The organism is Rhodoferax sp. LS1R11, assembly GCF_056521395.1.
In genome coordinates this window covers 57,672-173,014 of the sequence record NZ_JBWMAW010000008.1, presented here as the reverse complement: position 1 = coordinate 173,014, position 115,343 = coordinate 57,672, and the positions used below count along the sequence as shown (strand labels likewise).

General features: G+C 58.5%; 98 protein-coding genes and 3 riboswitches (2 of these 101 cut by a window edge). Of the genes, 73 read left to right on the top strand and 25 right to left on the bottom strand.

What is annotated here, in order from left to right:
• From lnt to AC097N_RS11765, 8 genes are all read left to right on the top strand, one after another.
• Positions 1-11, top strand: the end of a protein-coding gene (gene lnt / locus AC097N_RS11800; protein ID WP_479581232.1) for an apolipoprotein N-acyltransferase. Its footprint begins 1,645 nt before the window's first position; only the last 11 of its 1,656 coding nucleotides appear in the window; its start codon lies beyond the left edge, outside the window; it ends in the stop codon at positions 9-11.
• Between the two features lie 75 nt (positions 12-86).
• Positions 87-992 carry a glycine--tRNA ligase subunit alpha gene (gene glyQ, locus AC097N_RS11795; RefSeq protein ID WP_479581212.1) on the top strand — a complete coding sequence of 302 codons (906 nt, stop codon included), beginning with the start codon at positions 87-89 and terminating at the stop codon, positions 990-992.
• Positions 993-1,014: 22 nt separating this feature from the next.
• Positions 1,015-3,144 (top strand): glycine--tRNA ligase subunit beta, encoded by a 2,130-nt coding sequence (gene glyS / locus AC097N_RS11790; protein ID WP_479581211.1) that lies wholly within the window; start codon positions 1,015-1,017, stop codon positions 3,142-3,144.
• Between the two features lie 2 nt (positions 3,145-3,146).
• Positions 3,147-3,725: a hypothetical protein gene (locus AC097N_RS11785; protein ID WP_479581210.1), complete on the top strand. Its 579-nt coding sequence runs from the start codon at positions 3,147-3,149 to the stop codon at positions 3,723-3,725.
• 11 nt (positions 3,726-3,736) lie between these two features.
• Positions 3,737-4,297 (top strand): D-glycero-beta-D-manno-heptose 1,7-bisphosphate 7-phosphatase, encoded by a 561-nt coding sequence (gene gmhB, locus AC097N_RS11780; RefSeq protein WP_479581209.1) that lies wholly within the window; start codon positions 3,737-3,739, stop codon positions 4,295-4,297.
• A 71-nt stretch (positions 4,298-4,368) separates the two neighbouring features.
• Complete coding sequence (locus AC097N_RS11775; protein ID WP_479581208.1) at positions 4,369-5,103, top strand: lysophospholipid acyltransferase family protein; 735 nt, start codon at positions 4,369-4,371, stop codon at positions 5,101-5,103.
• A 10-nt stretch (positions 5,104-5,113) separates the two neighbouring features.
• On the top strand, positions 5,114-6,010 hold the full coding sequence (locus AC097N_RS11770; protein WP_479581207.1) for a M48 family metallopeptidase: 897 nt from the start codon (positions 5,114-5,116) through the stop codon (positions 6,008-6,010).
• Between the two features lie 14 nt (positions 6,011-6,024).
• Complete coding sequence (locus AC097N_RS11765) at positions 6,025-7,275, top strand: MgtC/SapB family protein (protein WP_479581206.1); 1,251 nt, start codon at positions 6,025-6,027, stop codon at positions 7,273-7,275.
• Between the two features lie 148 nt (positions 7,276-7,423).
• On the opposite strand, the gene AC097N_RS11760 is transcribed toward AC097N_RS11765, so the two are convergent.
• Positions 7,424-7,945, bottom strand: coding sequence for a hypothetical protein (locus tag AC097N_RS11760; protein ID WP_479581205.1), 522 nt, complete (start codon positions 7,943-7,945; stop codon positions 7,424-7,426).
• 236 nt (positions 7,946-8,181) lie between these two features.
• Here AC097N_RS11760 and AC097N_RS11755 point away from each other — a divergent pair, with 236 nt between their 5' ends.
• Complete coding sequence (locus AC097N_RS11755; protein WP_479581204.1) at positions 8,182-8,838, top strand: YiaD family glycine zipper/OmpA-like lipoprotein; 657 nt, start codon at positions 8,182-8,184, stop codon at positions 8,836-8,838.
• Between the two features lie 11 nt (positions 8,839-8,849).
• On the opposite strand, the gene ppk2 is transcribed toward AC097N_RS11755, so the two are convergent.
• Together ppk2 and AC097N_RS11745 are read right to left on the bottom strand one after the other, a co-directional pair.
• The gene (gene ppk2, locus AC097N_RS11750) at positions 8,850-9,650 is read right to left on the bottom strand and encodes a polyphosphate kinase 2 (protein WP_479581203.1); all 801 of its coding nucleotides are present in this window, start codon (positions 9,648-9,650) and stop codon (positions 8,850-8,852) included.
• Positions 9,637-10,749 carry an MBL fold metallo-hydrolase gene (locus AC097N_RS11745; RefSeq protein WP_479581202.1) on the bottom strand — a complete coding sequence of 371 codons (1,113 nt, stop codon included), beginning with the start codon at positions 10,747-10,749 and terminating at the stop codon, positions 9,637-9,639. Before AC097N_RS11745 ends, ppk2 begins: the two co-directional genes overlap by 14 nt.
• A 108-nt stretch (positions 10,750-10,857) precedes the next feature.
• Between AC097N_RS11745 and AC097N_RS11740 the strand changes: the two genes are divergently transcribed.
• The 7 genes from AC097N_RS11740 to AC097N_RS11710 all read left to right on the top strand — a co-directional run bounded on the left by AC097N_RS11740 (position 10,858) and on the right by AC097N_RS11710 (position 17,923).
• Positions 10,858-11,298 carry a MerR family transcriptional regulator gene (locus tag AC097N_RS11740; RefSeq protein ID WP_479581201.1) on the top strand — a complete coding sequence of 147 codons (441 nt, stop codon included), beginning with the start codon at positions 10,858-10,860 and terminating at the stop codon, positions 11,296-11,298.
• A complete protein-coding gene (locus tag AC097N_RS11735) occupies positions 11,288-11,722 on the top strand; it encodes a PaaI family thioesterase (RefSeq protein WP_479581200.1) in 435 nt (144 codons plus the stop codon). Before AC097N_RS11740 ends, AC097N_RS11735 begins: the two co-directional genes overlap by 11 nt.
• Positions 11,723-11,745: 23 nt before the next feature.
• Entirely contained in the window at positions 11,746-12,927 is a 1,182-nt protein-coding gene (locus AC097N_RS11730; protein ID WP_479581199.1) for an isovaleryl-CoA dehydrogenase, read from the top strand.
• A 37-nt stretch (positions 12,928-12,964) separates the two neighbouring features.
• Entirely contained in the window at positions 12,965-13,627 is a 663-nt protein-coding gene (can, locus tag AC097N_RS11725) for a carbonate dehydratase (RefSeq protein WP_479581198.1), read from the top strand.
• Between the two features lie 11 nt (positions 13,628-13,638).
• Positions 13,639-15,480, top strand: coding sequence for a bifunctional isocitrate dehydrogenase kinase/phosphatase (gene aceK, locus AC097N_RS11720; protein ID WP_479581197.1), 1,842 nt, complete (start codon positions 13,639-13,641; stop codon positions 15,478-15,480).
• A gap of 46 nt (positions 15,481-15,526) precedes the next feature.
• Positions 15,527-16,708 (top strand): acetyl-CoA C-acyltransferase, encoded by a 1,182-nt coding sequence (locus tag AC097N_RS11715; RefSeq protein WP_479581196.1) that lies wholly within the window; start codon positions 15,527-15,529, stop codon positions 16,706-16,708.
• Between the two features lie 84 nt (positions 16,709-16,792).
• Complete coding sequence (locus AC097N_RS11710) at positions 16,793-17,923, top strand: acyl-CoA dehydrogenase family protein (protein ID WP_479581195.1); 1,131 nt, start codon at positions 16,793-16,795, stop codon at positions 17,921-17,923.
• 16 nt (positions 17,924-17,939) lie between these two features.
• Here AC097N_RS11710 and AC097N_RS11705 read toward each other — a convergent pair whose 3' ends face one another.
• Positions 17,940-19,208 carry a D-amino acid dehydrogenase gene (locus tag AC097N_RS11705; protein WP_479581194.1) on the bottom strand — a complete coding sequence of 423 codons (1,269 nt, stop codon included), beginning with the start codon at positions 19,206-19,208 and terminating at the stop codon, positions 17,940-17,942.
• Positions 19,209-19,262: 54 nt separating this feature from the next.
• A riboswitch (glycine riboswitch) is annotated at positions 19,263-19,375 on the bottom strand.
• Positions 19,376-19,475, bottom strand: a riboswitch (glycine riboswitch). It abuts the riboswitch before it with no gap.
• Positions 19,476-19,549: 74 nt separating this feature from the next.
• Between AC097N_RS11705 and AC097N_RS11700 the strand changes: the two genes are divergently transcribed.
• The 3 genes from AC097N_RS11700 to AC097N_RS11690 all read left to right on the top strand — a co-directional run bounded on the left by AC097N_RS11700 (position 19,550) and on the right by AC097N_RS11690 (position 22,102).
• A complete protein-coding gene (locus AC097N_RS11700; protein WP_479581193.1) occupies positions 19,550-19,972 on the top strand; it encodes a rhodanese-like domain-containing protein in 423 nt (140 codons plus the stop codon).
• A 13-nt stretch (positions 19,973-19,985) separates the two neighbouring features.
• Positions 19,986-21,377 (top strand): patatin-like phospholipase family protein, encoded by a 1,392-nt coding sequence (locus AC097N_RS11695; RefSeq protein WP_479581192.1) that lies wholly within the window; start codon positions 19,986-19,988, stop codon positions 21,375-21,377.
• A 65-nt stretch (positions 21,378-21,442) separates the two neighbouring features.
• The gene (locus tag AC097N_RS11690) at positions 21,443-22,102 is read left to right on the top strand and encodes an HAD family hydrolase (RefSeq protein ID WP_479581191.1); all 660 of its coding nucleotides are present in this window, start codon (positions 21,443-21,445) and stop codon (positions 22,100-22,102) included.
• A 541-nt stretch (positions 22,103-22,643) separates the two neighbouring features.
• On the opposite strand, the gene AC097N_RS11685 is transcribed toward AC097N_RS11690, so the two are convergent.
• Entirely contained in the window at positions 22,644-23,690 is a 1,047-nt protein-coding gene (locus tag AC097N_RS11685) for an AraC family transcriptional regulator ligand-binding domain-containing protein (protein ID WP_479581190.1), read from the bottom strand.
• A 133-nt stretch (positions 23,691-23,823) separates the two neighbouring features.
• Between AC097N_RS11685 and AC097N_RS11680 the strand changes: the two genes are divergently transcribed.
• From AC097N_RS11680 to AC097N_RS11635, 10 genes are read left to right on the top strand one after another with little or no spacing between them, the layout of a single operon-like run.
• Positions 23,824-25,446 (top strand): carboxyl transferase domain-containing protein, encoded by a 1,623-nt coding sequence (locus AC097N_RS11680; protein ID WP_479581189.1) that lies wholly within the window; start codon positions 23,824-23,826, stop codon positions 25,444-25,446.
• A 21-nt stretch (positions 25,447-25,467) separates the two neighbouring features.
• Positions 25,468-26,484, top strand: coding sequence for a DUF4410 domain-containing protein (locus AC097N_RS11675; protein ID WP_479581188.1), 1,017 nt, complete (start codon positions 25,468-25,470; stop codon positions 26,482-26,484).
• 20 nt (positions 26,485-26,504) lie between these two features.
• Positions 26,505-27,182 carry a DUF4126 domain-containing protein gene (locus tag AC097N_RS11670; protein WP_479581187.1) on the top strand — a complete coding sequence of 226 codons (678 nt, stop codon included), beginning with the start codon at positions 26,505-26,507 and terminating at the stop codon, positions 27,180-27,182.
• A gap of 7 nt (positions 27,183-27,189) precedes the next feature.
• Positions 27,190-29,211, top strand: coding sequence for an ATP-binding protein (locus AC097N_RS11665; RefSeq protein ID WP_479581186.1), 2,022 nt, complete (start codon positions 27,190-27,192; stop codon positions 29,209-29,211).
• Positions 29,212-29,263: 52 nt separating this feature from the next.
• Entirely contained in the window at positions 29,264-30,184 is a 921-nt protein-coding gene (locus tag AC097N_RS11660; protein WP_479581185.1) for a 2-hydroxyacid dehydrogenase, read from the top strand.
• 35 nt (positions 30,185-30,219) lie between these two features.
• Positions 30,220-31,128 (top strand): hydroxymethylglutaryl-CoA lyase, encoded by a 909-nt coding sequence (locus AC097N_RS11655; protein WP_479581184.1) that lies wholly within the window; start codon positions 30,220-30,222, stop codon positions 31,126-31,128.
• A 1-nt stretch (position 31,129) separates the two neighbouring features.
• Positions 31,130-31,867: a YbaK/EbsC family protein gene (locus AC097N_RS11650; RefSeq protein ID WP_479581183.1), complete on the top strand. Its 738-nt coding sequence runs from the start codon at positions 31,130-31,132 to the stop codon at positions 31,865-31,867.
• Positions 31,864-32,496 carry a DsbA family protein gene (locus AC097N_RS11645; RefSeq protein ID WP_479581182.1) on the top strand — a complete coding sequence of 211 codons (633 nt, stop codon included), beginning with the start codon at positions 31,864-31,866 and terminating at the stop codon, positions 32,494-32,496. The genes AC097N_RS11650 and AC097N_RS11645 overlap by 4 nt, the downstream gene beginning before the upstream one ends.
• A 12-nt stretch (positions 32,497-32,508) precedes the next feature.
• Complete coding sequence (locus AC097N_RS11640) at positions 32,509-34,335, top strand: DUF294 nucleotidyltransferase-like domain-containing protein (protein ID WP_479581181.1); 1,827 nt, start codon at positions 32,509-32,511, stop codon at positions 34,333-34,335.
• Entirely contained in the window at positions 34,332-34,988 is a 657-nt protein-coding gene (locus AC097N_RS11635) for a 3'-5' exonuclease (RefSeq protein ID WP_479581180.1), read from the top strand. The genes AC097N_RS11640 and AC097N_RS11635 overlap by 4 nt, the downstream gene beginning before the upstream one ends.
• Positions 34,989-35,082: 94 nt before the next feature.
• On the opposite strand, the gene AC097N_RS11630 is transcribed toward AC097N_RS11635, so the two are convergent.
• Together AC097N_RS11630 and AC097N_RS11625 are read right to left on the bottom strand one after the other, a co-directional pair.
• Complete coding sequence (locus tag AC097N_RS11630) at positions 35,083-36,810, bottom strand: cation acetate symporter (RefSeq protein ID WP_479581179.1); 1,728 nt, start codon at positions 36,808-36,810, stop codon at positions 35,083-35,085.
• Entirely contained in the window at positions 36,807-37,115 is a 309-nt protein-coding gene (locus AC097N_RS11625) for a DUF485 domain-containing protein (protein ID WP_479581178.1), read from the bottom strand. Before AC097N_RS11625 ends, AC097N_RS11630 begins: the two co-directional genes overlap by 4 nt.
• A gap of 401 nt (positions 37,116-37,516) precedes the next feature.
• Between AC097N_RS11625 and AC097N_RS11620 the strand changes: the two genes are divergently transcribed.
• The 3 genes from AC097N_RS11620 (at position 37,517) to AC097N_RS11610 (ending at position 40,033) form a co-directional block, all read left to right on the top strand.
• Positions 37,517-39,175, top strand: coding sequence for an MFS transporter (locus tag AC097N_RS11620; protein WP_479581177.1), 1,659 nt, complete (start codon positions 37,517-37,519; stop codon positions 39,173-39,175).
• A gap of 121 nt (positions 39,176-39,296) precedes the next feature.
• Complete coding sequence (locus AC097N_RS11615; protein ID WP_479581176.1) at positions 39,297-39,458, top strand: hypothetical protein; 162 nt, start codon at positions 39,297-39,299, stop codon at positions 39,456-39,458.
• Between the two features lie 83 nt (positions 39,459-39,541).
• Entirely contained in the window at positions 39,542-40,033 is a 492-nt protein-coding gene (locus AC097N_RS11610) for a hypothetical protein (protein WP_479581175.1), read from the top strand.
• 23 nt (positions 40,034-40,056) lie between these two features.
• Here AC097N_RS11610 and AC097N_RS11605 read toward each other — a convergent pair whose 3' ends face one another.
• A complete protein-coding gene (locus AC097N_RS11605; RefSeq protein ID WP_479581174.1) occupies positions 40,057-41,160 on the bottom strand; it encodes an ABC transporter substrate-binding protein in 1,104 nt (367 codons plus the stop codon).
• Positions 41,161-41,311: 151 nt separating this feature from the next.
• Between AC097N_RS11605 and uvrA the strand changes: the two genes are divergently transcribed.
• From uvrA to AC097N_RS11590, 3 genes are all read left to right on the top strand, one after another.
• Positions 41,312-47,302, top strand: a complete 5,991-nt coding sequence (gene uvrA, locus AC097N_RS11600) for an excinuclease ABC subunit UvrA (protein WP_479581173.1) — start codon at positions 41,312-41,314, stop codon at positions 47,300-47,302.
• Between the two features lie 200 nt (positions 47,303-47,502).
• Positions 47,503-48,615, top strand: coding sequence for a PDDEXK nuclease domain-containing protein (locus AC097N_RS11595; RefSeq protein WP_479581172.1), 1,113 nt, complete (start codon positions 47,503-47,505; stop codon positions 48,613-48,615).
• A gap of 73 nt (positions 48,616-48,688) precedes the next feature.
• A complete protein-coding gene (locus AC097N_RS11590; protein ID WP_479581171.1) occupies positions 48,689-49,735 on the top strand; it encodes a histone deacetylase family protein in 1,047 nt (348 codons plus the stop codon).
• Between the two features lie 12 nt (positions 49,736-49,747).
• Here AC097N_RS11590 and AC097N_RS11585 read toward each other — a convergent pair whose 3' ends face one another.
• The 3 genes from AC097N_RS11585 to AC097N_RS11575 are packed head-to-tail and all read right to left on the bottom strand — an operon-like array spanning position 49,748 to position 52,709.
• On the bottom strand, positions 49,748-50,197 hold the full coding sequence (locus AC097N_RS11585) for a DUF2721 domain-containing protein (protein ID WP_479581170.1): 450 nt from the start codon (positions 50,195-50,197) through the stop codon (positions 49,748-49,750).
• Between the two features lie 13 nt (positions 50,198-50,210).
• Entirely contained in the window at positions 50,211-51,062 is an 852-nt protein-coding gene (locus AC097N_RS11580) for an HAD-IIB family hydrolase (RefSeq protein WP_479581169.1), read from the bottom strand.
• A 15-nt stretch (positions 51,063-51,077) separates the two neighbouring features.
• Positions 51,078-52,709, bottom strand: a complete 1,632-nt coding sequence (locus AC097N_RS11575) for a peptide chain release factor 3 (protein ID WP_479581168.1) — start codon at positions 52,707-52,709, stop codon at positions 51,078-51,080.
• A 391-nt stretch (positions 52,710-53,100) separates the two neighbouring features.
• On the opposite strand from AC097N_RS11575, the gene AC097N_RS11570 reads away from it, so the two are divergent.
• The 4 genes from AC097N_RS11570 (at position 53,101) to AC097N_RS11555 (ending at position 57,757) form a co-directional block, all read left to right on the top strand.
• Positions 53,101-54,102 carry an ABC transporter ATP-binding protein gene (locus AC097N_RS11570; protein WP_479581167.1) on the top strand — a complete coding sequence of 334 codons (1,002 nt, stop codon included), beginning with the start codon at positions 53,101-53,103 and terminating at the stop codon, positions 54,100-54,102.
• A 68-nt stretch (positions 54,103-54,170) separates the two neighbouring features.
• Positions 54,171-55,472, top strand: a complete 1,302-nt coding sequence (locus tag AC097N_RS11565; protein WP_479581166.1) for an ABC transporter substrate-binding protein — start codon at positions 54,171-54,173, stop codon at positions 55,470-55,472.
• A gap of 105 nt (positions 55,473-55,577) precedes the next feature.
• Positions 55,578-56,582: a carbohydrate ABC transporter permease gene (locus tag AC097N_RS11560; protein WP_479581165.1), complete on the top strand. Its 1,005-nt coding sequence runs from the start codon at positions 55,578-55,580 to the stop codon at positions 56,580-56,582.
• A complete protein-coding gene (locus tag AC097N_RS11555) occupies positions 56,579-57,757 on the top strand; it encodes a carbohydrate ABC transporter permease (RefSeq protein WP_479581164.1) in 1,179 nt (392 codons plus the stop codon). The genes AC097N_RS11560 and AC097N_RS11555 overlap by 4 nt, the downstream gene beginning before the upstream one ends.
• A gap of 3 nt (positions 57,758-57,760) precedes the next feature.
• Here the strand turns inward: AC097N_RS11555 and AC097N_RS11550 are convergent, their stop codons facing one another.
• The gene (locus AC097N_RS11550; RefSeq protein ID WP_479581163.1) at positions 57,761-59,104 is read right to left on the bottom strand and encodes a GH1 family beta-glucosidase; all 1,344 of its coding nucleotides are present in this window, start codon (positions 59,102-59,104) and stop codon (positions 57,761-57,763) included.
• Positions 59,105-59,205: 101 nt separating this feature from the next.
• Between AC097N_RS11550 and AC097N_RS11545 the strand changes: the two genes are divergently transcribed.
• From AC097N_RS11545 to AC097N_RS11520, 6 genes are all read left to right on the top strand, one after another.
• Positions 59,206-60,855 carry an alpha-glucosidase family protein gene (locus AC097N_RS11545; protein ID WP_479581162.1) on the top strand — a complete coding sequence of 550 codons (1,650 nt, stop codon included), beginning with the start codon at positions 59,206-59,208 and terminating at the stop codon, positions 60,853-60,855.
• Positions 60,856-60,900: 45 nt separating this feature from the next.
• Positions 60,901-61,914: a substrate-binding domain-containing protein gene (locus AC097N_RS11540; protein ID WP_479581161.1), complete on the top strand. Its 1,014-nt coding sequence runs from the start codon at positions 60,901-60,903 to the stop codon at positions 61,912-61,914.
• A 47-nt stretch (positions 61,915-61,961) separates the two neighbouring features.
• A riboswitch (S-adenosyl-L-homocysteine riboswitch) is annotated at positions 61,962-62,077 on the top strand.
• 86 nt (positions 62,078-62,163) lie between these two features.
• Positions 62,164-63,687 (top strand): adenosylhomocysteinase, encoded by a 1,524-nt coding sequence (gene ahcY, locus AC097N_RS11535; RefSeq protein WP_479581160.1) that lies wholly within the window; start codon positions 62,164-62,166, stop codon positions 63,685-63,687.
• The gene (locus AC097N_RS11530) at positions 63,687-64,499 is read left to right on the top strand and encodes a TlyA family RNA methyltransferase (protein ID WP_479581159.1); all 813 of its coding nucleotides are present in this window, start codon (positions 63,687-63,689) and stop codon (positions 64,497-64,499) included. The genes ahcY and AC097N_RS11530 overlap by 1 nt, the downstream gene beginning before the upstream one ends.
• An 85-nt stretch (positions 64,500-64,584) precedes the next feature.
• The gene (gene metF, locus AC097N_RS11525; protein ID WP_479581158.1) at positions 64,585-65,424 is read left to right on the top strand and encodes a methylenetetrahydrofolate reductase [NAD(P)H]; all 840 of its coding nucleotides are present in this window, start codon (positions 64,585-64,587) and stop codon (positions 65,422-65,424) included.
• A gap of 70 nt (positions 65,425-65,494) precedes the next feature.
• Positions 65,495-66,502: an NAD-dependent epimerase gene (locus AC097N_RS11520; RefSeq protein WP_479581157.1), complete on the top strand. Its 1,008-nt coding sequence runs from the start codon at positions 65,495-65,497 to the stop codon at positions 66,500-66,502.
• Between the two features lies 1 nt (position 66,503).
• Here AC097N_RS11520 and AC097N_RS11515 read toward each other — a convergent pair whose 3' ends face one another.
• Positions 66,504-66,977, bottom strand: a complete 474-nt coding sequence (locus AC097N_RS11515; protein ID WP_479581156.1) for a low molecular weight protein-tyrosine-phosphatase — start codon at positions 66,975-66,977, stop codon at positions 66,504-66,506.
• A gap of 159 nt (positions 66,978-67,136) precedes the next feature.
• On the opposite strand from AC097N_RS11515, the gene AC097N_RS11510 reads away from it, so the two are divergent.
• The 4 genes from AC097N_RS11510 to AC097N_RS11495 are packed head-to-tail and all read left to right on the top strand — an operon-like array spanning position 67,137 to position 71,342.
• Positions 67,137-67,874 (top strand): ABC transporter ATP-binding protein, encoded by a 738-nt coding sequence (locus AC097N_RS11510; RefSeq protein ID WP_479581155.1) that lies wholly within the window; start codon positions 67,137-67,139, stop codon positions 67,872-67,874.
• Entirely contained in the window at positions 67,871-69,268 is a 1,398-nt protein-coding gene (locus tag AC097N_RS11505; protein WP_479581154.1) for an ABC transporter permease, read from the top strand. Before AC097N_RS11510 ends, AC097N_RS11505 begins: the two co-directional genes overlap by 4 nt.
• A gap of 27 nt (positions 69,269-69,295) precedes the next feature.
• Positions 69,296-70,066, top strand: a complete 771-nt coding sequence (locus AC097N_RS11500) for an outer membrane lipoprotein-sorting protein (RefSeq protein WP_479581153.1) — start codon at positions 69,296-69,298, stop codon at positions 70,064-70,066.
• A 4-nt stretch (positions 70,067-70,070) separates the two neighbouring features.
• Positions 70,071-71,342 (top strand): hypothetical protein, encoded by a 1,272-nt coding sequence (locus tag AC097N_RS11495; protein WP_479581152.1) that lies wholly within the window; start codon positions 70,071-70,073, stop codon positions 71,340-71,342.
• Between the two features lie 307 nt (positions 71,343-71,649).
• Here the strand turns inward: AC097N_RS11495 and AC097N_RS11490 are convergent, their stop codons facing one another.
• From AC097N_RS11490 to AC097N_RS11470, 5 genes are all read right to left on the bottom strand, one after another.
• Positions 71,650-71,886, bottom strand: coding sequence for a hypothetical protein (locus AC097N_RS11490; protein WP_479581151.1), 237 nt, complete (start codon positions 71,884-71,886; stop codon positions 71,650-71,652).
• A gap of 248 nt (positions 71,887-72,134) precedes the next feature.
• Positions 72,135-72,974, bottom strand: coding sequence for a flocculation-associated PEP-CTERM protein PepA (gene pepA / locus AC097N_RS11485; protein WP_479581150.1), 840 nt, complete (start codon positions 72,972-72,974; stop codon positions 72,135-72,137).
• Positions 72,975-73,132: 158 nt separating this feature from the next.
• On the bottom strand, positions 73,133-74,374 hold the full coding sequence (locus AC097N_RS11480) for a glycosyltransferase (RefSeq protein WP_479581149.1): 1,242 nt from the start codon (positions 74,372-74,374) through the stop codon (positions 73,133-73,135).
• 6 nt (positions 74,375-74,380) lie between these two features.
• Complete coding sequence (locus AC097N_RS11475; RefSeq protein WP_479581148.1) at positions 74,381-75,226, bottom strand: glycosyltransferase; 846 nt, start codon at positions 75,224-75,226, stop codon at positions 74,381-74,383.
• 15 nt (positions 75,227-75,241) lie between these two features.
• On the bottom strand, positions 75,242-76,312 hold the full coding sequence (locus AC097N_RS11470; protein WP_479581147.1) for a nitroreductase family protein: 1,071 nt from the start codon (positions 76,310-76,312) through the stop codon (positions 75,242-75,244).
• A 157-nt stretch (positions 76,313-76,469) separates the two neighbouring features.
• Here AC097N_RS11470 and AC097N_RS11465 point away from each other — a divergent pair, with 157 nt between their 5' ends.
• From AC097N_RS11465 to AC097N_RS11375, 19 genes are all read left to right on the top strand, one after another.
• Complete coding sequence (locus AC097N_RS11465; RefSeq protein WP_479581146.1) at positions 76,470-77,360, top strand: ThiF family adenylyltransferase; 891 nt, start codon at positions 76,470-76,472, stop codon at positions 77,358-77,360.
• Between the two features lie 188 nt (positions 77,361-77,548).
• Entirely contained in the window at positions 77,549-78,118 is a 570-nt protein-coding gene (locus tag AC097N_RS11460; RefSeq protein ID WP_479581231.1) for an XrtA/PEP-CTERM system exopolysaccharide export protein, read from the top strand.
• Positions 78,119-78,198: 80 nt separating this feature from the next.
• Entirely contained in the window at positions 78,199-79,773 is a 1,575-nt protein-coding gene (locus AC097N_RS11455) for an XrtA system polysaccharide chain length determinant (protein ID WP_479581145.1), read from the top strand.
• Between the two features lie 7 nt (positions 79,774-79,780).
• On the top strand, positions 79,781-80,692 hold the full coding sequence (locus AC097N_RS11450) for an XrtA-associated tyrosine autokinase (RefSeq protein WP_479581144.1): 912 nt from the start codon (positions 79,781-79,783) through the stop codon (positions 80,690-80,692).
• A gap of 96 nt (positions 80,693-80,788) precedes the next feature.
• On the top strand, positions 80,789-82,246 hold the full coding sequence (locus AC097N_RS11445; RefSeq protein ID WP_479581143.1) for a TIGR03016 family PEP-CTERM system-associated outer membrane protein: 1,458 nt from the start codon (positions 80,789-80,791) through the stop codon (positions 82,244-82,246).
• A 3-nt stretch (positions 82,247-82,249) separates the two neighbouring features.
• Complete coding sequence (locus AC097N_RS11440) at positions 82,250-83,353, top strand: XrtA/PEP-CTERM system-associated ATPase (protein WP_479581142.1); 1,104 nt, start codon at positions 82,250-82,252, stop codon at positions 83,351-83,353.
• Complete coding sequence (wecB, locus tag AC097N_RS11435) at positions 83,353-84,507, top strand: non-hydrolyzing UDP-N-acetylglucosamine 2-epimerase (RefSeq protein WP_479581141.1); 1,155 nt, start codon at positions 83,353-83,355, stop codon at positions 84,505-84,507. The genes AC097N_RS11440 and wecB overlap by 1 nt, the downstream gene beginning before the upstream one ends.
• A 21-nt stretch (positions 84,508-84,528) precedes the next feature.
• Positions 84,529-85,392, top strand: a complete 864-nt coding sequence (locus AC097N_RS11430) for an XrtA system polysaccharide deacetylase (protein WP_479581140.1) — start codon at positions 84,529-84,531, stop codon at positions 85,390-85,392.
• Positions 85,376-86,437: a FemAB family XrtA/PEP-CTERM system-associated protein gene (locus tag AC097N_RS11425; protein ID WP_479581139.1), complete on the top strand. Its 1,062-nt coding sequence runs from the start codon at positions 85,376-85,378 to the stop codon at positions 86,435-86,437. Before AC097N_RS11430 ends, AC097N_RS11425 begins: the two co-directional genes overlap by 17 nt.
• Positions 86,438-86,445: 8 nt before the next feature.
• Entirely contained in the window at positions 86,446-87,687 is a 1,242-nt protein-coding gene (locus tag AC097N_RS11420) for a TIGR03087 family PEP-CTERM/XrtA system glycosyltransferase (RefSeq protein ID WP_479581138.1), read from the top strand.
• A complete protein-coding gene (gene xrtA, locus AC097N_RS11415) occupies positions 87,684-89,264 on the top strand; it encodes an exosortase A (protein WP_479581137.1) in 1,581 nt (526 codons plus the stop codon). The genes AC097N_RS11420 and xrtA overlap by 4 nt, the downstream gene beginning before the upstream one ends.
• Positions 89,265-89,291: 27 nt before the next feature.
• Positions 89,292-90,572, top strand: a complete 1,281-nt coding sequence (locus AC097N_RS11410; protein ID WP_479581136.1) for a nucleotide sugar dehydrogenase — start codon at positions 89,292-89,294, stop codon at positions 90,570-90,572.
• Between the two features lie 26 nt (positions 90,573-90,598).
• A complete protein-coding gene (locus tag AC097N_RS11405) occupies positions 90,599-91,759 on the top strand; it encodes a TIGR03088 family PEP-CTERM/XrtA system glycosyltransferase (protein WP_479581135.1) in 1,161 nt (386 codons plus the stop codon).
• A gap of 14 nt (positions 91,760-91,773) precedes the next feature.
• Positions 91,774-93,690, top strand: a complete 1,917-nt coding sequence (locus AC097N_RS11400) for an XrtA/PEP-CTERM system amidotransferase (RefSeq protein ID WP_479581134.1) — start codon at positions 91,774-91,776, stop codon at positions 93,688-93,690.
• A 2-nt stretch (positions 93,691-93,692) separates the two neighbouring features.
• Positions 93,693-94,925, top strand: a complete 1,233-nt coding sequence (locus AC097N_RS11395; RefSeq protein ID WP_479581230.1) for a TIGR04063 family PEP-CTERM/XrtA system glycosyltransferase — start codon at positions 93,693-93,695, stop codon at positions 94,923-94,925.
• Positions 94,922-96,019 (top strand): glycosyltransferase family 4 protein, encoded by a 1,098-nt coding sequence (locus AC097N_RS11390; protein ID WP_479581133.1) that lies wholly within the window; start codon positions 94,922-94,924, stop codon positions 96,017-96,019. Before AC097N_RS11395 ends, AC097N_RS11390 begins: the two co-directional genes overlap by 4 nt.
• A gap of 93 nt (positions 96,020-96,112) precedes the next feature.
• Entirely contained in the window at positions 96,113-97,378 is a 1,266-nt protein-coding gene (locus tag AC097N_RS11385; RefSeq protein WP_479581132.1) for a phenylacetate--CoA ligase family protein, read from the top strand.
• Positions 97,371-98,675, top strand: coding sequence for a putative O-glycosylation ligase, exosortase A system-associated (locus tag AC097N_RS11380; RefSeq protein ID WP_479581131.1), 1,305 nt, complete (start codon positions 97,371-97,373; stop codon positions 98,673-98,675). Before AC097N_RS11385 ends, AC097N_RS11380 begins: the two co-directional genes overlap by 8 nt.
• 3 nt (positions 98,676-98,678) lie before the next feature.
• A complete protein-coding gene (locus tag AC097N_RS11375; protein WP_479581130.1) occupies positions 98,679-99,614 on the top strand; it encodes a polysaccharide deacetylase family protein in 936 nt (311 codons plus the stop codon).
• Positions 99,615-99,756: 142 nt separating this feature from the next.
• Here AC097N_RS11375 and AC097N_RS11370 read toward each other — a convergent pair whose 3' ends face one another.
• The 4 genes from AC097N_RS11370 to AC097N_RS11355 form a co-directional block, all read right to left on the bottom strand.
• Entirely contained in the window at positions 99,757-100,743 is a 987-nt protein-coding gene (locus tag AC097N_RS11370; protein WP_479581129.1) for a hypothetical protein, read from the bottom strand.
• A gap of 46 nt (positions 100,744-100,789) precedes the next feature.
• Complete coding sequence (locus AC097N_RS11365; protein ID WP_479581128.1) at positions 100,790-102,283, bottom strand: MBOAT family O-acyltransferase; 1,494 nt, start codon at positions 102,281-102,283, stop codon at positions 100,790-100,792.
• A 109-nt stretch (positions 102,284-102,392) separates the two neighbouring features.
• A complete protein-coding gene (locus AC097N_RS11360; protein WP_479581127.1) occupies positions 102,393-103,922 on the bottom strand; it encodes an asparagine synthetase B family protein in 1,530 nt (509 codons plus the stop codon).
• Between the two features lie 41 nt (positions 103,923-103,963).
• Positions 103,964-104,878, bottom strand: a complete 915-nt coding sequence (locus AC097N_RS11355; RefSeq protein WP_479581126.1) for a hypothetical protein — start codon at positions 104,876-104,878, stop codon at positions 103,964-103,966.
• 85 nt (positions 104,879-104,963) lie between these two features.
• On the opposite strand from AC097N_RS11355, the gene AC097N_RS11350 reads away from it, so the two are divergent.
• The 5 genes from AC097N_RS11350 (at position 104,964) to AC097N_RS11330 (ending at position 112,526) form a co-directional block, all read left to right on the top strand.
• Entirely contained in the window at positions 104,964-108,146 is a 3,183-nt protein-coding gene (locus tag AC097N_RS11350) for a VanZ family protein (RefSeq protein ID WP_479581125.1), read from the top strand.
• Between the two features lie 72 nt (positions 108,147-108,218).
• A complete protein-coding gene (locus AC097N_RS11345) occupies positions 108,219-108,647 on the top strand; it encodes a hypothetical protein (RefSeq protein ID WP_479581124.1) in 429 nt (142 codons plus the stop codon).
• A 135-nt stretch (positions 108,648-108,782) separates the two neighbouring features.
• Positions 108,783-110,225: a lipopolysaccharide biosynthesis protein gene (locus tag AC097N_RS11340; RefSeq protein WP_479581123.1), complete on the top strand. Its 1,443-nt coding sequence runs from the start codon at positions 108,783-108,785 to the stop codon at positions 110,223-110,225.
• Positions 110,226-110,379: 154 nt separating this feature from the next.
• Complete coding sequence (locus AC097N_RS11335) at positions 110,380-111,426, top strand: hypothetical protein (protein ID WP_479581122.1); 1,047 nt, start codon at positions 110,380-110,382, stop codon at positions 111,424-111,426.
• Positions 111,423-112,526, top strand: coding sequence for an acyltransferase family protein (locus AC097N_RS11330; RefSeq protein WP_479581121.1), 1,104 nt, complete (start codon positions 111,423-111,425; stop codon positions 112,524-112,526). The genes AC097N_RS11335 and AC097N_RS11330 overlap by 4 nt, the downstream gene beginning before the upstream one ends.
• A 29-nt stretch (positions 112,527-112,555) precedes the next feature.
• Here AC097N_RS11330 and AC097N_RS11325 read toward each other — a convergent pair whose 3' ends face one another.
• The 3 genes in view from AC097N_RS11325 to AC097N_RS11315 are tightly spaced (at most 58 nt apart) and all read right to left on the bottom strand, a layout consistent with a single transcriptional unit that may run on beyond the window.
• Positions 112,556-113,611 carry a class I SAM-dependent methyltransferase gene (locus AC097N_RS11325; protein ID WP_479581120.1) on the bottom strand — a complete coding sequence of 352 codons (1,056 nt, stop codon included), beginning with the start codon at positions 113,609-113,611 and terminating at the stop codon, positions 112,556-112,558.
• Positions 113,598-114,728, bottom strand: a complete 1,131-nt coding sequence (locus tag AC097N_RS11320; protein WP_479581119.1) for a glycosyltransferase family protein — start codon at positions 114,726-114,728, stop codon at positions 113,598-113,600. Before AC097N_RS11320 ends, AC097N_RS11325 begins: the two co-directional genes overlap by 14 nt.
• Positions 114,729-114,786: 58 nt before the next feature.
• Positions 114,787-115,343 carry the 3' portion of a hypothetical protein gene (locus AC097N_RS11315; protein ID WP_479581118.1) on the bottom strand. Its footprint extends 328 nt past the window's final position, so only the last 557 of its 885 coding nucleotides appear in the window; its start codon lies beyond the right edge, outside the window; the stop codon is at positions 114,787-114,789.

Below are 115,343 nucleotides of genomic sequence, written 5' to 3'. Positions count from 1 at the left end.
AACACCCGTAAAATCGTTGGGTAGCGCGCGAACGTCGCGCGTGTTTCCCAACCCCAGGGCGCGCCCCGTCCGCGCCTCGCCAAGTTATGTTGACCTTCCAGCAAATCATTTTGAAACTGCAGTCCTATTGGGACGCCCAAGGCTGTGCATTGTTGCAACCCTATGACATGGAGGTGGGCGCCGGTACGTCGCACACTGCTACGTTTTTAAGAGCGCTTGGCCCCGAGCCCTGGAAGGCCGCCTACGTGCAGCCCAGCCGCCGCCCGAAAGACGGCCGCTACGGCGAGAACCCCAACCGCCTGCAGCACTACTACCAGTACCAAGTGGTGCTCAAGCCCGCTCCGGCCAACATCCTGGAGTTGTACCTCGGCTCGCTCGAAGCGCTGGGTTTTGACCTCAAGAAAAACGACATCCGCTTTGTCGAAGACGACTGGGAAAACCCCACGCTCGGCGCCTGGGGCCTGGGCTGGGAGGTCTGGCTCAACGGCATGGAAGTCACGCAGTTCACCTACTTCCAGCAGGTTGGCGGCATTGACTGCAAGCCCGTTACCGGTGAGATCACCTACGGCCTGGAGCGCCTGGCCATGTACCTGCAGGGCGTGGACAACGTCTACAACCTCAAATGGACCGAGACCATGAGTTATGGCGACGTCTACCTGCAAAACGAAAAAGAGCAATCCGCCTACAACTTCGAGCACAGCGACGTGGACTTTTTGTTCACCGCGTTCACCGCGCATGAGAAGCAGGCCAAGAACCTGATCGAGCAGCAACTCGCGCTGCCTGCCTATGAGCAGGTATTGAAGGCCGCGCACAGCTTCAATTTGCTGGACGCGCGCGGCGCCATCAGCGTGACCGAACGCGCCGCGTACATGGGGCGCATTCGCAACGTGTCGCGCGCTGTGGCGCAGAGCTATTTCGAGAGCCGCGAGCGCCTGGGCTTTCCCATGGCGCCCCGCGAGTGGGTGGAGCAGATGACGAAGAAGGCCGCCTGAGCGCAGGACGAAAGTAATAAACATGACGACTAAAAACCTGCTGGTGGAACTCTTTGTTGAAGAGCTGCCCCCCAAAGCCCTCAAAAAACTTGGCGATGCCTTTGCCACCCAACTGGCCGACCAGCTGCGCGCGCTGGGCCTGGCCACCGCGGAATCGGTGGTGACGGCGTATGCCTCCCCGCGCCGCCTGGCCGCCCACATCAGCCACGTCTGGCTCAAGGCCGCTGACAAGGCCGTGCAGCAAAAGCTGATGCCCGTGGCCGTGGGCCTGAACGCCGAAGGACAGGCCACGCCTGCCTTGCTCAAAAAGCTGCAGGCGCTCGGCGCCGATGTGTCGGACCCGGTGGCCGTGGTGGCCGCGCTCAAGCGTGCGCCCGACGGCAAGGCCGAAGCCCTGTTTTTCGACAGCCTGATGACCGGCGCTACGCTGGACACCGGCCTGCAAAAAGCGCTGGAAGAAGCCATTGCCAAGCTGCCCATCCCCAAGGTCATGAGTTACCAACTGGAAACCGATTGCGAGTTGCCCGGCTGGACCAGCGTCAACTTTGTGCGCCCTGCGCACGGCCTGGTGGCGCTGCACGGCAGCACTGTGGTGCCGGTCAAGGTGCTCGGTCTGAAAGCGGGCAACACCACCCAGGGCCACCGTTTTGAAGCCAAGGTGTCGCCCGTGTTCCTGGCCGATGCCGACAGCTACGCCGCGACCCTGGCGACCGATGGTGCGGTGATTGCCAGCTTTGCCGAGCGCCGCGCCGAGATCGTGCGCCAGTTGGCCGCGGCCGCCGCCCAAGTGGGCAACGGGGCCCGCGTGATTGAAGACGAGGCCTTGCTCGACGAAGTGACCGGTCTGGTGGAGCGCCCCAATGTGATGGTTTGCTCGTTCGAGGCCGAGTTCCTCAACGTGCCGCAGGAATGCCTGATCCTCACGATGAAGGCGAACCAGAAGTACTTCCCGCTGCTGGATGCGGCTGGCAAGTTGACGAACAAGTTCCTGCTGGTGAGCAACATCAGCCCCGAGGATGCGAGTGCCGTCATTGGTGGCAACGAGCGCGTGGTGCGCCCGCGTCTGGCCGATGCCAAATTCTTCTTCGACCAGGACCGCAAGAAAACGCTCGAATCGCGCGTGGCGGGGCTGGACAAGGTGGTCTATCACAACAAGCTGGGCACACAAGGCGAGCGCGTCGAGCGCGTGCGCGCCATTGCCCGAGCCATTGGCCAGCAGGTAGGCGGCGATGCGCTCGCGAAGGCCGCAGACACCGCCGCCCGCCTGGCCAAGACCGATCTCGTGACCGACATGGTGGGCGAGTTCCCGGAACTGCAAGGCATCATGGGCGGCTACTACGCGCGCCATGACGGCCTGGGTGAGGAAATTGCCTTCGCCATTGAAGACCATTACAAACCCCGCTTTGCTGGTGACGAGCTGCCGCGCAACGCCGCGGGTGTGGTCGTGGCGCTGGCCGACAAGCTGGAAACGCTGGTGGGCATGTTTGGCATCGGCAACCTGCCAACCGGCGACAAAGACCCGTATGCGCTGCGTCGCCATGCGCTGGGTGTGATCCGGATGCTGGTGGAAAAGGAGTTGCCACTGGGTGTCTATCAGTTGGTTCAGATCGGTGAGTCAGTTCTCCCAAGCCAGACTGCCGTGCTCGACACGCTTTCGGAATTCATTTATGACCGACTTGCTGGCTCATTGCGCGAACAGGGCTATAGCTCCCAAGAAGTTGATGCCGTTGTTTCACAGCGTCCGCAACGTCTGAGCGACATTCCCAAGCGCCTCGCCGCCGTGCGCGCCTTCGCCGCCTTGCCCGAAGCTGCGGCCCTGGCCGCCGCCAACAAGCGCATCAGCAACATCCTGAAAAAAGTGCAGGACGTGGACGCCCATGTCAGCGAAATCCTGCTCAAGGAACCTGCCGAAATCGCGCTTTATGCCGCGATGCAAGACGTGGCGCCCAAAGCCAAGGCTCAGTTTGAGGCCGGTGACTACACCGCCTCGCTGCAAACCCTGGCGGCCCTGCGTGCGCCGGTGGATGCCTTCTTTGACGGCGTCATGGTCAACGCCGAGGAGATGGACCTGCGCCTGAACCGCCAGGGCTTGCTCAAAAGCCTGCACGACGCCATGAACCGCGTGGCCGACCTGTCGCGTCTGGCAACCTGAGGATGACCGGCTCGCCCCGCACGGCCTGGCTGGTGCTGGCGCCGCCTGTCCTCATGGTGGGGCTGCGCTCGGTGCTGGAGGTGCTGGCGGCGCGCGAGCCGCAAGGCCTGGCCTTGCCGCTGACCCCCGTGTCCGCGCCGGGCAGCGTGATGGAGCTGGCCTGGCCCGCGCTGGCGGTGCTCGCCGTGTTGGCTGTGCTGTTTTTGAGTATCAGACAACTGGGCTGGCGCCGCGTCCTGCCTGCCGCCAGCGTGGCTTGGGTGCTGCTCTGGCTGGCGGGCAGTGGCGCGTTGATCCAGCGCCACCTGAACCAGCAAACCCTGCACCCGCTTGCCAGCGTGGTGGCCCAAACCCTCGCAGGCCAGGCCAAGCGCCCCAACCTGCACAGTACCGGCGGCACACAGCTTTTTGTGAAAGTGCCCGGCTACGATGTGCCCCACACGGTGTTGATTGACGACCCGCAGGTCGCGCAACTCAAGCCTGGCGAATCCCTCACCCTGCGTCTCGCGCAAGGCCGCTTCAGCGGTCTTTTCGTCACCGGCTGGCAGACATTGGCGGTTGCTCCCGCTGCTTCTCTTTGATAATTGGCCTTATGAAAATCGTGATCCTGGACCGTGACGGCACCATCAACCAAGACAGTGACGACTTCGTCAAAACACCCGAAGAATGGGTGCCGCTGCCGGGCTCGCTGGAGGCCATTGCCCGGCTCAACCATGCGGGCTGGCACGTGGTGATTGCCTCCAACCAGTCGGGCCTGGGGCGCGGTTTGTTTGACGTCTCCACCCTCAACGCCATGCACGCCAAGATGCACAAGCTGCTGGCCACGGTGGGCGGCAAGGTGGACGCCGTGTTTTATTGCCCGCACGGGCCCGAAGACGCCTGCCGCTGTCGCAAGCCGGAGCCGGGCTTGTTCGAGCAGATTGGCGAGCGCTACGGCATTGACCTCAAGGACGTGCCTGCCGTGGGCGACTCGGCGCGGGACATCCTGGCTGGCATGGCGGCGGGTTGTGAGCCCCATCTGGTGCTGACCGGCAAGGGGGCGGCCTACCGGGGACGCAGCCTGCCGGAGACGTTTCCGAGCCAGACGCATGTGCATGCCGACCTGGCCGCCTTCGCTGACTTTCTGATTGCCCGCGACACCGTGGCGGCCTGATTCTCTATTGCTATAAAAATAATAGCTGCTTGCGCACTACCAACGGGGGCTACAGGCCTTATTTACCTTAAATGTCTTTGATTCGATCGATTTTTCACATGGCGTGGATCCTCATCACGGTGATTCCGTGGGGGCTCGCGCTGGTCGTTGCTTCCTTGTGGGTGCGTCGCACGCCGCTGTGGTGGTTTGCCGTCAACTGGTTCCGGCTGGTAATTTGGGGCACGCGCGTCATTCTGGGCATCCAGGTGCGCGTCACCGGGCTGGCGCATTTGCCCCAAGGCGCCACGGCCCCGGCCATTTTGCTGTCCAAGCACCAGTCCACGCTGGAGACCTTGCTGCTGCCCACGCTCATGCCGCACCCGCTGGCGTTTGTGTTCAAGCGCGAGTTGTTGAAGATTCCGTTCTTTGGCTGGTCCATGGCGCGGTTGGACATGATCCACATCGACCGGGAATCCCGCGCCGCCGCCATGAAGCATGTGATCGCCCAGGGCAAGCGCCTGCTTGCGCAAGGCACCTGGGTCATCATGTTCCCCGAGGGCACTCGCATGGCCCGTGGCGAAAAAGGCACGTACCAGACCGCCGGCACGCGCCTGGCGGTCGAGTCCGGTGCGCCGGTGATCCCGATCGCCGTGTCGTCCGGCACATGCTGGCCGCGCGAGGGCTTCACCAAGTACCCCGGGGTGGTGCAGGTGTCCATTGGCCAGCCGATTCCCAGCGTGGGCCGCGAAGCCAAGGAACTGATGCGCGAGGTGGAGGCTTGGATTGAGGCCGAGATGCGCCGCATGGACCCCGAGGCCTACCGGTAAGGCGGCAGCCATGCACCCCCTGCTCCGGTTCACGCTTGATCTTTTTGAGCCAAATCAGCCGCTAGCGCCCGTCCAGCGTGCACAACCAGCTATTGAAATAGTAGCGCGAGAGCCCCATTCGCCGCCTGATAGGCTGGACAAGGTCATCGCTCCCGCCGCCTTTGCGCACCCCCGCGCCAACCGGCAAGCGCGTTTGTGCGACGCCGTGGTGGCCTATGAATTCAAGCGCGGCAAACGCCGCACCATTGGTTTTTCAGTCGGCCCGGATGGCCTGGTGGTCAGCGCCCCCAAGTGGGTGCCGCTGCATGAGGTGGATGCCGCTTTGCAGGAAAAGTCGAAGTGGATCGTGCGCAAACTCGGTGAAACGCGGGAGCGCCACCAGCGCCTGGTGAGTAACCGCATTGAGTGGCGTAACGGCACCCAGATTCTCTTTTTGGGCCAGCCCGTGACCGTGGTGCTGGACCCGCGCCATGGTTTTGGCGCAGTGGGCGCTGAACTGCAAACCCATCTGCCTGAACTCACCTTGCTCGTGGCACTGCCCCATGCGGCCGCGCCCGAGCAGATTCGCGATGCCGTGCAGGCCTGGCTGATGCGCCAGGCCAAGCGGCTTTTCATCGAGCGGCTCGACCACTTTGCCCCGCAGTTGCAGGTCAAGTGGCACAAACTCTCGCTCAGCAATGCCGCCACGCGCTGGGGCAGTGCCCGCATTGATGGCTCCATCCGCCTGAACTGGCGGCTGATCCACTACCGCCAAGCCATCATCGACTACGTGGTGGCGCATGAACTGAGCCACCTGCGTGTGATGGACCACAGTCCCCGGTTCTGGGACACGGTACGCTCGGTCATGCCCGACTACGCTGAATTGCGCGGCCAGCTCAAAGACGACACCGTCCCCCGCTGGACCTGAGGTTTGATGACCCCATGAACCTGAACTACACCACCCTGACCAGCCTGGCACTGGCCTTGGGGCTGGGCCTGCTCATTGGGGTGGACCGTGAGCGACGCAAGGGCCGCGGCCCGACCCGGCGGTTTGCCGGTATTCGCACCTTCTCCCTGGTGGCACTGTCTGGCGCCGTGGCGCAAATCCTGAACCTGCCCTGGCTCACGCCCGTGGCGGCCGTGCTGGTCGCCGCGCTGGCGGTGACCTCCCACATCAAAGACCACTCCAGCGACCCCGGCGTCACCACCGAGATGGCCTTGTTCGTCACCTTCCTGCTGGGCGTGCTGGCCGTGCAGCAGCCCGCGATGGCGGCAGCCGGGGGGGTGACGGTGGCCGGTCTGCTGGCCGCACGCGAACCCCTGCAGCGCTTCTCCACCCGCACCCTGTCGGAGCAGGAACTGCGCGACGCGCTGGTGCTGGCGGCCTCGGCCCTGATCCTGCTGCCGCTGGCCCCCAACCAGCCGATCGCCTGGCTGGGTGGCGTGAACCCGCGCACGGTCTGGTTGCTGGTGGTGTTGATCATGAGTGTGCAGGCGGTCGGGCACATTGCCCTGCGCCTGTTCGGGGCGCGGTTGGGCTTGCCGTTCTCGGGCCTGGTGGCGGGCTTTGTGTCCAGCACCGCCACGGTGGCCGCCATGGGCGTGCGCGCGGCCAAGTTCCCCGAACTGCGCACGGCCTGCGTGGCCGGGTCGTGGTTTTCCACCGTGTCCACGGCCTTGCAGGTGGGGCTGATTGCGCTGGTGCTGCACCCGGCGGCCCTGCGCATCCTGGGCCCCTCCCTGGGTTGCGCCCTCGTGACCGCACTGGGGCTGGGGCTGCTGGCCTTGTGGCGCAGCGATGCTCCCCCAGAAGAAGGCCCGGTCAAAGGCCGCGCCTTCAGCCTGGTCCAGTCCATCGGGCTGGCCCTGCTGCTGTCGGGCATCACCGCCGTGGTGGCGTGGGTGCAGGCCTCGTACGGCTCGTTGGCCACCCAGGCGGCCACGGCTCTGGCTGGCTTTGCCGACCTGCACTCGCCCGCGGCCGCCGTCATCACGCTGTTTGGCCAGGGCGCCACCGATGCGCCCAGCATGCTCACCGCCGTGCTGCTGGCGTTTTCGACCAACACGGTGAGCAAGGTGGTGGCCGCCTATGTCGCCGGAGGTGCACGCTTTGGAACCCCGGTGTCGCTGGGGCTGGTGGCGGTGGCGGCTGCCGCTTGGGGGCCGTGGGTTTGGGGGCGGGTGTTGGGGTGATGGGGGCGCTGTGCAGGTGCAGGTCAAAAAATCGTCCGGCGCAATTTCAGAAATCTCAAAACTCTGAATGTCATCGTCAGCATAAGACCCGAAGGAGCCCTTCAACTTTCATGAAATCCGACGAAAAAGGTTTCACCTCAATGGACGTTTAACCGTTATGCGCATAAAACACTCGCCTGGTTTCAGGAGCTAGGATCAAAATCCCGTAGCGACCATAAGCAAAGAAACTTCCAGGGTTTGAAACTACTTTGTCAATTTCTTTCTCGATCTCTTCATCAATTGAAAATCCAAAATAGTTTCTTAAGTAATTCGCGATTTTTGGATCCAATGAAAATGACGTGTTTCTATCCTCATCATCTCTGCTCGTCCATTTGGGATCTGCCTTAATTGGCGTACTCTGCCAATTCTCAAAATAGCCATGCATGCTCCTGTTAACGTTCACTTTTTTCGGCATTTGTTTCAAGAAACTTATGCCGTGTAACTGAATTTTTTTCCCAACATCGTCAGGTAATTCGTACATCACAAATTCAGCCTCCGCACCGCCAGGGCCAAAACCATATGAGTCTTCGTGTGCGTAAAGAATTCGTTCAACCTTCAGTCCGCTGGAAACATAGCTAAGTCTGTCAGACCTTTGCACTAGTTTTAATGGGATTAGAACAAGTAAAAACATGACTGCGAAAAACGTTATCCATCTAAACATAATTCGGCCTTAAAGGTTGTTGAAATGGACAGATTGTTGCTAATAAATTAGAGAGTATTTTGAATGACTCCTTATGCCGCCTCTGCTTGAAGCAGGCACCACCGTCCATAAATCACACTTTGTTGCATCTCTTTGCTAACCCGCAAAACACAAAACCGCACCGGGTGCTATAAGTTCAGCCTATGTACAACTCACCGGAACAAACCATGAACACACTCGCATCCCGCAGCCGCACCACCGTCCTGGCCTTGAGCGCTGTCGCCGTCTTGATCGGCGGTTGCGCCAACATGACCGATGCACAGCGCAGCGCTGCCATTGGGGGTGGTTTGGGTGCTTTGGCCGGTGCGGCCATTGGCGACAGCCGCGGCGGCGCGGTGTTGGGGGCAGGTGTGGGCGCCTTGGGGGGCTACATCTGGTCCAATCAAATGGCCCAGAAAAAAGCGGCGATGGAGCAGGCCACGGCCGGTACCGGCGTGGCGGTGACGCAGACGGCGGACAACCAGCTCAAGCTGAGCATCCCCAACGACATTTCGTTCGATACCGGCCGCTCTGACATCAAGGCCAACCTGCAGCCCATCCTGAACCAGTTTGCGCAGGGCCTGAACAACCAGCCCAACACCGAAATCCGCATCGTCGGCCACACCGACAACACCGGCTCGGACGCCATCAACAACCCGCTGTCCGTCAACCGGGCCGCCAGTGCGCGCGATTACCTGGTGAAACGTGGTGTGGACGGGCGCCGCATCATGATTGACGGCCGGGGCTCACGCGAACCGATCGGTGACAACAACACCGACGCGGGCCGCAACAAGAATCGTCGTATCGAGATTTACCTGGCCGAGCGCGCCGTCGCCCAGCAGTAACCAGCCCGCGTTCAGCCCTTGGTGGTCAGGGGCTTGAGTGGGGTGCCGAAGCGCTCGCTGAGCGGTTCATGTCCCAGCGGCGGGAATTTGATCAAGGTCTCGGCCACCTGGTGGTCGGGAATTTGATCCAGCAGGTGGCGAATCAGGGTGAGTCGCCCGCGCCGCTGGTCGTTGAAGTCGACCAGCGCCCAGGGGGCTTGGGCGGTGTGGGTGGCTTTGAGCATGGCATCGCGGGCCAGCCCGTATTCAGCGTATTTCTCGCGCGCCTGCAGGTCAATCGGGCTGAGTTTCCAGCGTTTGAGCGGGTCGCTCAGGCGCTCCGCAAAGCGTTCCTCCTGCTTGTCCTGGTCGACGGTTAGCCAGTACTTGAACAGCAATATGCCGTCATCCACCAGCATCTGCTCAAACACCGGGGCCTGTTTCAAAAACGTCTTGACCTCGGCCTCCGAGCAAAAGCCCATCACCCGCTCTACGCCAGCGCGGTTGTACCAGCTGCGGTCAAACAGCACCATTTCGCCCGCGGCCGGCAGGTGCGGTACGTAGCGCTGAAAATACCATTGGGTCTGCTCCCGGTCGCTGGGTTTTGACAGCGCCACGGTGCGGCATTGGCGCGGGTTCAGCGTCTCGGCCATCGCCGTGATCAGGCCGCCCTTGCCCGCGGTATCGCGTCCCTCGATCACCACCATCAGCCGCTTGCCGGTGTGCTGCAGCCAGCGGGCCACATCGTTGAGCGCCAGTTGCAGCTCTGCGAGTTGTGCGTAGTACTCGTCCTTGCCGAGCTTGTCGGTTTTGCCGTTTTTAGTCTTTGCCATTGGCGCATGGTAGCGGAATCGCCACGCGCTGGAAACGGTACACCCCATCCGCGCCCAGGCGGCGCTGCAGCTGGCCCTCATACCAGAGCAGGTGCAGGTGGGCAATCGATTCCCCCATGGCAAAGGTGGTCTGGTGCAGGTCCAGCACCCGCTTGAAGAGCACCGGCAGCATGTCGGCGGCGCTGCCAGGCTGCGCGGTGCAAGCGGCCAATACCTCGGCCAGCCGGTCGCGGTGGTGGTCATGCAACTGCTGGATGCGCTCAAAGAGGCCCGTGAAGGGTTTGCCGTGGGCGGGCAGGGTGAGGGTGTCCGCGGGCAGCGCCCTGAATTTGTCGATCGAATCCAGAAACTCGCGCAGCGCATTGGCTTCGGGCTCCTGGTCGTACACACTCACATTGGTGGAGATGCGCGGCAGCATCATGTCGCCGCCTATCAGCACCTTGAGTTCTTCGCAATACAGCGCAATGTGTTCCGGCGCGTGGCCGTAGCCGCTGATGCAGCGCCAGTGCCGTCCGCCGATGGTGAGCTGGTCGCCGTCTTTCATGCGCCGGTACTGGTGCGGCACGGCGGGCACCAGGGTGGCGTAGTAGTTGGCGCGCGCCTTGATCTTGGCCACGGAATCCGGGTCGTTCAGGCCATGCAAAGCAAAAAACAGGGCGGCCGGTTCACCACCAAAACCGGAGGAGTCTTCGGTGCCGATGCGGGCCATGGCGTAGTCGGTGGCGCTGATCCACAGGCGCACGTTCCAGCGCTCGCACAGCCAATGGGCCAGGCCGATGTGGTCGGGGTGCATGTGGGTCACGATCACGCGCAGGATCGGCAGGCCTTCCAGCTCGGTGGCAAAAATCTGTTCCCACTGGGCTTTGGCCTCGTCCACGCTGATGCAGCAGTCCACCACGCTCCAGCCCGCCTGGCCGTCAATCTCATCACGCAGCAGCCACAGGTTGATGTGGTTGAGCGCAAACGGCAGGCTCATGCGCAGCCATTTCACGCCGGGCGCCACCGTCACGGTCTGGCCGGGCGCGGGCAAGGTGTCCCCCAGGGGGTAATGCAGGCGCTTTTCGAGCTCGTGGGCGGGGAGTGTGGCGGGTAAATTCAAGGCGGCTCCTGATTTGCGACATAATTGACGTTTACGTAAACGTCAACCATGGCGGCCATTGTAGATGCGGACATCTACGGTTGCAGTCACCTTGGGGCATCCTGAATTATGGCAATCACCTACAGCATCAGCGATCTGGCGAAAGAGTTTGACCTCACCACGCGGGCCATCCGCTTCTATGAAGACCTGGGGCTGCTGGAGCCGGAGCGTTCGGGCCCCGGCGGGCGCAACCGTGTCTACAGCGGGCGCGACCGCACCCGCTTGAAGCTCACCCTGCGCGCCAAGCGCCTGGGCCTGAGCCTGACCGAGGCCAAGGACATCATCGACATGTACGACAGCCCGCGCGACACCGGGCCGCAATTGCAGAAGTTCCTGCTGGTGCTGGCCGAGCATCAAAAACAGCTTGAAGCCCAGATGATGGACCTGCAGGCCAACCTGGATGAACTCAAGGTACACCAGCGCGAAGCCAAAGTCCTGCTGGCCAAGAGCCTGAGCCCGCCGGACGCCAAAAGCACCGCCACCAAACCGAAGAAGACCCATGCAGCCTGAAGAAACCCTCTTGGAGCGCGTCCAAAACAGCTTTGACCGCCAGGGTCTGATGCAGCACCTGGGCGCCCGCCTGGTGCGGGTGGAGCCCGGCCTGTGTGTGGTGGCGCTGCCGTACTCCAGCAAGGTGACGCAGCAGCAGGATGGCTTTCATGGTGGCGCCACCGGTGCGCTGGCCGACATTGCCGCAGGTTATGCCGGTTTGACCCTGGCACCAGCGGGCATGGAGGTGGTCACCCTGGAATACAAAATCAACTTCATGGCGGCTTTTCAAGGCGGCGAACTGCACGCCACTGGCCGCGTGGTGAAGGCCGGGCGTCGCGTGATCGTGACCACCGCCGAGGTCGTCCACATCGACGCCGATGGCAAGCAAAGTGCCTGTGCCGTGATGCAGCAAACGCTGATGCCCGTGCCCAAAACGTATTGAACCCAACAATTAAAGGAGACACCATGAACAACATGCCCGGACTGAACTTCCAACTCGGTGAAGACATTGATGCGCTGCGCGATGCCGTGCGCGAATTTGCCCAGGCCGAGATTGCGCCGCGTGCGGCCGAGATCGACAAAACCGACCAGTTTCCCATGGACCTGTGGCGCAAGATGGGCGACCTCGGTGTGCTCGGCATCACCGTGGGTGAAGAGTTTGGCGGCGCCAACATGGGCTACCTCGCGCACATGATTGCGATGGAGGAAATCTCCCGCGCCTCTGCCTCGGTAGGGCTTAGCTATGGCGCGCACAGCAACCTTTGTGTGAACCAGATCAAGCGCAACGGCACCCCCGAACAGCGCAGCAAATACCTGCCCAAACTCATCACCGGCGAGCATGTCGGCGCGCTGGCCATGAGCGAGCCGGGCGCGGGCAGTGATGTGATCAGCATGAAGCTCAAGGCCGAAGACAAGGGCGGCTACTACGTGCTCAATGGCAGCAAGATGTGGATCACCAACGGCCCTGACGCCGACACCCTGGTGGTGTACGCCAAGACCGAACCCGAGCTGGGTGCCCGCGGAGTCACCGCATTCCTGATTGAAAAAGGCATGCCCGGCTTCTCGGTCGCGCAAAAGCTCGACAAGCTCGGCATGCGCGGCAGCCACACCGGCGAGCTGGTGTTCAACAACGTGGAAGTGCCGGCGCAGAACATCCTGGGCGGCCTCAACAGCGGCGCCAAGGTGCTGATGAGCGGGCTGGACTACGAACGCGCGGTGTTGACCGGCGGCCCGCTGGGCATCATGCAGTCGGTAATGGACAACGTGCTGCCTTACATCCATGACCGCAAGCAGTTTGGCCAGAGCATTGGCGAATTCCAGCTGATTCAGGGCAAGGTGGCCGACATGTACACCGTGCTGCAGGCCGGGCGCTCGTTTGCCTACACCGTGGCCAAGAACCTGGACCTGCTGGGTGTGGAGCACGTGCGCCAGGTGCGCAAGGACTGTGCTTCGGTCATTTTGTGGTGCGCCGAAAAAGCCACCTGGATGGCGGGCGAGGGCGTGCAGATTTATGGCGGCAACGGCTACATCAACGAGTACCCGCTGGGCCGTTTGTGGCGCGATGCCAAGCTGTATGAAATCGGCGCGGGCACCAGCGAAATCCGCCGCATGCTGATTGGCCGGGAACTGTTCGCAGAAACCTGCTGAAGGCTCCGGGTTTGACCGCGCAGGCGAAAATACGCCCATGACTTCATCACTACACAACCTGCTAGACAACAACCGCCAGTGGGCGGCCCGCATGGAGCAGCAGCGGCCCGGGTTTTTTACCCAGCTGTCGCATCAGCAAACCCCCAAGTACCTGTGGATTGGCTGCGCCGACAGCCGCGTGCCAGCCAACGAGATCACCGGGCTGGACCCGGGCGAGGTGTTCGTGCACCGCAATATTGCCAACGTGGTGGTGCACTCGGACCTTAACGCCCTGTCGGTCATCCAGTACGCCGTGGACCACCTCAAGGTGGAGCACATCATGGTGGTGGGCCACTACGGCTGCGGCGGCGTGCTGGCCGCGTTGCGCGGTACCCGCGTGGGCCTGGCCGACAACTGGCTGCGCCATGTGCATGACGTGAAGCTGCGCCACCGTGGCCGTATTGACCACTTGAGCGTGCCCGAGCAGGAAGACGTGCTGTGCGAGATGAACGTGATCGAGCAGGTCGGCAATGTGGCGCTGTCCAACGTGATGCAGGACGCCTGGGGCCGGGGCCAGAAGGTGGCCGTGCATGGCTGGTGCTACGGCCTCAAGGACGGCCTGGTCAAGGACCTGGGCGTGACCATGCAGGGCTCGCACGAGGTCATCACTGTGTTTGGCGAAGCCCTCAAGCGTTACCCGCGCGGCGGCATTCTGCTTTAAAGCGCCTGGGCATGTTTCCGCAACGTCTTGACTCCACGGTGGCCTACGACATCGCCAAGGCGATGATGGATGGCTTCAACCGCCATTACCAGTTGTTTCGCACCGAGTCGGGCCGCGCCAAGCACCGGTTTGAAACGTCCGACTGGCATGGCCAGCAACGGGCCCAGCGGGAGCGCATCGAGTTCTACGACCTGCGCGTGCGCGAGGCCTCCACCCGGCTGGAGCGAGAGTTCAAGGCGGGTGAGCAGCCCATGGACATCTGGCAACAGGTCAAGCTGCATTACATCGGCCTGCTGGTCAACCACCACCAGCCGGAGCTGGCCGAGACCTTCTTCAATTCAGTCACCACCAAAATCCTGCACCGCACGCACTTTCACAACGACTTTATTTTTGTGCGACCGGCGGTCAGCACCGAGTACATCGAAAACGGCGAGTCCGAGAAGCGCCCCACCTACCGGGCCTACTACCCGTCCAACAGCAGCATGCAAACGGCGCTGGAGGAGATGGTGGCCGACTTTGACTTGCGCCGCGAGTTTGAAGACCTGTCCCGTGATGTGGGCCATGTGGTGCGCGCCATGACCGCCACGCTGGGGGAGGCCAAGCTGCGCGCCAATTTTCAGGTGCAAGTGCTGACCAGCCTGTTCTTTCGCAACAAGGGTGCCTACATCGTGGGCAAGCTGATCAACGGCTTCAACGAATTTCCGTTTGCGCTACCGGTGCTGCATGCGCCGGTGGGCGACACGCTGGTGATTGATGCCGTGCTGTCTGGCGAAGACGACCTGCTGATGCTGTTCAGCTTTGCGCGCGCCTACTTCATGGTGGACATGGAAATCCCCAGCGCCTACGTGCAGTTTCTGCGCAGCATGATGCCGCGCAAACCACGCAATGAAATCTACAACGCGCTGGGCCTGGCCAAGCAGGGCAAGACGCTGTTTTACCGCGATTTTCTGCACCACCTGCGCCACTCCAGCGACAAGTTTCGCATCGCGCCCGGCATCAAGGGCATGGTCATGCTGGTGTTTGACCTGCCCTCGTTTCCCTATGTGTTCAAGGTCATCAAGGACTACTACCCGCCGCAAAAAGACACCACCCGCGAGCAGATCAAGGGCAAGTACCTGCTGGTCAAACAGCACGACCGTGTCGGCCGCATGGCCGACACGCTGGAGTACAGCGAAGTGGCGTTTCCGCGCGAGCGGTTTGACGACGAGCTGATCCGGGAAATCGAGAAGTTCGCCCCCAGCCAGCTGGAGATCAGCGACCGTGATGGCGATGGCCATCTGGAGGTCATCATCAAGCACGTGTACATCGAGCGGCGCATGATTCCGCTCAACATCTACCTGCAGGAAGCGTTTGACGCGGGCGGTGCCAATGCCGCCGCTGAGGGCCCGGCCGCCGTGCGGGCACGCGAGCAGATCGAGCGTGGCGTGGTCGAGTACGGCAACGCCATCAAGGACCTGGTGGCAGCCAACATCTTTCCCGGCGACATGCTCTGGAAAAACTTTGGCATCACGCGCCACGGCAAGGTGGTGTTCTATGACTACGACGAGATTGAATACATCACCGACTGCAAATTCCGCAAGGTGCCCGCGCCCCGAAACGAAGAAGACGAGATGTCGGGCGAGGTCTGGTACAGCGTGGGCCCGCGCGATGTGTTCCCCGAAACCTTTGGCCCGTTTTTGCTGGGCAACCCGGCCGTGCGCCAGGTGTTCATGAAGCACCACGCCGACCTGCTGGAGGCGAGCTTCTGGCAGGGGCACAAAGACCGCATCCAGGCGGGCGACGTGATTGACGTGTTTCCGTATGACCGCGAAAGACGGTTTTCGTTTGTGCGGGATCAAGCCGCGTTGACTTGACCCGATTTAAAACTATTCAGCTTTTTTATTCTTCAAGGAGTTTGGTATGTCTGACCCGATCGTGATCGTGGGTGCCGCGCGCACCCCCATGGGAAGTTTTCAGGGCGATTTTTCAAGCCTTGCGGCGCATGACCTCGGTGGCGTCGCCATCCAGGCCGCGGTGGAACGCGCCGGTATTGCGCCTGATTCGGTGAATGAAGTGCTGTTCGGCAACTGCCTGATGGCCGGTCAGGGCCAGGCGCCCGCGCGCCAAGCCGGGTTCAAGGGCGGCTTGCTCATCAGCGCGGGCGCGGTGACGCTGTCCAAGATGTGCGGCTCCGGCATGCGCGCGGCCATGTTCGGGCATGACATGCTCGTCGCGGGCAGTGCCGACGTGGTGGTGGCTGGGGGCATGGAGAGCATGACCAACGCGCCCTACCTGCTGCAAAAAGCCCGTGGCGGCTACCGCATTGGCCACGACCGCATGTTCGACCACATGATGCTCGACGGCCTGGAAGACGCCTACGAGGCGGGCCGTTCCATGGGCACCTTTGGCGAAGACTGCGCCGCCAAGTACGGCTTCACCCGTGAAGCCCAAGACAACTTCGCCATCACCAGCGTGAAGCGGGCACAAGCCGCGACGACATCAGGTGCGTTTGCGGCTGAAATCACACCCGTGACGGTCAAGGGCCGTGCCGGTGACACGGTGATTGCCACCGATGAGGCGCCCGGCAAGGTCAAGCTGGAAAAAATCCCGACCCTCAAGCCCGCGTTCAAAAAAGACGGGACGATCACCGCCGCCAGCAGCTCCAGCATCAGCGACGGCGCGGCCGCGCTGGTGATGATGCGCGCGTCCACCGCTGCCAGGTTGGGGCTCAAGCCGCTGGCCAAAATCGTGAGCCACGCCGTGCACGCGCAAGAACCCAACTGGTTCGCCACCGCGCCAGTGGGCGCCGTGAACAAGGCACTGGCCAAAGCCGGTTGGGCCGTGAAAGATGTGGACCTGTGGGAAGTCAACGAAGCCTTTGCCGTGGTGCCGATGGCGCTGATGCATGACCTGAACCTGAGCCATGACATCGTGAACGTGAACGGCGGCGCCTGCGCGCTGGGCCACCCGATTGGCGCGTCCGGCGCCCGCATCATGGTCACCCTGATGTACGCGCTGCAGGCCCGTGGCCTCAAAAAAGGCGTCGCCACCCTGTGCATTGGCGGGGGCGAAGGCACGGCTGTGGCGCTGGAAATGCTATAAATTAGATAGCTGCTAGCGCACGTTGTATCTGGGCTAGCGCCCGATTTCTTATAAATTTTGAACGGATGCCCTCGGGCCTGACCCATGTTGCTGACCCCAGACCAGGAAATGATCCGCGACGCCGTGCGCGATTTTGCCCAAGCGGAGTTGTGGCCGAACGCCGCGAAGTGGGACAAGGAACATCATTTTCCCAAGGCGGCCCACCAGGGCCTGGCCCAGTTGGGCGCCTACGGCATTTGCGTGCCCGAGGAGTTCGGTGGCGCCAACATGGACTACCTGACGGTGGCCCTGGTGCTGGAGGAAATCGCCGCCGGTGACGGCGGCACCAGTACCGCCATCAGCGTGACCAACTGCCCGGTCAACGCCATCCTGATGCGTTATGGCAACGCAGCGCAGAAGAAGCAGTGGCTGACCCCGCTGGCCCAGGGCCAGATGCTGGGCGCCTTCTGCCTGACCGAGCCGCATGTGGGCTCCGATGCCTCCAGCCTGCGCACCACGGCGGTCAAGGACGGTGACGAATACGTCATCAACGGCGTCAAGCAGTTCATCACCAGCGGCAAAAATGGCGATGTAGCCATCGTCATTGCCGTGACCGACAAGGGCGCGGGCAAGAAGGGCATGAGTGCTTTTCTGGTGCCCACCCACGCGCCGGGCTACGTGGTGGCGCGGCTGGAAGACAAGCTCGGCCAGCACAGCAGCGACACCGCGCAGATCAATTTTGACAACTGCCGCATCCCCGCCGAAAACCTGATTGGGGCGGAAGGCGAGGGGTACCGAATCGCGCTGGGTGCCTTGGAGGGCGGGCGCATCGGCATTGCCGCGCAAAGTGTGGGCATGGCGCGCAGCGCCTTTGAGGTGGCGCTGGCCTACGCCAAGGAGCGCCAGAGCTTTGGCACGGCCATCTTCAACCACCAGGCGGTCGGTTTCAGGTTGGCCGACTGCGCGACGCAGTTGGAAGCGGCGCGCCAGCTCATCTGGCACGCCGCCGCGCTGCGGGACGCGGGGCGTCCGTGCCTCAAAGAAGCCGCCATGGCCAAGCTGTTTGCCAGCGAGATAGCCGAGAAGGTTTGCAGCGTCGCCATCCAGACGCTGGGCGGCTACGGCTACGTGAGCGACTTTCCGGTCGAGCGCATTTACCGCGACGTGCGCGTGTGCCAGATTTACGAAGGCACCAGCGACGTGCAGAAAATCATCATCCAGCGCGCGCTGGCCTGACCCGCCTGCCGGTGACTCAGGCCGAGACCGGCGTGCGGCCGGGCAGGGAGGCGGGCAGTGCCTTGGCGCCCAGGCTGTTGTCCACCAGGTTGCCAATCATGTCGGCCGTCATGGCCGAGAGTGTCCAGCCCAGATGGCCGTGGCCGGTGTTGTAAAACACACAGGGCGAACGGCCCCGCCCCACGCGCGGCAGCATGTTGGGCATCATGGGGCGCAGACCGGCCCAGGGCACCACACTGTCGGTGCGTACCCCCGGAAAACATTGCTGCACCCATTCCACCAGCGGGCGAATGCGGTCGGCGCGAATGTCGCGGTTCATGCCGTTGAACTCGGCCGTGCCCGCCACGCGCAGGCGGTCCTGCCCCAGGCGGCTGGTCACCAGCTTGGTGGCGTCGTCCAGCAAACTCACCATCGGGGCCGAGGTCTGGCTTTGCGCGTCCAGCAGATTGACGGTGATGGAATAACCCTTGACCGGGTAGATGTTGACCCGGTCGCCCAGTTGCGCGGCCAACGCGCGGCTGGCCGTGCCTGCGCACACCACCACGCCGTCAAACACCAGCGTGTCGGCGTGGGCGCCGTCCCCGGTGGTCAGGGTGACCTGCTTGCCATCGCTGCGCACCGAGCGGATGTCCTGGCCATACAGCGTGCGCACACCCAGCCGCTCTGCCGCAGCGGCCAGCCCGGCGGTGAATTTGTGAATATCACCCGTGGAGTCGCTGGGCGTGAAATAGCCACCGTAGTACTCGCCAGCCAGTGTGGGTTCAATGGCGCGCATTTCGGCAGGCGTGACCGCCTGGCGTTGCAGGCCGCCTTTGGCCAGCATCTGCGACACCTTGCCCGCGTGGTCAAAGCCGGCCTTGTCGCGGTAGATGTGCAGAATGCCTTCGCGTTGGTGGTCAAAGTCGATGCCTTCCTGTGCCGCCCAGGCAAACAGGTGATCGCGCGCCGCCATCGACAGGCGCACCGTCTCGATGGTGTTTTTCTCGTAGTGCGGCATGGCGGCAATGAACTCGGCAAACCACGATATCTTGTGCCAGCTGGGCTTGGGGTTCACCAGCAGGGGCGCGTCATGGGTGAGCATCCACTTGAGGCCTTTGACAATCGTGGACCAGTGGTTCCAGACCTCGGCGTTGGAGGCCGAGAGTTGTCCGCCGTTGGCAAATGAGGTTTCCATCGCGGCATAGCGGTGTTTCTCAAACAGGGTGACCGTAAAACCACGCCTGGCCAACGCATACGCGGTGGTGATGCCCGTGATGCCACCGCCGATAACAGCTATTTTTTTCATGAGGAAGATCCAAAAAAGAGTCGGGGGTTGGGACGGCGTCGGACATTCGACACCGTCGCCCCCTCTGTTTTGGACCTGAGAGATTCACACCCCGTCCGTGGACGGTGGGCGCTTGCTCCTGCGGTGGACCGGAAGACTAGCTCCGGTCACTCTTCAGAGTGTTTGCTGAACTGATACCGGTTCTTGTGCCTGAGAGATTCCGGGGCGGTTGCTCCTTCGGCGCTTGTATGCAGGGAGACTGCTTCAAGACTCTCCCGATATCATGGACGGGATTATGTCACTGCGGCGGTGGCCCTCGCTGGTCAGCCCATTTTTTCCATCGCGACAACCAGGAGCACCCCATGCCCATCACCAAAGGCTACCAGCAACTCGTCGATGAGGCCATGGCCCAGGTCACGACCTATTCGGTGCCCGAGGTTCAGGCCCGCCTGAACGACCCCAGGACGCAGATCGTGGATATCCGTGACATCCGTGAACTGGCCGAGGGCACCGTGGTGGGCGCTTTTCATGCGCCGCGCGGCATGCTCGAATTCTGGGTGGACCCGGCCTCGCCGTACCACAAGCCCTTGTTCGCCGACGAGTCCAAAGAGTTCATCCTGTTCTGCGGCGCGGGCTGGCGCAGCGCTCTGGCGACCAAAGCCTTGCAGGACATGGGCATGACCAACGTGGCGCACGTTGACGGTGGGTATGCCGAGTGGGTCAAACAGGGCGCCCCCACCGAAACGCTTGAAGCCCAAAAGGCCCGGCGCCAAACCAAACCCTGAGGCGGGGCGGGCCATGGGAATTGACGTGTTGATGCGTCCGGTGCGCTGCGGCATGGCGGCGGCAGCGGTCGCCCTGCTCGGGGCGTGTTCCAGTTTGCACCCCTGGCAAAACCTGCCGATGCAGCCGCAGGCGCGTGCGTTGCCAGCCGCGCCGCCGGATGCCCCGGCGGCCGACGAGCGCTCGATGGTGATGGTGGTCACCATGTCGGGCGGCGGTGCGCGTGCTGCGGCGTTTGGCTACGGCGTGCTCGATGCCTTGCGCCAGACGCGGGTACGCTGGCATGAGCGCGAATTTGCGCTGCTCGACGAGCTGGACGTCATCAGTGGCGTCTCGGGCGGCAGCATCATTGCGGCCTACTACGCGGCTTTTGGCGAGAAGACCTTCTCGACTTTCGAGTCTGCCTACCTGCGGCAAAACTTCCAGAACACGCTCATCAACGACATGCTGCACCCTGGCCGCCTGCATGACCTGTCGTCGCCCTGGTTTGGCCGCAGCAACCTGCTCGCGCAGCGGCTGGACGCGCTGTATGAAGGCAAGACCTTCGGTGATCTGGGCACCCGCGCCGGCCAGCCGCGCCTGCTGATTTCGGCCACCGACCTGTCGCTGGGCTCCAGCTTTGAGTTCACCTGGAACCAGTTTGCGCTGATTTGCTCGGACCTGGCCAGTGTGCCGCTGTCGTTTGCCGTGGCCGCTTCGTCCGCGGTGCCGATCGCGCTGAGCCCGATGACCCTGAAAAACCACAACGCCAACTGCCCGAGCCCTCCGCGGGAGGTTGCCGGTTCGTCCACCAGCGACTACCGCGTGCGCTTGCTCAAAGACAACCAGCGCACCTACCTGGATGCCAAAGTCCGCCCCTACATCCACCTGGTGGATGGTGGCCTGGCCGACAACCTGGGCCTGCGCAGCCTGCTGGACCGCTCGCTGGCCGACGGCGGCATCCGCGACAGCGTGCGGCGCTCGTCCAAAATCGCCATCGAAAAGCTGGTGATCATTGCGGTGAATGCCGAGCGCGACCCGTCCGAGCGCATTGATGACAGCGACACCGTGCCCCGCACCTCGCAGGTGGTGGATGCGCTGCTGTTTGGCTCCGGCGCGCGGGCCACACAGGAAACGCTGGGTCTGCTGAGCGACACCGCTCAAGCGTGGCGGCGTGAACTGCGCCGCGCCACGGCCGACGGCGCCGATTCGTTTGCGCCGGAGGCCCAGATTCATGTGGTCAACGTCAACCTGCGGGATGCGCCCGAGCCGCTGGGGCGCCGCGGGCTGCTCCAGATTCCCACGGCGTTCTCCATTCCGGGTGCGGACGTGAGCCGTCTGATTGAGGCGGGGAGCAACATCCTGCAGCAGTCCCCCGAATTCAAGGCACTGGTGCAGTCCCTGGGCGGCGAGCGACCAGCACCCTGAAGTCATTTGTCCAATATTTTTAACAAAAACGGGCTGTAGCCCATATGGAACTTGCGGAGCATGCTATGAAATTTGAAGCAATCCTGTTTGACTGTGATGGCGTGCTGGTGGACAGCGAGCCCATTGTCAATGCCGTCCTGCGTGACATGCTGGAGGAGCGCGGCTGGGCCATGACAGCGCCGGAGTGCATGCGCTTCTTTGTCGGCAAGTCGGTGCGTGACGAGCGCGTGGCGATTGAAGCGCACACCGGCCAGCCGCTCACCGACGCGTGGATGCAGCTCTTTTACACCCGCCGCAACCATGAGTTAACGCAGCGCCTGGAGATCATCGCGGGCGCCGACGCGGCCGTGCAGGCGGCGCACCGCCACACCGGCCAGCGCATTGCCTGCGCCTCGGGGGCGGACCGGTTCAAGGTGGAAATGCAGCTGACCCAGGTGGGTTTGATGGCGTTCTTCACCGGTCGGGTGTTCAGCGGCCACGAGATGCCACGCTCCAAACCTGCGCCCGACGTCTACCTGGCCGCCGCGCGTCACCTGAATGCGCCAGGCCACCAGTGCCTGGTGATCGAGGACACCACGGTGGGCACCACGGCCGGCGTGGCGGCGGGCGCCACGGTGTGGGCGTACTGCCCGATTCCGGCGAATGGGCCTGCGCTGTTGGCGGCCGGCGCGGCTCAATTGTTCGGCCATATGGGTGACTTGCCTGCCTTGCTGGCCGCTCTTTGACCGAGTGCCTGTTTGGCAGGCACCGTGTTGCAGCCCGCGCCAGATCAGGCTTTGGCGGGTTGTCCCGGCGCTGGTACACAAACTTATCCACAGAAGCTGTGCATGAGAAAAGAAATGCTTTCATCACTGCGCCATGGGGCCAGGCAGCTTCTTTGTATTTTCAAATTGGTTTGAAAAAATAGGTCTTGGGCCCGGTTTCAAGCGAACTTTCTGTTATGTAAATAGAGCTTGAAAGCACTTGTTTTGTGACTTATACCTGCTGCCTATTTAGTAGGCACTGCGTTGAAAGCACTGCCAGATGGGGAATTGGCTTGTTTTCCCTGCGGTGCTCCACAAAGTTATCCACAAAACATGTGCATGAACTTTTTTTCAACTCATTTGCCCTCGCCATGGACCCCTGCCTGTTTCGCAGGCACCGTGCTGCAGGCCGCGCCAGACAAGGCTTTGGCACGGTTGTTCCGGGGCTGCTGCACAAAGTTATCCACAAAATTTGTGCAGTGTCGGGTGGGCGAGTTGTGCTAGGGCGCGGGAGGGAAATGACTCAACCCAAGCGCCGGAACTCCGCCGGAGACTTTCCTGTCCAGCTCTTGAACGCCCGGATAAAACTTTTTTCATTCTGAAACCCCGCCGCCTGCGCCACTTGTTTGACCGGCCGTGCGGTACGCAGCAGCAACTCGCGCGCACGGCTCTGGCGCACGTCGTCTTTCAGCGCCTGCAGGGAGGCGCCTTCGTCTTTCAACTGGCGGTGCAGGGTGCGGGGCGACACATGCAGCAGGGTGGCCAGGTCGTCGGCGCTGTGGGTGTCCGCCGGGTGGGCCACCAGCGCCTGGCGCACGCGCTGCACCAGCAGGCGGTCGCGCCGGTACTGGCGCACGGTCAACGGCAGGGCGCGTTGCAGCATCTGCTGCAACGCGTGTTCGTCGCGCCGCAGTGGCAAGGCCAGGTAGCGCGCATCGAAGCAGATGCCTGCCGGTGAGGTGTCAAACGCGGTGGGGCTGGAGAACAGCACGCCGTACACCTCGGCGTGGGGCGGTGCGGCATACGGAAACTGCGCGCTTTTCAGCGGGATGCGTGAGTCAATCAGCCAGCAGGCCACGCCATGGACGTTGCGCAGCACCGAGACCAGGCAAAACTCGCGCAGGGTGCCCAAGTCGCGGTGCTCGGTGATGGCCAGCCTGGCCTGGTCGCCGGTCACGCTGAGTTGGCAGGTGATGTCGTCGGCAATCAGCCGGTGGTGGCGGCACCAGCGTTGCAGCGCCACGCCCAGCGTGGGCGCGCTGATGGAGGCGCGCACCAGCATGCCGTAGCTGCCCCAGGGCAGGCGGCGGCTGAACCAGCCCAGCGCCTCGTCGTCCAACTCCTGCATGGCGGCACCGGAGATGCGTTCCATTTGCGCGGCGGTGATGCGCGATGCCGGATTCATCAGGCTGGGTGGCGTGATTTGTGCCAGCGCGAGGGCCTGTTCAGGGCTTTTTCCCTGACGTGCATAGGCCTCCATAATGGCGCCCACAAATGCAATGGGTGTCGCGGCAATGCCCGTTGGGTCACGGATGGTCGTGTTGAGGGAGGCAGGTGTGGACGTTGGCATGGCTCAGAGTATCTTTCCATATGGCACGATTTGCAACCTGTGAGGCATCCGGAAATTCCCTGGCGCTTCTATGCTTCGGGGTACACAATGGCGCACCAACCCGCTGCCGTTATTGAACTTCAGAGAGAACCCCATGTCCGTTCTTGATACCAAACTCAACGCCCGCTCTGCCGATTTCCAGGCCAATGCCACCGCCATGCAGGCGCTGGTAGATGACCTCAACGTCCAGATTGCCAAGGTGGCCTTGGGTGGCGGCGACGCCGCCCGCGCCAAGCACACCGGTCGCGGCAAGCTGTTGCCGCGGGACCGGGTGCAGATGCTGCTGGACCCCGGCACGCCGTTTCTGGAGCTGTCGCCGTTGGCTGCCATGGGCATGTACCCCGACCGTGATGGCTCCGACAGCGCGCCCTGCGCGGGTGTCATTGTGGGCATTGGCCGGGTGAGCGGCGTGGACTGCATGATTGTGTGCAACGACGCCACGGTCAAAGGCGGCACTTACTACCCGCTCACGGTCAAGAAGCACTTGCGGGCGCAAGAGGTGGCGCAGCAAAACCGCCTGCCCTGTATCTACCTGGTGGACTCGGGCGGTGCCAATTTGCCGAACCAGGACGAGGTGTTTCCGGACCGCGACCATTTCGGACGCATCTTCTTCAACCAGGCCACCATGAGTGCCGAGGGCATCTCGCAGATTGCCGTGGTGATGGGCAGTTGCACGGCCGGTGGTGCCTACGTGCCCGCCATGAGCGATGAGACCATCATCGTCAAGAACCAGGGCACGATTTTTCTGGGCGGTCCGCCGCTGGTGAAGGCCGCCACGGGGGAGGTGGTCACGGCCGAAGACCTGGGCGGTGGTGATGTGCACACGCGCCTGTCCGGCGTGGCCGATCACCTGGCGCAGAGCGACCTGCACGCCTTGGCGCTGGCGCGGCAAGCAGTGTCGCATTTGAACCAAAAGAAGGTGCTGGCGCCCGCTGTACAAGCGCCTGTTGCTCCTAAATTTGCAGCAGAGGAGTTGTACGGCGTGATTCCGGTCGACACTCGCAAACCGTTTGATGTGCGCGAGATCATTGCCCGCATCGTGGACGAGTCCGAGTTCCACGAGTTCAAGCCGCGTTATGGCGCCACGCTGGTGACCGGCTTTGCCCATATTGAGGGTATGCCGGTGGGCATCATCGCCAACAACGGCATTTTGTTCAGCGAGTCGGCCCTGAAGGGTGCGCACTTCATCGAGCTGTGCTGCCAGCGCAAGATTCCGCTGGTTTTTTTGCAGAACATCACCGGCTTCATGGTCGGGCGCAAGTACGAGAACGAAGGCATTGCGCGCAACGGCGCCAAGATGGTGACCGCCGTGGCCACCGCAGCAGTGCCGAAGTTCACCATCATCATTGGCGGCAGCTTTGGCGCGGGCAACTACGGCATGTGCGGCCGTGCCTTCAGCCCCCGTTTCTTGTGGATGTGGCCCAACGCCCGCATCTCGGTCATGGGCGGCGAGCAGGCGGCCAGCGTGCTGGCCACCGTCAAGCGCGACGGCATTGAGCTCAAGGGAGGCGCCTGGAGCATCGAGGAAGAAGAAGCCTTCAAGGCGCCGATTCGCCGCCAGTACGAAGAGCAAGGCCACCCCTATTTCGCCACCGCCCGCCTGTGGGACGACGGCGTGATCGACCCCGCGGACACCCGCCGCGTGCTGGCGCTGGGCTTGAGTGCATCGCTCAATGCGCCGATCCCGGAAACGAAGTTTGGTGTGTTTAGGATGTAGTCCTTTTCAAAGGGGAATTCAATGCGGGTATTGCTGATCACGCTGGCTTGGCTGGCTGCTGTGGGGTTGAGTGGATGTGCGGGTACCGTACAGCGCGACGCGGGTAGCGCTAACGGGCATGCCAAACTGGTGGGTGCGAGCTACAGCATGATGGAGCTGGTGATGACCGATCAAGCCCGGCGGTTGCAGGTCGACAATCCGCAATTCAATGCACAGGAGTTGGCCGGGTACTTGCAGCGCCGTCTGGACGGCAACGGTTTGTTGAAATCAGACGCCGCGTACAAAGTCAATGTGACGATTGATGAATTTCGGGTTCGCTCCGCTGTCAGTGCGGTGCTTTTCGGCGTCATGGCGGGCACGGACTCCATCGATGGGCATGTGCAGGTTCTGGATGCGCGGGGGCGAACCCTGCATTCGTTCAAGATCAGTGCTTCTTACGGCCTGGGCGGTTGGGGTGGCGGTCAGGATGGCACGCGCATGACCTGGCTTTATGACAAATTCGCCGAGTTGACCGTGAGTGAGTTGATGGGGTCGACCAGTGCAGCGAATGTGTCGAAAACCAAGGCCCCGGCCCGGTTGGCGGCTCCTGCGGCGCCGATCATGATTTCCGCGGATGCGCCGCTCCCCCAAAGCGCGCCGAGAGTCGCCGTGGTCGGTGCATCCGCACTACCCCTCGCATTGGCCAGTCCATCTGCACCGGTCGGTTACACGGCCTCGGGATTTGCCAATATTGACGACGTTGACGCCATCCCCTACCTGGGTGACAAGGGCCGGGCGGCTTACCGTGAATGGCTGACCAAACCAACGCCCCGCGCATTTGCGGTGTCGACGAATGGCTTTTTTGGGCATGCCTGGAGTCTGAAACCGGCGGATCAGACCTTGCCCACGGACCCCACTGAGCGGGTCTTGGTGTCGTGTGAAAAAGCGGCCAAACAAGCTTGCAAGCTTTACGCCGTCAATGGTGCCGTCGTCTGGGTGAAAGCGCCTGTCAATGCCGCTTTGACCAGCGTGCGGGCTGTGACGCCTGTCGCGCAATAGGCGAGTTGTCGCACGTCATCATGGACACCTTGCTTCAATTCTGGCAATCCCTCTCCAGCGCGGCGCAGGGCAGCGCGCACGGCCTGGACATGGCCCAACTGCTGGCCTTGGCTGGCGTGTTGGGATGGGCCAGTGGTTTGCGGCTGTATGCCGTGGTGTTCATGACCGGGCTGGCCGGTTGGCTGGGCTGGCTGCCCTTGCCGCCGGGCTTGTCGGTGTTGCAGCACCCGGCCGTGCTGTTGGGCAGCGGTTTCATGCTGTTCATCGAGTTTTTTGCCGACAAGATACCCGGGCTGGATTCCTTGTGGGACCTGGTGCACTCGGTCATTCGCGTGCCGGGCGGTGCCGCGTTGGCGGCCGGTGTTTTTGGGGCGGACAACGCCACCCTGGGCTTGGTGGCGGGGCTGCTGGGCGGCTCGCTGGCGGCCACGTCGTACGCCATCAAGGTCAGCACGCGGGCGGCGGTCAACACCTCGCCCGAGCCGTTCTCCAATATTCTGGTCAGCCTGTTGGAAGACGGGCTGGTCGTGGCGGCCCTGTGGCTGGCCACCCAGCATCCGCTTGCTTTTGGCATCGCGCTGGCCATCGTTCTGGTCATCAGCATCGCCTTGCTGGTGGTGCTGATGAGGTTTTTCAAAGCGCTGCTGCGTCGCATCAGGGCTTGGTTTGGCGGCACGCAATTGACTCAACTCAGGTAGACACAACATGTTCAACAAAATCCTCATTGCCAACCGGGGCGAGATCGCCTGTCGCGTGGCAGCCACGGCCCGGCGCCTGGCCATCAAAACCGTGGCGGTGTACTCCGATGCGGATGCCAACGCCAAACACGTGAGCGTGTGTGACGAGGCGGTCTACATTGGCGGCAGTGCGCCCAAAGACAGTTACCTGCGCTGGGAAAAAATCATTGCTGCGGCCCAGGCCACGGGCGCGCAGGCGGTTCATCCCGGGTATGGTTTCTTGAGCGAAAACGTCGAGTTTGCGCAAGCCTGCGCGGACGCCGGTCTGGTGTTCATCGGCCCGCTGCCGTCCAGCATCCAGGCCATGGGGCTCAAGGCCGAGTCCAAACGGTTGATGAACCTGGCGGGCGTGCCGCTGGTGCCGGGTTACCACGGGGAGGACCAGGACCCGGCACTGCTGCAGCGCGAGGCCGACAGCATCGGTTATCCGGTCCTGATCAAAGCCAGCGCGGGCGGCGGCGGCAAAGGCATGCGGGCGGTGGACCGGTCGGAAGACTTTGCCGCCGCGCTGGCCAGTTGCCAGCGCGAGGCCATCAACAGCTTTGGCGATGACGCGGTGCTGATCGAGAAATATGTGCAGCGTCCGCGCCACATCGAGATTCAGGTGTTTGGCGACACCTTGGGCAACTACGTGTACCTGTTTGAGCGCGATTGCTCGGTGCAGCGCCGCCATCAGAAGGTGCTGGAAGAAGCGCCCGCGCCGGGCATGACGCCCGCGTTTCGCAAAGAGATGGGCGAGGCCGCGGTGGCGGCGGCCCGGGCCGTCAACTACGTCGGCGCGGGCACGGTGGAGTTCATCGTCGAGCAAAAGCCGGATGGCTCGATGATCTTTTTCTTCATGGAGATGAACACCCGGCTGCAGGTGGAGCACCCCGTGACCGAGGCCATCACCGGGCAGGATCTGGTGGAGTGGCAACTGCGCGTGGCGTCGGGCGAGCCGCTCCCGTTGGCGCAGGACCAGCTCAAGATCACCGGCCACGCCATCGAGGCGCGCATTTGCGCCGAAAGCCCGGACAACAACTTTTTGCCCGCCACCGGCACCCTGCATGTGTACGGCTTGCCGGACTGCGTGACCTTTGCGCGCAACAGCGGCGGCGTGCGCGTGGACTCTGGCGTGCGCGAGGGGGATCCGATCTCGCCGTTTTACGACTCCATGGTGGCCAAGCTGATCGTGCATGGCGACACGCGCGAGCAAGCCCTCTCAAGGCTGGACACGGCACTGGCCCAAACGCACATCGTGGGGCTCAACACCAACGTGCAGTTCTTGCGCAATGTGGTGCAGAGCCGCTCGTTTGCGCAGGCCGATCTCGATACCGGGCTGATTCCGCGGGAAGAGGCCGTGCTGTTCAAGCAGGAAAAAGTCGGTTTGAGCCTGGCCGTGGCCGGGGCCATTGCCCACACGCTGCTGCAGGAACAGGCGGAAGAAGCCCAGGTGGGCAGCCGCGTGGTGTGGCTGGACCCGTGGGCACGACGCGATGGCTGGCGCTCACACGGACCCAGCACCCGCCGGTTTGACTACGAGTTTCAGGGCGTGGTGCACGTGGTGCAAATGACCACGCTGCACGACGGCGCGTTGCAACTGGACGTGGCGGGAGAACCGGCGGTGTTCTCGTTTGGCCCGGCGACCCCGGGGATTGACGTGCGCCTGGGATCACAGCGCCAGATTGTGAATGTTTATATCAATGGGGCTGTAGCCCATGTATTCACTGCGCAAGGCGCTACACAAATAGTAGCAATTGATGCGCTCGCCCATGCCGGGGATGCGCAGGTCGAAGGTGGCCGCCTGACGGCGCCGATGCCGGGCAAGGTGGTGTCGTTTGCCGTGAAGGCGGGCGACAAGGTCACCAAAGGCCAGGCGCTGGCCGTGATGGACGCCATGAAGATGGAGCACACCATTGCCGCGCCCATGGACGGCGTGGTGGCCGAGTTGCTCTACGCGCCTGGTGACCAGGTGACCGAAGGGGCGGAGTTGCTCAAGCTGGTGGCCTGAGGCTCGCCTTGACAGCGATGCGCGCCGTAGAGTCCGTGTACGCTTGGCGCCCATGAAAATCACTTTTTGTTGTACCGACACCCAGGCCGATCCGTGGCTGGCGGGCCTGCGCGCCGCTTTGCCCGCTGCCCGGGTGGACCTCTGGCAACCCGGCGCATCGCCCGCCGACCATGCCGTGGTGTGGGCGCCGCCCCAGCAGTTTTTTGACGAACAGCCGCAACTCAAAGGGGTGTTCAACATCGGGGCCGGGGTGGACGCGCTGCTGAAGCTGCGTCTGCCGCAGCACGCCACGGTGGTGCGGCTCGATGATGCGGGCATGTCGGTGCAAATGGCCGAGTACGTGTGCCACGCCGTCATCCGTCACTTCCGCGAGTTTGACGGCTACGAGGCCGACATGAAGGTGGGCAAATGGTCGTACCGCAAGCCGCGCAGCCGGGCCGCTTTTGCGGTGGGCGTGATGGGGCTGGGCGTGCTGGGCGAGCGGGTGGCGAAGGCGCTGGGCGTGTTCGAGTTTCCGGTCAATGGCTGGAGCCGCAGCGCCAAAACGCTGGCGGGTGTCCGCGGTTTTGCGGGCGCAGCGCAGTTCAACGACTTTCTGGCCGCCAGCCGCGTGCTGGTCAACCTGCTGCCGCTCACGCCCGACACCCAGGGCATCATGAACCGCGAGACCCTGTCACGCCTGCAGCCGGGGGGCTTTGTGATCAACGTGGCCCGCGGTGCGCACCTGGTGGACGAGGACCTGATCGCCCTGATTGACAGCGGCCATCTGGCGGGCGCCACGCTGGACGTGTTTCGCACTGAGCCGCTGCCTGCCGCGCATCCGTTCTGGCTGCATCCCCACATCACGATCACGCCGCACACCTCGGCGCGCACCTTGCGCGAAGAAAGCATTGCCCAGATCGCGGGCAAGATCGGCGCGCTGCAACGCGGCGAGCCGATTGCCGGTATCGTGGACCCCCTGCGTGGCTATTGAACCTCGCCACCATTGCATACTTGAAGGAACCCTGGATGAGCCTCCCCACCCGAGTCAAACTGGTCGATGTCGGCCCGCGCGACGGCCTGCAGAATGAAAAACAGGCGGTCCCCGCCGCCATCAAGATCGAGCTGGTGCACCGCCTGCAGGACGCAGGCCTCACCGAGATTGAGGTCACCAGTTTTGTGTCGCCCAAATGGGTGCCGCAAATGGCCGACAACGCCGAGGTAATGGCCGGTATCCAGCGCAAAGCCGGCGTGCGCTACTCGGTGCTCACGCCCAACCTGCAGGGGTTTGAGGCGGCGCTGAAGTCACAGCCCGATGAGATCGTGGTGTTTGGCGCGGCCAGCGAGGCTTTCAGCCAGCGCAACATCAACTGCTCGATCGCCGAGAGCATCGAGCGTTTTGCGCCTGTGGTGCAGGCGGCCCGCGCAGCCGGTATCTATGTGCGCGGCGCCATGTCCTGCACGGTGGGTTGCCCCTATGAGGGCGAGATTGCACCCGAGCGGGTGGGTTATCTGGCCGGGCTCATGAAGGGTATTGGCGTGCAGCATGTGGGCGTGGCCGACACCATTGGCGTGGGCACCCCGCTCAAGGTGCAACGCGCGCTGGAAGCGACGCTGCAGCACTTTGAACTGGCCGATGTGTCGGGCCATTTTCACGACACCTACGGCCAGGCGCTGGCCAACACCCTCATCAGCCTGCAGATGGGCGTGTGGCAGTTTGACACCTCGGTGGCGGGTCTGGGCGGCTGCCCGTACGCCAAGGGCGCCACCGGCAATGTGGCGACCGAAGACGTGGTCTACCTGCTGCAGGGCATGGGCATCGACACCGGCATTGACCTGGACAAGCTGATTGACGCGGGCCAGTTCATCAGCAACTTTCTGGGGCGCAAGCCCAACTCCCGGGCGGCCACGGCCATCCTCAACAAACGGGCATCCTGACATGTGTGGTGCCGAACTCAAACCCCTGCCGGACGGCGTGCAGCGCGTCGTCGCCGTTTTGCAGGCGCAAGGGCATCCCCACACGCCGGTGATGCTGGACGACGCGGCCCGCACCGCCCGGCAGGCGGCTGACGCCCTGGGCGTGGCGCTGGGGCAAATCGCCAAGAGCATCATCTTTCGCCGCAAGTCGGACGACGCGGCCGTGCTGGTCGTGACCTCCGGCGATTTGCGCGTGGACGAGAAAAAAGTGGCCGCATTGGTCGGGCCCTTGGGCCGGGCCGACGCCGCGTTTGTGAAAGAAAAAACCGGGTTTTCAATTGGTGGCGTGCCGCCTGTGGCCCATACCTCAAAGTCGGTCACCCTGATCGACCAGCAGTTGTTTCGTTTTGACGAAATTTGGGCCGCAGCGGGCCACCCGCACAGCGTGTTCCAGCTCCATCCGCAACAGTTGGCGCAACTCTCGGGCGCACCGGTGGTGGATGTGGTGGAACTCGCCCCGGAGGAGTTGTCTGAGACTGCTGCTGAATTGATAGCTGCTCGCGCACGGCTGGCGGGGGCTGCAGCCCATAATGTGCCATCACCCTGTATCTCGGTGTGTCGCATGGACCCGGTCACCCAGCTGTGCGAAGGCTGTTTTCGCACCATTGACGAGATTGGTCAGTGGAGTGGGGCGAGTGACGCCACCAAGCGCGCACTGTGGGTTCAGATTGGCCAGCGGGCGAGCCGGAGTACCGCATGAAACACATCACCTTTTACCTGGATTTCATCTCTCCCTACGCGCATCTGGCGTTTGAGAAACTGCCCGAGGCCTTGATGGGCCACAGCTACAGCGTGACCTACAAGCCCATTCTGTTTGCGGCGCTGCTCAAGCACCACGGGCAACTCGGCCCGGCTGAAATGCCCTCCAAGCGCGACTGGACTTACCGCCAGGTGCTGTGGCAGGCGCACACCCACGAGGTTGAGCTGCAGATGCCCGCGAGCCATCCTTTCAATCCACTCGGACTCCTGCGCCTGGCAGTGGCCAGCAACCCGCAGGGCCAGCCCAATCGCTACGTGTGCGAAACCCTGCTGCGTCATGTGTGGCATGGCGGGCTGGACGCGGCCGACCCGGCCCGCCTGCAGACCCTGACCGAGCAACTGGCGCCCGCCCGGTCGCCCCAGGACGAGTCGGTCAAGGCCCAGCTCAAAGCCCACACCGATGAGGCCATCGCGCTCGGTGTGTTTGGCGTGCCCACCCTGGTGGTGGATGGCAAGCTGTTCTGGGGCTTTGATGCCCTGCCGATGCTGCAGGCTTATCTGTCGGGCGACCCCTGGTTCGACACGCAATGGGACGCGCCTGCAAGCGTGGCGCAAGGCATCCGGCGTTGAATCTGATGATCTATGCCCAATGCCTTCAATTTTTCCGCCTCGCCGTTTGACTGCCTGACGCCGGACGAGCAGCGGCTGGTCCGGGGCAGCGTCGATGTGGCCTACTTTCGCGAGGGCGAGACCATTCTTGACGTGGGCATCGCCCCCACGCACCTGTTTGTCATCATCAAGGGCTTTGTGACCCAGCTGGACGGGCAGGAGGTGATCACCACCTACGGGCCGGACGATTGTTTTGATGGCCGCAGCCTGGTGGCGGGCAAGGTCAGCAGCCGTTTCCAGGCTGCCGAAGAAGTGGTGGCCTACCAGCTGGCGCATCAGGCGGTCAGTGACCTGATTGCCTCGAACGCCACCTTCGGGGCGCTGCTGTTCTCCGACCTGAGCAACAAACTCAGCGCCCTGTCCGAACGCAAAAACCAGCATGAGTTGCAGTCGCTCACCCTGTCGCGTGTGGACGAGGCGTTCTTGCGTCCGGCTCATTTTGTGGATTCAACGACCGACATCCTCTCGGTCGTCAAGCTGTTTCAGGCACAACGCACCTCCAACGTGCTGGTGCGCGATGTGACCGTTGAGCCGCCGCGCCTGGGCATCTTTACCGCCACCGCGCTGCAACGCGCCATTCTGGATGGCCGACCGCTGGATCAGCTGGCGGTGGGCGAGCTGGCCAACTTTTCATTGATTGAAGTCCGCCCGTCCGACCAGTTGGGCGATGCCATGGCCGTGATGCTGAAACGCCGGGTTCACCGGGTGGTGGTGGTCGATGGCGACCAGGTGGTGGGCATTCTGGAGGCGTTGGACCTGTTCAGTTTCCTGTCCAACCAGTCGCACCTGATCACGGTGCAGATCGAGGAGGCGAAAGACCTCGCCAGCCTGAGCCAGGCCGCCGCCCGGATCACCCGCATGATGGCGCTGCTGCACCGCAGCGGCTCGCGCGTGAACCTGATTGCCAAGCTGGTGCAGCAGCTCAACGCCCGGTTGTTTGAGCGCGCCTGGCACCTGATCGCCCCGGCTGACCTGGTGGCCAACAGTTGCCTGTTTGTGATGGGCAGCGAGGGCCGTGGCGAGCAGCTTTTGAAGACCGACCAGGACAATGGGCTGATCCTGCGCGATGGCTACACGCCGCCCGCCGAGCTGTCTGAAATCTGCCTGCGTTTTTCCAGTGCATTGGCCGACTTTGGTTACCCCGAATGCCCCGGCCACATCATGGTGAGCAACCCGCAGTGGTGCAAGAATGCCAGTGACTTTGGCCAGATGACGCGCCAGTGGCTGATCATGCCCGACGCCGACAGCCTGATGAACCTGGCCATCTTCATGGACGCGCACACCGTCTGTGGCGACGCCCACCTGCTCGAAGAGGTGCAGCGCGGACTGATGAAGCTGGCCACCGACAGCGACGCCATGCTGAGCCGGTTTGCCGCGGCCATTGACTCCTTTGGCAGCAGCACCGGTTGGTGGAACCGCTTGCTGGGCCTGGGCGATGCGGACCCGCAGCTCAATCTCAAGAAAGAAGGCATCTTTCCGCTGGTGCATGGGGTGCGCAGCCTGGCGCTGGCGCATCACATCACCGAGACCAGCACCACCGGGCGTATTGCCGCCCTGATGGCGGACGGCAAGCTGGAGCCGGCCATGGGCGCTGACCTGACCGACAGCCTGCACTTCTTCATGGGGCTCAAGCTCAAGGTAGGCCTGTCAGAGCTGGACACCGGCAAGCCAGTGACCGGTGCCGTCAACGTGGCACGCCTGAGCAGCCTGGACCGGGATCTGCTCAAGGACACGCTGGGGGTGGTCAAGCGCTTCAAGGCCTTGCTGCGCCACCGCTTTCATCTGGAAGCGGTGGGATGAGCGCTCCTTTGGCGCCCTCGCGCTGGTGGGGCGCTCTCAAGCGCGAGTGGCTGCTGTACCACCTGGGTGACCCTCGGTTCCGTTTCATGTTTGATTCGCCGCCCGACAACGAATGGGTGTCGCTGGACTGCGAGACCACAGGCCTGAACGTGCGCACAGACGAGATCATCTCGATTGGGGCGGTGCGCATTGTGGGCAACCGCATCATGACCAGCGAACGGCTGGAGTTGCTGGTGCGGCCGGAGCGGGGCGTGTCTGCCGACAGCGTGCGCATCCACCGGCTGCGCGAGCGTGATGTGGCCAGCGGCCTGCCGGTTGACGAGGCCCTGAAGCGCCTGATGCATTTCATTGGCTGCCGCCCGCTGGTGGGCTACTTTCTGGAGTTTGATGTGGCCATGCTCAACCGGGCCTTGTTTCCCATGTTGGGCCAGGGCCTGCCTCAGCCCCAAATTGAAGTGTCTGCCCTGTATTACGACTACAAGTTCAGGCAACTGCCGCCTTACCAGCAGCAGGGCAGCGTCGTCATCGACCTGCGTTTTGATACCTTGATGAGAGACCTCGGCCTGCCGGTGCGCGAAGCCCATGATGCGCTGAATGATGCCGTGATGGCCGGGCTGGCGTTCATCAAGCTGCGGCAGTTGCGCGGTGCCTGATACGACGACATTTTTTTCAGGCATAAAAAAACCGGGCACATGACCCGGTTTTTTTTGAGCAACGCGGGCTGAGTGCCCGCGTGGCGCATGTTGCTTAGTGGCCAGAGGCGCCCGAAGCTCCGTAGCCGGTTTCCGAACGTACTTGCTGTGCGGGGAAGGCAGCACGTTCTTTGGCGGCGTTGGGGCTGCGATCCAGGATGGAGAACAGCCAGATGCCGACAAAACCAATGGTCATCGAGAACAACGCAGGTGAGGTGTAGGGGAACAAGGCGGAACCTTTGGGGTTACCCAGAGTGGCTTCCCAGACCGAAGGTGACACGATGGTCAGGCCCACGGAAGAGATCAGACCCAAAAAGCCACCAATCACGGCACCTTTGGTCGTGCAGTCTTTCCACAGCACGGACATGAACAGCACCGGGAAGTTGGCCGATGCGGCAATGGCAAACGCCAAGGACACCATGAACGCGATGTTCTGCTTCTCAAACGCGATGCCGAGCACCACGGCCACCACGCCCAGCACCAATGTGGTCATGCGGGAAACTTTGAGTTCGGAAGCGCTGTCGGCCTTGCCCTTCTTGATCACGGTCGCGTAGATGTCATGCGAGACAGCGGATGCGCCTGACAGGGTCAGACCGGCTACCACGGCCAGAATGGTTGCGAATGCCACCGCGGAGATGAAGCCGAAGAAGACATTGCCACCAACCGCTTTGGCCACCAGAACAGCGGCCATGTTGGCCGAGCCGCCACCGCCCTTGATGATGCCCTTGGCTGTGTCTGCAAACTCGGGGTTGGTCAACACAAGGGTGATTGCGCCGAAGCCGATGATGAAAATCAGCACATAGAAGTAGCCAATCCAGGTGGTCGCCCACAGCACGGATTTGCGCGCTTGCTTGGCATCTGGCACGGTGAAGAAGCGCATCAGGATGTGAGGCAAACCGGCGGTGCCGAACATCAGCGCCATGCCGAAGGAAATGGCGGAGATCGGGTCTTTCACAAAGCCGCCAGGCCCCATGATGGCCAAGCCAATGGCTGCGGCGTCAACCTCGGTCTTGCCGCCATTGATGGCCAGCTGGGTCTTGACCTTCACACCCGCTGCAAACAGCGCTTCAAAACTGAAGCCGTAGTTCGACATCACCATGAAGGCCATGAAGGTCACGCCGGCCAGTAGCAAGACCGCCTTGATGATCTGCACCCAGGTGGTGGCCGTCATGCCGCCAAACAGCACATAGATCATCATCAACGCACCAACAATCACCACGGCCAGCCAGTAGTCCAGGCCGAACAGCAGCTTGATCAGTGCACCTGCACCCACCATCTGGGCGATCAGGTAGAACGCCACCACCACCAGCGTGCCCGAGGCCGCAAAGATGCGGATGGGTTTTTGCTGGAAGCGGTAACCGGCGACGTCAGCAAACGTGAATTTGCCGAGGTTGCGCAAGCGCTCGGCCATCAGGAAGGTGATGACAGGCCAGCCGACCAGGAAGCCGATCGAGTAGATCAGGCCGTCATAGCCCGAGGCCATCACTGCGGCAGAAATACCCAGGAAGGAAGCGGCTGACATGTAGTCGCCTGCAATGGCCAGGCCATTCTGGAAGCCGGTGATGCCGCCACCGCCGGTGTAGAAGTCAGCGGCTGACTTGGTCTTGGCAGCCGCCCATTTGGTGATGAACAGCGTCATGATGACGAAGCCAGCGAACATGCTGATGGCGACCCAGTTGGTGGGTTGCTTCTCAACCTGTCCGAGGTCCGCACCGGCGGCCAGTGCCATGCCTGAGGCGAGCAGCGCGGAGAGCGCGACCCAAGATGCTTTTGTTATTTTCATTTGGAAACGTCCTTCAAAATGGCAGCGGTCAGGTCGTCGAACTCGCTGTTGGCCCGGCGCACATAAATGCCGGTGATCAAAATGGTGAAAACAATGACCCCCATGCCGATGGGAATCCCCAGCGAGGTCACGCCTGCGCCAATGGGCTGCGCCAGGAAGGGTTTGTTGAACGCAATCAGCGCGATGTAGCCGTAGTACACGACCATCATCAGCAGCGTCAGAGCCCAGCCGAAGCTGTTGCGTTTTTTGCGAAGTTCCAGATACTTGGGATGGCTCTGGATTTTGTCGACCACTGGATCACTCATGTGGGTCTCCTCTTGGTTGGTTGGCATGAATTGCAATAAATGTGTTAACAACACATGAGCAGATTCTGCGAACAGGGACTGACCAAGCCCTTACGTTGAATGCAAGGGAAAACCCTTGGTTATCTTCAGGTCGTCGAAAAAAGTAGAAAAAATATCGAAAAAGTTTGATGCTTCTCAATACTGGCCGAGCCGTCTTGTAACTGCATGTTTTGCTTGTTTTTGGCAAGAAATTTCACATTGAAAAAAATAGCTTCAGGGTTACTACTGAAATTGCAGGCAGTCAGAAAAAGTTGCTGAATGGCGCACTGGTTTTCCGTCAGATTCCCGTCAGTTACTCGCTTGATAGTCCGCCGCAGATGCCTGTAAAGGCATCCATTATTGAAACTATTGGAGACATACATATGGCAACAGCAGCGGCCGCACGGCCCATGACCGCCGAAGAAAAGAAGGTGATCTTCGCTTCGTCGTTGGGTACCGTTTTTGAGTGGTACGACTTTTATCTTTACGGCTCACTGGCCGCCATCATCGCCAAACAGTTCTTTAGCGGACTTGATGAGGGGTCGGCCTTCATTTTTGCGCTGCTCGCGTTCGCAGCCGGTTTCATCGTGCGCCCGTTCGGTGCTTTGGTGTTTGGCCGCCTGGGCGACATGATCGGTCGCAAATACACCTTCCTGGTCACCATTTTGATCATGGGCTTGTCCACGTTCATCGTGGGTATCCTGCCCAACTACGCCACCATTGGCGTAGCGGCCCCCGTCATCCTGATTGCCCTGCGCATGTTGCAAGGTCTGGCACTCGGTGGTGAATACGGCGGTGCAGCGACTTATGTGGCCGAGCACGCGCCACATGGCAAGCGCGGTGCCTACACCTCCTGGATTCAGACCACGGCCACTCTGGGCCTGTTTCTGAGCCTGATGGTGATTCTGGGAACCCGCACTTTGATTGGTGAAGCCGCGTTCGCTGATTGGGGCTGGCGCGTGCCATTTCTGGTGTCCATCCTGCTGTTGGCCGTGTCGGTCTACATCCGTTTGAGCATGAATGAGTCACCCGCTTTCACCAAGATGAAAGCTGAAGGCAAGACCTCGAAGGCGCCCTTGAGCGAGTCCTTCGGTCAGTGGAAAAATCTGAAAATCGTCATCCTGGCTCTGGTCGGCTTGACAGCCGGTCAAGCTGTGGTGTGGTACTCGGGGCAGTTCTACGCTTTGTTTTTCCTGACGCAAGCCCTGAAGGTGGACGGCCCAACCGCCAACATCATGGTGGCGATCTCCCTGATCATCGGGACACCGTTCTTCATCGTGTTTGGCGCCTGGTCCGACAAGATCGGCCGCAAGCCGATCATCATGGCGGGTTGCCTGCTGGCCGTGTTGACTTACTTTCCGGTGTTTACCGCGTTGACCAAGGCCGCCAATCCTGACCTGGCGGCAGCGCAAGCGGCCAACAAGGTGATCGTGACGGCGAACCCTGCCGAGTGCTCGTTCCAGTTCAACCCCACCGGGACGGTCAAGTTCACCAGCTCTTGCGACATCGCCAAGCAGGCACTGGCCAGTGCTTCCGTGAGCTATGACAATGCAGAAGCTCCCGCAGGCACCGCAGCGAGCATCACCGTGGGCACCACGGTCATCCAGGGCTACACCTCCAAAGGCTTGTCCAAGGAAGATGCGAAGACCCAGGGCGACGCGTTCAAGAAGTCTTTGGCTGACGCCCTCAAAACTGCTGGCTACCCTGCCAAGGCTGACATGGCCAAGTTTGACAAAGTGACCGTGGTTGCCATCCTGACCTACCTCGTGATCCTCGTGACCATGGTGTATGGCCCGATTGCCGCCATGCTGGTGGAGATGTTCCCCACCCGCATTCGCTACACGTCGATGAGCTTGCCCTACCACATCGGTAACGGTTGGTTCGGCGGCTTGCTGCCCACGACGGCCTTCGCCATCGTGGCGCAGACCGGCAACATGTACAACGGCTTGTGGTACCCCATCATCGTGGCCGGTATGACCTTTGTCATCGGCATGTTGTTTGTCAAAGAAACCAAAGACGTGGACATTTACGCCAACGACTGAGTTTGAATGAAGGTTCGATCAGGCTGATTCGGCCTGACTGACATCAACAAGGGCCCTCCATGTGAGGGCCCTTTTTTGGCCCTCTCGGGGAGGGTCGCTGTTTTTTTAAAGGGGATAGGTCATGTGGAAAATTGCAGTGGGCTTCGTCATCTTTGCGGCTTTGGCGCTTTTTATTCTGAGCAAGGGCGGCGATATTGATATGAGTGGTGAAAAACATGGGGCCGAGGCAAGCCATGAGGCGCCCGCTACGCCAGCGGCGGCGCCTGCCAGCGCCAGCAAATAAGCGCATGTCGGCGGGTTCAGGTGCCTGCATGGGCAAGGGTAAACCCGCCCCTGTCATGCGGCATTCGAAACCTAGAATGCCGCATGAAAATATGGAAAACAGAGGCTGGCCATCAGGCCTTCAAAGCCCGTTCGTCGTTGATCTCTTCTCGCCAGCGTGCGATTTTTATTCTGGTTGACGGTCACAAGTCAATCGACCAGGTACTGGCCTTCGCGGTCGGTCTTGGTGCCAACCGTGAGGACATAGACCATCTGGTCGAGCAGGGCTTTGTGGCGCATGTGCCTGGTCTCCAGGCCGCCACCCTTGTCAAGGCCCCGACATCGGTCGATTTTGAAATTGAGCCCGATGAGGCCTCTTTGTGGTCGGTGGTGGTCCGTGCCCAACAGGAGCGCTACCTGGCGGCGCTGCCGATTGCGACCCGGCTGACTGCGGGTCTCGGCCTTCGGGGTTTTCGCTTGAATCTCGCCGTGGAGGCCGCCAGCGGGTTCGAGGGGCTGATGACGCTGTTGCCCAAAATCCGGGATGCCGTGGGTCCCCTGGCTTGTATTGATCTGGAACGGGCCCTGGTGGACTGAGGGCCGTGGCGCAATGGGATCGTTCAGCGGATAAATTTGCCACCGGCGCTGATGATGGACAGATCAGCGAAGTCAAGCCCGGTATGGTCGGCGGGGCTGAAACTCACCTCAAGCCCACCCAGGTCAAATTTTTGAAAATTTTCCAAAGCGGCTTGAATGCGCTCCCGAGTGGGTTTGACACCCGATCTGCGAAGGGCTTCCACCAGCACTTTGGCCGATGAATAACCCTCCAACATGGCGGGGCTCACTTCTTTGGTGCCTTTGGTGCGGGCCATCTCGTTCGCCTCCTTGACCAGGGCAAAACTACCGCTTTGCGGCAGCACCTGACTGACGATGATGCCGCGGGCGTTGTCTCCCAGGTTCTTGATGAACGCGCTGGAGGCATTGTTTGAGAGGGTCACAAACTGGACTTTGTTGCCCGAGGCCCTGACGAGATTGATGCAGTCAACCGCAGCGCCGCCAGACGCAATCAACATGACGGCCTGGGCGTCGCCTTTGGCAATGCGGGGTGCCAACCCGGAAAAGTCGGGTTTGCTGCGGTCAAACTTCTCGATCAGAACCGGGGACAGCTTGGCGCTTGCCAGTCCTTTTTGTGCGCCGGCGATGCCATCCGCACCAAAGCTGTCGTCCACATGCACCAGGGCGATCCGCGTGATGCCGATCGAAACCAGATGGGCAATGGCCTTTTCTGCTTCGCGCTGGTAGGTGGCGCGAACGTTGAAAACATGTTTCTTGACAGGGATGTGCAGGACCATGGCCCCTGTGGAGGGGCCGATCAGCGGGACCGCATATTTGTCCAGAATCGGCAACATCGCTTCCGTGTGCGGCGTGCCCCGGGTCAGGAACATCGCCACCACGTTCTTTTCTTCGATGAGCACGCGGGCATTTTCAGCGGCCAGTTTGGGGTCGAATTTGTCGTCCAGCGAGATCAATTCGATCTTTTGACCGTTCACGCCGCCTTTGGTGTTGACGTTATCGATGTAAAGATTGGCCCCGTCGAGCGTCTCTTTCACGTTGGCCGAGACGGGACCGGTGAACCCGGCGGTTTGCCCTACGAGTATTTGGGCCTGTGCAGCCACCACGATAGCCGACAGAATAAAAAACACCAACGAACGAGCTATCTGCATTTTTAGCCTTTTTAATTTGCTGCGACTCTAACAAAATCAGCGTCACGCGCACTTGTGGAAACTACGCCCCAAGGGTCTTCCCTTGCATGACGCCGGGGGCGCCAGGTGAACTGCCTAGAATGTCTGGCCCCCACAGGAAAGACTCCAAGCCATGCCACACGGTTACATCCGCATTCGCGGCGCGCGCCAGCACAACCTCAAAAACCTGGACCTCGACATCCGCACTGGGGCGCTGACGGTGGTCACCGGCCCGAGCGGCTCGGGCAAGTCCAGCCTGGTGTTTGACACGCTGTATGCCGAGGGCCAGCGGCGGTATGTGGAGACCTTTTCGGCCTATGCCCGCCAGTTCCTGGACCGCATGGACAAACCGGCGGTGGACAAGGTGGAAGGCGTGCCGCCCGCCATTGCCATTGACCAGACCAACCCGGTGCGCTCCTCGCGCTCGACCGTGGGCACGATGACCGAGCTCAACGACCACCTGAAGCTTCTTTTTGCCCGGGCCGGCCAGCTGTTTGACCGCGACACCGCCAAATCCGTGCGTCATGACTCGGCCGAGACGATTTATGCCCAGATGCTGGAACGGGTGGGGCAGGACGATTCGCGGCTGGCGGTGACTTTCCCGGTGGAGCTGCCTGCCGTCACCACGGCCGAAGAGATCGAGCAGTGGCTCTCGGTGAGCGGCTTCACCAAGGTGCAGGCGCAGCGCGAGGTGGCCACGCCCACCGGCCCGCGCAAGGTGCTGGACGTGGTGGCGGACCGTTTCCGGCTGGGTGCGGTCGAGCGCGCCCGCGTACTGGAGGCGATCGAGGTCGCGCTCAAGCATGGCAGCGGCCGCATCGCGGTTTATCAGCTGGGCGCTGATGCGGACACCCCTGCGGCGATCTGGAAGTTTTCTACCGGGCTGCATTGCCCCGAGAGCGACCGGCGCTACGTTGACCCCATCGCCTCGGCGTTTTCATTCAATTCGGCCGTCGGGGCTTGTGAGACCTGCCGCGGTTTTGGCCGCGTGATTGGCGTGGACTACGGGCTGGTGATTCCCAATGACAAGCTGACGCTGCGCTCCGGCGCCGTCAAACCGATGCAAACCCCCGCCTGGCAGGAATGCCAGGATGACCTGATGCGCCATGCCGAGACCGCGGGGATTCCGCGCGACACGCCCTGGAACAAGCTCACACCGGAGCAGCAGCATTGGGTGGTCAACGGCTCGCCCAACTGGAATGGCAAGTGGAACCAGCACTGGTTTGGCATCAAGCGCTTTTTTGAGTACCTGGAAACCAAGTCCTACAAGATGCACATCCGGGTGCTGCTGTCCAAGTACCGCAGCTACACGCCTTGCGGTGTGTGTGGCGGTGCCCGGCTCAAGACCGAGAGTTTGTTGTGGCGCATCGGCAGCCAGGCCGATGCCGACGCGGTGCTGGACCCGGCCAAACGTTTCATGCCGGTGGGGGTGAAGTGGTCGCGTGAGCAGCTTGAAGCCTTGCCCGGCCTGTGCCTGCATGACTTGATGATGCTGCCGATGGACCGGTTGCGACGTTTCTTTGAGCGTGTGCAGATAGCGAATTTGGGCTCTGACCCCGAATTTGCGCTTCCCAGCAAGGGCGAAACCCAGGCCCTCAAGCTGCTGTTCGAAGAAATCACCACCCGCCTCAAATACCTGTGCGACGTGGGCATTGGCTACCTCACACTGGACCGCCAGAGCCGCACCCTGAGCGGCGGGGAAGTGCAGCGCATCAACCTGACCACGGCTCTGGGCACCTCGCTGGTGAACACGCTGTTTGTGCTGGACGAGCCCAGCATTGGCCTGCACCCGCGCGACATGCACCGCATCATCGTGGCCATGCAGCGCCTGCGCGATGCGGGCAACACGCTGGTGGTGGTGGAGCATGACCCGGCCGTGATGCTGGCCGCCGACCGCATGATCGACATGGGCCCCGGCCCGGGCGAGCGGGGCGGGCAAATTGTGTTTGATGGCAGCACCGAAGACCTGCGCCAGGCCGACACCCTGACCGGGGCTTATCTGGGAGGCCGCAAGCAGGTCGGCATGGGCTTCAAACGCCTGGTTGAGCCCAACACCCCGCGCCTGATTCTGGAAGGCGCGCGCGACCACAACCTGAAAAACGTGAGCGTGGAGTTTCCGCTGCAGCGCCTGGTGTGCGTGACCGGCGTGAGTGGTTCCGGCAAATCGACCCTGATCCAGGACATTCTGGCGCCGGCCCTGATGCGCCACTTTGGCAAGGCCACCGAGGCACCGGGGGCGTTTGACCGCCTGCTGGGCGCCGAGCAGCTCAGCGACGTGGTGTTTGTGGACCAGTCGCCCATCGGCAAGACGGCGCGCTCCAACCCGGCCAGCTATGTGGGCGCGTGGGATTCGATCCGCGAGATTTTTGCCAACGCGCCGTTGTCGCGCGAACGCAGCTACACGGCGTCCAAGTTCAGCACCAACAGTGGCGACGGTCGCTGCGCCACCTGTGGTGGTTCGGGTTTCGAGCACGTGGAGATGCAGTTTTTGAGCGACGTGTACCTGCGCTGCCCGGACTGCAATGGCCAACGCTACCGCCCCGAGGTGCTGGAAGTGACCGTCGAGCGCCAGGGCACGACTTTGAATGTGGCTGGCGTACTAGACCTGACGGTGAGTGAGGCTGCACTGCTTTTTGCAGCGGACCGCGACGTCATCCGTGCGCTGCAGCCCATTTTGGATGTGGGACTGGAATACGTGAAGCTGGGCCAGCCCGTGCCCACGCTGTCGGGCGGCGAGGCGCAGCGCCTCAAGCTCGCTGGCTTCCTGGCCGAAGCCGCCAAAAGCGCCACCGCCAGCCGCCAGGCCACCGCCAAGCGTGGTTCGCTGTTCATGTTTGACGAGCCCACCACGGGCCTGCATTTCGACGACATCGCCAAGCTCATGCGCGCCATGCGCAAGCTGCTCGATGCCGGTCACTCGCTCATCGTGATCGAGCACAACCTCGATGTCATTCGCGCCAGCGACTGGCTGATTGACCTCGGCCCTGAAGGCGGTGACGCCGGGGGTGAGGTGGTGGCCTACGGCACGCCCGATGACGTGCGCCAGCACCCCACCTCGCACACCGGCCAGGCCCTGCGCGAGTACGAAAGCACGCTGGGCGTCGGTGTGCCGTCGGTGCAGGAAGCCCGGAACTGGGTTCCCAGCCCTGTTCAGAAGCCGGAGGCCCCCGGTGCCAATGCCATCCAGATCGTCAACGCACGCGAACACAACCTCAAGTCCCTGAGTGTCAACATCCCGCGCGGCCAGTTCACCGTGGTCACCGGCGTCTCCGGTTCCGGCAAATCCACACTGGCGTTTGATATTTTGTTCAACGAAGGCCAGCGCCGCTACCTCGAATCACTCAACGCCTACGCCCGCAGCATCGTGCAACCCGCAGGCCGCCCCGAGGTGGACGCGGTGTATGGCATACCGCCCACCGTGGCCATTGAGCAGCGCCTCTCAAGGGGCGGGCGCAAGTCCACCGTGGGCACCACCACCGAGGTCTGGCATTTTCTGCGTCTCTTGTTCGTCAAGCTGGGCACGCAGCACTGCATTCACGACGGCACCGCTGTGGCGCCCCAAACGGCCGACAGCATCGCCGCCCAGTTGCTCAAAACCTTCCGCGGCCAGCACATCGGCTTGCTGGCGCCCCTGGTGATGAACCGCAAGGGCGTTTATACCGAGCTGGCCGACTGGGCGCGCCCGCGCGGCTTCACCCACCTGTGGGTGGATGGCAACTTTTTGCCCACCACCAACTTCCCGCGCATTGACCGCTTCAAGGAGCACACCATCGAGCTGCCGGTGGCCAGCCTGGACGTGCTGCCGGAAAACGAAGCCGCGCTGCGCAAGGCATTGGCCGATGCGCTCACGCATGGCAAGGGCGTGGTGCACGTGCTGAGCCATCTGAACGGGCTGCGCGAGGCCATGCAGGCCGGCACATCGACGGCGGGCATGGGCACGCTGGCCGCCTTCTCGACCAAGCGCGCCTGCCCGGTGTGCAGCACCAGCTATGCCGAGCTGGACCCGCGGCTGTTCTCCTACAACAGCAAGCACGGCTGGTGCCCGGACTGCGTGGGCACCGGCGTGAAGCTGACCAAAGACCAGCGCAAGGTGTTTGACGACTCCGTGCGTGACGACGACACCAAGGGCCGCGAGCAAACCTTTGCCGAGGCCGACGTCGAAGACCTGGTCGATGCCGTCTGCCCAACTTGCGAAGGCACGCGCCTGAACGCCACCGCCCGCGCCGTAAAGTTCGGCCTGCAACTGGCCACGGGTGCCACTGCCGGGCAGGACGCCAAAACGGGCATCGACGGCATTGCCATCACCGAACTGGCGCGCATGAGTGTGTCCGACATCCGCCTGTGGGTGGAGACCCTGCAGCGCCAGGGCCGCATGAGCCAGCGCGAAACCGACATTGCCCGCGACCTGGTGCCCGAGATCAAAAGCCGGCTGGAGTTTCTGGAGCAGGTCGGCCTGGGCTACCTCACGCTGGACCGCGGCGCGCCCACGCTCAGCGGCGGCGAGGCGCAGCGCATCCGCCTGGCGGCGCAGCTTGGCAGCAACCTGCAGGGTGTGTGTTACGTGCTGGACGAGCCCACCATTGGCCTGCATGCGCGTGACAACCAGATTTTGCTCAACGCCTTGCAGTCCCTGAGCGACAAGGGCAACACGCTGGTGGTGGTGGAGCACGACGAAGACACCATCCGCCATGCCGACCACATCATCGACATTGGGCCCAGCGCGGGCAAGCGCGGCGGGCGGCTGGTGGCGCAAGGGTCTGTGGCCGATGTGCAGGCGGCGCCTGATTCGCAGACGGGGCGCTATTTGCTGCACGCGATGAAGCATCCGTTGAAAGCGCGGCGTGAGGTTGTCGCGCTCACCGCGCTGGGCGCCTCAGACGCAAGCTCAACATTGTTACCCGGCGAATTGCCTCCCGCCGCCGACCTGTTGAACGCGAAGGTGGTGAAAACCGCCAAAGGCAAAGCGGCCAAAGCGGCGGCGGTGGCTGCGGCTAATGCAGCCTCCAGCATGGCTGCCAATGCCGAGTTGGCAGGGCGCGGGGTCGTGGTGAATACCGAGCCCGTGAAGTGGCTCACCGTGACCAACGCCACCATGCACAACCTGCAGCACGTCACGGCGCAGGTGCCTTTGGGCCGCCTGGTCGCCGTGACCGGCGTCTCGGGCTCGGGCAAGTCCACGCTGGCGCGCGATGTGCTGCTGGCCAACGTGCAAACCGCCGTGCAGAAACGCAGCACCAAGGCCGGGCGCGACGCGCTGGCCGCGGGCGAGCAGATCGCCTGGGTGGGGTGTGACGGGGTGACCGGCTTCGAGTCGGTCGACCGCGTGCTGGAGGTGGACCAGACGCCGATTGGCAAAACGCCGCGCAGCTGCCCTGCGACCTACATCGGCTTCTGGGACATCATCCGCAAGCTGTTTGCCGACACGCTGGAAGCCAAGGCGCGGGGCTATGCGGCCAGCCGCTTCAGCTTCAACACGGGTGACGGCCGCTGTGCAGGGTGCGAAGGGCAGGGTATTCGCACCATCGCCATGAGCTTTTTGCCCGATGTGAAAGTGTTGTGCGAAACCTGCAAGGGCGCGCGCTTTAACCCCGAAACGCTGGCCGTGACCTGGCGCGGCAAAAACATCGGCGACGTGCTGCAGATGGAGGTGGACGAAGCCGTCGAATTTTTTGCCGCCATGCCCAACATCGGCCACCCGGTGCAATTGCTCAAAGACGTGGGTCTGGGCTACCTCACGCTGGGCCAGCCCTCACCCACGCTCAGTGGCGGCGAGGCGCAGCGTATCAAGCTGGTGACGGAACTCAGCAAGGTGCGTGACGACATCACCCGGCGCGGCCAGAAGGCGCCGCACACCTTGTATGTGCTGGACGAACCCACTGTGGGCCTGCACATGGCCGATGTGGAGAAACTCATCAAGGTGCTGCACCGCCTGGTGGACGGCGGCCACAGCGTGGTGGTGATCGAGCACGACCTGGACGTGATTGCCGAAGCCGACTGGGTGATGGACCTCGGGCCCGACGGCGGCAACGCCGGTGGGCGCGTGGTCGCGGCGACCACACCCGAAGAGGTGGTGGCGCTGGGCACCCATACCGGCAAGGCGCTGGCGGCGGTGCTGGCGCGCTAGGTTTTGCGAAAGTGGTTGCTATATAAATAGTAGCTGCTTGCGCACGTCCTGCCTGGGCTAGAGGCCTGTTTGTTATAAATTTTTCCTGCGCGCCTAGAATGAACCGTGAGGGAGAAAAGCAATGACGCGAGAAGCAAATGCCAGAGAAAAACTTGACTACAAGCTGTCCTTGAGTCCAACACGCCATACACAAACGCACTATGAGTGATCTGACGCACTACAGCGGCCTGCTGATCGAGATCAAAACCCGAATTCAAACGGCCCAGACCCACGCGGTGTTGGCGGTCAATGCCGAATTGATCCGGTTGTATTGGCAGATTGGGCAATTGCTGGATGTCCGGCAGGCCGAAGAGGGCTGGGGCTCGGGCGTGATTCCCCGGCTGGCGCTGGATATTCGCAACGAGTTGCCGGAGGTGAAGGGTTTTTCTGCGCGGAATATGGACCGCATGGTTGCCTTTGCTCGCGCTTATCCGCAGCCGTTCGACTTTTCGCCACAGCTTGTGGCGAAATTGGGCGAGTTGCCAAAAATGCCACAGGCTGTGGCGAAATTGGACCAAGGCGAAAGCCTGCTTTGGCAATTGCCTTGGGGGCATCACGCTCTGCTATTGGAAAAAGTCAAGCCTTTAGAGCAACGTCGCTGGTACATGGCACAAGCACTGGCGTGCGGCTGGAGCCGAAACGTCCTGGCCTTGCAGATAGACGGCGCGGCCCACGCACGCCAAGGCCAGGCCGTGACCAACTTCGCCAATCGCTTGCCACCCGCCCAATCTGATTTGGCGCAGCAGGCCTTGAAAGACCCCTATATCTTCGACTTTCTGTCGCTGGACTCGCTTTTTCACGAACGTGAGCTGGAGACTGGGCTGGTGCAGCACCTGGAGAAGTTTTTGCTGGAACTTGGGCAGGGTTTTGCATTTGTTGGGCGGCAATTTCACTTGGCCGTCGGTGAGAACGACTTTTATATCGACCTCCTTTTTTATCACCTGAAACTGCGTTGCTATCTGGTGATTGAGCTCAAACGTGGCGATTTCAAGCCCGAATATGCGGGCAAGATCAATTTTTACTGCAATGTGGTGGACGACACGCTGCGACACACCAGTGACGCGCCCACCATTGGCTTGATGTTGTGCCAGGGCAAAGACAACGTGCTGGCCGAGTACGCGCTGCGCGGCATCGACAAGCCGATTGGCATTGCCAGTTACGAGCTGACTCGCGCGCTTCCCCGTACGCTGCAAAGCGTGCTGCCCAGTATTGAAGCGATTGAGGCGGAATTCAGCGGCGCAGGCCCTGGACCCCAACTGGAAGCCAACGCATGACCCCAGAAATCTCCTTGGATGATTTGCTACCGTCCGACGTGCTGCCGCAGGAATCATCGACCACGAGCAAAAAATGATCACCTTTTACAACCCCCACCACGCCCTGCACCAGGGCAAGCTGGAGATGTTTCGCGGCCAGCTGGTGCCGTGTTTTGAGGTGCCCGCCCGCGCCGACTACGTGCTGGCCGAACTTCAGCGCAGGCAGCTCGGCGACGTGCGCTCCCCCGGCCGGATGGACGTGCCCGCCCTGACCACCATCCACACCCCGCGCTACCTCGATTTTCTGGCGGGGGCCTGGGACGAATGGGTGGCGCTGGACCCGGCCAATGCCCTGCGCGACGCCTTGCCGTCGGTCTGGCCCGCGCGCACGTTTCGCACCGATGTGCTGCCCGCCAATTTTTCGGCGCGAATGGGCTTGTTCTCCTATGACGCCGGTTCGCCGCTGACAGCCGGCACCTGGGTCGCCGCGCGGGCCGGGGCGGATTGCGCCCTGGCGGCGGCCGGGCACGTTGCGCAGGGCGCCCGTTCGGCCTTTGTGCTGTCGCGCCCGCCGGGCCACCACGCCGGGGCCGACTTTTTTGGCGGCTACTGCTTCCTGAACAATGCCGCGCTGGCGGCCCAGCACCTGCGTGACAGCGGGCTCTCCCGGGTGGCGATTCTCGACATCGACTACCACCACGGCAATGGCACGCAGGCTATTTTTTATGACCGTGCCGATGTGCACTTTGCCAGTGTGCATGGCGACCCGCACACCGAGTACCCGTTTTTCCTGGGGTATGCCGACGAACGCGGTGCCGGGGCAGGCGTGGGCTTCAACCACAACCTGCCGCTGCCGCGCGGCACGGGGTTCGAGGCCTGGCGCGAGGCGCTCAAGGCGGCCTTGCAGGGCATTGCCGCGTTTGGCGCGCAGGCGCTGGTGGTGTCGCTGGGGCTCGACACCTTTGAGGGCGACCCGATCTCCGGTTTCACCCTGCGCAGTGACGACTACCTGCGGGTGGGCGAAGACCTGGCGGCGGCCGGGTTGCCCACGGTGTTTGTGTTTGAAGGCGGCTACGCCGTGGCCGAAGTGGGCGTGAATGCCGTCAACGTGCTGGATGGGTTCCAGCAGAAAGCCCTCTAGCTCCCGGTCCGGTCAAACCCGCCTGGGCTTGCCAAACTTGAGCAGTCGGGTGGCCAGCAGCGTCTCGGTCAAAAAGCACAAGAGCGCTAGCAAAAAGCAGCTCACCCCCGCCAGAAACGAGATGGTGGCCAGCCGCAAGATTTGTATCTCCGTGGTTTCACCAAGGAAGAGCGCCACGATGGTCAGGCCGATGAAGATGGCGCAAAAGGTGAGCAGGGCAATGCAGATATTGACCAGACGGCCCCGCGCGCGCAGCCGTTTGAGCTCGTCATAGGCGGCCAGCATGGGTTTGTCGGGGGCTGCTTCAATGCGGTCTTCCAGCAGCCGGGCGCGGTCGATGATGCGGGCCAGCCGACCGGCCACGGTGCCAATCATGCCCGAGACGGCAGTGAGCAAAAAGACCGGCGCCACCGCCAGCTGAATGCCATGAGTGACGGTGGCGAGATCAACGGCAAAAAACATGAAGGCTCCAGAATTAGTCGTGTGCACCGAGGATAGCGCGGGCCACCTCGGCAAACCCGGCCCCGCGTGGCGCCCGGGTAATGTAGCGCGGCTTGTGCGCCAGCGCGGCCTCAAAGCGGCGGATGTTGGCCACCCCCACACTGTGCGGGAAATGCTCGAACATCAGCTGGTCGTTGGTCGAGTCCCCCACAAACGCCCAGCGGCTGAACTCGGCGGTCAGGTCGCGGCCGAACAGCTCGCGCACGATCCAGCGCGCGCCCATCAGCTTGTTGTGCGCGCCAAACCAGCCGTTGATGTGGATGCTGCTGACCGTGGCGGTCATGCCCGCGGCCTGCATCAAGGCCACCACCTGGGCTATCTGCGCGGGCGTCAGGTGGGCAAACTCGCTGTGGTCAATGGCCACATCGGTTTCACGCCCGGCGGAGTCTTGCGACACCCGGGCGCCGGGCACGGTCACCAGCACCTGCTGCACCACGGCCTGCATCCGGGTGTAGTTGGCGGCGCGGGTGGGAGTGTCTTGTTGATATAGTTTTGATAGCTGCTCCCGCACGGTTGACGGGGGCTGCAGCCTGTTTTTATATAAATTTTCACCGGTAAACGCCACGGCGCCGTTTTCTGCCACGAGCGCGTCCACCGGCCAGGGTGCAATGCCCCGCGCAGCGTCACCCCGGGCAAACGGCTCGCTCCAGCCGATGGGCCGCCCGGTGATCGGAATCACATGCAGGCCGGCAGACTGGAGGTCGTGCAGGGCCTGCAGGGCGTCGGGCGTGATGGCGCCGTCGGTGGTCAGCGTGTCGTCGATGTCGGTGAAGACGCCGATGAGCTGGCGCCGGTCTTCCAGCGGCCAGTCGACCAGCGGGCGCATGCCTGGTGGCAAAGACTAACCCGCGCTTTGCAGCGCCAGGCCCGCGTGCTCGCGCAGCGGGTGGAAGTGGATCTTGGGGAACCGCTCCTGCGCCAGGCGCACGTCGTAGGGCGAGGTGCACAGGTAGGCCAGCGTGTTGGCCGCATCGCGTGCCATGCGCATCGGGTAGGCCTCGCAAAAGGTCTTGAGTTCAGCCGGGGTGTCGGCGGTGATCCAGCGCGCGCCGGTGTACTGGCAGCCCTCCAGGCGGATATCGGCGTCGTACTCGCCCTTGAGGCGGTGCTGCACCACTTCAAACTGCAACTGACCCACGGCGCCCAGCAACATGTTGCCGCCGATCTCGGGGCGGAACACCTGGATCGCGCCTTCTTCGCCCAACTGCGCCAGGCCTTGCTGCAATTGCTTGGTGCGCAGCGGGTTGCGCAGCACCACGGTCATGAACAGTTCAGGCGCAAAGAAGGGCAGGCCGGTGAACTGCAGGTTGACCGAGCCGTCGGTGATGGTGTCGCCCAGCTGCACGCCGCCGTGGGTGGTAAAACCGACGATGTCGCCCGCGTAGGCCTCTTCCACCGCCTCGCGGCGCTGGCTCATGAAGGTCACCACGCTGGTAGGGCGCAGTTCTTTGCTGGTGCGCATCACTTTGAGCTTCATGCCCGGCGTGTACTTGCCCGAGGCCATGCGCACAAAGGCGATGCGGTCGCGGTGGTTGGCGTCCATATTGGCCTGCACCTTGAACACAACACCGCTGAATGCGTTGTCTTCCGGCTGGATTTCCTTGATCACCGGCTGCTTGTTGACGACAAACGAGCTGGTGCGGGACTGCGGTGGGGGCGCCAGGTCCACCAGCGCGTCCAGCACTTCCATCACGCCAAAGTTGTTCACGCCCGAGCCAAAGAACACGGGGGTTTGTTTGCCGGCCAGAAACGCCTCATGGTCATACGCCGGCGAGGCACCGGTGGCCAGTTCCATGCTCTCGAACGCGGTCTCGAATTCGTGGCCAAAGCGTTTCAGCAAGGTCGCCTGATCACTCATGGGGATCGTGGTGAAGTCTTTCGGGCCCCGGTCGCTGCCGGGCTCGAACACGGTCATGGCCTGCGTGCGCAAGTTGATGATGCCGCCGAACGACTTGCCCTGGCCCACCGGCCAGGTCATGGGCACGCAGGGCATGCCGAGTTCGCGTTCGATCTCGTCCAGGATGTCCAGCGGCTCGCGCACTTCGCGGTCCATCTTGTTCACGAAGGTGATGATGGGCGTGTTGCGCTGGCGGCAGACTTCAATCAGGCGGCGGGTTTGCGCCTCGACGCCGTTGGCCGCGTCAATCACCATCAGGGCTGAGTCCACGGCGGTGAGCACGCGGTAGGTGTCCTCACTGAAGTCCTTGTGGCCGGGCGTGTCCAGCAGGTTGATGACGTGGTCACGGTACAGCATCTGCATGACCGAGGACGCCACCGAGATGCCGCGTTGCTTTTCAATCTCCATCCAGTCGCTGGTGGCGTGGCGCGTGGCCTTGCGCGCCTTGACCGAGCCCGCAATCTGGATCGCGCCCGAGAACAGCAGCAGCTTTTCCGTCAGCGTGGTTTTACCCGCGTCGGGGTGAGAAATGATGGCAAAGGTGCGCCGGCGGCGGGTTTCAGAGGCGTAAGTCACAAGAGATCCAGATCAGAGTTGGGCGCGCACCGCAGGTGTCCTTGACGGGATGTCAAACCATGGGCGTCCCCGGCGTGCGGGTCAGGGCACATCAGTGCTGCGCTCCCCTATTTTACCGAGATGGCCAGGAGCGCCGCCGCAAGGCCTGCGAGCCCTCAGCCGCGTGGACCGCAGACCCGGCGAAGCGCCAAGACTCCGTTCTTGCACCCCTTAGGGAAATCCCCAGTAGTTTACAAAACCGTTTTTGGCATAATCAAAAACGGTTTTGTAACGATGTTTGCAGTTATCTTTCGCTAAACAGCAGGTTTGCCCCGGACGGCTCATGTGTGAGTGCGCCCCCTCTTGCTGAGATCGAAGCAGACTGCGCGTCACCTGCTGGGAACACCTGAATATGAGTCAGTCCGATGTCCGCCTGCGCGGAATAAAGAAGAGCTACGACAAGGTCAATGTCATTCATGGCATTGACCTCGACATTGAGCCCGGCGAGTTCGCGGTTTTCGTCGGCCCGTCAGGCTGCGGCAAGACCACCTTGCTGCGCATGATCGCCGGGCTGGAGGAAATCACCGGCGGCGATCTGATGATTGCTGGCGAACGCGTCAATGACCTGCCGCCAGTCAAGCGCGGCCTGGCGATGGTGTTCCAAAGCTATGCCTTGTACCCGCACAAAACGGTGTACGACAACATGGCCTTCGGACTCAAGATTGCCAAGGTGCCCAAGGCTGAAATTGACCGCCGCGTGCGGGAGGCCTCTGAAATCCTGCAGATCACCGAGTACCTGGACCGCCTGCCCAAAGCGCTCTCGGGCGGCCAGCGCCAGCGGGTGGCGATCGGGCGCTCCATCGTGCGTGACCCCAATGTGTTTTTGTTTGACGAGCCGCTCTCCAACCTGGATGCCGCCTTGCGCACCAAGATGCGGGTGGAGCTGGCCACGCTGCACCGGCGCCTGGGTTCCACCATGATTTACGTCACCCACGACCAGGTGGAAGCCATGACGCTGGCCGACAAGATTGTGGTGCTCAAGGATGGGCGTGTCGAGCAGGTGGGGCGTCCGCTGGACTTGTACAACAAGCCCGACACCTTGTTTGTGGCGGGGTTCATCGGGTCGCCGCAGATGAATTTCATCAAGGGCGAGTTCGCCGGGCGTCACAGTGCCACCACGGTCGGTATCCGGCCGGAGCACCTGAAGGTGCAGGCGGGTGGCGCCATCCGGGGCACGCTGAAACACTCCGAGCGGCTGGGCAATGAGACGTTTGCCTACGTGCAGTCGGGTGAATTGGGCGAGATCACCGCGCGCATGGATGGCACTTTGCCGATGGAGCCGGGCGAGGCCATCGAGTTGGGTTTTGCAGCCGAGCACCTGTACCGCTTTGACAGTGCGGGACGTCGGGTGTGACGGGGTCATTTTTAACAACAGAATTTCTTCGCGGATGGGCCGTGAAGGGTAAAGAGGAGAAGACTTGCATGTTTAAGAAAACCGTAGTGGCCGGAGCGTCGGCTTTGGTGCTGGCATCCCTGGTCACCCCATCCCTGGCGGCCGACTACAAGGGTCCCAATTTGAAGGGTGAAGTCGTCACGGTCACCTGCCCCTGGACTGGCGCCGAAGAAGGCATGTTCAAGAAGGTGGTTGCCAACTTTGAAAAGGCGACGGGCGCCACCGTCAAGCATTCCTGCTCGCAGAGCTCGGAGCAGCAGATCGTGATCGATATCAAGGCCGGTTCGCCGTCGAACATTTCGGTCTTCCCGCAGCCGGGTCTTGCGGCCAACATGGCGGCCATCGGCGGGCTGGTTCCCCTGGGTGAAAAGACCCAGGACTGGGTCAAGAAAAACTACGCCGCAGGCAGCTCCTGGGCCGATTTGGGTACCTACGCCAACAAGGCGGGCAAGAAAGAGTTCTACGGACTGTTCTACAACGTGAACGTCAAGAGCCTGGTCTGGTATATCCCTGAGAACTTCAAGGAAAAAGGCTACAAGGTTCCCACCACCATGGAAGGTCTGCAGGACCTGACCAAGAAGATTGCGGCTGATGGCGGCAAAGCCTGGTGCATCGGTCTGGGCAGTGATGCCGCCACAGGCTGGCCCGCCACCGACTGGGTTGAAGATTTCATGCTGCGTACACAGTCGCCCGAGGTTTATGACGGCTGGGTCAACAACACCGTCAAGTTCAACGACAAGCGCGTGATCGAAGCGATTGAAGCCTACGGCTGGTTTGCCAAGAACGACGCCTACGTCGACGGCGGTGCCAAGGCCGTGGCCACCGTGAGCTTCAAGGACAGCCCCAAAGGCATGTTCGGTTCGCCCCCCAAGTGCTACATGCACCGCCAGGCCAGCTTTATTCCTGCATTCTTCCCTGAAGGCAAGGCAGACGAAGCCGACTTCTTCTACTTCCCGTCTTTCGCCAGCAAGAAGCTGGGTAACCCGGTTCTGGGGGGTGGCGCCATCATGACGATCACCAAAGACAGCAAGGGCGCGCGCGCCTTCATGGAGTACCTGGAGCATCCCCAGGCGCATGAAATCTGGATGGCTGAAGGGGGTTTCCTGACACCGCACAAGGGTGCGGATCTGGGCAAGTACAAGACCAAGGCGCTGAAGAAGCAGGGCGAGATTTTGCTTAACGCCACGACCTTCCGCTTTGACGGCTCCGACCTGATGCCCGGCGCCGTGGGTGCGGGCAGCTTCTGGAAGGGCATGGTCAATTACTCGGGCGGCCAATCCGCGAAAGAAGTCACGGATGACATCCAGAAGAGCTGGGACGCCATCAAATAAGGTGACGTGTTGACGGGCCTCCGCAGGGGGGGCCCCACCAGGCCAGTGGCTGCCCGCCGCTGGCCGCTTTTTCCAACCCTCCCGATACGCAAAGAGTTGATCTCCATGACCGATCAAATCCTCCAAACCTTGATGGCTGTCGTCGTCAGCATCTCGTTTTGCCTGCTGTACTTTGCGGGATCGAATTTCCTGCTCGACAAGATCATTCACCTGCCGGTGGGTAACAAGAACACGCTGGAACGGGTCCGCTCCGGTGTTCGACCGTGGCTGTTTCTGGCGCCTGCTTTTTTGCTGCTGGGTACTTACTTGCTGTACCCGCTGTTTGAGACTTTTCGTCTCAGTTTTTATGATGCCACCGGTGACGTGTACGTCGGCCTGGCGAACTACCGCTGGGTCCTGGTGGACCAGGGCTTCCTGATCACGATCCGCAACAACTTCATGTGGCTCGTCGTCGTGCCGACTTTTGCCACCGCGCTGGGCCTGATTGTTGCTGTGCTGGCGGACCGGGTGTGGTGGGGCGGTTTTGCCAAGTCCATGGTATTCATGCCCATGGCGATCAGCTTTGTCGGCGCCAGTGTGATCTGGAAGTTTGTCTACGATTTTCGCGGTCCGGGTGCCGAGCAGATCGGCATTCTGAACGCCATCGTGATGGGCATGGAGTTCGAACCGCAGGCCTGGGTGACAGTGCCGTTCTGGAACAACTTTTTCCTCATGGCCATCCTGATCTGGATCCAGACCGGCTTTGCCATGGTGATTCTCTCGGCCGCCCTGCGCGGCGTACCCAGCGAAACGCTGGAGGCGGCCCGCATTGACGGGGCCAGTGAGCTTCAAATCTTTTTTGAAATCATGGTGCCACAGGTCATGTCCACCATCCTCGTGGTCTGGACCACGATCACCATCACGGTGTTGAAGGTGTTTGACATTGTCATGGCCATGACCGGTGGGCAATGGGATACCAGTGTGCTGGCCAACCTGATGTATGACTGGATGTTCCGGGGTGGCGGCGACTACGGTCGAAGCTCCACGCTGGCCATGGTCTTGATGTTTGCGGTGGTTCCCGTGATGGCTTTCAATATTCGCCGTTTCCGTACCGAAGAGGCCCAACGATGAAAAAGTATTTCAGTCTGCCCTCCATCGTGGCCCAGTTGCTGCTGCTGGCACTTGTCACGGTCTGGGTGTTGCCCACTTTTGGTTTGCTGGTGTCGAGTTTTCGCGTCAAGGAGCAACTGGCGTCCAGCGGCTGGTGGACCGCCATGTCCACGCAGACGCGGTCAGACATGCGCCGCACCGGCGGTGCGCAAAGCGTGGTCAAGGAGGGCGACAAGTACGTCATCAGCGGTCGCCTTTTTGGCGCCGAGGCCAACGTGCGCCTCAAGAAATTTTCCCTGAAGTCGGCCTCGCCAGGCCAGTACGTGGCGGGGGCTACGGTTGAAGTCGCTGATGGTCAGGTGTTCGATGAGGCCGACGGTACGCCCGACGGCACGCTGACCGTGAACGCCGACACCAGTTACCGGTTGGTGCTCAGCGGCCCGTACGACAAAGACCGCGGCATTCGCATTTTTTACGTGGCAGAAACGCCCCCTGTTTTCGTCACGCAGAACTACGAGAAAGTGGTGGCCTCGGAGGGTGTGGGGCAAGCTTTTTTGAACACCTTCAAGGTCACCATTCCGGCGACGTTCATCCCGATTCTCATCGCCGCCTTTGCGGCCTATGCGTTCAGCTGGATGAATTTTCCGGGGCGCAAGTGGCTGTTTATTGTGGTGGTGGGGCTTCTCGTGGTGCCGCTGCAAATGTCGTTGATTCCGTTGCTGCGGCTGTACAACCAGTTGGGTGAGACGCTGGGGATCGAGTCCAAATCCTACCTGGGCGTCTGGCTGGCGCACTCGGCATTCGGCTTGCCGCTGGCGATTTATTTGTTGCGCAACTACATCGCGGCCTTGCCACGCGACATCATTGAAAGTGCGCGCATGGACGGTGCCTCGCATTTCCAGATATTCACCAGCATTGTGTTGCCGCTGTCCGTACCCGCGCTGGCCAGCTTTGCCATCTTCCAGTTTCTTTGGGTGTGGAACGACTTTTTGATTGCCCTGGTGTTTCTGGGCAAGGCCCCCGACCAGATTGTGTTGACGATCAAACTCAACGACCTGCTGGGTTCGCGTGGCGAGAGCTGGGAGATTTTGACCGCCAGTGCCTTCGTGTCGATTGCCGTGCCGGTTGGTGTGTTCTTTGCGTTGCAGCGCTTTTTTGTGCGTGGTTTGCTCTCGGGCTCGGTCAAGGGTGGCTAAGCATCAAGTGGCGTCTGGATGGAGCAGGGCCTTGAGCGAGAGGGCACTTTTCTTGGGCGTTCTTTTTTGAGTTTCGAAGTCAACATGAACGATACCGAAGCGCTGGCTATACCCCTGCGCCCATTCAAAATTATCGAGCAGGCTCCAGACGTAATAGCCCCGAATGTCTGCACCGTGCGCGATGAGTCCGGCCAGTTGATCCAGGTGGGTTTGCAGGTAGCGGCACCGCATGTCGTCGGCGCAGGCGCCGTCCTTCACCGGCGTGTTGTCCGCCGCGCCGTTCTCTGTGATCCAGATCGGGGGCAGGGGCCATTGGCGCGTCAGGTTGTCGACAACGCGTGTCAGTCCTTCGGGGTAAATCTCCCATCCGATATCGGTCAGGTCTTTGGCCGCGTCGGGGGCTACAAAGGTGTAGCCGCGCTGGGCGTCGTCGGATGTGACAGGCGCCCGGGCCATGGAGCGGGTGTAGTAGTTGAGGCCGATGAAGTCCAGCGGCTGCGCACAGATTTTCAGGTCGCCTTCCATCAGGTCGGGCAGGCGCGAGCCCATTTGGGCCCGCAATTCATCCGGCCACTCCCGGCCAAACAAGGGGTTCAGGAAGCAGTCGTTGCGTTCGTATTCCGCCAGTTTTGCCGCCTGCACATCGGCTGGCGCGGGGCTTGTGGGGTCACACAACTCGGGGTTCAGGACGATGCCCAACGAGGTGTCCGCCCGCTCGCCACGCCAGGCCTTGATCCCCAGACCGTGGGCCAGCATCAGGTGGTGCGCGGCAGTGAGTGCACATGCCCGGTCTTGCACGCCCGGCGCAAACACACCCAGGTCATGGCCCAAAAACGCGGAGCACCACGGCTCGTTGAGGGTGGCCACCCGGGGCAGCCGGTCGCCCAGCTGCTGGGCCATCAGCGCGGCGTAGTCGGCAAATCGGTACGCCGTATCGCGCTGCAGCCAGCCGCCTTGCAGGTGCGAAGGCAAGTCCCAGTGGAACAGGGTCGCGTTGGGCGTAATCTGGTGTTTCTCCAGTTCGTCCAGCAGGCGCTTGTAGAAGTCCATGCCCTCTGTATTGAGCTGGTTGCTGGTTGTGACCACGCGTGGCCACGCAATCGAAAACCGGTAGTGTTTGAAACCCAGGTCGGCGATCAGTCGCACGTCATCGGCATACCGGTGGTAGTGGTCGCAGGCGACGGTGCCGTCGCTGCCATCCTTGATGCGATGGGCTTGCGCACAGAAGTCATCCCAGATGCTGGGCACGCGGCCGCCCAGCGTTGTTGCACCTTCAATCTGAAAAGACGAGGTGGCGCATCCCCACTCGAAACGATCGGGCAACAGTTGGGGGGCAAGCGTGAGCATGAATCGACTCCAGGAAGCGGCAGGTTGAAGGTGGCACAAAACATATTTTCATCGCAATTGAACATTTTATTTTCATGAATAACCCAAGTACCCACAACACCATGAACAAAGCACCCAATGACAACTGGTGGCGCGGCGGCGTCATCTATCAAATTTACCCCCGCAGTTTTTCAGACAGCAATGGCGATGGCATTGGCGACTTGAACGGCGTGACCGCGCGTCTTGAATATGTCGCCCGTCTGGGCGCGGACGGCATCTGGTTGTCCCCGTTTTTCAAAAGCCCCATGAAGGATTTTGGCTACGACGTGAGTGACTACTGCGATGTCGATCCCATGTTCGGCACGCTGGCTGATTTCAAAGCCCTGGTCGATCGGGCCCATGCGCTGGGTTTGAAGGTCATGATTGACCTCGTGCTGTCGCACAGTTCGGATCAGCACCCCTGGTTCAGGGAGAGCCGGGCCAGCCTGGACAACCCCAAGGCCGATTGGTATGTGTGGGCCGATGCGCAAGACGACGGCACACCACCCAACAACTGGCTGTCCATCTTTGGTGGCAGCGCCTGGCAGTGGGATACCCGCCGGTGCCAGTACTTCATGCACAACTTTTTGACCAGCCAGCCCGACCTGAACTTTCACAATCCGCAGGTCCAGGATGCCCTGTTGCAAACCGTGAAGTTCTGGCTCGACTTTGGGGTGGATGGTTACCGTCTGGATACCGCCAATTTTTATTTCCATGATGCAAAGTTGCGCAACAACCCCCCGCGTGGTCGGCCCACCGGGGAAGACCCGGCCGTCAATTCAGTGAATCCCTATGGCTGGCAGTGGCACAAGTTTGACAAAAGCCAGCCGGAAAACCTGGCCTTTTTACAGCGCTTGCGCGCACTGCTGGACCAATATCCCAACACCACGATGGTGGGTGAAATCGGGGACGATGATGGTCTGGCCCGTGTTGCCGAGTACACCGCCGGTGGTGACAAGCTGCACATGGCTTATTGTTTTGACCTGTTGGGAACCGCGCACAGTGCGGGCCACATCCATGCGGTGCTTCAGCGGTTTGAAGAGGTCGCCTCGGGTGGCTGGCCCTGCTGGGCTTTGTCGAACCACGATGTCGTGCGCCTGGCCACCCGTTGGGGCGGGGACCATCCACCACCTGCGTTGCTGCGTGTGGCGGCCGCGATGCAGATGAGCTTGCGCGGGTCGCCCTGTGTGTACCAGGGCGATGAGTTGGGCCTGCCCGAGGCGGTGATTGGCTACGAAGACCTGCAAGACCCTTACGGCATCACCATGTGGCCCGAGTTCAAGGGACGCGATGGCTGCCGTACGCCCTTGCCTTGGTTGTCTGACGCGCATGACCTGGGCTTTGCCCCTGGCCATTCGGTGGCGCATGCGCCGTGGCTGCCCGTGTCGGAGATGCATCGCGGTCTGGCCGTGGATGCGCAGGAGGTGCAGGGTGGTTCCCTGCTCGGGTTCTATCGGAATTTGCTGCATTGGCGCAAGACGCAACCGGCTTTGATCGAGGGTGAGATGACCTTGCTGACGGCAGACCCGCAGGTGTTGGCCTTTGTGCGGAGTTGTCCGATCCAGAGGGTGCTGTGCCTGTTCAACCTCAGTGCTGAACCCGCCCTGTGGCGTATGCCGGCAGCTTGCGTCGTGAATGAGGTACTGTCCGGCAGCGGTCTGGAAGGTGCCCGGTTGACCGGTTCCGAAGTGCAATTGGCGCCTTGGGCCGGGATGTTCGTGCGTCTGTCCTGATCGCGCTGTCCCCGTACACTTCTGTCCTTACGAAGGGATAAGTGTGTGAATATCAGGCAACTTGCCAAGGAACTGGGACTTTCGACTTCCACGGTCAGTCGTGCGCTGAACGGGTACAAGGATGTGAACCCCCAAACCCGTCAACGCGTGGAGGAGGTGGCTCAGTTGATGGGCTACCGGGCCGATGCGGGCGCCCGTCGGCTGGTGCGTGGCCGTACTGACGCGATCGGGATCGTCTATTCAGCCGCCGTTGAGAACCTGGGCAACCCCCAGTTTCTGGACATGGCGGGCGGACTTGCTGAGCGCCTGGAGCAGGATCAGCTGGATTTGCTGTTGGCGGTGGCCAGTGACGATCATGAGCTGAATATTTTTGAGCGTCTGTTTCGGGGCGGCCGGGTGGATGCAGTCGTGGTCCCGAACACCCGCCTGCAGGACAACCGTGTGGACTACCTTCTGGAGAAGGGCTATCCCTTTTTGGCCTACGGACGAACGGCTGAATGCAGCAACTACTCGTGGTTCGATTTTGACAATGTCCGGGGCAGCGAACTCGCCGTGCAGCACTTGCTCAAGCTTGGGCACACGCGTTTTGCCTATGTGCATTCGCCGCTGGACTTGAATTTTGCGGTTCAACGCCATCAGGGGTTCATGTCCGCGTTGGGGCAGGCTGGTCTTGCGTGTGTCCCTTCCTGTGTGGTGGGGCCCGCGGTGGACCGACGCAGTGGACTTGAGGCTGTGACCCGGCTTTTGGCCCTGCGTGAGCGGCCGACCGCCATCGTGGTGGACAACAACCTGGGGGGCATTGGGGTCTTGCGCGGGCTGGTGGACGCGGGGGTTCGGCTGGGTCAGGATGTGTCGGTCATCGTGCATGGCGATATTCCCAGTGACACCTTGTTGTTTGGTCTCGATGTCACCACGGTAACCCAGCCCACGGCGCATGCGTCTGGCGTCACGATGGCCGAGATGGTGCTGCAACTGTTGCGTCATCCCGATGCGGGGCCTTTGCAGATTTTGAGAAATCCCGAGTTGGTGGTGGGGTCGACGACCGGGCCGGCGCCCTGAGGCGGTCATGCCATGCACACGCCGGGCAAGCTTGCACTTATAATTGGTGCTCCCGAGGAGCGTTGCAACTCACCTGGCGTCTTGCGATGACTGGTTGTGAGTGAGGCTCGGACCGCGTGTTTTGGAGATTTCCAATTCACCGCATCAACTGCGCTCACCCACTGGTCTGTGTGGTGAGTTACCCCGAAAATCGTTTCCAGGTCGCCACCGCGCCAGCCAGTGATTCTTAATTTATTTTTGGAGTCAAACATGAGCGCCGTACTGAAATTAGTCAAACCCCAAGCCAAAGCAAAAGCCCCAGCCCGCGTCAAGACCGCCGTCAAAGCCGTGGCCAATCCATCCGTCAAGCTGGAGGACTTCAAGGTCGCTGACATGAGCCTGGCGGCCTGGGGTCGCAAAGAGCTGAACATCGCCCAGACCGAGATGCCCGGTCTGATGGCCATTCGTGAAGAATTTGCCAAAGTACAGCCGCTGAAAGGCGCGCGCATCACCGGCTCCTTGCACATGACCATCCAGACCGGCGTGTTGGTCGAAACCTTGCAAGCCCTCGGCGCCGAAGTGCGTTGGGCCTCGTGCAATATTTTCTCCACACAAGACCACGCCGCTGCCGCGCTGGTCGAGGCGGGCACCCCAGTTTTTGCCTACAAGGGCGAGACGCTGGCTGACTACTGGGATTACACCCATCGCATTTTTGAATTTGGCGGCAAAAAGGGTTCGGCTGCTGAAGGTCCGAACATGATTCTGGACGACGGCGGCGATGCGACTTTGCTCATGCATTTGGGTGCCAAGGCAGAGAAAGACCTCAAAGTGCTGGCCAAGCCCGGCAGCGAAGAAGAGATTTGTCTCTTCAATGCCATCAAGGCCAAGCTGAAGCTGGATCCCACCTGGTACAGCCGCCGCCTGAAAAACATCATCGGCGTGACCGAAGAAACCACCACGGGTGTGCTGCGCTTGAATGAGATGTCCGCCAAGGGGGAACTGGCTTTCCGCGCCATCAATGTGAACGACTCCGTGACCAAGAGCAAGTTCGACAACCTCTACGGTTGCCGCGAATCGCTGGTGGACGCCATCAAGCGCGCGACCGACGTGATGATTGCCGGCAAAGTGGCTTGTGTCGCCGGTTACGGCGATGTGGGCAAGGGTTCGGCCCAAGCGCTGCGCGCCCTCTCGGCCCAGGTATGGGTGACCGAAGTGGACCCCATCAATGCGCTGCAAGCCGCCATGGAAGGCTACAAAGTGGTCACCATGGAATACGCCGCCGACAAGTGCGATATTTTTGTCTCCGCCACCGGCAACAAGAATGTCATTACTTACAAGCACATGGCCGCCATGAAGGACCAGGCCATCGTCTGCAACATTGGCCACTTTGACAACGAGATTGATGTCGCATCCCTGGACAAATGCAAGTGGGAAGAGATCAAGCCCCAGGTGGATCATGTGATTTTCCCGGCCAAAGGCAAAACGCCCTCCAAGCGCATCATCCTGCTGGCCAAGGGCCGCTTGGTCAATTTGGGTTGTGGTACCGGCCACCCCAGCTTTGTGATGTCGTCGAGCTTTGCGAACCAGACCATCGCCCAGATCGAGTTGTTCACCAAGCCCAAAGAATACAAAGCCGGCAAGGTATATGTGTTGCCCAAGCATCTGGACGAAAAGGTGGCCCGCTTGCACCTGAACAAGGTCGGCGCCATGCTGACCGAACTCACGGATGAGCAAGCCGCTTACATTGGCGTGAATAAAGCGGGCCCCTACAAAGCCAACACGTATCGCTACTGATGAGAATTGATCAACTCCTGGTGGCCCGTGGCCTCGCCAGCACCCGTTCACAAGCCCAGCGCCTGATTGCAGACGGGGTGCAGTGGCGCAAGGGCGACGAATGGAAAACAGTGACCAAAAATGGTGATGATGTTCCCGACGACGCCCCCATTCAACTGCTGGACGATTCCGAGGCGCGTTACGTCTCTCGTGGCGGTCTGAAGCTGGAAGCGGCGTTGCAAAAGGTGGGCTTGTCCGTCACTGGACTGGCGTGCCTGGATGTCGGTCAGTCCACGGGTGGTTTTACCGACTGCCTGTTGCAGCAGAGTGCCAAGTCCGTGGTGGGTGTGGATGTGGGCAGTGCCCAGTTGCACCCCCGCCTGCGTGAAGACCCGCGTGTTCTGTGTGTGGAAAAGGTGAATGCCCGCTCGCTGGTTGCTGCTGATTTGATAGCTGCTTACGAAGACAGTACGGGGGCTAGCGGTCAGTTTTATGCTGAAGACGGTGATGAGGCCGGGACAGAGTTTGCACCTGAGTTTGATCTCATCGTGGCCGACCTGTCCTTCATTTCTCAGACCTTGGTGCTGCCCGCCGTCGTGCCCTTGTTGAAAGACGGGGGCACGTTGTTGACTCTGGTCAAGCCTCAGTTCGAGTTGCAACCTGGCCAGGTGGGTAAGGGTGGCATTGTCAAAGATGCTTCGTTTTATCCGTTGATCGAGCAGCGTTTGCGTGATGCCTGCGCAGCGCTGGGATTGACCGTGACTGCGTGGTTCGACTCGCCTATCGAAGGCGGCGACGGTAACCGCGAGTTTTTCATTTGCGCCCGCAAGTAGCGCCGCATATTTCTTGAACCCTTGCGGGACAGACCGCTGCGGCATGGCCCGCACGGGCTGTCCGCATTAAATTTGACGACTCGCCATGACCGAGACTACCCACACGCCCTTGAGCTTTGAGTTTTTTCCGCCCAAAACCCCTGAAGGCGTCGACAAGCTGCGCGTGGTGCGCCAGCAGCTCTATGCATTGAAGCCTGAGTTTTGCTCCGTCACCTACGGTGCAGGGGGTTCCACGCAAGAAGGCACCTTCAACACGGTGCGCGACATCCTGGCCGAGGGCGTGAGCGCGGCCTCCCACTTCTCATGCATTGGCGCTACGAAGGCGACGGTCCGTTCCCAGTTGGCTCTGCTCAAATCCATGGGCGTCAAGCGGTTGATTGCATTGCGGGGTGACCTCCCCAGTGGATACGGAGCCGGCGGTGAATTTCACTATGCCAGCGATCTGGTGACCTTTATCCGATCGGAAACAGGGGATGACTTCCACATTGAAGTGGCGGCCTACCCTGAGACGCACCCGCAAGCCAAGTCCCCTGCGGCTGACGTGCAGGCCTTCGCAGCCAAAGTCAACGCGGGCGCCAATTCAGCCATCACGCAGTATTTTTACAACGCCGACGCTTACTTCCGGTTTGTCGAGGAGGCGGATGCGTTGGGTCTGACCGTTCCGGTGATACCCGGCATCATGCCTATCGCCAGCTCAACCCAGCTGTTGCGCTTCAGCGATGCCTGCGGCGCCGAGATTCCACGCTGGATTCGACTTCGCCTGCAAAGCTTTGGTGACGACACGGCCTCCATCAAGGCTTTTGGGCTGGACGTAGTTACCGGCTTGTGCGAGCAGTTGCTTGCAGGCGGTGCACCGGGTCTGCACTTCTACTCCATGAATCAAAGCAGTGCGTCATTGGAAATCTGCAGTCGTCTTGGGCTGTAGTCGCTGCTGCCTCTCATAAGTTGGCGCACTGTAAGATCGCCCGGCAATCAACACGTTTAAGAATCAGGCTATGAAAATACTATTGACGGGCGCCGCCGGTTTTATCGGCATGACAACCGCTCTGCGCCTGCTGGCACGCGGCGACGAAGTGGTGGGTCTTGACAATCTCAACGATTATTACGACGTCAAGTTGAAGGAAAGTCGCTTGAGCCGACTCACGTCACACCCTGCATTTCGCTTTGTGAAAATGGATGTGACCGATCGTCCAGGTATGGAGCAGTTATTTGCAGCGGAAAAGTTTGACCGTGTCATCCATCTGGCGGCTCAAGCTGGTGTGCGCTACTCCCTGCAAAACCCGCATGCCTATATTGAAAGCAATATCGTCGGGTTCACCAATGTCCTGGAAGGCTGTCGTCATTCCAAAGTAGCGCACCTGGTTTACGCCTCCAGTTCCAGTGTGTATGGTGGCAACACGAAAATGCCGTTTTCCGAGCATGACAGCGTGGACCACCCTGTCAGCCTGTACGCCGCCACCAAAAAAGCCAATGAGCTGATGGCTCACACCTACAGTCATTTGTATGGCTTGCCCACCACGGGGCTTCGCTTCTTCACGGTATACGGCCCGTGGGGACGACCCGATATGGCGCTATTCCTGTTCACCAAAGCTATTTTGGAAGGGCGGCCGATCGACGTGTTCAATCATGGCGATATGAAGCGCGACTTTACCTATGTGGATGACATCGTGGAAGGCGTGATCCGGGTGCTGGACCGTGTGGCTTCAATCAATCCGGCCTACGATGCCCAATTGGCTGACCCGGCCACCAGCAATGCGCCCTACCGGGTTTTCAATATTGGCAACAATAACCCGGTTCCTCTACTCGACTTCATTGCCTGCATTGAAGACGCGGTGGGACAAAAGGCGGTAAAAAACCTGCTTCCTTTGCAGGACGGTGACGTACCGGCCACCTATGCCAATACCGATGCGCTGCAGGAATGGGTTGGATTCGTGCCTGGCACGAGCATCCAGAGTGGCGTGGCGAATTTCGTGGCTTGGTATCGCTCGTATTACAAAGTTTGAGCTATATCAACTCGGTTTGCAGGTGCCTGATCAAACCGCGTGCGCCTGCCTCACACAAATCAAGCACCCGTTCAAACCCCTGTATCGCTCCGTAGTAGGGGTCACGCACCTCACTGTCGTTGAGGGGCTGAGCAAACGCCAGAAAAAGTTTCAACTTGTGGAGGCTGGTAGTGGGACAGAGGCGCAGCAGATAGTTCAGGTTGTCCTGATCCATCGCCAAGATCAAATCGTAATGATCAAAATCCTTTTCGGTGACCTGGCGCGACCGGGTCTTGTCGATAGCATAGCCGCGGCTTTTCAACGTGGTTTTTGCTCTCGGGTCAGGGGGGGCGCTGATGCGGCCAGTATGGGTGCCTGCCGAGTCAACTTGGACCATGCGTGACAGTCCCGCTTGTTCGGCCATTCGCAAAGTCACCACCTGTGCCATCGGTGAACGGCATATATTGCCCATGCAGACCATCAGTAGTTTCGTCATTAGGATTTTTTTTGAAACCGCAAAAATAGGCGCTATTTCGGCCTGCTTTGAGGCTTATTATTTCTCCGACGGTACTCAAAATCATACGTCCATAGAGGGTGGACTTGGATGCGGTAATAATCGCGGACGAAGGTGAATATATTCCAATTGGGGCAGCAGATGACAGCGACGACCGAAGAACGCGCGAGGATCCAGGGGGCGGTGGCAGTTCTCTCACAGGTCGATAAAACTTACCATCTCGACTCGGTCAGTGTTCCCGTCATCAAAGGTGTTGACATTTTTGTTCGTCGCGCCTGTTTTACCGTGTTGTTGGGCCCCTCGGGGAGCGGTAAAACGACGCTGCTCAACATGATCGGCTGCATTGACAAGCCAGATAGAGGAGAGGTCATCGTTGCCGATTGCAGGGTGGGCGAGTTGAGTGATGATAAGTTGTCAGACTTCAGGGCAAAGAATATCGGTTTCATTTTTCAAAATTTCAACTTGCTTCCTGTTCTGAGTGCTTACGAGAACATTGAATACCCACTGCTGTTAGCTGGGACCTCGGCCAAAAAACGCGGTGAACGCGTGCCCAAGTTGCTTGATGCGGTGGGGCTGGGGGATAAGGCGAAAAACCTGCCCGGGCAATTGTCTGGCGGGCAACGCCAGCGGGTTGCCATTGCCCGCGCCTTGGCGCGAAAGCCAAAGTTGGTGATCGCCGACGAACCGACCGCGAATCTCGACAGCCAGACCGGGGCCGCAATTTTGGCATTGATGCGCCGCATGGTCGATCGTTATGAAATTTCCTTCATTTTTTCGTCCCATGATCCGGACGTGATCAAGGCCGCTGACGACACGATCTTCTTGAAAGATGGAGAGATCCGTGGGATTCGCCGCAAAGGTCAGGAGAGCTCGCCATGATGACCTTTTCCTTGGCCGTGCGCAACTTGTTGCGCAACCGGCGCCGATCATTGGCGACCTTGCTGGCAATGGCGATTGGATGTGCCTCGATACTCTTGTTTGGTGGATACAGCACCAACATCAACTACACCATGCACACCGCCTATGTGCAAAGCGGTGGTCACCTGCAAATTCAACACCGTGACTTTTATCTTTACGGCAGCGGCAATCCGATCGCTTATGGCATTGCCGACCACACCAAGATACTGGCTGCCATCCAGAACGATGAGGTGTTGCGCAACATGGTACTGGTGGCGACACCAACGTTGCAGTTTGGCGGCATCGCCGGAAACTACGTGGCCAGCGTATCCCGCACCATCATTGGCAACGGATTCGTTGCGGAAGACATCAACCGCATGCGGCGCTGGAACGATTTCGGTTTGCGTTACGACACGCCGGTGTTCGCTCTCGAGGGGGCGCCCGCAGATGCGGCCATTGTCGGAACCGGCGTGGCCCGGGTACTTCAGCTATGTGATGCATTGAAGATTGATCGCTGCCCGAAGCCCGAAAAGGAACAGACGTCCGACGGCAAGGCGATACCTGACGATATTGCCCAGCTTAGCTTGCAAGAGGCAGCGGCTGCGTCGGATGCACCCGTGACCAGTGCTCGCAGAATTGAAGTGCTGGCGGGCAATGCCCGGGGTACGCCCAATGTGATGTCACTTGACGTAATACGCGCAGAAGATCAGGGCTTCAAGGCGCTTGATGAAGTCTATGTGATGATGCATCTGGCTCAGGCACAACAGCTGATTTATGGAAAATCACCACCCAAGGTCACATCAATCATCCTCCAGTTACGCCACTCTGACCAAATTCCGGCTGCGCTGGTGCGCCTCGCGCCCATACTTGCCACCTTTTCCGCCAACCAGCCGCTGGCGGTGCTGGACTTCCGGAACTTGAATCCCTTTTATGTCCAAACCCTGCAGTTGTTCGACACCATCTTTGGTTTTATCTTTGCACTGATTGGCGCCATCGTTTTGTTCACCGTCAGCAACACCATGAATACGGCGGTGGTCGAACGAACTGTGGAGATTGGCACCTTGCGCGCGATGGGCTTGCGGCGCGCGGGTATCCGGCGCCTGTTTGTGACGGAAGGCGCGCTGCTGGGTTTGTGCGGTGCCGTGATGGGTGTTGTGCTGGCGCTGCTGTTCTCCGCTATTGTCAACCAGCTGGGCTTGACATGGTCAGCACCCGGCACGGTTGAGCCTTTACCTCTGATGCTGAGGGTCTGGGGCGAAACTGGCATGATCTTCGGCACTACATTTGGCCTAATTTGCATTGCGGTCCTGTCTGCTTGGTGGCCTGCTTACCGGGCGGCGCAATTGGACGTGGTCGACGCTTTGCGTCATGTTTGACAGAGAAAAGCGAAAAACGCAAAGACTATGAAATCCTTAATTCTGTTTCTTCTCTCGTATCTGCTCGGGTTTGGCGCTGTATCCGCGGCTCCGACGGCTGACGAGATACTCGCTGCCAGCGATGCCATTCGCAACCCGGGGCGCTCATTCAGTGTGACTGTCACCTTGACTGAATTTCAGGCGGGTAAACAAGTCGACACCAGCACGCTGTCCAGTTACTCCCGTACGCAGCAGCAGGGTGGGCAATTTGCCAGCTTGATCCGCTTTGTGCTGCCGGCGCGCGATGCCGGCAAGCTGATGCTCAAGAACGGTCATGACATGTGGTTTTACGATCCTACCAGCAAGGCAAGCGTGCGCCTGTCACCACAACAGCGCTTGCTGGGCCAAGCGTCCAACGGTGATGTGGCGACCGTCAATCTGGCGAAGGATTACAAGGCAACGCTGGTTGGTGAGGAGGATATCCAGGACGGCGAACGCCGCACCCGCAAGGCCCACAAACTCGCTCTTATTGCGGCGTCACCGGATGTCACCTATGCGAGCATTGAGATGTGGGTTGATGCGGAAAACAACCGACCGCTCAAGGCGCGCTTCTTTGCCGAATCGTCGCGCTTGCTCAAGACTGTTTACTATCGCCGGTTCCAGCCCCAACTCGGCGCAGAGCGCCCGACCGAATCCGTGATGATTGATGGCCTCAATCCCCAATCCGTTACGCTCATGCGATTTTCAGACTATGTTGCCCGCAACATTCCTGATACTTGGCTGCAGAGAGATTACTTGCCTCGTTTTCAGCCGGAGTAAATCCATGCGCTTACTAATTTGTTCCGTTTTATACCCCTTGTTTGTTCTTGCGTTGATTCAGGCTGCGCCAGCCCGGGGCGAAGATGTGGAGTCAGACGCCCTGAGTCTGGAAGCTGCCCCCGAAGTCCATGCCGAAGGCGCCCAGAGTACCAAGATTTTCATAGAAGGCGCGATGGGCAATGCCAGCCAACGCTACTTGCCTGAAAGTCGCAATATCGGGCGAGCTTCTCTTGATTTCTCCTACACTGCACGGCTTTCTCCTGGACTGCGCGCCGTCGTTTCCGACCGTATAGACCATATTTACCCTGCGGAAGCGGGCGCTGACGCAACGGTTAATAGTTTGCGCGAGGCCTATCTGAGCTGGCAACCTGAGGCAGGCAACGCGATGGTCGAGTTGGGTCGCGTCAATCTGCGCTATGGGCCAGGCTATGGCTACAATCCGACCGATTTTTTCCGTGATGGGAGTTTGCGAACTCGGACTACCGCCAATCCCTTTGCGCTGCGCGAAAATCGCCTTGGCAGCGTCATGCTGCGCGCGCAACGCCTGTGGAGTGATGGCTCATTGTCGGTGGCCTATTCGCCGAAATTGGCCGACGGCCCGAATGCGGATGGCTGGAGTCTTGACTTCGGGTCCACAAACAACCGGGATCGCGCGCTGATCGCACTCAGTAGCCAGTTCTCGCAACGTGTCAGTAGCCAAGTCCTGGTCTACAAAGAGCAGGGCATGTCGCCGTCGTTGGGCGGGAGTCTCACAGCGCTGCTTTCAGATGCTGTTGTGGCCCATATGGAAGGGTCACATGGCAGCGAGCCCGATTTGTTGAGCCGCGCATTGACGCCGACGGGCGCCGCTGCCACCCGCAATCGCTTTGCCGGCGGCATTACTTACACCACGCTGGGTAAGCTGTCGGTTACAGCTGAATACCAGTACAACGGCTTCGCCCTCGATCAATCCAATTGGTCTGCGTTGGGCGCAAGGCCCGCAACCCAAGTGGCGTACCTGCTTGAGGCCCAACTCCGCCAGGAACTGGCCTCCCGCGACGCCTACCTGATCTACGTGACCCAAAAAAGTTTGCTGCTCAAGAATCTGGACCTGACGGCCTTCCTTCGAGTGAATGCCGGCGACCATAGCCAACTGGTTTGGGCTGAGCTGCGTCACCACTGGCCCAACTTCGATCTGGCGTTTCAGATGCAACGATACATCGGTAGTCCCACCAGTGAATTCGGAATACTGCCAGATAACCGAATTGTGCAAGTCTTGGGGAGTTATTACTTCTGAGGGATCTTCGCAGCTCTGCGTGGCGTTATCGGTTCGTACCCTGCAAGGATGGGAACAAGGTCGCAAGTAATTGAGCGGCGCCGCCCGGACACTGCTCGCCATCGCAAGCGCCAATCTCAAGGCTCTTCTGGCTGTGGCGGACAAAACGACACCCGATCTGTCGTTCAAGCAAACTGCCTGCACCAGCCGCTGAATTCGAACACTGTACCGATTGGGCGAAAACTTGTGATGTTTGTCATCGAAGCGCTTTGCCCATCCTGCATCGCCAGCGAGCGAAAATCGAGACTCGCTACCATTTTGATTCAGGTTAACTTAAAAGATAAATTCCATCACATTTGAACAATTCGAAGTCGAAGCCCGCACGCACGGTTTCGACGAGGTTCTGGAAAGAAGCTGGGGGCCGAACACGACGCTTGCGCAGCATGCGCATCCGTTTGCCGTCTCGGCGCGCGTGGTGCAGGGGATGATGTGGCTGACGGTCGGCACCGAGACACTGCATCTTGTGGCGGGCGATACCTTCGAGTTGGCGCGTGATGTGCCGCATGCAGAGCGCTATCGAGAAGAAGTCGATAGTTACTGGTGGCGCGGCGCAATAGGAGCTGATCCTCAGATCCTGTACGTCTCGTCTCGGCAGCTATCCGCTGCAGCGGTTTGTCGAGCGGACGATCGCGCGGTCTTTATCTTTTTCAGGCGAAGTAGACAAACAAAATATTCTTCTTTTCTTACGACCGCCCCAACGAAAAAGGGCACCACAAGGGCGCCCTTTCAAGGGTCGAGTCTCGGAAAAGAAGATCAGACTTTCTTGCTGCGACGACGGCTCACCAGCCCCAAACCAGTCACGGCCAGACTGAACAGCGCCAAGGAGCCTGGCTCCGGGATGGCCTGGACGGTCTGGTTGGAGTCTGCCTGGAAGAAGAAGTTTGAGTCGGTGGTCGGGCCTACAGGGGCTCCGTTGAACGACGTTGGAGGAATAAAGCCGACAGTCTGCGTATTGCCGAACTGGAGCGTCGAAGTCGCCGAGGTCGTGGTCAGGGCAGGGTTGATATAGGTCAGATCTGTGAATGTCACATCCCCGAAGAATGTGGTGCCGATGCTGTTGTTGCCGGGGTTGGTGGGGCCTGGGAACACAGCCACCGAACCACCGCTGGCGAAATTGCCGCTCAAGAGCAACGTGCCATTGGTAAATCCGGTTCCGGTCTGGTAGTTTGCGAACGTGCCGGGATTTGTATCGTAGTAGACCGCGTAAGTGCCGCTGACGATGTTGTATGCCGCAAGTCCGCACGTGGCTGGTCCAACAGCAGCAAGGCAAGACACCGTTTCCTGGATCGTTGCAAAAATCGTGTACTCATACGTGGTGTTCAACCCGGGAATCAGCGCGGGGCTGATATCGATCCCGTTGGCATCTATTATGCCTGTCGCATTGGCCTGGAATTTCAGGGTGAATGGATCGACGGTACCGGTTGGCGAAGCGCTCGTAATATCGTAGCCGGTCACCAAGCCCTGGCCAACGGAGCTGTAATCAAGACCGCTGAAGCTGAACGTGCCGTTCAGATTGGTAATGGCGGGGACGGCCATGGCCGAACTTGCAATCGCCGCAGCTGCCAGTGCAATGAGGGAATGCTTGAGTTTCATATCTATTCTCCTAGGTTAAGCCGAAATGGCCTGACGTAGGCTAGTAGAGCAATTCATGTGCCAAAAAAAAAAATTCTTGAAAATCAACAGGTTAAAGCGTTCACTCAGTCTTTCGGTCTATACGCCGTAAAGTTTTCCGACACTCGGCACGGTTAAAACTAAGGACTCACACGGACTTGGGGCTGGCGCTTTACGCGGTCTCGAACATCTTTGACCAGTGCAGGAAAAAGCTTGTTCGGATTGAAGCTTGTAAAGCTTGCCTGAATTCTCTGAGCACCATCCGCGTAGCGCTGCTGCGAGCGCATCCTTCGAATGCTTTCACGCAGCCGCGCAAGGGTTGCTTCACCCGCGCGCATGAATTCGCCGGCGCCGGCGGCGGCGACTCCCTGCATCGTCATGACCTGATCGAGGTTGGAGCAGATGCCCAGCACTGGACAACCCTGCGCCAGCGCTTGGTACGCGGTTGGGCTGCCGCCATTGCAGATGACGAGCGAAGACAGTGCTGCCGCCTGGCTGCCGGGAAGAAATGCCTCCGCATAGACGTCCGGCGGGGATCCATGAAAATCGCCGCGCCCGGCTGTGGAAACGATGCAGAAAGCGCCCTCGCGACGGCAGGCATCGACGATTCGCGGCAGCAGGTCGACCTCGCCGGTCGATCCTAGCGAGATGTAGATGGACGGCTCGCTGCGACCAGCCACCTCTGGCCACCAGGGCGGCAAAGGCATCTCGGGCGACCAGATGAGCGGTCCGATGAAGAGATGCGACGCGCTGGCAGCATCGCTCAGGCGCACCAGCGCCGGGGTATCCGCGTACATCGAAATATCACCGTCGCAATACAGTTCGCGTAGCGACCGATAAGGTACCAAGCCGTATTGCCTTCTCAAACGGTTCGCCGCCGCGACGTGAAACTTGGATGCCCATGGCCACGCCAGTCGAAAGATCGGATCGAAAAGCGGATAGCCGATCAGACGCGCCATGGCGAGATCGGGAGCGCGCATGCGTTCGCACAACACATAAGGGCTCCAGTAGCCATTGCAGATATTGAGCAGCGGAATTTTAGAAAGCCGCGCCGCAATCGCCAGCGAAAGGCGGAAGTCGCTAACAATGATCTCGGCACCCACTGCCTTGATCAGCGCCCTGTCTTGCTCGACGTGAGCGGCCAGCTCGGTATAGGTATACAGCGGACTGCCCGCTGACAGGCGGCGCAAAAAATCCTGCGGAGCAATAGTGTCTATACGGTGATGAACGAACGCTTCATTCGCGTGGCATATGGAAAACTGTCCGTTACTTGCGAAATGAACTTCGAATTCGTCGCTATCCAGAGTTCTCGCAAGAACGCTCGGACGCGCCACATGAGCTAGCGAAACAGCTTCAGCGACAAACAGGATACGGGTACGCACTGCGGTTTAAGGCCCAGTTTTTTCAGCCGCACTGCCGAACATGCCGTGTGCGCGCAACTTGGCCAACGCGTCAATCACCATTCGCATCACTTTGGGCGAACCGGAGCTTCCCACTGTCACGTAGATGATGGGGTTGTCGGCCGGTAGATCGTGCCACCAATTGGGCGTCGGCACTGGCGGCGCCCAGAGAATCGGCCCGAGAAAGCGATGATGGGATGGTAGGCGATCAATGGGGAACATCGCTGGGGAGTCTGCGTACAAGGTGTAGTCTGCGTCTGTATAGGCTAAGCGGAGGTCGTTTCCGAACGTCGGATAGCCATGCGCCTCCCGCAATCGATTTATTGGTTGACAGTGCAGATTTAACGCCCGCATTTTGACCGCATCAAAAATCGGTTGCGCTATGGCTAACGGCATACAGCGCGATAGCGGCAACACAGGCAACGGGAACGGCATGTTCCGGATATAGGGACTCCAATACGCGTTTGTGACGGTAGCGTAAGGAATGCCAGCAAGCCTGGCGCTGACGGAAAGGGAGAGTCGAAAGTCCCCGACGATCAGGTCGGGCTTGACGCGTTCAATTAGATCGAGGTCTTCGGCAAGATAGCGGTGCAAGGTTGGTAGGTCATAGACGGGCATACCCCAAGTCAGGCTTCGCAAAAATCGCTGGCTGCTGATGCTTTGCAGAGGCAAAGTTTGCCAAGATTGGTCGACCATGAAGCGGCTGTAACGATCATTGCACGCGAACACCACTTGATGGCCCAGACCTTCAAGGCTATTCGCCAGAACGATGGGCCTGGCGACATGAGCCAGGGTCACCGTCTCTGCGAAAAAAAGTATGCGTCGATGTTGCATAACGGGGTTTTTCGGTCAAGCCTTCATCAGGGCATCAAGGTCTTGTCGGACTGAGCGGCTTCTTGGCGGCTGCGATACGCCCACTCGTGCAAAGAAGCCCAAACAGTCGTTGGGCCTTGCATTAGAAATTCGCTCAAAATTACCAGACAGCTTGAGCGCTTGTTCAAACAATGTCGGCTCGATTGAAAAATGGCGCCCGGCGCGGGCATACCAGCGAAAAATAACAGGGGTCATCTGCGGCTGCAAATGCAAGCCAAGTTGGGTCGCCGTCAGCCAGATTCGTTGCACTGCGATGCCAAGATGAACCCAGTCCGCCAGAAGCTCTGGAGGTCGTTGGGGACGCACCACTAGATGCGCGGCGCAGCATAACGCGGGCAATAAGTCGAGTTCAATTCGTGGTGCCACCGTGCCAAAGAGATAGCGATTAAAAAACGCTACACGCCCCCAGCTTTGCATGACCCATTCCATTAGGCGTGCTGTTGCCGGGTCTACGCCAACGGCCTGCTCCGGGATCCGGTCCTTACTGAAGCGGGCGCGCCACTCGATGATCTCTTTATGAACTGGATAGGCCTCTGGGCAAGTCAGGCGAATTTTGGCACTGTCCCAAAGCAGTATGGCAACCTGCAAACGTTCACCCCATGACTCGAGCAGTTGCACGCTAAAGTCTTCACCCGCCGCGTGGACCAGCGCCTGGCGCTGAGTACCGGTGAGCGGAGTGGTTTTCATCGGCCGGCGTTGTACGGTGCGAGTCGCAATACCGTCAAACAGAGGGTCTCGAATCATAGTTGCGTCCGGTACTAGGCGCATGTCGTAGACGGGGTAACGGTGCTCGCCCTCAGACGACGCGGTCCAACTGGTCTTTAACCCAAAACCGGTTGCGGCAATGCGTATGGTTTCGAGCAATGCGCCATGGGCGATGTGGCTCGGGTGGCCGTCGTAGTCATAAAGAATATGGTCACGTGTATCGGTGCCGTGCACCCTGATCAGTTGGTCATCCACGATCTCAAACCGCCAGGGTTGTGTATTGTCCCCACTGGGCGCCCAACGTGCGAGTTCGAGAATGTGGGTTAGCGTGTCGCGGCTCATTGGCTTTTCCTTGCATTGCATTTGGGCATCCGCCGAATGTCATTGAGCGAAGGCCTCTGCGGGCAGATCGATGATACTCAACTTCACTTTACTATACCGATGTCCTGGTGCGTGGCCCCAGTCTTAAGTCAGGGCAGAATCCATCAAGAATTTAGAAATGAAGGTCTCCATGGCAGCCCCAATCATCTTTGACTATGACCGAGCTTTTTCGCGAAATATTGGCTGGGTTACACCGATTGAACAGGCCAAATTGAAGGGGGCTCGCATCGCGATTGCCGGACTGGGTGGTGTGGGTGGTGCGCACTTGCTGACGCTAGCTCGACTCGGAATTGGCAATTTCAACATTGCCGATTTCGACGATTTCGATGTGCACAACCTGAATCGGCAAGCTGGTGCTTTCATGTCGTCCATGGGACGACCGAAAATCGATACAGTGGCGCAATTGGCGCTCGACATCAATTCAGAAATCGATTTGCGCCTGTTCCCCCAAGGCGTCAAAATTGAAAACGTTGACGAGTTTTTGCGTGATGTCGATGTGTATGTGGATGGATTGGACTTCTTCGCGCTACCGGCGCGTCGAATGGTATTTGCCAAATGTCGTGAAAAGGGGATTCCAGCGTTGACTGCGGCACCACTTGGGATGGGCACCGCTTTTCTTTACTTCAGTCCCACCGGCATGAGCTTTGAAGACTACTTTAAGGTGGAAGGGTGTGAGTTGCAAGAACAATACGCAAGGTTTATAGCTGGTCTTTCTCCGGCGATGATCCAACGCGACTATCTGGTTGCGCCCGAAGCAGTCAATTTTCAGGAAAAGCGCGGGCCATCAACCATCATGGCATGCGATCTATGTGCCGGAGTGATGGGCACATCAGTCTTAAAAGTAATTCTTGGCCGCGGTACGCTCAAAGCGGCTCCGTGGGGTATGCATTTTGATGCCTACCATCAAAGACTTAAGTTGACATGGCGGCCGTTCGGCAACGCCAATCCGCTACAGCAATTGTTGTTGAAGTTCATTCGGCCAGTGTTACGTGGACGCTCCAAAACGTGAAAACATTAAAACTGATCAAATGAGGCAAAACAAAGCGCGATTTGTTTCTCATCGTACAGGAGAATGCGCTATATTCCCACTAACTGCACATGTTTGAATGCAACTTGTATAGGGGATACGCTTTGATCAGTTCTTATACCAATATTAAAATCACAACTCGCTGGATTGCGTTTGGGTTTTTGTTCGGCTTGGTTTCAGGTTGTGCCGGTTTTTCGTCCAAGTACCCTCCGGCGCCAGTTGCCGCTGGCACAACGGATTACAACTACATCGTGGGTCCAGGTGACTCCTTGAATATTAGTGTATGGCGCAATCCCGAGCTCTCCATGTCAGTGCCTGTGCGGCCTGATGGCAAAGTCACTATGCCTTTGGTCGATGAGTTGGTTGCGCAAGGCAAGACTTCAGTAGAGATTGCTCGGGAAGTTGAAAAGGTTTTGGGTAAACTGGTGCGCGACCCTGTTGTGACCGTGATTGTTACTGGGTTCGTTGGTCCTTACAGTGAGCAAATTCGGGTGGTTGGCGAGGCTGCCAAGCCTCAAGCGTTGCCCTACAAGTTAAAGATGACTTTGCTTGATGTAATGATTGCCGTCGGCGGCCTAACGGACTTTGCTGATGGCAATGGTGCATCCATCACGAGGGTTTCAGAGGGTGACAAGCGTTATTCGGTGCGTATCAAAGACCTCATCAAGCGCGGCGACATATCGGCCAATGTCGAGGTTAAGCCGGGCGACATTCTGATCATTCCCCAGGGTTGGTTTTAACGCCAGCTTCATTTTTGGTAGCTGCTTCGCCTGACAGCGGTGCTGCAGTCTTTCAACTTTAATCAAAAAGACGCTATCTGATGGATGAGCTGATTGGCCAAATAGTAACCATTGCCAGAGGCATGTGGAAGCATCGCTGGCTTGGTGTAATGGTGGCCTGGATTGTTACGGCTATCGGATCCGTGGTGGTGCTGTCGGTGCCTGATAAATACGAGGCAACAGCCCGTATTTTTGTGGATACTCAGTCGATTTTGAAGCCCTTGATGTCGGGTTTGGCGGTGCAGCCCAATGTAGAGCAACAGGTGGCAATGCTGAGTCGCACGCTGATCAGTCGTCCCAATGTTGAAAAGCTCATTCGCATGGCAGACCTTGATTTGAAAAGTCAATCTAAGGGTGCGCAAGACGCATTGATTGATGGTTTGATGAGTACGCTTCAAATCCAAAATGTCGGCCGAGATAATCTTTACCTGCTGTCGTATCGTGATGCGAGTCCTGACAGGGCCAAAAAGGTGATTCAGTCCCTGCTGTCAATTTTCGTTGAATCCAGCTTGGGGGATACCCGGAAGGATTCTGATACGGCCAAAAAATTCATCGATGAGCAGATTAAGACCTACGTAGAAAAGCTGGAAGAGGCTGAAAAACGTTTAAAGGAATACAAGGTTCGAAACATTGAAATTCAAACCACTGATGGCAAAGATATGGCAGGGCAACTCAGTGGAGTGAGTAGTCAATTGAGTCAAGCCAGGCTGGAGTTGCGTGAGGCGGAAAATGCCCGTGACGCGGCAAAGCGGCAGTTAGAGGCCGAAAAATCGCAAAGTGCAGACATTACGTCGCGCAGTCTTCTGCAGGAGTCAGCCATGTCGATTTCGACCCCTGAAATCGATTCGCGCATTGATGCTCAGAAACGCAATCTGGACGGGTTGCTGCAGCGCTTTACCGATCAGCATCCTGATGTTTCGAATACAAGGCGTCTGATTAAAGAGCTTGAGGACATCAAGCGCAAAGAAGTGCAAGAATTGCGTAAAACCGCAATGGCTAATCCGTTGTCGTCGTCGACCAATAGTTTGGCTTATCAGGAGCTCAATCGCATGCTGGCCACCGCCGAGGTGCAAGTGGCATCTCTGCGAGCAAGGGTTGGAGAATACGAAGCCCGTTTCAGTCGGGCTCGTGAGTTGATGAAGACGGCGCCGCAAATTGAAGCTGAATATTCTCAGTTGAATCGTGATTACGAAATCAACAAGAAGAACTATAACGACCTTGTTTCTCGCAGAGAGTCTGCAGCCATGTCAGGCGAGCTGGACAGTGCCGCTGGCATAGCGGACTTTCGCCTGATAGACCCGCCGCGCGTTTCGCCTAAACCGGTAGCGCCAAATCGTCTGCTGCTGCTGCCCCTTGCTTTGTTGGCAGCGTTGGCTGCCGGGCTTTCAGTCGCCTTTATTACAAGTCAATTACGTGCCGTTTTTTACGATGCACGCTCCCTGAGAGATACGGTTGGGTTGCCTGTGCTTGGTGTGGTCACCTTGGTGATGGGTGAAAAGGCTTTGTTGAAAGAAAAATCTGATTTGAGGAGATTTCTGGGTGCTTCAGGTGGCTTGGTTGTGGTTTTTATTGCGGGGATGATCATTTTCTCCCTGCTGTCTGGGCGAGCAGGATGAACCAAATATGAGTAGCTTAATCGAGCAGGCAGCGCAACGCCTGGAGCAGCTTCGTGAGGCTGGTGCTGATATGCCTGCGATGTCGTTTCATACGACGCCATCTATTGTGGCCAGAAAGCCTGTGGTCGAGATGCCTGAGGGTCAACCAGCCCCTCTGTCTCGACGCGTTGAAATTGACTTGGACGCGCTCTCTGCGGCAGGTGTCGTCAGTCCCAATGCGCCGCGATCTCAAATTGCAGATCAATTTCGGGTGATCAAGCGGCCATTGATTCAAAACGCGATGGGCAAAGGCGCCTCGATAATCGCAAATGGCAATCTGATTATGGTTACGAGCGCGCTGCCCGGAGAGGGCAAGAGTTTTACCGCCATCAATTTGGCGCTAAGCATTGCCACCGAGCTAGATAACACTGTCATGCTCGTGGACGCCGATGTGGCGCGTCCCTCTGTCATGCGTGTACTGGGGCTTCCCTCTGGCCCAGGTCTGCTCGATTTGATACTTGACGAGTCGAAGGATATGTCAAGTATTTTATTGAGAACCAATATCGAGAAGCTGACTATTTTGCCCAGTGGAACGCCGCACGCGCGTGCTACAGAACTTCTCGCCAGCGACGCAATGATTCGGTTGTTGGATGATATGGCCAAGCGCTACGCCGACCGCATCATTGTTTTTGATTCGCCTCCACTTCTTCTAACTACAGAGGCGCGGGTGCTTGCATCCCATATGGGGCAGATCGTGGTGGTCGTGGAAGCCGAACGGACCTTGCAGTCAGAAGTTCAGCAAGCCCTTGCCACTATTGAGGCGTGCCCCGTGAAACTGATGTTGCTTAATCAGGCAAAAACAGTATTCATGGGCGTTGGTAGGCATGGAGCAGGATACGGATACGGATACGGATACGGACATGAGCAGCCGCAATCGTGATCATCTTTTCCGACACGTCATCTCATGATTTGTAGTTCGTTTTCTCGGCGAACCCGTCGAATCCGTGCTGAGGCAATTCCAGCAGTCCTTCTATTCTTGACATCGGCAGGGGCTTATGGTCAAGTGACTCTGACGCCGAGTGTTTCGATTTCTGAGACTCTGACCGACAACGTGCGCCTGAGCAATACGGGACAACAGGCGGAACAAATTACTGAAATCAGCGCGGGAATCCGCATCAATATTGACGGGGTAAAGCTTAAGACTTTTTTTGACTACTCCTTGAGTAATGTGATGTACGCACAAAACTCATCACCCAACCGTACCCAATTCCAAAACGGTCTCAATACATTTGGTACGTTAGAAGTGGTCGATAGCTGGGTTTTTGTTGATTTCAGTGGTTCCATATCACAGCAGGCGGTTTCTGCCTTTGGGAAACAGTCCATCGACAATACCGCCATCAATGCCAATAAAGCAGAGGTTGCCAATTACCGGTTTTCCCCCTACGTTCGAGGCCGATTTGGCGATATGGCCAGCTATGAGGCCCGTTACAGTCGTACCGTCACAAGCAGTGATGCAGCCGTTGGGTCGGGTGTCGCGACGGGCGATGGCTCCATCAGATTAAGCGGCGCCAGTGCATTCAGAAATCTTGGTTGGTCGACAGACCTCAGTCAGCAAATTGTTGACTACAGCGCCGGTCGCACCACGGAGTCTGATCGCTTCAGTTTTGGTTTGTCGTATCCGATAACGTCCCAATTGAACGTGTTTGCCAATGCTGGGCGTGAAGCCAACAACTTCACTACCTTCGATAAGCAAAGTTCTGGCACCAGTGGTTTTGGGGTGAACTGGTCGCCGTCAGAGATGACGAAGTTGTCAGTATCTCGTGGCCAGCGTTCATTTGGCGATACGCACAACTTGAGTTTTGCGTATCGCACGGCACGCACCGCGTGGTTATTTTCCGATTCCAAAGATGTTGCAGCAACACCAAGTCAGACAGGTATCGCAAGTCTCGGATCCATCTATGACCTTTTGTATCGTCAGTTTGAATCTTTAGAGCCAAATCCCGTCACGCGCGCGCAGTTGGTCAATGCATATTTGCAGGCCAATGGCATTAATCCCAATGCAGCAGTCGTCAGTGGTTTTTTGACGTCGGCAGTGTCCTTGCAACGTCGGCAAGACCTGTCCTTCGCACTGCTTGGTGTGCGAGACACTGTGACGTTTATTGCCACGCGAAGCGAGAGCAGCAGGCTTGACACATTGTCAACTGGTTTAGATGATCTTACAAACTCTTCGCTGGTTCGCCAGCGTGGCTTCAGCGTGAATTACTCGCATCGTTTGACGCCTGATTATTCTTTGGGTGTTCTTGTGTCACAGCAGAATACATCAGGCGAATTGAGCCTGCAAAACTCAACCCTGCGCTTTCTTAGCGTCAACGTAACCGGCAAAGTGGGCAGAAAGGCTTCCGCTTCTGTTGGGGCACGTCGCGTTGTTTCCGGCGGTAGCAATGCGCCTTACGTTGAAAACGCTGTTACCGGCAATTTGAATGTGCAGTTCTGACCCATGTATGAAGCTTTCTATGGCTTAAGCAGCAAACCTTTTCAGCTCAACCCTGACCCCAGTTTTTATTTTGGCAGCAAGCAGCACCGCCGGGCCAAGGCCTACCTTGAGTACGGCGTCCAGCGAAACGAAGGTTTCATTGTCATCACGGGTGAGGTGGGAGCGGGTAAAACTACCATTGTGCGAGGACTGCTTGCCAGTCTGGATCCCGAAAAGGTTGTCGCCGCCAACTTGGTGACTACGCAGCTTGACGCCGAAGACACCCTGCGCATGGTGGGCGCAGCATTTGGTGTGCGAGTCAAAGACGTTTCCAAAGTCGACGTGTTGATGGCCCTTGAGGCTTTTTTGGTCAATCAGACCAGCCAGGGGAGGCGTTGCCTGCTAATTGTCGATGAAGCGCAAAACCTAACCCCCCGAGCTGTGGAAGAGCTTCGCATGTTGTCGAATTTTCAGTTTGGTCAGCAAGCGCTGTTGCAGACATTTTTGGTGGGACAACCTGAGTTCCGTGCCATATTGCAAAGCCCCACTATGCAGCAACTCAGGCAGCGCGTTACTGCTACTTGCCATATCGGGCCACTGGATATGGAAGAAACGCAAGGCTATATTGAACACCGCCTGAAGTGCGCAGGTGCTTCTGGTCGCCCTGCCTTTGATTCGACGGCTTATGAAGCTATCTTTAATGCCTCCGGGGGTATTCCACGCCGTATCAACTTGATTTGTGACCGCTTGTGTTTATTGGGTTTCTTGGGTAATAAAGTCGCCTTTGGGTTGGATGATGTCAACGAAGTGGTGAGCGAAATTCACGATGAATCGGCGGTTCCTAACAATAGTGTGCGGCTAGATAGATCTGATTGGGACGATTCAGGTATCCAAGGTCTGACAACCACCGAGTCAGTCGATATTGATCTCGCCAATTTGCAGATAACCCCTGGTCTGGCTGGCACAATTTCCAGTCAGATTGACGGTTTGGGCGCCGAGCAATATGACGGCCGCTTGCGGCGCTTGGAGCGAAGTGTGCTTCGTCTTGAGCGTATCAACCTCGAAATCCTCGTTATGTTGCAAAAAATAGTCAACGCCGCCACAAAACCAAGCCAGGAGAGTAATTGATGAATAATTTGGGTCCTGTCATATGCGTGGTAGGTGCGCGACCCAATTTTATGAAAATGGCTCCCATTCTCAGGGCCATGGCAGCGCATGTTCCGCCGCTGCCCGTGCTGCTGGTGCATACCGGTCAGCATTACGACAAAGACATGAGTGATCGTCTGTTTGAAGATCTCCGCTTGCCGCGGCCGGACGTCAATCTTGAAGTAGGATCTGGCACACACGCCATTCAGACGGCGGAAGTTATGCGTAAGTTCGAGCCCGTTGTTGATGCCCACCAACCTTCCTGCGTGGCGGTAGTGGGGGATGTTAATTCAACACTTGCCTGCGCGCTGGTCGCCGTCAAAAAAGGGGTGCCGGTGGTGCACATAGAGGCAGGCCTGCGCAGTTATGACCGCACCATGCCAGAAGAAATCAACCGCATCCTCACCGATCAAATTTCTGACCGGCTCTACACCACAGAGCGCACTGCTGAAGATAATTTGCGCTTGGAAGGCATACCGGCAGACCGGGTTTGTTTTGCAGGTAACGTCATGATTGACTCAGTGGTGTTTGGTCGCGCCCATGCCCGCCGTGCAAAGGATACGCTGCAAGCCTGCGGCATTCAGCCCCTGATTTTAAGTCACCCGCTAGGCTATGGCGTTGTCACTTTGCATCGTCCCTCCAATGTGGACCATCCTGAAACCTTGCGTGCCTTGCTGGGGGTATTGGGTGAGGTGGCTGCCAGCTTGCCGTTGGTATTTGCCCTCCATCCCCGTACCCGTTGCAATATCGAACGCTATGGTTTGATGGACTTGATCGATCCTGCTCGTATGGTTTTATTACCGCCACAGGGTTACCTTGAAATGCTGGGCCTCATGGCAGGAGCTACGGTGGTACTCACCGACTCCGGTGGCCTGCAGGAGGAAACCACGGCGCTCGGCGTGCCTTGTCTGACTTTGCGGGAAAACACCGAGCGTCCTATTACAGTTGAGCAAGGTACCAACATCCTTGTGGGACGCGGCCGTGTTGCCATTCTTGGGTGCGTGCAAGAAATTCTGGCGGGTAAGGGCAAGCGTGGCCGCGTACCTGAATTTTGGGATGGACGCGCCGCCGAACGTATTGCCGCCGACCTTTACCCATGGTTGACACAGAAGCGAGCTGGATTGACCTCGAAGTAGGTCATTACATAGAAAAACGGTATGCCAGCTATTCCCATCACCAACGCATTGACAATTGATGTCGAAGACTATTTTCAGGTCTCCGCATTTGCACCGCACATTGCGCGCTCCGAGTGGAATATTCGTGAATGTCGCGTAGAGCGCAATATCAACTGCATTCTCGAAATGTTGGCCAATCACGATACAAAGGCAACTTTTTTTACCTTGGGCTGGATTGCCGAGCGTTACCCCCAGTTGGTGCGTCAAATCGTCCAGCAGGGGCATGAACTGGCCAGCCACGGCTATGGCCACGAGCGCGCCAGCGATCAGACCGAAGACGCTTTTTTTGCCGATATTCAGCTGGCCAAAATCATTCTGGAAGATTTGTCCGGAAGCGAAGTCAAGGGCTACCGCGCCCCAAGTTTTTCCATCGGTACCGGCAATCTCTGGGCTTTTGACTGCCTGACGCGGGCCGGGTACCGTTACAGTTCAAGCATTTATCCCATTCGGCACGACCACTATGGTATGCCGGATTCTCCTCGCTTTGTTCACGAAGTACGTCCGGGGTTGATGGAAATTCCCATTACCACTTTGAGGCTACTCAACCGTAACTTGCCTTCCAGTGGTGGTGGTTATTTCAGGTTGCTGCCCTATGCTCTATCACGTTGGATGCTCCGCCGAGTGAACACGAATGATCGCGAGTCGGGTATCTTCTATTTTCATCCTTGGGAAATTGACACCAAGCAGCCCCGTATTGCGGGTATCGGCAGCAAAACGCGCTTTAGGCATTACGTCAACATTGGCCGTATGGAAGGCCGTCTGAACCAGTTGCTGCGTGATTTCAGGTGGGGCCGCATGGACCATATTTTCCTGGACAGGTTTGCTAAGCATGTCGCTGTTGTCTGACCATCCTGTGCTGACCGTCAAACGCCTCTTGCCGCAAGACACTGCCACTGCCGCGCTGTGGGACGCGTTCGTCATGGCGTGCCCCGAAGCGACATTTTTTCACCGCGCCGGGTGGCAAAAAATTGTGCGCGATGTTTTTTCCCACGACACCTATTTTCTGTATGCGGAGGCCGATGGCTGTATCCAGGGGGTTCTGTCGCTAGGCCACGTCAACAGTTGGCTGTTTGGCAACTCGCTCACCAGCCTACCGTTTGCAGTGTACGGCGGCGTTGCTGCGGCGTCCGTACAGGCAGCAGAGGCCCTGGAACTTGAGGCCCAGCAAATTGCCCGGCGCCTGGGCGTTGCGCATCTTGAACTACGGAATGTAAATCCGCGCCACGCGGATTGGCCCACGCAAGATCTTTACGTTACTTTTCGCAAAGAAATATTCACTGAAGAAGAAGCCAACATGCTGGCCATACCGCGCAAGCAGCGCGCCATGGTGCGCAAAGGCATCAAGAACGGCTTGGTGAGTGAAATTGACAGTGGCGTAGACCGTTTTTTTGCCCTTTATGCCGATAACGTTCACCGCCATGGCACACCCGCCATGCCCAAGAAATACTTTAAAGCCCTATTTGCAGAGTTTGGTGCTGATTGCGAAGTGCTTACCGTGACCGCACCAGACGGTCGCCCACTTAGCAGCGTGTTGAGCTTCTACTTTCGCGATGAGGTCTTGCCCTACTACGCGGGCGACGACGAATCCGCCCGCGACCTCGCGGGTAACGATTTCAAATACTGGGAGTTGATGCGTCGCTCCTGCGCGCGCGGGCTCAAGGTATTCGACTATGGCCGCAGCAAACAGGGCACAGGCTCGTTCTCATTCAAAAAGAACTGGGGCTTTGAGCCCAAGCCCTTGCACTACGAGTATTGCCTCTACAAGCGCGATGCCATACCGCAAAACAACCCGTCCAATGCCAAGTACAGGCTGCTGATCACTACGTGGCGCCGCATGCCCATTGGTCTGGCCAACTGGTTGGGCCCGTTTATTGTGCGCAACCTCGCCTGACAGCCACCATGGCCAATCTGCTTTACCTGGTGCATCGGCTGCCTTTCCCCCCCAACAAGGGCGACAAGGTTCGTTCCTACCACTTACTCAAACATCTGACGGCTCAGCACCGTGTTTTCTTGGCTACCTTTGTGGATGATCCTGCCGACAACGCTTACATTGATACTGTGCGGGCGATGTGCGCTGATCTGCATGTTGCGCGCCTCATCCCCCGCATCGCCAAGTTGTGCAGCCTCACCGGCTTATTGACGCACCAGGCGCTAAGCTTGCGTTACTACCACGACGCTCCTCTGCAAGCCTGGGTCAACAAGACGCTGGCTGAACACGAAATACATGCCACGGTGGTCTTTTCATCCGTCATGGCGCAGTATGTTGAAGGTGGGCCTGGCGTCATTCGCCCCCCCATGCTGGTCGATTTTGTCGATGTGGATTCGGCCAAGTGGACCCAATATGCTGCCAATCATCGGTGGCCTTTGTCATGGCTGTACCGACGTGAGGGTGTGCGACTGTTGGCCTATGAACGTGCTGTGGCGGCACGCTCGCAGCGTTCATTTTTTGTCACAGACAACGAAACAGCCTTGTTTCAAAAAATGGCGCCTGAATGTAAAGGCAAGGTTGAGCCCATGAGCAACGGCGTTGATGCAGATTACTTTTCGCCCGATCCGGTACGCAAGTCACCCTTTGAAGTCGACCAGTTGCAGCAATCGCAAATTCCACTGGTGTTCACCGGAGCCATGGACTACTGGCCCAACATCGATGCCGTCACCTGGTTTGTGCATGACATCCTGCCCGCATTGCGTCAGGCGTGGCCACAATTGCGCTTCTACATCGTGGGCCGCAGTCCACCTCCATCAGTTTTGGCCTTGGCGTCCGATGTGGTCGTGGTCACTGGCACCGTGCCCGATGTCCGCCCCTATCTGCAACATGCGGCCGTCGTCGTTGCACCCTTGCGCGTGGCGCGTGGCATTCAAAACAAGATTTTGGAAGCCATGGCCATGGCGTGCCCGGTAGTGGCGTCGCGGTCTTGTGTTGACGCCATTGATGCACTGACCGGTGAAGAACTTATCTCTGCCGCAGAGGACAACGACTTTGTTCGCGAAATTCACGCGTTGTTGAAAACACCCGCCCGGGCTGCTGCCATTGGTCAGTCTGGAAGACAACGGGTGGTCAAAAGCTACAGTTGGGCCGCACACCTCGGAGGTATAGACCGTTATCTGGATGCCAAACCACTTGCACGAGAGAACGCATGAACATAATTGCTGATAAGCACGCGGGTCAGAATCGTTCGAGTTGGGAGCAGCCATGGCGTCAAGCATTGGTCACACTGATCTTGCTGGTGGTTTGGACGCTGTTCCTTTACCGCGATACCGGTATCGCCATGGTGACAATTTGGGCTCGTTCTGAAACCTTTACCCACGCTTTTTTGGTTCCTCCCATTTCGTTGTGGCTCGTCTGGCGACAGCGCAGTGTCATTGCAGCGTATTCACCCCGGCCGACACTCTGGGTTCTTCTTGTCATCGCTTGTACTGCCTTTGCGTGGCTTCTGGGCGATTTGGTAGCTGCCAATGCTGTTACCCAACTGGCTCTTGTAGCGCTGCTGATTTTGACCGTGCCTGCCGTGTTGGGTTTATCTATCACCCGGTTGATCATGTTTCCGCTGGGTTTTTTGTTTTTTGCCGTGCCAATTGGCGAGTTTTTCATGCCCCAACTCATGGAGTGGACGGCGAATTTCACTGTCTTTGCCCTGCGCCTGAGCGGCATTCCTGTTTATCGTGAAGGGCTTCAATTCGTCATTCCTTCTGGCAACTGGTCTGTGGTTGAGGCTTGTAGCGGTGTGCGGTACTTGATTGCATCGCTAACCGTAGGCACCCTTTTTGCCTACCTCAACTACCAATCTACTCAGCGACGCATTCTGTTCGTGATGGTTTCCATTTTGGTGCCTATCATTGCCAACTGGATGCGCGCCTTCATGATCGTCATGTTGGGGCACCTCTCCGGAAACAAACTTGCGGTTGGGGTTGATCATCTGATTTACGGCTGGGTCTTTTTTGGGCTCGTCATTATGCTGATGTTCATCCTTGGCGCCCGCTGGGCTGAGTCCGAAAAAGTAGTGGCCGTAAGGGCCTCGGCGGTCGCCGTGCAGAACCCTTCCGTGACCGCTGCAACGTTATGGATAACGGCGGCCTGCTTTGCGGCGCTTGTAGCATTGCCTCACATCGCATTATTGGCTATGGACCGCGGCGAAGGCGCTGAACTTGCTCGATTTACCGCTCCGGCGGCTCTGAGCCCAGGTTGGCAAAATGTTAGTCCGGGCGGTGAGGGCTTCAAGCCAGCTTTCCAAAATTCATCTGGCGAAATTAACGACAGTTATGCCAACCAGGGCCGCGTGGTGGGGCTATATTTAGGCTATTACCGCCATCAGAATTACGTCCGCAAGTTGGTTAGTTCCAGCAATGTGCTGGTTGTCAGCAAAGACCCCCAATGGGCCCAAGTGGCCAACGCTAGCCGCGTCGTCACAATGGACGGCAAGTCTGTTGCTGTGCGAACGGCGGAGCTGCGTGGGGCTGCTTTGACGGATCAAGTCAGTGCTGGCGGTCTGGTTGTTTGGCAGATTTATTGGGTAAACGGAACTATTACGGCCAGCGATTACCTCGCCAAAATTTTTAGTGCAATCTATCGTTTGATGGGGCGTGGCGATGACTCCGCAGTCATCATCGTTTACACATCTAAGGACCAGCCGGGCAAGGCTGAAGACGTGTTGGAATCCTTTTTGTCAGCCAACTACGCGGTCATCAATGAACTGTTGCGCAAGACGCAACGGCAGTGATTTTATAAATTCTATGGAGATTTTGCAATGACTGTGGTTGCTGTAATTGGTTTGGGCTATGTGGGCTTGCCACTGGTGGTGGAGTTTGGCAAACACTATCGCACTATTGGGTTTGACATCGCCGAGTCCAAGGTTGAGTCATGCCTCAATGGTGTTGACCCTTCCCGTGAATTGTCGGACGATGAAATGAGTGCTTCACCCCATGCGGTATACACGGCAGACCCCACCTTGCTGGCCGAGGCGGACATCATCGTCGTGGCAGTCCCCACCCCGGTCGATAACGCCCATATTCCGGATTTTCGACCACTGATTGGCTCCAGCACCAGCGTGGGTCGCCACATGAAAAAGGGTGCCACCGTGGTTTACGAATCCACGGTTTATCCCGGCGCTACTGAAGAGGTTTGCATTCCCGTGCTGGAGCGCGAGTCGGGCCTGAAGTGGAAGCAAGACTTTTTTGTAGGTTATTCGCCGGAGCGCATCAACCCCGGTGACAAAGAACACACCCTCACCAAAATCCTAAAAGTTGTCTCGGGCGATACCCCCGAGACGCTGGATAAAGTAGCCAAGCTGTATGAGACCATCATCGTGCCAGGTGTCCATCGTGCCTCCAGCATCAAGGCCGCAGAAGCCGCCAAGGTGATTGAGAACACCCAGCGCGATTTGAATATTTCGCTGATGAATGAGCTGGCCATCATTTTCGATAAACTCGGCATCGACACCACCGAGGTGCTCGAGGCCGCTGGCACCAAATGGAATTTCCTTAAATTCAAACCGGGCCTAGTGGGCGGCCATTGCATCGGCGTTGACCCTTATTACCTGACCCACAAGGCCGAGATGCTGGGCTACAACCCGCAAGTGATTTTGGCGGGCCGACGCATCAATGACGGCATGGGCAAGTTCATTGCAGAGCAGACCATCAAGCACATGATTGCGGCCGGTAGTTACATTAAAGGCGCCAAGGTCAACGTGCTCGGGCTCACCTTCAAGGAGAATTGTGGCGACCTGCGCAATTCCAAGGTCATCGACATCATCAACGAACTCAAGTCCTATGGTGTCGAAGTATTTGTGACAGACCCGCAGGCTGAGTCGGATGAAGCCATGCATGAGTATGGTGTGCCTTTGTTGCCCTGGATTGAACTGCCCCGGGCAGATGCCATCGTGGCGGCCGTCGCCCACAAAGAATTCGCCGTGCTGACCATGGATGATTTCGCAAAAAAACTGGTCAAAGGTGGTGCGTTCATTGACGTTAAAGCGGCTTTCGACCGCAGCGCTATCGTAGGCGCTGGTTACAAACTTTGGCGCCTGTAAAGGCAAAGCGATTCCAAAGGCCGTGCATGCAAGGTGACAAACGTCCACTCGTACTTCATGTGATGTACCGCTTCGATACCGGTGGTCTTGAGAACGGCATTGTCAACCTCATCAACCACATGCCACCCGATGCTTACCGACACGCTGTGCTGGCCCTGACCGAAGTTACAGATTTCCACCAGCGCATCCAACGCAGCGATGTTGAATTCATTTCTCTGCGTAAACCCCCCGGCCATGGCGTCTGGCAGTACCCCAAATTGTTCAAACTGTTTAGACAGTTGCGCCCCGCCATCGTGCACAGTCGCAACCTCGCCGCGCTCGAAGTGCAGGCTCCGGCCTGGGCGGCCGGTGTGCCGGTTCGTATTCACGGTGAACACGGCCGCGACGTGGGAGATCTGGACGGCAGCAATGTCACCTACCAGCGGGTACGTCGTTTTTACAAGCCCTTGGTTCACCACTACATGGCCTTGTCGCGTGATCTGGCTGACTATTTGGTGGACAAAGTACGTGTTCCGCAAGAAAAAATCACGCAAGCCTATAACGGGGTCGATGCCGAACGCTTCTACCCGTCTCCCGCCGGGCCCCAGTCCATTGTCGGCTGCCCTTTTAATCCGGCGCAGCACTGGCTGGTGGGTACTGTGGGCCGCATGCAAACCGTCAAAGACCAGGTTATGCTGGCGCACGCTTTTGTGCAAGCTCTTGCGATGGCCCCTCAACTCCGGTCCTGCATGCGACTGCTCATGGTCGGGGATGGTCCGTTGCGAACGCAGGCCCAAGCCGTGTTGGAGGCCGCAGGCGTGGCTCACTTGGCGTGGTTACCTGGTGAGCGCAGCGACGTGCCGGACATCATGCGTGGCCTGCACGCCTTCGCCTTGCCTTCACTGGCGGAGGGCATCTCCAACACTATTCTGGAGGCCATGGCCAGTGGTTTGCCGGTAATTGCTACGGCAGTGGGCGGCAACGCCGACCTGGTGATGCAGGGGCAGACCGGCTATGTGGTTCCCTCTGCCAATCCACAGGCCACAGCGCACCAATTGGTGCGGTTTGCCTCCAATCCCGAGCTGGCCCGCAGCATGGGCCAGGCGGGCCGCCACCGTGTGCAGGCCACTTTCAGCATGCAGGCGATGGTGTCCACTTACCAGTCTGTGTATGACCAGCAATTGGGTCGTGTACCCCCCATTCAATAACATCACCAGACATCATGTGCGGTATTACCGGTATTTTTGACACCCGCGGCAGCAGCGATATCAGTCGCGACGTGCTCCAACGCATGAACGACTCGCAGTTGCACCGCGGCCCCGACGAAGGCAGTCTGCACATTGAGCCCGGTGTGGGCCTGGGCCATCGGCGCCTGTCCATCATCGACATTGCCACCGGGCAGCAACCTTTGTTCAATGAAGACGGGTCCGTTGTGGTTGTCTTTAACGGCGAGATCTATAACTACCAGCAACTCATTCCCGAACTGCAGGCGCTAGGCCATGTGTTTCACACCAAGAGCGATACCGAAGTCATCGTCCATGCTTGGGAATCCTGGGGTGCCGACTGCGTCAAGCGGTTTCGCGGCATGTTTGCCTTTGCCCTGTGGGATCGCAACCAACAAACCTTCTTCATGGCGCGCGACCGCCTGGGCGTCAAGCCCATGTATTACGCGCTGCTGGACGATGGTACCTTGTTGTTCGGTTCTGAGCTCAAATCGGTACTTGCCCACGGCGGGCTGCGACGTGATATTGACCCGCTGGCAGTAGAGGAATACTTTGCACTGGGTTATGTGGCCGAGCCGCGCACCATCTTCAAGCAAGCTCAAAAACTCTCACCCGCCCACACCCTCACTGTTCAGCGCGGTCAACTCATTCCGGAGCCAGTGGCATATTGGGATGTCAAGTTCAGCCTGGATAACCCCATCTCTGAAGCCGATGCTCAGGCCGAATTGGTGCAGCGCCTGAAAGAATCTGTGCGCTTGCGCATGATTGCTGAAGTGCCACTCGGCGCCTTTCTGTCAGGTGGTGTTGACAGCAGTGCCGTGGTGGCCGTCATGGCCGGTTTGTCGAACGAGCCTGTCAATACCTGCTCGATTGGCTTCGACGACCCCGTCTTCAACGAGTCTGTCTTTGCCCAAACCGTGGCCGATCGATACCACACCAATCACCGGTTAGAGGTTGTCAAAAGTGACGACTTTGACTTGATCGATACCTTGGCTCGCCTCTATGACGAGCCCTACGCTGACAGCTCGGCCATTCCCACTTACCGCGTCTGTCAGTTGGCGCGCAAGCACGTCACAGTGGCGTTGTCGGGTGATGGCGGCGACGAATCTTTAGGCGGCTACCGCCGCTACCGCATGCACCTGATGGAAGAGCACATGCGCAGCGCTTTGCCTATGGGGGTGCGGCGCCCCTTATTTGGTACGCTAGGTAGGCTCTACCCCAAGGCCGACTGGGCGCCGCGCATGTTTCGCGCCAAAACCACCTTTGAGGGGCTGGCGCGCAACTCCGTAGAGGCTTATTTTCACACCGTGTCCATTTTGCGAGGCCCGATGCGGGATGCATTGTTTAGCCAAAGTTTCAAGACCGAACTAGCGGGTTACAACGCGCAAGAAGTCTTTGATCGTCATGCCGCCAATGCCGGCACCGATGACCCATTGGCACTGATCCAGTACCTTGACCTGAAAACCTACTTGGTCGGCGACATCAACACCAAGGTAGACCGGGCCAGTATGGCCCATTCGCTTGAAGTGCGTGAGCCGCTGATGGACCACGAGTTGGTTGACTGGCTTGCCACGCTGCCATCCAGTTACAAAATCAAAGGCCAGGAAGGTAAGTACATCTTTAAAAAATCCATGGAGACTTATCTGCCTAACGATGTGTTGTACCGGCCAAAAATGGGCTTTTCAGTCCCGCTGGCGCGTTGGTTTCGTGGCCCTTTGAAACAACGCGTGCGCGATGCCGTGTTGGGCGAGCGGTTGGCCAGTACCGGCTGGTTCAATAGAACCTACTTGCAGCATTTGGTGGAGGGTCATCAGTCTGGTGCCCATGATTTCAGTGCCCCACTCTGGACGCTGCTGATGTTTGAAGCTTTTTTACGCCAAGTGGTTGATGCACCCGTTGTGGCGACTGCACCATGAGTTTGCGTATCCTCCACGTTCTTGACCACTCCATTCCGTTGCACAGCGGCTACACCTTTCGCACGGCCGCACTTTTGCGTGAGCAGCGTGCTTTGGGTTGGGAGACCTTTCATGTCACGTCCCCCAAGCAAGGTCAGACTAAAGCGGCTGAAGAAGATGTGGACGGCTTGCATTTTTATCGCACGCCGTCTGGCTCAGGACTATTGGCCGACCTGCCCGTAGTGAGGGAAGTTACCCTGATGAACGCACTGGTCCGGCGCCTGGAAGACGTCGCTCGCCAAGTCAAGCCCGATATCATTCACGCCCACTCGCCGGTGCTCAACGCGCTGCCCGCTCTCAAGGTGGGCCGCAAACTGGGCATACCAGTGGTGTATGAAATACGTGCGTTTTGGGAAGATGCTGCGGTGGACCATGGCTCTACCAATGAGGGTAGCCTGCGCTACCGTGCCACCCGCGGCCTTGAAACCCGTGCCATCCAGCGTGCCGACCATGTGTTTACCATTTGCGAAGGCTTACGCGCCGACATCGTGGCGCGTGGCGTGGCCAGTTCCAAAGTCACCGTCATCCCCAACGCGGTCAACGTCAATGCGTTCAATCTGGCAAGTCCTCCAGATCCGGCATTGCTGGCGCAGCTGAACCTCAGCGGTTGTACCGTTATTGGGTTTATCGGCTCGTTTTATGCCTATGAAGGGCTTGATTTGCTGCTGGCAGCCCTGCCGGCGCTTATCAAGGCTCGACCTGATGTCAAAGTTTTGTTGGTAGGCGGTGGCGTGCAGGAAGCCAACCTGCGCCAGCAAGCACAGCATCTTGGCGTGGCCGACAAAGTGGTGTTTGCAGGCCGTGTGCCGCATCAGGACGTCAACCGCTATTACGACCTCATCAAGGTGCTGGCTTACCCGCGCCATCCCATGCGCCTGACGGAACTGGTCACGCCGCTCAAACCGCTAGAAGCCATGGCCCAAGGCCAGTTGTTTGTCGCCTCGGATGTGGGTGGGCACAAAGAACTCATTGAACACAACAAAACCGGTGTGCTGTTTGAGGCGGGCAGCGCCGAGGCCCTGGCACAGGCGCTGCTACGCCTGCTCAACAACCCCACCTTGTGGCCCGTGCTTAAGACCAATGGTCGCGAGTACGTGGAAGATGTGCGCAACTGGAAGAACAGTGTGGCCAACTATGTGGAGCCGTACAAAAAGCTTGTTCCGCAAAAAACCCAGTCTGTTGAGGCATTCTCATGAGCATTCAAGGCATGTCAGGACTGCGTCTTGGCCTCGTCGGGCCGCTGCCGCCACCATCGGGTGGCATGGCCAACCAGACGCGACAATTGGCTGAGTTGTTGACCGCAGCCGGTGCCAAAGTGACCACCGTGCAAGTCAATGCACCTTATCGTCCCAAATGGGTGGGTGGCGTGCCAGTGTTGCGTGCCGTGTTTCGGCTCTTTCCTTATCTGGCAAACCTTTGGCGCACTGCGGGCCACGTCGACATGTTTCACATCATGGCCAACTCCGGCTGGTCGTGGCATTTGTTTGCCGCACCGGCCGTGTGGATGGCACGCAGCCGTGGCGTGCCGGTAGTCATCAATTACCGGGGCGGTGAAGCCGCTGAATTTCTCAAGCGCGCTGGGCCGCTGGTGCGCTTCACCATGCGCCAGACGCGGACGTTGGTTGTACCTTCTGGTTTTTTGCAGGCTGTGTTTGTCCGCTTTGGAATGCCAGCCAGCATTGTTCCCAACATCATTGACCTCAGCCGTTTCCGTCCGCGCAACCCGGTTCGCGTAGTCGTCCCACATCTGATCGTGGCCCGCAACCTTGAGCCGCTTTATGACAACCTCACGGCCATCCGTGCATTTCAGACCGTTCAAGCTGCATTTCCGCAAGCCCGCCTGACCATCGCTGGCAGCGGCCCTGAAGAGCAACACCTGCGCCAGTCTGTTCATGAAATGGGGCTGACCCACGCCGTGCAATTCGCTGGCCGCCTGGAGCGTGACGCCATGGCCGCGCTTTACCGCAGTGCTGACATCATGCTCAACCCTAGCTTGGCCGACAACATGCCCAACTCCGTGTTGGAAGCCTGGGCAAGTGGTGTGCCCGTGGTCAGTACCAATGTGGGTGGTATTCCCCACTTGGCGCAGCATGGGGTGACTGCCGATTTGGTGCCGCCAGCAGACCCAGCCGCCATGGCCCACGCGTGTATCACTTTATTGTCAGATGCAAAGCTTTGGCAACAGCGCGCTGAGGCCGGCCTGCAAGAGGCGCAACGCTACACTTGGAATCGTGTGCAGCCCGTGTTGGGCAATGTATATCGGCAAGCTATTGCACAGCCAACGCGCTGACCAACCGGAGTTGATGTGGGTTTGTATACGTCCTTTGTTTCAAAGCTTTTGTTCCCACTGCATGAGCAACTAAAGCACCATGATTCGGTCGCCTTGCGGCGCCAAATGGAAGACGTGCAGTGGTGGCCGGCTGATCGCCTTGCGGCTTTTCAATTGCAGCGCCTGCGTGATTTGTTGCAAGACGTGGCCGCCAATGTGCCGTATTACCGAGACCTGTTTGCGCAGTTGGGCTTTGATCCCGCCAGCGTCCAAAGTACCGCCGACCTGCAGCGCCTGCCGTTTCTCACCAAAACGCTCATTCGCGCTAACACCGACGCGCTCAAGCACACCCGCGCGCGGGGCCTGGCGCGCTTCAACACCGGTGGCTCCTCCGGCGAGCCGCTCATTTTTTACATTGGCACCAAACGCGTCAGCCATGATGTGGCCGCCAAATGGCGAGCCACCCGCTGGTGGGGTGTTGACATTGGCGATCCCGAAATCGTCGTTTGGGGCTCCCCCATTGAGCTTGGCAAGCAAGACCGCATCAAGTCCGTGCGCGACAAACTCCTGCGCACCCAGCTGCTGCCCGCATTTGAAATGTCAGAGGCCAAGCTTGACCAATTCATTGCCACCCTGTGCGCTGTCAAGCCCCGCATGTTGTTCGGCTACCCGTCGGCCCTTGCTCATATTGCCAAGCATGCGGCAAAACGCGGCGTGGACATGACAGACCTGGGTGTCAAAGTGGCCTTTGTGACTTCTGAACGCCTGTATGACGAACAGCGCAGCATCATTGAGCAAGCTTTTGGTTGCAAGGTGGCCAATGGCTATGGGGGGCGGGACGCTGGCTTTATCGCACATGAATGCCCGGCAGGCAATATGCACTTGACCGCCGACGACATCGTGGTGGAAATCGTCAATGAAGTTGGCCAGGTGCAGCCCTCGGGCGTGGCAGGTGAGATTGTTGTCACCCACCTGTCTACCAACGACTTTCCTTTTATTCGCTACCGTACCGGCGACATTGGCGTGCTGGGCACCACCCCATGCAGTTGTGGGCGCGGCCTGCCGCTATTGCAAGAAATCCAGGGCCGCAGTACCGACTTTGTGGTGGCCGGAAATGGCACGGTAATGCATGGCTTGTCGTTGATTTACATCTTGCGTGATCTGCCGGGCGTGCATTTCTTTAAAGTTATTCAGGAATCTCGCGCGCTCACTCGCGTACAGTTGGTCACTAATGAGGCCTTTGCATCAGACTCCATAGCCAAAATTGTCACTGGTTTCAAGCAACGCCTGGGCGCTGACGTGCAGGTTGTCGTTGATCTGGTTGACAACATCCCTGCCGAAAAATCCGGCAAATTCAGGTACATCATCAGCCATGCGTGACATTCTGGTTATTGCCATTGTGATGGCTGGTGCGCTGGCCGCTTTGCGCCGCCCCTGGATTGGCATCATGCTGTGGACCTGGCTCAGCATCATGAATCCGCACCGGTACACCTATGGCATTGCATATGACGCACCGCTTGCTGCCATTGCTGCAACCAGCGTGGTGCTGGGCTTGCTGATGACCAAAGACAGAGAATCCCCATTCAAGGCCAGTCCGGTCACTTGGTATGTGCTTTTCATGCTCTGGATGACATTTTCGTGGTTGCTTGGGTTTGACCCGACGGGTGACTACGAGCAGTGGAAAAAAGTCATGAAAATTGACGGTTTCATTGTGTTGTCTTTGGTGCTGTTGCGTAGCAAACAGCATATTTTCGCTTTGATGTGGGTGTGTGCGGGTTCATTGGCTCTTCTGGGAATCAAGGGTGGTTTTTACACAATAGTCAACGGGGGCGGTGGCCAGGTGTGGGGCCCGTCAGGCTCGTTGATCGCTGATAACAACGAGTTTGCTCTGGCTCTGGTGATGACGATTCCGTTGGTCCGATTTTTACAACTGCAGCTTCAGGGACGTTGGGCTCGTCATACCATGACGGCGGTGATGGTCTTATGTGCGGTGGCGGCGTTAGGCTCGCAATCCCGTGGTGCACTATTGGCAATTTCGGTTATGGCCTTTTATTTTTGGTGGCATGGTAAAAACAAGCTTGAAGTTGGTGTCGCGTTGTTGCTGGTCGCAATCCCGTTGGTGTTGTTTATGCCGGACAGCTGGTCAGATCGAATGTCCACAATTGGCAACTATGAAGAAGATGCATCTGCCATGGGACGTATCAGTGCCTGGTGGAGCGCTTGGAACAGTGCCTTCCACTACCCGTTTGGCGTTGGATTCAACGCTGCGCGGCCAGCGTTGTTTGCCTTGTATTCCCCTTATCCAACTTCAGTCCACGCGGCTCATAGCATTTATTTCCAAGTGCTGGGTAATCATGGTTTTGTGGGTTTGTTTTTGTTTTTAGGTATTTTTATTGCCACTTGGCGGTCAGCGGGTTGGTTACGTAGTCAAAAATTTTCCAGCTCAGACGCAAAATGGTGCAATGACCTTGGAACCTTTTGCCAAGTGTCGCTGGCCGGCTACGCAGTGGGGGGCGCTTTTCTGAGTCTTGCTTACTTTGACTTGCCTTATGACATCATGGTCATGGTGGTTTTGACTCGTATCTGGGTTGAAAAAAAATGCTGGCTCACCGAGCCAACTTATTCGCCTGGCTGGAAGACTCTTCCCGGCTTGGCTACGCGTACTCAAGACGGTTGATCGATGTTTAAACAACTTCTTGGCTGGGCATCCCCCGTCGGTCCCAAGGCTCGACTGTCTGTTTTAATTTTTCATCGCGTGCTGCCCGAGCCAGACCCACTGTTTCCAGATGAAATGTACGCAAGCCGTTTTGACGAATTGTGTGGTTGGCTGGCTGTGTGGTTCAACGTGCTGCCACTGGACCAAGCTGTGCAGCATTTGAACGCGGGCACTTTACCAGCTCGTGCGGCCTGCATCACATTTGACGATGGCTATGCTGACAATTACCAAGTTGCCATGCCCATTCTGCTGCGCCATGGGTTAACCTCCACTTTTTTCATCGCAACCGGTTTTCTGGACGGTGGTCGCATGTGGAACGACACGCTTATCGAGGCGGTTCGCCGTTGTCAGGCAACACTGCTTGACTTGTCTGAATTGGGTTTGGGTCGCCATCCGCTAGGCAGCATCGCAGTTCAGCAAGCCGCCATTGCATCCCTGATTACTCAGATCAAATATCGTCCAGTTGCAGAACGTGTCAGCCTCACTGAAGCAATCGCAAGGCTTGCCAACGTGCAACTGTCACAGAACCTCATGATGACTTCCTTAGAAGTCAAAGCCATGCGCCAGGCCGGTATGCAAATTGGCGCACACACCGTGTCACACCCCATTCTGGCAAGGCTTACGGATAATCAGGCTCGGGAGGAAATTGGCAACAGCAAGCAATTTTTGGAGCAGCTGCTGGATGAGCGCATCGGCTTGTTTGCCTATCCCAACGGCAAACCAGGCGAAGACTACTCGCCACAAAGTGTGGAGGTTGTGCGAAGCCTGGGCTTTGATGCTGCCGTCAGCACCCAGTGGGGCGCCTCATGCATGGACGATGACCCCCTGCAAATCAAACGTTTCACCCCTTGGGATAAAACACGGCTGCGGTTTGGGGTAAGGGTTCTGAGAAATTTATAAGCATGGCATACGCAAGCAGCTATAAAAAAGGTCGTGATTATGGATTCCCGCGCGGCCCCCACAAGGACAAAAAATCCTTACTGAGAGTCGCGTAGCGACGTGGCAATCCACGCCATTCGTTCCGCACTCATACCAATCACACCTATTGCTGCGTCAGCGACTTTGCCGCCGCCTGTGTGATCAATTTCACGCCTAACGCATTCAAATGCCCATCGTAGGGGCCAACGTCGAGTTTGAGGTGTGACTGGGTGAAATGTGCTTGAAACAGTGGTTCGGTGTCAACCACGATGGCACCGGCGGCACGTGCATGCTCAATAAACTTGGCACGTGATGGATCTGGTTTCAATTGGCCTGTAAACAGTGCATCGCGGTCACTGTCAATCACGATCACCAATTTACCTGTGACATACGGTTTGATACGTTCAAAGAATACAGAGGACACCACATCAACAAAAGGTGCTACATCAATAGTAGGGTTTGTTAGCCCAGTACCCGTCGCGAAACCCTTGCTGTGCACAGGTGGGAACGCCTGTCGCCATAGCTTTTGTGGGCTGAATTTGAGTTGCCCAAACACATACTGTGCCAATGCGGAATGCCGAAAGATTCGTTTTGCTTCGCTGGAGGGAGGGATTTTCTCAATGCGTGGCCCAAGTGTTTTAGGGTCAAGGCATCGCGCGTTGATGTTGCCCGACCCGCACAGTGATTGCTTGATATCGCCGCGCTCCATCAGCACCACAAAATCTCTTATGCCAAACTTTTCGTGCGCAAAGCGAATGCGCTCTGCATAGTCAAGCAGTGCTGTGCCTGGGTTGCCCATGGCAAACACTGGCCGTGAACCCATGGCGTACTCAAGTTGTGGGCCGGGCCGGTCTTTGGCTGTCAGCATGGACGCCTCAACAAAACTGTCACCGATTAATGCCACGGCTTCTTCGTTATGTGAAAAATCACGACTGGCCACGTAACCAAAGTTGTTTGCCTCAAGCCGTTGAACATTGCGCAGGTCCCATCCGGTGGCATCGGTCCACTGATGGTGTGGCGGGTAAGTCAGGATCAGTGGGTCGATGTAATAGCCTGTTTCGGTCGATGTGGACACTGGCAGCAGGTGAAACAACAACTCCAGCAACAACAAGAAGCCACCCACACCGCTCAACCACAAAGAAAAGGTTCGCATCATGTCAAAAATTGAAGTAGATGAATGCGCTGACCGACGTACGCATGATGTTCATGACCAGCAGGAATGTGATGGCTGCGGCACTGGCGCCCGCAAGGATCGTTCTGGCCGTGACATGTGATTGGCACCACCGGAGCACATAGTCGCCAATGCGGTTGCTGTTGGGTGCCAGGCACGCCAGGGCGCCAAGCGCACCGCACCACAGGCCACCCACGGCCAGACTCAAACCGGCATTCCAAAGCAGGACATGCGTTTGTGAGCTGCGAGCATCAAGGGTCATGGCCTGCAAAATCTTGCCCGCGCCGTCCAGGGTCTCGGCGCGAAACAAAACCCAGGCCACGACCACCGCCAGCATGGTCAGCAGCCACGCGACCAAACCAAACAGTCGATTGCGGTCAAGCCGCTCGGTCAACACCGGGCCACACAGCGCCCTGAATCCGTGATTCACCCCCAGATAGAGTCCATGCAGCCCCCCCCAAATGATGAATGACCAGCTTGCCCCGTGCCACAAACCGCCTAAGATCATGGTGGCCATCAGGTTTGCGTAGCGCCTGATCAAGCCCTTGCGGCTACCGCCCAGCGCAATGTACAAATAGTCGCGTAGAAATTGAGACAACGACATATGCCAGCGCCGCCAGAAATCACTGATGTTGGTTGCACGGTACGGTGAGTTGAAGTTAAACGGCAGGCGCACGTTGAACATCCACGACAAGCCAATGGCCATATCTGAGTAACCTGAAAAATCAAAGTACAACTGCAGTGTGTAGGCCACTGCACCTAACCAGGCTTCAGCAAAGTCTGGCGATACACCTGCATCAGCCGCGTTGAAAATGGCATCCGCGTATGGGCTGATGCCATCTGCCAGCACAATCTTTTTGATCAAGCCCAAGGTAAAAATGGCCAGTCCGGCAGTGAAGTTGCCGACATTAAGTCGGTAGGTGCTTGCATCTCTGAACTGCGGCATCATCTGTGCGTGGTGCAGCACTGGCCCAGCAATTAAATGCGGAAAGTAAGTCACAAACAAACCGTAGTGCACAAACTTGTATTCCCTGACACCTTTGCGCCATGCATCAGCCAAAAAAGCAATTTGTGTGAAGGTGAAAAACGAAATGCCAATGGGCAGAATCACCCGTCCAATGTGCCAGTTGAACCCCAGCGCAGCATTCAGGTTGTCAACAAAGAAGTTGGCATACTTGAAGTAGCCCAGCAGCATCAGGTTGGCCGCCACCCCCAAAACAAGCCAATGCTTTGACTGCGCACGCTTGTCGGCGTTACCCGTGTCAACCAGTTTCGATATCTTGCTGCCAACCAGAAAGTTGCCTGCAATGGAGCCGAGTAACAACACAGTGAACTCCGGTATCCAATAACCGTAAAAGAACACCGACGCCGCAAACAACCACAGTGCGGCCGCCGCATGGCTGCGTCGTGCAATGCCAAAGAAGCCTGTCAGAACGACTGGCAGAAACAGGCAGATGAAGGTGGCGGTGGTGAAGAGCACAGGTGAAGAAATTTATAAGAAATAAGCCTCTAGCCCATGTATGACGTGCGTAAGCAGCTATAAAAAGTATAGTAATTAAGGGCAGTCGCGCTGCGCTCGCAATAACGATTCAGGTCATCCTGAAATTCGGAGCCTTGGCCGCTAACCATTGCTCCAGCATCATCAAAATCCACACCATCTCACCAAAATACCCGGGGTGTTCTGGCAGGCGTTTCGTCAGCAAGGTCTTGATGAAGTCAGTGCGAACTATGCCGCGCTTGGCCAGGCTGTCCAGTGATTCGGTGGCGAGCGCTTTCAGTGCCGGGTGGGTGTTGGCCCACACGCCAAAGGGCAGGCCAAAACCCTGCTTTTTCTTGGTCAAAATTTCATCCGGCAAAAAGCCGCGCAACGCCTCTTTGAAGAACCAGCGCAGCTTCAGGCCCTTGAGCTTGTAGTCGGTAGGTAGCTTGAGTGAGAAATCCAACAGTCGTTCATCCAGCATCGGAAAGCCTACCTCAACCCCCGCGCAGTGGGTCGCCCCCATCACCTTCGGCAGGTCAATCTCGGCCAAGGTAAAGCGCCAGTCATAAGCCAGCTCTTGGTTAAGTGGGCTACAGTTTTGCGCCATTTGCCACACTTGGCGCTCCAGTTGCAGCGGTGCGGCCGTGTCAATCTGCGCCATGAATTCTGGTGTGAGAACTTCAGTGGGGCCCAAATGCATGATCAGGTTGTACATCTGCTGCCGGTCTGGCATGGGCACGCGGGCCTGTTCCACATAACTTCCTGCTTTACGCGTCAAGGCAAATTTGCTCGCCAGCCCCGTATTGAGAAGGGGTTCCAACAATGATTTTTGTAGCACACCGGGCACATGCTGGTACCACCCAAATACCCGCTGCTTGGCATAGCGACTGTTGCCGCCAAACAGCTCGTCGCCCCCGTCTCCGCCCAGTATTTTGGTCACGCCGTCTTCCCGGGCCATTTTGGCGCAGTAGTAAGAGGGCAGGGCAGAGGAGTTGCCAAACGGCTGGTCATAGTGTGCGGCCACCTTGGCAATGCCTTGTACCAGGTCGTCCGGCGTGACGTAATACTCGTGGTGCTCAGTTTTGAAGTGTTTGGCCGCCAGTCGGGCGAATTCCATCTCGTCATAGCCCTGCGCGTCAAAGCCAATCGAATAGGTGGCTGCGGGCTTGCCGCTGGCCAGGCCGATCATGCCGGCCACGGTAGAACTGTCGGTGCCTCCGCTCAAAAAGCAGGCCGGTTTGCTGCCATCCAATTGCGCCGCCACGGAGTCTTGTAGCAGCTGACGGAATTCACCCTTGAGTGAGTCAAAAGATGGGCTGTGCGGTTCCTCAAATTTGGGAACCCAGTTTGGTGTGACCTCGACTTGGCCGTTGTGCAGGGTGGCGGTGTGTCCTGGCGGCAGCCGATAAATGCCCTTGTAGATGGTGCGCGGCGAAGGGATGACGTGAAAGTACAGATAATCAAAAATCGCTTGCGGGTCAATCTGTGTCTGTGCATCGGCTAGCTCATCCGCCCGGGCCGCAAAGCGCAGTTGACCGTTGTCGATGCGGTAGCACAGGGAGTGCAGGGCGAAGCGGTCGACGCTCAGGTTGCCCTGCGCAATGTTGCCTGGGGCTGAGGGTGTTGGGGTCAGTGGCATAGAGGGCAGTGGGTACGGTAAGGGGCGGGTGGCGCTAGGCGCTACTGGATGCCCGAATTATCAGGGGTGTTGCTTCGGTGGTTGTTTTGATAGAGGCCTGGCCCGGCAGCCTCCAGCGAGCCGTGGCCTAACAGCACGTTGCCAATGGCCTGTATAGCGTCTGCCCCGGGTGCCACCCGTAAAAATACACCATGTGGCAGCGGGTTGACCAGCCTGTTGTTGACCAGATAAAGCGCGTTGTGTGGCCACTTGTAGCCCTCGGCGCCGTATGAGATCAGGTGCTGGTTTTCAGTGAGGGCGCTTTGCGCAATGGTGTTCCCCACCACAAAGGCCATGCCGCCGTTGGGAAACTCCAGCTCGTAACTGGCCGTGCCGTCTTCGCCGTCAATGAGCCGGCTGTTCACAATGTGGCTCACCGCGGCCCGGCTTTTCAGCAGATGGCCACTGTGTGCATGGTGAAAATAGCAGTCAATCACGGTCAGCCGGGCAATCTGCCCGGCATACAGGTTGTGGTTGTGTCCATCGGGCCGCTGGTTGTAGGCAAACTCGCAGTTGTTTGCTTCCAGCACGGTGTTCGGGTCGTTGTTGGTCAGCAGTCCCATTTCGTTGTACCTGAAGCGGCAGTTGTCTACCCGCAGCGAGCCCGTTTCCAGCCGAAGGCCCGCGCCATTGCGGCTGGGCACGGCTGCGCCCTCAAAGTCAAAGCCTTCCACCCGCATGCGGTTGGCGCGCACCACCCAAATGCCTTTGCCTTCCGCCGCCGCGCCTTGCGCCAGCAGGCGCACCCGTCCACCCGCGGCGCGGATGGTGATGTCGTCTTGCTGCCATACGGCCACGTCGGCCACATAGTCGCCAGCATCAACCTCAATGACGGCGCCAACCCTTGCCACTCTTGCGGCGATAGCTATGGTTTTAATAGCTCGCTGGGGGCCAACTTGCAGCATCAAGCGTGCCATGGATTGCCGCTGTTCGTCCGCAATGGCGAGACGGTCGGCGGAGTTGCCCGGTTAATATCGTCTACATACGGACCAACGCACAGCCATGACCCAACAGCTTCAGCACACGCGCACAAGCCACTCAGTGGTCGCATGGCTGTTTGTGCTTTACGTGCTGTTTGTGGTTTACGGTAGTTTGGTTCCATTGGCATATGTGGAGCGCTCGCTGGCAGATGCGGTTCACGCATTCAAGAATATCCCATTCCTGGTGCTGGGCATTGAATCGCGCGCCGACTGGGTCGCCAATGGCGTGCTTTACGTACCTGTTGGATTTTTGACGGCAGCATGCCTGACGCAAGCCTTTTCAAAAATACCTCGCGTCCTTTTGTTTGTCATTGCCGCTGCTTTTTCAATGGCGCTGGCCATCGGCGTTGAATTTACCCAGCTTTTCTTCCCCCCGCGCACGGTTTCTCTCAACGACATCATGGCCGAGTGCATCGGCAGCCTGATCGGGTTGGCACTGGCCGCAAGGTTTACAGGCTGGCTCCAGGCGTTGCTGGCATCATTTTTTGGTGATTCAGAGCGGCTTAAAACGCGCGCATTTGAAGGCTACGCTTTTGCCTATATTGCTTTTTCGCTTTTTCCTTACGACTTGTTGCTGTCGTGGCCTGAGGTGTTGGCAAAGATGGGTTCGGACAGTTGGGGTTGGTGGCTCGCTGGCAACAGCCCCCGGCCCATGTTGCTGGGTCTGCAGTTGCTGGCAGAAGCCGTCTTGACGCTGTCATTTGGATTTTTGCTGGCGCGCTTGAGCGAGCCCCGTGCGGCCAGTCTGAAAAAAGCGCTGCTCATGGGCGCAGTGCTTGGCGTTTTCATTGAAGTGGCGCAATTTTTCATCGCTTCGGGCATCTCGCAAGGCATGTCTGTGTTGACGAGGGCGTTTGGCCTAAGCTGTGGCGTGGCGCTTGCCCGCCACAGTGTCCGTTGGACTGCAGACACCATTGCCACTGTCTTGCGGCGCTATACGCTGCCGTTAGCCGCCGCTTATTTGTTGGCCATGCTCGAAATCAATGGCTGGCTAACGACAAACTGGCAGGGCTTGCGCTTTGCCTCAGGGCAGCTTGAGCAAGTCAGCTTCATTCCCTTTTATTACCACTACTTCACCACTGAAGCCAAAGCGCTGTTCAGTCTTGCAGCCGTGAGTTTGTCGTATGCGCCGGTTGGGGTGCTGGCTTGGGCGCACCGCCGCTCGCCAGGGTTGGCGTTAGGTGTGGCCCTTGTGCTGGCAACTTGTATTGAATTGGGTAAACTTTTTTTGCCACTTTCGCACCCTGATCTGACCAACGTTCTTCTGGCCTGCGCAGCCAACTGGCTTACGGTGATATTCATCCCCCAGTTTTTTCAGAAAACACGCCAGCCGCTCATCAAAAGCACGCCTCTTGGTGCTGCCGTCGGTGCTACTGCATTTCGACGCCCCATTTGGCTGCTTGTTGGTTTGGCAATGGTCGGCGTTTGGGTTGCTGCTTTCCCAGTTTTCAACGCATTGGTTGGGTTGGTGCTTGCGACCTGTGTTGTTGTAGTGTGGTGTCGCCCAGTATTGGCGTTTGCCATCATTCCCGCAGCGTTGCCCGTGTTTGATCTTGCGCCGTGGAGTGGGCGATTTTTTCTAGACGAATTCGACGCCCTTTTGCTGGTTTGCCTCGCCGTGGCCTACAGCCGCGTGCCTGGTTCGTCGCACACCCAGGCAAGGCGTCAACAGCGGACTGATCTCATGCTCAAGCTTGTGGGTGGCCTTGTGGCGCTAAGTTTTTTCATCAGCGCCATTCTGGGTTTGCAGTCCATTGGCTTGCCAGACGCTAATTCATTCAATAGCTACTTCAGCCCCTACAACGCCTTGCGCGTAGTCAAAGGTGCGGCATGGGCGGCGCTGCTCATTGGCTTGTTCAGGCGGTTTAGGGCCTCAGGCATTGATGCACGCCGCCCCTTTGCCTGGGGCATGGTCGTTGGGCTTGGCCTGACGGTTGTGGTGATTGCCTGGGAACGCCTGGCTTTCAGCGAACTCTGGAACTTTACTGACGGCTACCGAGTTACTGGCGCTTTTTCGGCCAACCACACAGGGGGCGCTTACGTGGACTGCTACCTGGCTGCCGCCATGCCATTTTTGATGGTGCTTACCTTTGAGGCGCGGCGCTGGCCCACCCGGGTGGCTGGCGCCTTGTTCATGCTGGCGGCGACCTATGCCCTGATGGTGACATTTTCCCGTGGCGGCTATTTGTCGCTGGGGGTTGCCGTGGGCATCGTGCTGTTGGCTACGCTACTTAAAGCAAGACGACTTGTTCGGGGCGTGGTTATTTTGGCAGGAGCAGCAGGCGCCATGCTGCTGATTGCGCTACCCATCTTCACGGGCGGGTTTGTACAGTCACGGCTTGAAACAGCCGGTGCTGACATGACTTTCAGACAAGCGCATTGGCAAGATGCCCTCGCCATACGCGACCCCGACTGGGTTACCTCGCTCTTCGGCATGGGCCTGGGCCGCTTCCCTGAAACCAAATACTGGCGCAGCACCTTGCACCCCAAGGTCGGCACCTACCAGCTCAAAGCCGAAGCAGGCAACACCTACCTGCGACTGGACTCGGGTGACCCCATCGGCCTGGATCAATTTGTAGCGGTAGAGCCGGGGCAACACTACCTGCTTAAGCTGGACGTGCGTGCCAATCAGCCCGCTATAAAAATTACGGTCAACCTGTGCGAGAAATCGCTGTTGACCTCTGCCAACTGCGTCTCGCCCATGTTTGACTTGGGCAACGAGTCTGGTGCCTGGCGCAGCCTGGACGCGTCCATCGACACCAGCGCACTTGTCGCCCGACCGTGGTACCGCCAAAGACCCATCAAACTCACACTCAGCCACGCGGGAGCAGCATCAACAGTTGACATTGACAATGTCAAGCTGGAAACCGCACTTGGCACCAACCTGCTACGCAATGGTGACTTTGCGCAGGGTCTGGACCACTGGTTTTTTGCCACCACGGGTACGCTGCATGCGCACTGGCGCACGCACAGCCTGTTTTACGGCGTACTATTCGACCAGGGCTGGTTTGGGGTGGTGGCGTTGGGCGCTTTATTTGCGCTGGCGCTGGGCCGGGCTGCCCGAAAGGCTTGGAGGGGTGACGGGTTGTCGGTTGCCGCACTGGCCGGGTTAAGTGGTTTTCTGGTTGGGGGGCTTTTTGACACCCAAATTGACGCCCCTCGCTTCTTGATGCTGATGCTGCTGATGGCCTGGGCCTGCATCTAGCCTGTGCTAACCTAATGTCGGTTGCCTGCAGTCTGGTCGTCACTTGTCATATTTAACTATTGGAGAGTCACCATGAAAATTTGTTTGGCTATGAGCGCTGTTGTGCTTGCGTTTGTTTCTGGGCAGGCATCGGCGACCTGCGCTGAAGGCGCAGGCTGGAAGCAGATGAACGCTGCGGGCTCTGGTGGTAGTCTGGCCTTGAGCACATTGGCTGGAAAAACAGTGTGTGTAGGCAGTGCACCCACCTGGGATGCGCAAGAGTTTCATTCTGGTACAACCGGTGGTGACCTCATAGATTACAAGCGCGGTCCGGGTCACCCCATTGACCCCACGGGCAAGGTCGGCACATGGTCCATCGCAGGAAATCAGATCAACCACAACTATGGTCCTGCTGCCAACTACACCTATGACGTGTACGAAAAAACTGGTGCCTACAGCTTTTGCGTGGGTACCAGCGAAAAAGCCGCAGCCACCATAAGAAACAGCCAAGTGGGCTGCTGAAGCCACATAGCGCCGCGCGCTACACCAGTACAAGCCGTTTGGTCACGCCACGAGCTTGTTCAAATTTCACGGCAATGATCTTCAGGCTGAGGTTTGGGCGATCTTTATCGGCAAACAAATCTTGAACTTAACCTGATGTCCACTCGCAATTCGTTGTTCTTTTCATTTCTGGACCGTTATGCGAGTCTGGCGATCACCATAGTTTCTTCCATGGTGATTGCGCGCCTGCTCACGCCCGCAGAGATTGGGGTGTTTTCAGTCACGGTAGTGCTCTTGTCTTTTGTCACCACTGTTCGGGATATGGGTGCGGGTCAATACCTTGTGCAAGAAAAAGAGCTGACCACTGAACGCATTCGCGCCGTATGGGCTGTGCAGTTGGGCCTGGGCCTCGGGCTGGCGTGTGTGGTGATTCTGGCAAGCTACCCGGTAGCACTGTTTTATAACGAACCGCGCATGCGCAACGTGATGCTCGTTGTGGCTTTGAACTACGCCATCAATCCGTTTGGTTCTCTTACTTATGCGTGGCTAGTACGTGAAATGCGTTTCGACAGCATCGCGATCATGCGGTTTTCATCAGTCTTGTCTGGGGCACTAGTTACAACTTGGTTGGCCTGGCAGCAATTCGGCCCCATCAGCCTCGCCCTTGGGTCGCTCACTTCTACCGTTGTGAACGCGTTGGTTGCGATTTATTTTCGGCCCAGACATTTTCCCTGGCTACCTGGCATACGTGAAATCAAACGTATTTTGTCTTTTGGCTCAAAACTTACGGCCAGCACACTCGTATCTGATCTGTCGACCAGCGCCCCCGAACTCTTCCTTGGTAAATTAGACAGTCTGACCGCGGCGGGACTTTACTCCCGTGCGGCCGGTTTGGTGCTGATGTTCTATCGACTTTTTGTAGATGCAGTCGTTGCAGTCTGCCTCCCGTGGTTTGCCAAGCAATCCCGGGAACAAGGTAGTTTTGTTGAGCCCTTTATCAAAGCCACTTCATACATCACTGCCTTGGGTTGGTCATTTTGCCTTGCAATTATCTTCTTGGCTCAACCCATTATTCGCGTGCTTTATGGAGATCAGTGGGATCAGTCGGTTGATCTGGCACGGTTGCTTGCATTTGCAATTGCTTTGAATGTGCCGGCTTCACTTTGCGGCACTGCTTTGTTATCAACTGGCGCCGTAAATCGCATTGCCAAGTTGACAGTCATTTGTTCCTTGCTGAGCATTATGTTTGTCGCCTTGGGTGCTTCACTGGGGTTGATGGGTTTAGGTGTTGCCATGGTCGTGTCTGCAGGCGTGACATCTGTTATTTGGCTGTGTGCCACCTCCAAACATATTGGATTCAGGCTGCGCGACACTGGGCAAGTCTTGCGTCAAAGCGCAACCGCTGCTTTGTTTGCAGCTATTGGGCCTGCCATTGCGTTTTGGGTATACGGCCCTTATCCTGAGGTACTTTTGATGCCTTTGCTTGTAGGTGGTATTGGTGGTTTTGCAGGTTTTTTCATGGGAATCATGGTTTCCGGGCACCCATTGCAAGTCGAGATTATGAAAATTTGGAAAACTATAAAACTAAACTTAATGTGATTAAGTCGCAGATAATTTTTGGATGCCCGTGCCATGCCAGTTGCTTGATTTGCAAATAATGATCTCAGGTAGCGCACGCTCACAAACTGTCCGCTGGGTGGTGCCCGTGATCAACCCTCGGCGCGCCAGTCTGCGATATCGCTGTTTGTATCCGTTGAGTGAACTGGCCCGTCGTGGTTGTGATGTGGGTATCTGGCGCGAGGATGAGGATTTAAACGGATCACTGACTCTTGTGTTTGACGCATGGACACTGTTCACAACAACGAATTCATTAGCCACGACCAACGCCATCGTTGAACTGGCAGCAGTAGCTAAAGCGAAAGGTGTGCGCATCATCCTTGACAACTGCGACAACCAATTTGCTAACTCAACGGCATCCCCTGAATGGGGCGAGGGTTTAGAGCGCTTATGCCGGCTAGGCCACATGGCTGATGTCATCGTCACCTGCTCCTTGGCTTTGACCATGGAGATGCAGCGGCATCTGGATAGCCGGGCTCGATATGTCGTCATAGATGACCCAATTGAGGAGCAGATTGTGTATCCGGACGATACGCTTCTCAGGACGCTGCTTAGTCCCAAACAAAAGCTGGCGTGGCTTCGTGCGCTGAGGCTTCGCCTTACCTTGGCGCGTGATCAATTAGCCGGACGCACACAGTTGGTTTGGTTTGGCAGCCACGGCAACCAGTTTGCACCGGGTGGTATGAGTGACCTTCTGCCGCTACGTTCGTTACTAGAGAGGGTATCCGAGTCGCATCCAATTTCACTCACTATCATCAGCAACCAGCGTCAGAAGTTTGAGGTCAATTTTAAGGACTGGAGCATTCCAACGCATTACCTGGAATGGGATCGCATCACATTTTTGAGTGCGTTGCGGATGCATCAAATATCCGTCATCCCCTCGGTAGACAACGCCTTTACGCGCTGCAAAAGCAGCAACCGTTTGACTCTGTCTATTCACCACGGTTTGTCCGTGGTGGCAGACCCGATTCCCAGCTACATGTCTTACGGCGATGTCGCTCGAATTGGCAACTGGGAGCGTAATCTTTGTGAACTACTGGCTGATGAAAGGTGTCGTAAATCGGACCTTACCAGTTGTCAGAAAACTGTTCGCGCGAGGAACAGCATTGCCGCAGTCTCCGCTAAATGGGATGACCTTCTTTTTTCGGTATTGCCAGCGCCGGGTGGTGGTGACACGAGATGAATAAAATTACGTCTGTTTATCTGGATCTGGTGCGCTTTCTTGCTGCTGTAGTTGTGCTACTTGTGCACGCGCGCCACGAGCGTTTTACCAGTGGTTGGTTGTTGCCATTTAAGAATTATGGGAATGACGCAGTGATGGTCTTCTTCGTACTTTCTGGCTTTGTGATTGCCTACTGCGTCGACCAAAAAGAGAAGACTTTTGCTGACTACGCTATCAGTCGGCTATCGCGGTTGTATTCAGTGGTGATACCGGCGTTGCTGTTGACGGTTGTACTTGATGTGTGGGGTTCTTCGGTCGATCCCTTGATCTATATGGCATCCTGGTTTGATCGCCCGGCACTCCGGTTTATGACCAATCTCTTCTTTCTCAACCAGCTTTGGTTCGCGGATATTGGTGCGTTTTCAAACGCGCCATTTTGGTCATTGGGCTATGAATTCTGGTATTACGTCATTTTCGGTGCTTTGGCCTTCACGACTGGCCTTAAGCGAATTCTGTTCGTGCTTGTGTCCGTCATATTTGTCGGTCCAAAAATATTGTTGCTGCTGCCTGTTTGGTTGATGGGCGCATGGGCTTACTCGGTGACAAGGCGTTGTGCATTGAAAATGGCAACAAGCCTGATTTTTTTCATTGGCAGCATTTTGGTTTATGTGGCCCTGAGAGCATTTGATTTGCCGTTGCGCTTGAGTTGGCACACCGCTGAGCTCCTTGGCGCAGATGTTTACGAACACTCACTCGCTGAGTCCAGGAATTTTCTGTTCAGCTACATTGCAGGGGTTCTGGTGACTGCTAACTTCATTGGATTCAGTTCCATGAGCAAGCATATTGTATTGAAGAAAATTCCCTTTGAGAGTGCTATTCGTTTTCTCGCCAGCTATACATTTACGCTTTACCTTCTGCATCAGCCCTTGCTTAATTTTTTTGCAGCAATTTTGCACAACGACCCGCGGGGCCCACTTGATCAGACTTTCTTGTTGTTGCTCACCATCATCGCGGTGGTCGCGGTGGGCACCGTCAGTGAACACAAGAAAGCATGGTGGCGGTCCTGGTTCGAAAAACTCTTTCAGCATGACCCATCAGTAGCGCATGTTGCATCCAAATAGTGGAATTCGACTTTTCAGCTCACAACGACTCACGCACCGGCCTTTGGTTTGCGAAATATAAAGAAAGCTAGATCGCCATCATTCGCATCGTTGATATTTCGTGTCTTATGACGAAATTCCTCCAATTCTTTTTCTGTAAATGGACTATCAACAGTGATCGTATTTCTTCCGTCAGGTCGCACTGCAGAAATGTCTCGTTTGTACAGTTCACTGCCCCAAAAGCAGACTGCTTCAGAATCGCAAATTATGTTTTCGTGAACAAGCCCGCAACGGACGCCAAGGGCCTTCATGCTTGCCTTCGAGGGTATTGCGAGATGCCTCGGTGCATCTAGGTGAAACCAACATTCACCGAACTCGCGCCAACCGTAGCCGTCAGCAATAGGGATGCGCACAATAACTGCACCCCCCGGTGCGCAGATATCGGCTGCAGCAGTCAGATAACGTGCCGGATCAGCCACATGCTCCAGTGAGTGATGGAACATCACCAAGTCAAATTGCCCTTTCAGGTCAAAGATCTCGCCTTTCGTGATCTGGAGATAAGGCTCTTTGATCGACTCTGAAATGAACGGATCAACTCCATAAAGATTCGTAAAGCCTTGATCGCGCAAGGCCCGCAAAAGCGCACCGCCTCCGCAACCATTGTCCAAAATCGCTGAAGAAGGCGTGACACCGGCCGCGCGAAACCAGCTCCATGGGAAGGTGAAGTAGTCAGTACCCAGACGCTGTATTAATGCGCCAAGCAGGTCGGATCCATTGATTTTGAACATGGACCGACGTGCTCGCAGCGTGCGACGAAGCCAGCCGATATTGCCTGACGTTTGACCAACGTTGCTTCCAAATGAGTAGTAGTGTGGTGGATAGAACCTCGACAGATCCGAAGGCACGCTGTTGATGCAAAGGCTTCCGCAGTCGCCGCATTCGAAATAAGTGAACTCGTCGCCCATGCCGAACTGACGTTCTTTTGCTTTGAAAAAACGTCGCTTGCCGACGCTATTGCAAATTCGACAAGGAATGTGTACTGCCTGGCGGGCGTGAGTCATCATGTCTGCTGGTTCAGCATGTTGATGTCCATCAAATGATGTCATTTCGTTCTCGCTCGCGATTTTGAATTGTGGTGAACTGTTCAATGGCTTTAAGCAACTGCTCAAGTGCTAACGATCCAGTGAACACGGTTTTGCAGAGGGTTTGTGCGCGTTGCAATTGGTTACGTCGAGTTGAAGCGTTTGATAGCAAATCATCAGCTACTTGAACCCAAGTCTTACCCGTGGTGAGCGTGATTGCCCTGTGGTCATGGCCAAGATGTGAATAGGGCGCTATATCCTCAGCGAGCGCAGGAGTGCCACTGGCTGTGTATTCAATAAATTTTGTGACGGTCTTGGACTGATTGAAGACATCCCGAACCAAGGGTGCCAATCCTAAATCCCAGCGCACTTCGTAGAGTGTTGTAAGGAAGTCGCTATAAGTAGATGTAAATCCGTACTGCCTAATCCGGTCGCCAAACTCATCTTTAAGAACATCCGGTGCAGGCAGCCCTAAAGTTTCAAAACGCAGGTTGGGACGTGCGCGCAAAAGCTCGGCGATTTGCGGTGTGATTGTCGCCAGGTCTCGTAAATGGGACGATGACCCCATGTATCCGATGGTTTGAACCCCGATGCTCGTCAGCCTGCGTTTGAACCGGGCAATACGTGAGCGCACTCCCCGTGCTGTCCAGCCGGGTACAGGCGCGTAGCAAACACCAAGAACAGTTTGGATGTCGTGCAGTGGATATCGTTTTGCGATTTGTGCAGCAAGGATGGGTGTTGAAGCGAGAATGCCGTCAGATGCAAGAATGCAGGCATCCAACTCTGACTTGTATGCGTCAGAGTAAGTCGCAGCATATTTCTGTCCGATATCTGACGGCAGTTTTTGCAACAGGTCGTCCAGATGAAAAAGAGTCAAGATCCCCAAAGACTTACAAAGTGACATCATGGCTTGACCGTGCGGTAAGACGTACCGGCTGAAGATGGCAGCCTTTGGCAGGTTTTCACTTGATTTGGCCTGAAGCATGGCCACCATCGCGTCGAATCCGATATCGGTGATTTCTTCGCTTGACCAACTTTCAAAGTGAACGTTCAAGTGCTTAGAAGCTGTTTGATTCGGCAACTCAAAGTTGATGATGAAAGTGGCGTTGCGGTGTTCAGTGAATAGCCAGAGCGTTGACATGCGATATTTTGGATGCATATCTAAAACTTATCCACCTGGAGTTCGCCTTGATTCATCATCAAATATATTTGGCTAAGCGCCAGCCAATTGGCATAGACTCCAAGGTCTTTTTTGTCGCAAGACGCAATGGTAATCTCATCTCGAATAGGTCAAAGCGTACGTCGCAGCAGAAGTTGATGTGGCGGCGCGGCACTGTGGTTGGTGTGCGCGGACTCACCGCATGTATGGAGCGTGCTGAGTTTAGGAACAAGACCAGTGTATTGGCTGCGTAGTTGGCTGACTTTACCGTTTGTACGTTGGCAATGTCGATCTCCGCTGGCAGTGTCGAGATTTTCACTGCATGTGGGTTGGGATACAGGTTTGTGGTGGCCTCGCAGATTTCTAGGTTGGAGCCAAAAGAGTCGTCATCTTCACTGCGGAAATACAGCAGCGCAGCAAACAGTTCTGAAGGTCGGTCCACATGTGGCCCACGCACGATGCGTGGCTGGCGGGTGTAGTTCAGATAAAACTGGCACTCCATGGAGGCATCAGCACCGTCGGCCAACGGGTCACCGCGCCCGCCTGGACGCATGCCAACGGTGAAGTCCTCAAGGCGATGCCCGGCTTGTTGCTCCA

Excerpts from the sequence above, each read along its gene's own strand:
- AC097N_RS11440 (WP_479581142.1), top strand. The coding sequence starts at position 82,250 with ATGTATGAAGCTTTCTATGGCTTAAGCAGCAAACCTTTTCAGCTCAAC.
- glyS (WP_479581211.1), top strand. The coding sequence starts at position 1,015 with ATGACGACTAAAAACCTGCTGGTGGAACTCTTTGTTGAAGAGCTGCCC.
- AC097N_RS11495 (WP_479581152.1), top strand. The coding sequence starts at position 70,071 with ATGCGCTTACTAATTTGTTCCGTTTTATACCCCTTGTTTGTTCTTGCG.
- AC097N_RS11400 (WP_479581134.1), top strand. The coding sequence starts at position 91,774 with ATGTGCGGTATTACCGGTATTTTTGACACCCGCGGCAGCAGCGATATC.
- AC097N_RS11430 (WP_479581140.1), top strand. The coding sequence starts at position 84,529 with ATGCCAGCTATTCCCATCACCAACGCATTGACAATTGATGTCGAAGAC.
- AC097N_RS11565 (WP_479581166.1), top strand. The coding sequence starts at position 54,171 with ATGTTTAAGAAAACCGTAGTGGCCGGAGCGTCGGCTTTGGTGCTGGCA.
- AC097N_RS11500 (WP_479581153.1), top strand. The coding sequence starts at position 69,296 with ATGAAATCCTTAATTCTGTTTCTTCTCTCGTATCTGCTCGGGTTTGGC.
- AC097N_RS11680 (WP_479581189.1), top strand. The coding sequence starts at position 23,824 with ATGTCCGTTCTTGATACCAAACTCAACGCCCGCTCTGCCGATTTCCAG.
- AC097N_RS11645 (WP_479581182.1), top strand. The coding sequence starts at position 31,864 with ATGAAACACATCACCTTTTACCTGGATTTCATCTCTCCCTACGCGCAT.
- AC097N_RS11345 (WP_479581124.1), top strand. The coding sequence starts at position 108,219 with ATGAAAATTTGTTTGGCTATGAGCGCTGTTGTGCTTGCGTTTGTTTCT.
- AC097N_RS11350 (WP_479581125.1), top strand. The coding sequence starts at position 104,964 with ATGACCCAACAGCTTCAGCACACGCGCACAAGCCACTCAGTGGTCGCA.
- AC097N_RS11755 (WP_479581204.1), top strand. The coding sequence starts at position 8,182 with ATGAACACACTCGCATCCCGCAGCCGCACCACCGTCCTGGCCTTGAGC.
- AC097N_RS11705 (WP_479581194.1), bottom strand. The coding sequence starts at position 19,208 with ATGAAAAAAATAGCTGTTATCGGCGGTGGCATCACGGGCATCACCACC.
- AC097N_RS11665 (WP_479581186.1), top strand. The coding sequence starts at position 27,190 with ATGTTCAACAAAATCCTCATTGCCAACCGGGGCGAGATCGCCTGTCGC.
- AC097N_RS11655 (WP_479581184.1), top strand. The coding sequence starts at position 30,220 with ATGAGCCTCCCCACCCGAGTCAAACTGGTCGATGTCGGCCCGCGCGAC.
- AC097N_RS11425 (WP_479581139.1), top strand. The coding sequence starts at position 85,376 with ATGTCGCTGTTGTCTGACCATCCTGTGCTGACCGTCAAACGCCTCTTG.
- AC097N_RS11450 (WP_479581144.1), top strand. The coding sequence starts at position 79,781 with ATGAGTAGCTTAATCGAGCAGGCAGCGCAACGCCTGGAGCAGCTTCGT.
- AC097N_RS11735 (WP_479581200.1), top strand. The coding sequence starts at position 11,288 with ATGCAGCCTGAAGAAACCCTCTTGGAGCGCGTCCAAAACAGCTTTGAC.
- AC097N_RS11325 (WP_479581120.1), bottom strand. The coding sequence starts at position 113,611 with ATGACATCATTTGATGGACATCAACATGCTGAACCAGCAGACATGATG.
- AC097N_RS11615 (WP_479581176.1), top strand. The coding sequence starts at position 39,297 with ATGTGGAAAATTGCAGTGGGCTTCGTCATCTTTGCGGCTTTGGCGCTT.
- gmhB (WP_479581209.1), top strand. The coding sequence starts at position 3,737 with ATGAAAATCGTGATCCTGGACCGTGACGGCACCATCAACCAAGACAGT.
- AC097N_RS11355 (WP_479581126.1), bottom strand. The coding sequence starts at position 104,878 with ATGGCACGCTTGATGCTGCAAGTTGGCCCCCAGCGAGCTATTAAAACC.
- AC097N_RS11765 (WP_479581206.1), top strand. The coding sequence starts at position 6,025 with ATGAACCTGAACTACACCACCCTGACCAGCCTGGCACTGGCCTTGGGG.
- AC097N_RS11685 (WP_479581190.1), bottom strand. The coding sequence starts at position 23,690 with ATGCCAACGTCCACACCTGCCTCCCTCAACACGACCATCCGTGACCCA.
- AC097N_RS11760 (WP_479581205.1), bottom strand. The coding sequence starts at position 7,945 with ATGTTTTTACTTGTTCTAATCCCATTAAAACTAGTGCAAAGGTCTGAC.
- AC097N_RS11690 (WP_479581191.1), top strand. The coding sequence starts at position 21,443 with ATGAAATTTGAAGCAATCCTGTTTGACTGTGATGGCGTGCTGGTGGAC.
- AC097N_RS11555 (WP_479581164.1), top strand. The coding sequence starts at position 56,579 with ATGAAAAAGTATTTCAGTCTGCCCTCCATCGTGGCCCAGTTGCTGCTG.
- glyQ (WP_479581212.1), top strand. The coding sequence starts at position 87 with ATGTTGACCTTCCAGCAAATCATTTTGAAACTGCAGTCCTATTGGGAC.
- AC097N_RS11610 (WP_479581175.1), top strand. The coding sequence starts at position 39,542 with ATGAAAATATGGAAAACAGAGGCTGGCCATCAGGCCTTCAAAGCCCGT.
- can (WP_479581198.1), top strand. The coding sequence starts at position 12,965 with ATGACTTCATCACTACACAACCTGCTAGACAACAACCGCCAGTGGGCG.
- AC097N_RS11595 (WP_479581172.1), top strand. The coding sequence starts at position 47,503 with ATGAGTGATCTGACGCACTACAGCGGCCTGCTGATCGAGATCAAAACC.
- AC097N_RS11775 (WP_479581208.1), top strand. The coding sequence starts at position 4,369 with ATGTCTTTGATTCGATCGATTTTTCACATGGCGTGGATCCTCATCACG.
- uvrA (WP_479581173.1), top strand. The coding sequence starts at position 41,312 with ATGCCACACGGTTACATCCGCATTCGCGGCGCGCGCCAGCACAACCTC.
- AC097N_RS11785 (WP_479581210.1), top strand. The coding sequence starts at position 3,147 with ATGACCGGCTCGCCCCGCACGGCCTGGCTGGTGCTGGCGCCGCCTGTC.
- AC097N_RS11475 (WP_479581148.1), bottom strand. The coding sequence starts at position 75,226 with ATGCAACATCGACGCATACTTTTTTTCGCAGAGACGGTGACCCTGGCT.
- AC097N_RS11715 (WP_479581196.1), top strand. The coding sequence starts at position 15,527 with ATGTCTGACCCGATCGTGATCGTGGGTGCCGCGCGCACCCCCATGGGA.
- AC097N_RS11625 (WP_479581178.1), bottom strand. The coding sequence starts at position 37,115 with ATGAGTGATCCAGTGGTCGACAAAATCCAGAGCCATCCCAAGTATCTG.
- AC097N_RS11585 (WP_479581170.1), bottom strand. The coding sequence starts at position 50,197 with ATGTTTTTTGCCGTTGATCTCGCCACCGTCACTCATGGCATTCAGCTG.
- AC097N_RS11380 (WP_479581131.1), top strand. The coding sequence starts at position 97,371 with ATGCGTGACATTCTGGTTATTGCCATTGTGATGGCTGGTGCGCTGGCC.
- AC097N_RS11505 (WP_479581154.1), top strand. The coding sequence starts at position 67,871 with ATGATGACCTTTTCCTTGGCCGTGCGCAACTTGTTGCGCAACCGGCGC.
- AC097N_RS11330 (WP_479581121.1), top strand. The coding sequence starts at position 111,423 with ATGAATAAAATTACGTCTGTTTATCTGGATCTGGTGCGCTTTCTTGCT.
- AC097N_RS11545 (WP_479581162.1), top strand. The coding sequence starts at position 59,206 with ATGAACAAAGCACCCAATGACAACTGGTGGCGCGGCGGCGTCATCTAT.
- metF (WP_479581158.1), top strand. The coding sequence starts at position 64,585 with ATGACCGAGACTACCCACACGCCCTTGAGCTTTGAGTTTTTTCCGCCC.
- AC097N_RS11605 (WP_479581174.1), bottom strand. The coding sequence starts at position 41,160 with ATGCAGATAGCTCGTTCGTTGGTGTTTTTTATTCTGTCGGCTATCGTG.
- AC097N_RS11770 (WP_479581207.1), top strand. The coding sequence starts at position 5,114 with ATGCACCCCCTGCTCCGGTTCACGCTTGATCTTTTTGAGCCAAATCAG.
- AC097N_RS11630 (WP_479581179.1), bottom strand. The coding sequence starts at position 36,810 with ATGAAAATAACAAAAGCATCTTGGGTCGCGCTCTCCGCGCTGCTCGCC.
- AC097N_RS11650 (WP_479581183.1), top strand. The coding sequence starts at position 31,130 with ATGTGTGGTGCCGAACTCAAACCCCTGCCGGACGGCGTGCAGCGCGTC.
- AC097N_RS11510 (WP_479581155.1), top strand. The coding sequence starts at position 67,137 with ATGACAGCGACGACCGAAGAACGCGCGAGGATCCAGGGGGCGGTGGCA.
- AC097N_RS11640 (WP_479581181.1), top strand. The coding sequence starts at position 32,509 with ATGCCCAATGCCTTCAATTTTTCCGCCTCGCCGTTTGACTGCCTGACG.
- AC097N_RS11560 (WP_479581165.1), top strand. The coding sequence starts at position 55,578 with ATGACCGATCAAATCCTCCAAACCTTGATGGCTGTCGTCGTCAGCATC.
- AC097N_RS11660 (WP_479581185.1), top strand. The coding sequence starts at position 29,264 with ATGAAAATCACTTTTTGTTGTACCGACACCCAGGCCGATCCGTGGCTG.
- AC097N_RS11465 (WP_479581146.1), top strand. The coding sequence starts at position 76,470 with ATGAAGGTCTCCATGGCAGCCCCAATCATCTTTGACTATGACCGAGCT.
- AC097N_RS11405 (WP_479581135.1), top strand. The coding sequence starts at position 90,599 with ATGCAAGGTGACAAACGTCCACTCGTACTTCATGTGATGTACCGCTTC.
- AC097N_RS11570 (WP_479581167.1), top strand. The coding sequence starts at position 53,101 with ATGAGTCAGTCCGATGTCCGCCTGCGCGGAATAAAGAAGAGCTACGAC.
- AC097N_RS11730 (WP_479581199.1), top strand. The coding sequence starts at position 11,746 with ATGAACAACATGCCCGGACTGAACTTCCAACTCGGTGAAGACATTGAT.
- AC097N_RS11320 (WP_479581119.1), bottom strand. The coding sequence starts at position 114,728 with ATGTCAACGCTCTGGCTATTCACTGAACACCGCAACGCCACTTTCATC.
- AC097N_RS11420 (WP_479581138.1), top strand. The coding sequence starts at position 86,446 with ATGGCCAATCTGCTTTACCTGGTGCATCGGCTGCCTTTCCCCCCCAAC.
- AC097N_RS11590 (WP_479581171.1), top strand. The coding sequence starts at position 48,689 with ATGATCACCTTTTACAACCCCCACCACGCCCTGCACCAGGGCAAGCTG.
- AC097N_RS11410 (WP_479581136.1), top strand. The coding sequence starts at position 89,292 with ATGACTGTGGTTGCTGTAATTGGTTTGGGCTATGTGGGCTTGCCACTG.
- AC097N_RS11455 (WP_479581145.1), top strand. The coding sequence starts at position 78,199 with ATGGATGAGCTGATTGGCCAAATAGTAACCATTGCCAGAGGCATGTGG.
- AC097N_RS11550 (WP_479581163.1), bottom strand. The coding sequence starts at position 59,104 with ATGCTCACGCTTGCCCCCCAACTGTTGCCCGATCGTTTCGAGTGGGGA.
- pepA (WP_479581150.1), bottom strand. The coding sequence starts at position 72,974 with ATGAAACTCAAGCATTCCCTCATTGCACTGGCAGCTGCGGCGATTGCA.
- AC097N_RS11580 (WP_479581169.1), bottom strand. The coding sequence starts at position 51,062 with ATGCGCCCGCTGGTCGACTGGCCGCTGGAAGACCGGCGCCAGCTCATC.
- AC097N_RS11635 (WP_479581180.1), top strand. The coding sequence starts at position 34,332 with ATGAGCGCTCCTTTGGCGCCCTCGCGCTGGTGGGGCGCTCTCAAGCGC.
- AC097N_RS11620 (WP_479581177.1), top strand. The coding sequence starts at position 37,517 with ATGGCAACAGCAGCGGCCGCACGGCCCATGACCGCCGAAGAAAAGAAG.
- ahcY (WP_479581160.1), top strand. The coding sequence starts at position 62,164 with ATGAGCGCCGTACTGAAATTAGTCAAACCCCAAGCCAAAGCAAAAGCC.
- AC097N_RS11695 (WP_479581192.1), top strand. The coding sequence starts at position 19,986 with ATGGGAATTGACGTGTTGATGCGTCCGGTGCGCTGCGGCATGGCGGCG.
- aceK (WP_479581197.1), top strand. The coding sequence starts at position 13,639 with ATGTTTCCGCAACGTCTTGACTCCACGGTGGCCTACGACATCGCCAAG.
- AC097N_RS11675 (WP_479581188.1), top strand. The coding sequence starts at position 25,468 with ATGCGGGTATTGCTGATCACGCTGGCTTGGCTGGCTGCTGTGGGGTTG.
- AC097N_RS11530 (WP_479581159.1), top strand. The coding sequence starts at position 63,687 with ATGAGAATTGATCAACTCCTGGTGGCCCGTGGCCTCGCCAGCACCCGT.
- AC097N_RS11520 (WP_479581157.1), top strand. The coding sequence starts at position 65,495 with ATGAAAATACTATTGACGGGCGCCGCCGGTTTTATCGGCATGACAACC.
- AC097N_RS11360 (WP_479581127.1), bottom strand. The coding sequence starts at position 103,922 with ATGCCACTGACCCCAACACCCTCAGCCCCAGGCAACATTGCGCAGGGC.
- xrtA (WP_479581137.1), top strand. The coding sequence starts at position 87,684 with ATGAACATAATTGCTGATAAGCACGCGGGTCAGAATCGTTCGAGTTGG.
- AC097N_RS11490 (WP_479581151.1), bottom strand. The coding sequence starts at position 71,886 with ATGCGGCACATCACGCGCCAACTCGAAGGTATCGCCCGCCACAAGATG.
- AC097N_RS11515 (WP_479581156.1), bottom strand. The coding sequence starts at position 66,977 with ATGACGAAACTACTGATGGTCTGCATGGGCAATATATGCCGTTCACCG.
- AC097N_RS11390 (WP_479581133.1), top strand. The coding sequence starts at position 94,922 with ATGAGCATTCAAGGCATGTCAGGACTGCGTCTTGGCCTCGTCGGGCCG.
- AC097N_RS11740 (WP_479581201.1), top strand. The coding sequence starts at position 10,858 with ATGGCAATCACCTACAGCATCAGCGATCTGGCGAAAGAGTTTGACCTC.
- AC097N_RS11670 (WP_479581187.1), top strand. The coding sequence starts at position 26,505 with ATGGACACCTTGCTTCAATTCTGGCAATCCCTCTCCAGCGCGGCGCAG.
- AC097N_RS11340 (WP_479581123.1), top strand. The coding sequence starts at position 108,783 with ATGTCCACTCGCAATTCGTTGTTCTTTTCATTTCTGGACCGTTATGCG.
- ppk2 (WP_479581203.1), bottom strand. The coding sequence starts at position 9,650 with ATGGCAAAGACTAAAAACGGCAAAACCGACAAGCTCGGCAAGGACGAG.
- wecB (WP_479581141.1), top strand. The coding sequence starts at position 83,353 with ATGAATAATTTGGGTCCTGTCATATGCGTGGTAGGTGCGCGACCCAAT.
- AC097N_RS11375 (WP_479581130.1), top strand. The coding sequence starts at position 98,679 with ATGTTTAAACAACTTCTTGGCTGGGCATCCCCCGTCGGTCCCAAGGCT.
- AC097N_RS11710 (WP_479581195.1), top strand. The coding sequence starts at position 16,793 with ATGTTGCTGACCCCAGACCAGGAAATGATCCGCGACGCCGTGCGCGAT.
- AC097N_RS11470 (WP_479581147.1), bottom strand. The coding sequence starts at position 76,312 with ATGAGCCGCGACACGCTAACCCACATTCTCGAACTCGCACGTTGGGCG.
- AC097N_RS11700 (WP_479581193.1), top strand. The coding sequence starts at position 19,550 with ATGCCCATCACCAAAGGCTACCAGCAACTCGTCGATGAGGCCATGGCC.